Annotated in this window: 103 protein-coding genes and 1 tRNA gene; 50 read left to right on the top strand and 54 right to left on the bottom strand. The window is 37.6% G+C overall.

Going from position 1 to position 115,343, the window contains the following annotated elements; all coding sequences use genetic code 11:
* Positions 1-472 precede the first annotated feature (472 nt).
* From AC106S_RS19835 to AC106S_RS19825, 3 genes are all read left to right on the top strand, one after another.
* Entirely contained in the window at positions 473-1,084 is a 612-nt protein-coding gene (locus AC106S_RS19835) for a response regulator transcription factor (RefSeq protein ID WP_482441406.1), read from the top strand.
* A gap of 191 nt (positions 1,085-1,275) precedes the next feature.
* Positions 1,276-2,466 (top strand): MFS transporter, encoded by a 1,191-nt coding sequence (locus AC106S_RS19830; protein WP_482441405.1) that lies wholly within the window; start codon positions 1,276-1,278, stop codon positions 2,464-2,466.
* Between the two features lie 202 nt (positions 2,467-2,668).
* Complete coding sequence (locus AC106S_RS19825; protein ID WP_482441404.1) at positions 2,669-3,085, top strand: hypothetical protein; 417 nt, start codon at positions 2,669-2,671, stop codon at positions 3,083-3,085.
* Between the two features lie 141 nt (positions 3,086-3,226).
* Here AC106S_RS19825 and AC106S_RS19820 read toward each other — a convergent pair whose 3' ends face one another.
* The gene (locus tag AC106S_RS19820; protein WP_482441403.1) at positions 3,227-3,895 is read right to left on the bottom strand and encodes a thermonuclease family protein; all 669 of its coding nucleotides are present in this window, start codon (positions 3,893-3,895) and stop codon (positions 3,227-3,229) included.
* A 213-nt stretch (positions 3,896-4,108) separates the two neighbouring features.
* Positions 4,109-4,555 (bottom strand): hypothetical protein, encoded by a 447-nt coding sequence (locus AC106S_RS19815; protein ID WP_482441402.1) that lies wholly within the window; start codon positions 4,553-4,555, stop codon positions 4,109-4,111.
* Between the two features lie 357 nt (positions 4,556-4,912).
* Between AC106S_RS19815 and AC106S_RS19810 the strand changes: the two genes are divergently transcribed.
* The 7 genes from AC106S_RS19810 (at position 4,913) to AC106S_RS19780 (ending at position 12,804) form a co-directional block, all read left to right on the top strand.
* Complete coding sequence (locus tag AC106S_RS19810; RefSeq protein ID WP_482441401.1) at positions 4,913-7,243, top strand: TonB-dependent receptor; 2,331 nt, start codon at positions 4,913-4,915, stop codon at positions 7,241-7,243.
* Between the two features lie 3 nt (positions 7,244-7,246).
* Positions 7,247-8,053 carry a DUF4249 domain-containing protein gene (locus tag AC106S_RS19805; protein ID WP_482441400.1) on the top strand — a complete coding sequence of 269 codons (807 nt, stop codon included), beginning with the start codon at positions 7,247-7,249 and terminating at the stop codon, positions 8,051-8,053.
* A gap of 324 nt (positions 8,054-8,377) precedes the next feature.
* Positions 8,378-9,364 carry a GTP 3',8-cyclase MoaA gene (gene moaA, locus AC106S_RS19800; RefSeq protein WP_482441399.1) on the top strand — a complete coding sequence of 329 codons (987 nt, stop codon included), beginning with the start codon at positions 8,378-8,380 and terminating at the stop codon, positions 9,362-9,364.
* 2 nt (positions 9,365-9,366) lie between these two features.
* Positions 9,367-10,569, top strand: coding sequence for a molybdopterin molybdotransferase MoeA (locus AC106S_RS19795; protein WP_482441398.1), 1,203 nt, complete (start codon positions 9,367-9,369; stop codon positions 10,567-10,569).
* A 6-nt stretch (positions 10,570-10,575) separates the two neighbouring features.
* A complete protein-coding gene (gene moaC, locus AC106S_RS19790) occupies positions 10,576-11,052 on the top strand; it encodes a cyclic pyranopterin monophosphate synthase MoaC (RefSeq protein WP_482441397.1) in 477 nt (158 codons plus the stop codon).
* Positions 11,033-11,638 carry an NTP transferase domain-containing protein gene (locus AC106S_RS19785; protein ID WP_482441396.1) on the top strand — a complete coding sequence of 202 codons (606 nt, stop codon included), beginning with the start codon at positions 11,033-11,035 and terminating at the stop codon, positions 11,636-11,638. Before moaC ends, AC106S_RS19785 begins: the two co-directional genes overlap by 20 nt.
* An 83-nt stretch (positions 11,639-11,721) precedes the next feature.
* Positions 11,722-12,804 carry a ThiF family adenylyltransferase gene (locus tag AC106S_RS19780; protein WP_482441395.1) on the top strand — a complete coding sequence of 361 codons (1,083 nt, stop codon included), beginning with the start codon at positions 11,722-11,724 and terminating at the stop codon, positions 12,802-12,804.
* A gap of 73 nt (positions 12,805-12,877) precedes the next feature.
* Here AC106S_RS19780 and AC106S_RS19775 read toward each other — a convergent pair whose 3' ends face one another.
* The 9 genes from AC106S_RS19775 to AC106S_RS19735 form a co-directional block, all read right to left on the bottom strand.
* Positions 12,878-13,276, bottom strand: a complete 399-nt coding sequence (locus AC106S_RS19775) for a molybdopterin-binding protein (RefSeq protein ID WP_482441394.1) — start codon at positions 13,274-13,276, stop codon at positions 12,878-12,880.
* Between the two features lie 105 nt (positions 13,277-13,381).
* On the bottom strand, positions 13,382-15,778 hold the full coding sequence (locus tag AC106S_RS19770) for an FdhF/YdeP family oxidoreductase (RefSeq protein WP_482441393.1): 2,397 nt from the start codon (positions 15,776-15,778) through the stop codon (positions 13,382-13,384).
* Between the two features lie 22 nt (positions 15,779-15,800).
* Positions 15,801-16,151, bottom strand: coding sequence for a DUF7009 family protein (locus AC106S_RS19765; RefSeq protein WP_482441392.1), 351 nt, complete (start codon positions 16,149-16,151; stop codon positions 15,801-15,803).
* 93 nt (positions 16,152-16,244) lie between these two features.
* Complete coding sequence (gene fdhD, locus AC106S_RS19760) at positions 16,245-17,117, bottom strand: formate dehydrogenase accessory sulfurtransferase FdhD (RefSeq protein WP_482441391.1); 873 nt, start codon at positions 17,115-17,117, stop codon at positions 16,245-16,247.
* Between the two features lie 47 nt (positions 17,118-17,164).
* Positions 17,165-17,581 carry a molybdenum cofactor biosynthesis protein MoaE gene (locus tag AC106S_RS19755; protein WP_482441390.1) on the bottom strand — a complete coding sequence of 139 codons (417 nt, stop codon included), beginning with the start codon at positions 17,579-17,581 and terminating at the stop codon, positions 17,165-17,167.
* Between the two features lie 81 nt (positions 17,582-17,662).
* Positions 17,663-17,905, bottom strand: a complete 243-nt coding sequence (locus AC106S_RS19750) for a MoaD/ThiS family protein (RefSeq protein WP_482441389.1) — start codon at positions 17,903-17,905, stop codon at positions 17,663-17,665.
* Positions 17,906-18,655 carry a sulfite exporter TauE/SafE family protein gene (locus AC106S_RS19745; protein ID WP_482441388.1) on the bottom strand — a complete coding sequence of 250 codons (750 nt, stop codon included), beginning with the start codon at positions 18,653-18,655 and terminating at the stop codon, positions 17,906-17,908.
* 219 nt (positions 18,656-18,874) lie between these two features.
* A complete protein-coding gene (locus tag AC106S_RS19740) occupies positions 18,875-19,333 on the bottom strand; it encodes a hypothetical protein (RefSeq protein ID WP_482441387.1) in 459 nt (152 codons plus the stop codon).
* A 208-nt stretch (positions 19,334-19,541) separates the two neighbouring features.
* A complete protein-coding gene (locus AC106S_RS19735; protein WP_482441386.1) occupies positions 19,542-20,105 on the bottom strand; it encodes a hypothetical protein in 564 nt (187 codons plus the stop codon).
* Positions 20,106-20,436: 331 nt separating this feature from the next.
* On the opposite strand from AC106S_RS19735, the gene AC106S_RS19730 reads away from it, so the two are divergent.
* The 3 genes from AC106S_RS19730 to AC106S_RS19720 all read left to right on the top strand — a co-directional run bounded on the left by AC106S_RS19730 (position 20,437) and on the right by AC106S_RS19720 (position 23,225).
* Positions 20,437-21,465, top strand: coding sequence for a bestrophin family protein (locus tag AC106S_RS19730; RefSeq protein WP_482441385.1), 1,029 nt, complete (start codon positions 20,437-20,439; stop codon positions 21,463-21,465).
* A 187-nt stretch (positions 21,466-21,652) separates the two neighbouring features.
* Positions 21,653-21,740, top strand: a tRNA-Ser gene (locus tag AC106S_RS19725).
* 252 nt (positions 21,741-21,992) lie between these two features.
* On the top strand, positions 21,993-23,225 hold the full coding sequence (locus AC106S_RS19720) for a site-specific integrase (RefSeq protein ID WP_482441384.1): 1,233 nt from the start codon (positions 21,993-21,995) through the stop codon (positions 23,223-23,225).
* Between the two features lie 240 nt (positions 23,226-23,465).
* Here AC106S_RS19720 and AC106S_RS19715 read toward each other — a convergent pair whose 3' ends face one another.
* From AC106S_RS19715 to AC106S_RS19685, 7 genes are all read right to left on the bottom strand, one after another.
* Complete coding sequence (locus AC106S_RS19715) at positions 23,466-24,767, bottom strand: protein NO VEIN domain-containing protein (protein WP_482441383.1); 1,302 nt, start codon at positions 24,765-24,767, stop codon at positions 23,466-23,468.
* Between the two features lie 78 nt (positions 24,768-24,845).
* Positions 24,846-25,646, bottom strand: a complete 801-nt coding sequence (locus AC106S_RS19710) for a GIY-YIG nuclease family protein (protein WP_482441382.1) — start codon at positions 25,644-25,646, stop codon at positions 24,846-24,848.
* A 243-nt stretch (positions 25,647-25,889) separates the two neighbouring features.
* Entirely contained in the window at positions 25,890-26,549 is a 660-nt protein-coding gene (locus AC106S_RS19705; RefSeq protein WP_482441381.1) for a hypothetical protein, read from the bottom strand.
* 39 nt (positions 26,550-26,588) lie between these two features.
* Positions 26,589-29,594, bottom strand: coding sequence for an AAA domain-containing protein (locus AC106S_RS19700; protein WP_482441380.1), 3,006 nt, complete (start codon positions 29,592-29,594; stop codon positions 26,589-26,591).
* A gap of 21 nt (positions 29,595-29,615) precedes the next feature.
* A complete protein-coding gene (locus AC106S_RS19695) occupies positions 29,616-30,080 on the bottom strand; it encodes a hypothetical protein (RefSeq protein WP_256040662.1) in 465 nt (154 codons plus the stop codon).
* A gap of 21 nt (positions 30,081-30,101) precedes the next feature.
* Positions 30,102-30,899, bottom strand: a complete 798-nt coding sequence (locus AC106S_RS19690) for a hypothetical protein (protein ID WP_482441379.1) — start codon at positions 30,897-30,899, stop codon at positions 30,102-30,104.
* Between the two features lie 14 nt (positions 30,900-30,913).
* A complete protein-coding gene (locus AC106S_RS19685; RefSeq protein WP_482441378.1) occupies positions 30,914-32,056 on the bottom strand; it encodes a DUF3800 domain-containing protein in 1,143 nt (380 codons plus the stop codon).
* A gap of 312 nt (positions 32,057-32,368) precedes the next feature.
* On the opposite strand from AC106S_RS19685, the gene AC106S_RS19680 reads away from it, so the two are divergent.
* The 3 genes from AC106S_RS19680 to AC106S_RS19670 all read left to right on the top strand — a co-directional run bounded on the left by AC106S_RS19680 (position 32,369) and on the right by AC106S_RS19670 (position 37,864).
* Positions 32,369-34,252: an ATP-dependent nuclease gene (locus AC106S_RS19680; RefSeq protein ID WP_482441377.1), complete on the top strand. Its 1,884-nt coding sequence runs from the start codon at positions 32,369-32,371 to the stop codon at positions 34,250-34,252.
* The gene (locus AC106S_RS19675) at positions 34,239-36,287 is read left to right on the top strand and encodes a UvrD-helicase domain-containing protein (RefSeq protein ID WP_482441376.1); all 2,049 of its coding nucleotides are present in this window, start codon (positions 34,239-34,241) and stop codon (positions 36,285-36,287) included. The genes AC106S_RS19680 and AC106S_RS19675 overlap by 14 nt, the downstream gene beginning before the upstream one ends.
* Positions 36,288-36,418: 131 nt before the next feature.
* Positions 36,419-37,864 (top strand): DNA/RNA helicase domain-containing protein, encoded by a 1,446-nt coding sequence (locus AC106S_RS19670; RefSeq protein ID WP_482441375.1) that lies wholly within the window; start codon positions 36,419-36,421, stop codon positions 37,862-37,864.
* A 177-nt stretch (positions 37,865-38,041) separates the two neighbouring features.
* Here the strand turns inward: AC106S_RS19670 and AC106S_RS19665 are convergent, their stop codons facing one another.
* The 5 genes from AC106S_RS19665 to AC106S_RS19645 all read right to left on the bottom strand — a co-directional run bounded on the left by AC106S_RS19665 (position 38,042) and on the right by AC106S_RS19645 (position 41,131).
* Positions 38,042-38,467 carry a hypothetical protein gene (locus AC106S_RS19665; RefSeq protein WP_482441374.1) on the bottom strand — a complete coding sequence of 142 codons (426 nt, stop codon included), beginning with the start codon at positions 38,465-38,467 and terminating at the stop codon, positions 38,042-38,044.
* A gap of 127 nt (positions 38,468-38,594) precedes the next feature.
* Positions 38,595-38,771 (bottom strand): DUF3606 domain-containing protein, encoded by a 177-nt coding sequence (locus tag AC106S_RS19660; protein ID WP_482441373.1) that lies wholly within the window; start codon positions 38,769-38,771, stop codon positions 38,595-38,597.
* 105 nt (positions 38,772-38,876) lie between these two features.
* Complete coding sequence (locus AC106S_RS19655; RefSeq protein ID WP_482441372.1) at positions 38,877-39,533, bottom strand: CPBP family intramembrane glutamic endopeptidase; 657 nt, start codon at positions 39,531-39,533, stop codon at positions 38,877-38,879.
* A 162-nt stretch (positions 39,534-39,695) separates the two neighbouring features.
* Positions 39,696-40,790: a DUF4238 domain-containing protein gene (locus tag AC106S_RS19650; protein ID WP_482441371.1), complete on the bottom strand. Its 1,095-nt coding sequence runs from the start codon at positions 40,788-40,790 to the stop codon at positions 39,696-39,698.
* 59 nt (positions 40,791-40,849) lie between these two features.
* Complete coding sequence (locus AC106S_RS19645; RefSeq protein ID WP_286486973.1) at positions 40,850-41,131, bottom strand: helix-turn-helix domain-containing protein; 282 nt, start codon at positions 41,129-41,131, stop codon at positions 40,850-40,852.
* 513 nt (positions 41,132-41,644) lie between these two features.
* Here AC106S_RS19645 and AC106S_RS19640 point away from each other — a divergent pair.
* The 4 genes from AC106S_RS19640 (at position 41,645) to AC106S_RS19625 (ending at position 48,259) form a co-directional block, all read left to right on the top strand.
* On the top strand, positions 41,645-42,175 hold the full coding sequence (locus AC106S_RS19640) for a hypothetical protein (RefSeq protein WP_482441370.1): 531 nt from the start codon (positions 41,645-41,647) through the stop codon (positions 42,173-42,175).
* Positions 42,176-42,320: 145 nt separating this feature from the next.
* A complete protein-coding gene (locus tag AC106S_RS19635) occupies positions 42,321-43,616 on the top strand; it encodes a TlpA family protein disulfide reductase (RefSeq protein ID WP_482441369.1) in 1,296 nt (431 codons plus the stop codon).
* A 60-nt stretch (positions 43,617-43,676) separates the two neighbouring features.
* Entirely contained in the window at positions 43,677-46,856 is a 3,180-nt protein-coding gene (locus tag AC106S_RS19630) for a SusC/RagA family TonB-linked outer membrane protein (protein WP_482441368.1), read from the top strand.
* A gap of 26 nt (positions 46,857-46,882) precedes the next feature.
* Complete coding sequence (locus AC106S_RS19625) at positions 46,883-48,259, top strand: RagB/SusD family nutrient uptake outer membrane protein (RefSeq protein ID WP_482441367.1); 1,377 nt, start codon at positions 46,883-46,885, stop codon at positions 48,257-48,259.
* Between the two features lie 50 nt (positions 48,260-48,309).
* Here AC106S_RS19625 and AC106S_RS19620 read toward each other — a convergent pair whose 3' ends face one another.
* Together AC106S_RS19620 and AC106S_RS19615 are read right to left on the bottom strand one after the other, a co-directional pair.
* Entirely contained in the window at positions 48,310-48,624 is a 315-nt protein-coding gene (locus tag AC106S_RS19620) for a hypothetical protein (RefSeq protein ID WP_482441366.1), read from the bottom strand.
* 284 nt (positions 48,625-48,908) lie between these two features.
* On the bottom strand, positions 48,909-49,328 hold the full coding sequence (locus AC106S_RS19615) for a MauE/DoxX family redox-associated membrane protein (protein ID WP_482441365.1): 420 nt from the start codon (positions 49,326-49,328) through the stop codon (positions 48,909-48,911).
* A gap of 1,000 nt (positions 49,329-50,328) precedes the next feature.
* Between AC106S_RS19615 and AC106S_RS19610 the strand changes: the two genes are divergently transcribed.
* The 3 genes from AC106S_RS19610 (at position 50,329) to AC106S_RS19600 (ending at position 52,408) form a co-directional block, all read left to right on the top strand.
* The gene (locus AC106S_RS19610; RefSeq protein WP_482441364.1) at positions 50,329-50,589 is read left to right on the top strand and encodes a helix-turn-helix domain-containing protein; all 261 of its coding nucleotides are present in this window, start codon (positions 50,329-50,331) and stop codon (positions 50,587-50,589) included.
* A gap of 25 nt (positions 50,590-50,614) precedes the next feature.
* Positions 50,615-50,932, top strand: coding sequence for a hypothetical protein (locus AC106S_RS19605; RefSeq protein ID WP_482441363.1), 318 nt, complete (start codon positions 50,615-50,617; stop codon positions 50,930-50,932).
* A gap of 168 nt (positions 50,933-51,100) precedes the next feature.
* Complete coding sequence (locus tag AC106S_RS19600) at positions 51,101-52,408, top strand: restriction endonuclease subunit S (protein WP_482441362.1); 1,308 nt, start codon at positions 51,101-51,103, stop codon at positions 52,406-52,408.
* Here AC106S_RS19600 and AC106S_RS19595 read toward each other — a convergent pair.
* The gene (locus tag AC106S_RS19595) at positions 52,403-52,951 is read right to left on the bottom strand and encodes a restriction endonuclease subunit S (RefSeq protein WP_482441361.1); all 549 of its coding nucleotides are present in this window, start codon (positions 52,949-52,951) and stop codon (positions 52,403-52,405) included. The genes AC106S_RS19600 and AC106S_RS19595 overlap by 6 nt on opposite strands.
* Positions 52,952-52,990: 39 nt before the next feature.
* Here AC106S_RS19595 and AC106S_RS19590 point away from each other — a divergent pair, with 39 nt between their 5' ends.
* Positions 52,991-53,794 (top strand): tyrosine-type recombinase/integrase, encoded by an 804-nt coding sequence (locus AC106S_RS19590; protein WP_482441360.1) that lies wholly within the window; start codon positions 52,991-52,993, stop codon positions 53,792-53,794.
* A gap of 29 nt (positions 53,795-53,823) precedes the next feature.
* Here the strand turns inward: AC106S_RS19590 and AC106S_RS19585 are convergent, their stop codons facing one another.
* The 7 genes from AC106S_RS19585 to AC106S_RS19555 all read right to left on the bottom strand — a co-directional run bounded on the left by AC106S_RS19585 (position 53,824) and on the right by AC106S_RS19555 (position 62,826).
* Positions 53,824-55,326 (bottom strand): restriction endonuclease subunit S, encoded by a 1,503-nt coding sequence (locus tag AC106S_RS19585; RefSeq protein ID WP_482441359.1) that lies wholly within the window; start codon positions 55,324-55,326, stop codon positions 53,824-53,826.
* Positions 55,326-56,762: a type I restriction-modification system subunit M gene (locus AC106S_RS19580; protein WP_482441358.1), complete on the bottom strand. Its 1,437-nt coding sequence runs from the start codon at positions 56,760-56,762 to the stop codon at positions 55,326-55,328. Before AC106S_RS19580 ends, AC106S_RS19585 begins: the two co-directional genes overlap by 1 nt.
* 13 nt (positions 56,763-56,775) lie before the next feature.
* Positions 56,776-59,469, bottom strand: a complete 2,694-nt coding sequence (locus AC106S_RS19575) for a type I restriction endonuclease subunit R (protein WP_482441357.1) — start codon at positions 59,467-59,469, stop codon at positions 56,776-56,778.
* A 146-nt stretch (positions 59,470-59,615) separates the two neighbouring features.
* A complete protein-coding gene (locus AC106S_RS19570; protein ID WP_059155291.1) occupies positions 59,616-60,323 on the bottom strand; it encodes a TIR domain-containing protein in 708 nt (235 codons plus the stop codon).
* Positions 60,324-60,326: 3 nt separating this feature from the next.
* A complete protein-coding gene (locus AC106S_RS19565; RefSeq protein ID WP_482441356.1) occupies positions 60,327-60,818 on the bottom strand; it encodes a TIR domain-containing protein in 492 nt (163 codons plus the stop codon).
* A 2-nt stretch (positions 60,819-60,820) separates the two neighbouring features.
* Positions 60,821-62,281, bottom strand: coding sequence for an SIR2 family protein (locus tag AC106S_RS19560; RefSeq protein ID WP_482441355.1), 1,461 nt, complete (start codon positions 62,279-62,281; stop codon positions 60,821-60,823).
* A gap of 2 nt (positions 62,282-62,283) precedes the next feature.
* A complete protein-coding gene (locus tag AC106S_RS19555; protein ID WP_482441354.1) occupies positions 62,284-62,826 on the bottom strand; it encodes a toll/interleukin-1 receptor domain-containing protein in 543 nt (180 codons plus the stop codon).
* A 1,144-nt stretch (positions 62,827-63,970) separates the two neighbouring features.
* Here AC106S_RS19555 and AC106S_RS19550 point away from each other — a divergent pair.
* The 7 genes from AC106S_RS19550 (at position 63,971) to AC106S_RS19520 (ending at position 69,752) form a co-directional block, all read left to right on the top strand.
* A complete protein-coding gene (locus AC106S_RS19550; RefSeq protein ID WP_482441353.1) occupies positions 63,971-64,567 on the top strand; it encodes a TetR/AcrR family transcriptional regulator in 597 nt (198 codons plus the stop codon).
* A gap of 61 nt (positions 64,568-64,628) precedes the next feature.
* Positions 64,629-66,032, top strand: a complete 1,404-nt coding sequence (lpdA, locus tag AC106S_RS19545) for a dihydrolipoyl dehydrogenase (RefSeq protein WP_482441352.1) — start codon at positions 64,629-64,631, stop codon at positions 66,030-66,032.
* A 23-nt stretch (positions 66,033-66,055) separates the two neighbouring features.
* Entirely contained in the window at positions 66,056-66,505 is a 450-nt protein-coding gene (locus AC106S_RS19540; protein ID WP_482441351.1) for a GNAT family N-acetyltransferase, read from the top strand.
* Between the two features lie 133 nt (positions 66,506-66,638).
* Positions 66,639-67,106, top strand: coding sequence for a VOC family protein (locus tag AC106S_RS19535; protein ID WP_482441350.1), 468 nt, complete (start codon positions 66,639-66,641; stop codon positions 67,104-67,106).
* A complete protein-coding gene (locus AC106S_RS19530) occupies positions 67,103-67,909 on the top strand; it encodes a class I SAM-dependent methyltransferase (protein ID WP_482441349.1) in 807 nt (268 codons plus the stop codon). The genes AC106S_RS19535 and AC106S_RS19530 overlap by 4 nt, the downstream gene beginning before the upstream one ends.
* A 282-nt stretch (positions 67,910-68,191) precedes the next feature.
* Positions 68,192-68,587, top strand: coding sequence for a hypothetical protein (locus AC106S_RS19525; protein WP_482441348.1), 396 nt, complete (start codon positions 68,192-68,194; stop codon positions 68,585-68,587).
* A gap of 313 nt (positions 68,588-68,900) precedes the next feature.
* Positions 68,901-69,752: an alpha/beta fold hydrolase gene (locus AC106S_RS19520; protein WP_482441347.1), complete on the top strand. Its 852-nt coding sequence runs from the start codon at positions 68,901-68,903 to the stop codon at positions 69,750-69,752.
* A gap of 314 nt (positions 69,753-70,066) precedes the next feature.
* On the opposite strand, the gene AC106S_RS19515 is transcribed toward AC106S_RS19520, so the two are convergent.
* On the bottom strand, positions 70,067-71,761 hold the full coding sequence (locus AC106S_RS19515; protein ID WP_482441346.1) for a tetratricopeptide repeat protein: 1,695 nt from the start codon (positions 71,759-71,761) through the stop codon (positions 70,067-70,069).
* Positions 71,762-72,630: 869 nt separating this feature from the next.
* Here AC106S_RS19515 and AC106S_RS19510 point away from each other — a divergent pair.
* The 5 genes from AC106S_RS19510 (at position 72,631) to AC106S_RS19490 (ending at position 77,258) form a co-directional block, all read left to right on the top strand.
* Entirely contained in the window at positions 72,631-72,813 is a 183-nt protein-coding gene (locus tag AC106S_RS19510) for a hypothetical protein (protein ID WP_482441345.1), read from the top strand.
* A gap of 183 nt (positions 72,814-72,996) precedes the next feature.
* Positions 72,997-75,258, top strand: coding sequence for an ATP-binding protein (locus AC106S_RS19505; RefSeq protein WP_482441344.1), 2,262 nt, complete (start codon positions 72,997-72,999; stop codon positions 75,256-75,258).
* A gap of 425 nt (positions 75,259-75,683) precedes the next feature.
* A complete protein-coding gene (locus AC106S_RS19500) occupies positions 75,684-76,073 on the top strand; it encodes a hypothetical protein (protein ID WP_482441343.1) in 390 nt (129 codons plus the stop codon).
* Between the two features lie 159 nt (positions 76,074-76,232).
* Entirely contained in the window at positions 76,233-76,544 is a 312-nt protein-coding gene (locus tag AC106S_RS19495) for a hypothetical protein (RefSeq protein ID WP_482441342.1), read from the top strand.
* Positions 76,545-76,613: 69 nt separating this feature from the next.
* On the top strand, positions 76,614-77,258 hold the full coding sequence (locus AC106S_RS19490) for an immunity protein Imm33 domain-containing protein (RefSeq protein ID WP_482441341.1): 645 nt from the start codon (positions 76,614-76,616) through the stop codon (positions 77,256-77,258).
* A 101-nt stretch (positions 77,259-77,359) separates the two neighbouring features.
* Here the strand turns inward: AC106S_RS19490 and AC106S_RS19485 are convergent, their stop codons facing one another.
* Positions 77,360-81,058, bottom strand: coding sequence for a hypothetical protein (locus AC106S_RS19485; RefSeq protein WP_482441340.1), 3,699 nt, complete (start codon positions 81,056-81,058; stop codon positions 77,360-77,362).
* Between the two features lie 555 nt (positions 81,059-81,613).
* Here AC106S_RS19485 and AC106S_RS19480 point away from each other — a divergent pair.
* Positions 81,614-82,666 carry a serine hydrolase domain-containing protein gene (locus AC106S_RS19480; protein WP_482441339.1) on the top strand — a complete coding sequence of 351 codons (1,053 nt, stop codon included), beginning with the start codon at positions 81,614-81,616 and terminating at the stop codon, positions 82,664-82,666.
* A gap of 216 nt (positions 82,667-82,882) precedes the next feature.
* Here AC106S_RS19480 and AC106S_RS19475 read toward each other — a convergent pair whose 3' ends face one another.
* The 9 genes from AC106S_RS19475 to AC106S_RS19435 form a co-directional block, all read right to left on the bottom strand.
* Positions 82,883-83,326, bottom strand: coding sequence for a hypothetical protein (locus AC106S_RS19475; RefSeq protein ID WP_482441338.1), 444 nt, complete (start codon positions 83,324-83,326; stop codon positions 82,883-82,885).
* A gap of 6 nt (positions 83,327-83,332) precedes the next feature.
* A complete protein-coding gene (locus tag AC106S_RS19470) occupies positions 83,333-83,680 on the bottom strand; it encodes a DoxX family protein (protein ID WP_482441337.1) in 348 nt (115 codons plus the stop codon).
* A 520-nt stretch (positions 83,681-84,200) separates the two neighbouring features.
* Positions 84,201-84,758 (bottom strand): AAA family ATPase, encoded by a 558-nt coding sequence (locus AC106S_RS19465; protein ID WP_482441336.1) that lies wholly within the window; start codon positions 84,756-84,758, stop codon positions 84,201-84,203.
* A gap of 60 nt (positions 84,759-84,818) precedes the next feature.
* Positions 84,819-85,454 (bottom strand): ABC transporter ATP-binding protein, encoded by a 636-nt coding sequence (locus AC106S_RS19460; protein WP_482441335.1) that lies wholly within the window; start codon positions 85,452-85,454, stop codon positions 84,819-84,821.
* Positions 85,441-86,352, bottom strand: coding sequence for a hypothetical protein (locus tag AC106S_RS19455; RefSeq protein ID WP_482441334.1), 912 nt, complete (start codon positions 86,350-86,352; stop codon positions 85,441-85,443). Before AC106S_RS19455 ends, AC106S_RS19460 begins: the two co-directional genes overlap by 14 nt.
* Positions 86,353-86,388: 36 nt before the next feature.
* On the bottom strand, positions 86,389-87,495 hold the full coding sequence (locus AC106S_RS19450; RefSeq protein ID WP_482441333.1) for a hypothetical protein: 1,107 nt from the start codon (positions 87,493-87,495) through the stop codon (positions 86,389-86,391).
* Between the two features lie 288 nt (positions 87,496-87,783).
* Entirely contained in the window at positions 87,784-89,280 is a 1,497-nt protein-coding gene (gene putP / locus AC106S_RS19445) for a sodium/proline symporter PutP (RefSeq protein WP_482441332.1), read from the bottom strand.
* A gap of 140 nt (positions 89,281-89,420) precedes the next feature.
* A complete protein-coding gene (locus AC106S_RS19440; RefSeq protein ID WP_482441331.1) occupies positions 89,421-91,988 on the bottom strand; it encodes a M1 family aminopeptidase in 2,568 nt (855 codons plus the stop codon).
* Between the two features lie 309 nt (positions 91,989-92,297).
* Complete coding sequence (locus AC106S_RS19435; RefSeq protein ID WP_482441330.1) at positions 92,298-92,900, bottom strand: hypothetical protein; 603 nt, start codon at positions 92,898-92,900, stop codon at positions 92,298-92,300.
* 215 nt (positions 92,901-93,115) lie between these two features.
* Between AC106S_RS19435 and AC106S_RS19430 the strand changes: the two genes are divergently transcribed.
* From AC106S_RS19430 to AC106S_RS19415, 4 genes are all read left to right on the top strand, one after another.
* Positions 93,116-93,652, top strand: a complete 537-nt coding sequence (locus tag AC106S_RS19430) for a TetR/AcrR family transcriptional regulator (protein WP_482441329.1) — start codon at positions 93,116-93,118, stop codon at positions 93,650-93,652.
* 44 nt (positions 93,653-93,696) lie between these two features.
* A complete protein-coding gene (locus tag AC106S_RS19425; protein WP_482441328.1) occupies positions 93,697-94,542 on the top strand; it encodes a tail fiber domain-containing protein in 846 nt (281 codons plus the stop codon).
* Between the two features lie 72 nt (positions 94,543-94,614).
* A complete protein-coding gene (locus AC106S_RS19420) occupies positions 94,615-100,194 on the top strand; it encodes a hypothetical protein (protein ID WP_482441327.1) in 5,580 nt (1,859 codons plus the stop codon).
* A 264-nt stretch (positions 100,195-100,458) separates the two neighbouring features.
* On the top strand, positions 100,459-100,740 hold the full coding sequence (locus AC106S_RS19415; RefSeq protein WP_482441326.1) for a hypothetical protein: 282 nt from the start codon (positions 100,459-100,461) through the stop codon (positions 100,738-100,740).
* Between the two features lie 15 nt (positions 100,741-100,755).
* Here the strand turns inward: AC106S_RS19415 and AC106S_RS19410 are convergent, their stop codons facing one another.
* The 3 genes from AC106S_RS19410 to AC106S_RS19400 all read right to left on the bottom strand — a co-directional run bounded on the left by AC106S_RS19410 (position 100,756) and on the right by AC106S_RS19400 (position 102,833).
* Positions 100,756-101,481, bottom strand: a complete 726-nt coding sequence (locus tag AC106S_RS19410) for a sterol desaturase family protein (protein ID WP_482441325.1) — start codon at positions 101,479-101,481, stop codon at positions 100,756-100,758.
* A 96-nt stretch (positions 101,482-101,577) separates the two neighbouring features.
* Positions 101,578-102,342, bottom strand: a complete 765-nt coding sequence (locus tag AC106S_RS19405; RefSeq protein ID WP_482441324.1) for a hypothetical protein — start codon at positions 102,340-102,342, stop codon at positions 101,578-101,580.
* Entirely contained in the window at positions 102,339-102,833 is a 495-nt protein-coding gene (locus tag AC106S_RS19400; RefSeq protein WP_482441323.1) for a MarR family winged helix-turn-helix transcriptional regulator, read from the bottom strand. The genes AC106S_RS19405 and AC106S_RS19400 overlap by 4 nt, the downstream gene beginning before the upstream one ends.
* A gap of 395 nt (positions 102,834-103,228) precedes the next feature.
* Between AC106S_RS19400 and AC106S_RS19395 the strand changes: the two genes are divergently transcribed.
* Positions 103,229-103,621 carry a hypothetical protein gene (locus tag AC106S_RS19395; RefSeq protein ID WP_482441322.1) on the top strand — a complete coding sequence of 131 codons (393 nt, stop codon included), beginning with the start codon at positions 103,229-103,231 and terminating at the stop codon, positions 103,619-103,621.
* A gap of 66 nt (positions 103,622-103,687) precedes the next feature.
* Here AC106S_RS19395 and AC106S_RS19390 read toward each other — a convergent pair whose 3' ends face one another.
* Entirely contained in the window at positions 103,688-104,305 is a 618-nt protein-coding gene (locus AC106S_RS19390; protein ID WP_482441321.1) for a helix-turn-helix transcriptional regulator, read from the bottom strand.
* A gap of 195 nt (positions 104,306-104,500) precedes the next feature.
* On the opposite strand from AC106S_RS19390, the gene AC106S_RS19385 reads away from it, so the two are divergent.
* From AC106S_RS19385 to AC106S_RS19365, 5 genes are all read left to right on the top strand, one after another.
* A complete protein-coding gene (locus AC106S_RS19385; RefSeq protein ID WP_482441320.1) occupies positions 104,501-105,127 on the top strand; it encodes a superoxide dismutase in 627 nt (208 codons plus the stop codon).
* A 24-nt stretch (positions 105,128-105,151) separates the two neighbouring features.
* Positions 105,152-105,652 (top strand): DUF2480 family protein, encoded by a 501-nt coding sequence (locus tag AC106S_RS19380; protein WP_482441319.1) that lies wholly within the window; start codon positions 105,152-105,154, stop codon positions 105,650-105,652.
* Positions 105,653-105,658: 6 nt separating this feature from the next.
* The gene (locus AC106S_RS19375; protein ID WP_482441318.1) at positions 105,659-106,222 is read left to right on the top strand and encodes an NADPH-dependent FMN reductase; all 564 of its coding nucleotides are present in this window, start codon (positions 105,659-105,661) and stop codon (positions 106,220-106,222) included.
* A gap of 21 nt (positions 106,223-106,243) precedes the next feature.
* Entirely contained in the window at positions 106,244-106,561 is a 318-nt protein-coding gene (locus AC106S_RS19370) for a 2Fe-2S iron-sulfur cluster-binding protein (RefSeq protein ID WP_482441317.1), read from the top strand.
* A 125-nt stretch (positions 106,562-106,686) separates the two neighbouring features.
* On the top strand, positions 106,687-107,037 hold the full coding sequence (locus AC106S_RS19365; protein WP_482441316.1) for a 4Fe-4S dicluster domain-containing protein: 351 nt from the start codon (positions 106,687-106,689) through the stop codon (positions 107,035-107,037).
* Positions 107,038-107,186: 149 nt separating this feature from the next.
* On the opposite strand, the gene AC106S_RS19360 is transcribed toward AC106S_RS19365, so the two are convergent.
* The 6 genes from AC106S_RS19360 to AC106S_RS19335 all read right to left on the bottom strand — a co-directional run bounded on the left by AC106S_RS19360 (position 107,187) and on the right by AC106S_RS19335 (position 112,408).
* A complete protein-coding gene (locus AC106S_RS19360; protein ID WP_482441315.1) occupies positions 107,187-108,116 on the bottom strand; it encodes a ketopantoate reductase family protein in 930 nt (309 codons plus the stop codon).
* A gap of 258 nt (positions 108,117-108,374) precedes the next feature.
* A complete protein-coding gene (locus tag AC106S_RS19355; RefSeq protein WP_482441314.1) occupies positions 108,375-108,737 on the bottom strand; it encodes a hypothetical protein in 363 nt (120 codons plus the stop codon).
* 73 nt (positions 108,738-108,810) lie between these two features.
* Positions 108,811-109,806 (bottom strand): MsnO8 family LLM class oxidoreductase, encoded by a 996-nt coding sequence (locus AC106S_RS19350; protein WP_482441313.1) that lies wholly within the window; start codon positions 109,804-109,806, stop codon positions 108,811-108,813.
* A gap of 71 nt (positions 109,807-109,877) precedes the next feature.
* Positions 109,878-110,318: a hypothetical protein gene (locus AC106S_RS19345; protein ID WP_482441312.1), complete on the bottom strand. Its 441-nt coding sequence runs from the start codon at positions 110,316-110,318 to the stop codon at positions 109,878-109,880.
* A gap of 81 nt (positions 110,319-110,399) precedes the next feature.
* A complete protein-coding gene (locus tag AC106S_RS19340) occupies positions 110,400-111,122 on the bottom strand; it encodes a hypothetical protein (RefSeq protein ID WP_482441311.1) in 723 nt (240 codons plus the stop codon).
* 143 nt (positions 111,123-111,265) lie between these two features.
* Entirely contained in the window at positions 111,266-112,408 is a 1,143-nt protein-coding gene (locus tag AC106S_RS19335) for a tetratricopeptide repeat protein (protein ID WP_482441310.1), read from the bottom strand.
* A gap of 179 nt (positions 112,409-112,587) precedes the next feature.
* Here AC106S_RS19335 and AC106S_RS19330 point away from each other — a divergent pair, with 179 nt between their 5' ends.
* The 3 genes from AC106S_RS19330 (at position 112,588) to AC106S_RS19320 (ending at position 115,112) form a co-directional block, all read left to right on the top strand.
* Entirely contained in the window at positions 112,588-113,343 is a 756-nt protein-coding gene (locus tag AC106S_RS19330) for a helix-turn-helix domain-containing protein (RefSeq protein WP_482441309.1), read from the top strand.
* A 25-nt stretch (positions 113,344-113,368) separates the two neighbouring features.
* Complete coding sequence (locus AC106S_RS19325) at positions 113,369-114,535, top strand: FAD-dependent oxidoreductase (protein ID WP_482441308.1); 1,167 nt, start codon at positions 113,369-113,371, stop codon at positions 114,533-114,535.
* A gap of 67 nt (positions 114,536-114,602) precedes the next feature.
* Complete coding sequence (locus tag AC106S_RS19320) at positions 114,603-115,112, top strand: DinB family protein (protein ID WP_482441307.1); 510 nt, start codon at positions 114,603-114,605, stop codon at positions 115,110-115,112.
* Positions 115,113-115,343 lie beyond the last annotated feature (231 nt).

Below are 115,343 nucleotides of genomic sequence, written 5' to 3'. Positions count from 1 at the left end.
TTAAAAAACTTTGGCTTGTATAATGACTATTATTAACAAATTTCCGTGCTGATCACACGGGAAACATAGATCATTTATGTATTTAAAGGCCTGGACATTGTTTTCTGTAATATTGTTTGCAAATATTTACAGGCAGCGTCATATTTCTTCGCGGTACAGTACAGACAGAGGATTTTTGCCGGGCAAAGCAAAATTTCCTGTCCTGAACATACGTGTATTTAACCGGATATTTGCTGACAATAGCCTTACCCCCTTTAAAACAGGGCAAGAATTTGCCATAATAACCACCTTTACGGAAATGTCTGAAAAGCAAACTGCCGGAAATACCGGACTTTATAATGATGCAGAGCATCATGCCTCCGGTTGCAAAAACTGTAAAAGGAAACAACCTGCTCTGTTTCCATCGGTTTCTGTTTCAGAACTCCTTAAAAGGAATTATCATTGAAATAACTCTTATTAAAGCTAACATTATATGAATGAAAGAATTTTAATTGCTGACGACCATTATGTAGTAAGAGCCGGAACTGCTTTGGTACTGGAGTCTGCTTATCCGAATCTTAGAATTGATTTTGCTGAAAATTATGAACAGGTAAAGGAACAACTGGCTTCCCAACAGTATGATCTGCTTCTTCTGGATATTGACATGCCCGGAACTCAGTATAAGAGAATGATTTCTGAGCTTAAAGGCATACAGGAAAGTCTCAGAATTCTTGTATTTTCCGGATACGACAAAGATGTTGCCATTCAGTACATCAGAGAAGGTGCGGAAGGCTATCTCAGTAAACAGAGCAGCGAAGAAGAGATCCGGGAAGCAGTAAGATCTGTCATAGAAAAAGGTTATCATTATCCCGCCGAACTGATTGGCCTGATCATTCAAAATAAAAAAAGCAATCCTGTGGAAAAGCTGTCATCACGGGAATATGAAATTTTCAAACTGCTGGCAGACGGATACGGAAATCTGGAAATCTCCAATAAGCTGCACATCCAGATGTCTACTGTAAGTACGTATAAAAAAAGGATTTTCAAAAAACTGAATATTTCCAATATTGCCGAACTGATCAAAGTTCATGAAACGATGCACTAATCCTGTCCGGCAGTATGCTTCAGTGTTTGTATGGCCAGATAAAACCGTCCGGCCATGCAGCGACACCTCTCTGACTGTTCCGGACTATCTGTTTTATCCGGTAATATGTTTTTTTAATCAAAAAAATATCAGGAACTTCGCAGAATCTTTATTTCATTATAAAAACCGTGTGTTTTTAATTCCAAAAGATCATGAATTCATCTGAAAAAGCAGAAAAAGGCAGTTCCCGGTTCCGGTATATAAAACTTTGTATCTTCTTCTCGGGGCTTTCTGTATTTGCCCAGCTTTATCTTTTTCAGCCTTTGCTTCCTATGGTTGCGGAATATTTTAAAACCACAGCCGGGGACAGCTCCCTCCTTGTATCTTCATCCACGATAGGAATGGCGGCAGGTCTGCTTTTTTTTGCTTTTAGGGCAGACAGCTACTCAAGAAAGAATCTTATGGTCTTTTCGCTGATCTCTTCTGCCCTTCTTACTATTGTTTCTGCCTGGATTCCCAGTCTCAGTATCCTTATTGCAGCCGGATTACTGAAGGGCTTTGTCGTATCGGGAGTTTCTTCGGTTGCGCTGGCCTATCTCACAGAAGAAGTACATGCATCGGCAGTAGCCCTGGCGATCAGTATGTATCTCAGCGGTAACACCATCGGAGGAATGAGCGGAAGAATACTGGCGACTATTTTTGCGGGGGAATTCGGGTGGAGAAACGCCGTACTTCTTATCGGAGCAGAAAGCCTGATCCTGGGGCTGATATTCTGGAGGTTATTTCCTGAATCCAGGTCTTTCAATCCTCAAAAAACGGATTACTCACTGAAAATCAAGCAAATGAAAAGGTTTTTTGCTGATCCGTATATGCTCCGTTTATACTGTATCGCGGCTTTGCTGATGGGTACTTTTGTAAGTGTATACAATTACCTGAGCTTCAGACTGGAAGGAAAGCCGTTTTACCTGAATCATTTTGTCATCGCTTTTATATTTTTAATGTATATTTTCGGGGTCTTCGGAACAATGCTGACCAGCAGACTGTCAAAGCGCCTGGATTCTGTTCTTATTCTGAAAGGTTCTGTTCTCTGTATGCTTTCGGGAGCCGTACTGCTGTTATCCGAAAATATATATGTGGTTATTTTTGGTCTGGGCATGTTTACGCTTGCCTTTTTTGCCGCCCATACAATGGCAAGCCAGATGACTGCCCTGCGTGCGAAACGCGGAAAATCTTCTGCAACATCCATTTACTGGCTTTTTTATTATTCCGGCTCCAGTATTCTGGGAAGCGGAACGGGATACCTTCTCCATGCTTTTTCCTGGTATGTTTTCATCGGGATTATTGTTTTTGCGACAGTGGTTTCATTTCTTCTGGCTTCCGCGAACAGATATTCCAAAGCCTGACAACAGATACCACATGCGTACCACATTTCCGTTTTTCCTGATAGCGCTTTTTTATAAGCAGAAGGCCTGTTTTAATATATAATTAAAAATTGCGGCACAAAAATTAACAAAACATTCACTAAAAGGGGGCTTGTTAATCCAATGCAAGGCATAGTATTTGCACTGGTATCTGAACATTTCCACCATCAAAATCCAGAGTATCATGAATGTAGCAGATCTTAAAATTAAAAATTTAGTTGAGTACAAAAATCAGATTTATACCATTACCGAAATCTTCCAGAATATCAATCATGATTATTTTGTAAAAATTGAAAACAGTTTTCAAAGTATTTCTGTTCCGGCCAGTTCTATCCAACCGATTAAAATAACTGAGGAATGGCTTGAAAAATTCGGGTTTTCGTGTACTTACAGTTCTGAACAGAGAATCCGGTATGAAAGACCTGAACAGTTTATAAAATATGATATTGATCTCGGCTCCAGAAAGTTTCTTGAAGGACTCAAGATTTACGGCAATTCAATTAAATGCCGGTATATTCATGAATTTCAGAATATATTTTCCTGCCTTTTCGGTAAAGAACCGGTTTCTTCCGGCTTTGGGCTGCTGAAGGCAGAATCTTAACCTGTTCTGAATTTTATTTAAACCATAAAGATCCTTAATATTCTAAGGATCTTACTTTTTTTAATGGTTTAAAATATTTCTTTTATTTTAATCAGGTTTAATTTTTCAAAATCAATTTTTCCAACCCTGCTAACGGATCATTTAAGTGGAGTGAATTCTATCTCTATAAACTGATGTACGGCAGAAGCTGCTTATCCCGTTGATTTTGAGGGATGGAGCGAAATGAGTTTCGGTGAAAGAGTTATTCTGCCTGCTTTTTATCTGTTTTACAGGGTTTGATATGGACTCTTTCTTTTTCTTTTCAGTTTGCCCGGCAGCCTGTTTCTGAAGACGTTTCTTCAAAGCTTCTTCACGTCTTTTTTTACGGTATTCCCAGGGTGAAACTGCTTTTTTATCCTGCCACAAACCCAGTTTCTGAGCTTTTGCCGAATCCTGTATTTTTCCCAGCAGCCTGTCTTTGGAATAGGCCTGATACCACCAGCCGTAACCTGCTCTGATAATCTCTGCCGAAAGGTACTTTCCGTTATCGTAATATACTCTGGCTATGCTTCGCCCATAACGGTCTGTACTGGTTTCGGTAAAAGTAATTTTTTTGGCAAAAACCTGGTCTGAGGTAAACTGCCTGGCATTTTTCCCAAACGGCTGCTTATTTTCAGGGCAGTCTACTTCTGCCAGCCTGAGTTTCTTCTGAATATTTCCGTCTAATAAAACTGTGATGGTGTCACCATCTGAAATTCCGATTACCTTTGCCGCCGTCTGTGAGAAAAGAGAAAGAGGAAAGCATAAACAGGCATAGAAAATTATTCTCATGAAACAAAACTATGGATTTTTTCTTTTATTCAAGGGCTTTTCCGAAGTTTTATCATTATATAAAAAGGATTTCAGGCCATGATATATGGCTCCATTTTTATAAACGACTGCCTGTCAATACTTCTCTTCTCATTTATGTTTGAAATCCTCAAAAGTTATAATTCAAAAGAATAATGGGAGTATGAACTACCCGGACTTTTGAATGGTATATTTTTAAGCCGGATGACTTAAATCCTGGGGTGCATTTCCAAAAAGAGCATAGCTGTCCGCTCCTGAAAAATTTTTTAAATGGTTTTCTCTAAAGACAAACGGAGAGTTCAGAGCAGGACCAATTTCACTATAAATAAGAATATCCGGCAGTTCTTTAAATAATAATTTTAAAAAAGAGATCACCAGTTTCTGTTCGGAATAGAAATCTATGGTTAGCAGGCATCCATAGTCTGTTTTAAAATTTCCGTTTCGAATGGTTGCTTCAAAATATTCTTTATTTAAGCCACTTATTTCTATTTGTTCAATATCTCTGTCACCTTTCTTTACAATCATGATATCATTCTGATTTTCAATTAATTCAACATTCATTAAACCGGCAATTGAAGAAAATTTCAATAAGACATCATCCTTTTCAATATATTCTTTACTGATAACAAATATGGTTTCCATTTTTTTAATTTCTTTTAATAAACAAATTTAAAAAGTTCTGTGAGCATTGGAGAAAGCTTATTTTTATTTTTAAATCTGTTTAAACTTATTTATTAGATCACAAACCGGAGGAACAAAAATTTTATTTTAAACACTCTATATCACAAAAACTCATCAGAATGCATCATCTTCCTTTGTTTTCCCGCAGATAAATCTGATGATCCGGATTTTAAAATACCTGTATATACAGCTGTAAGGTAAGAACAGTTTCAATATTAAGGCCTGTTCATGTAACTAATCGCCTGTTTTTCCTACTTATCAGGCATCAACAAACTATTATTTCTATTGAGAAAAGTTTTACTACTTTAAAATAAACTAATGCAGACATCCTTTTTAAAAATTACGGCCGCCACGGCCGCGCTCTGTTTCAGCACGTTAGCGATTGCACAGCAGACCTATTCTGTAAGCGGAACCGTTAAGGACCAAAAGAACGGTGAACTCCTGATCGGGGTTAATGTAAAAGTAAGCGAAAACCCGTCCATTCATGTAACAGCCAATGAATATGGTTTCTATTCCTTATCATTACCGGAAGGCAGCTATACACTGATCGTTTCTTATCCGGGATATAAGGATTTTGAACAGCAGGTAAAAGTTGATCAGAATATAAAACTGGATCTTCCTCTGAATCAGGAGGAAGAAACAACAAAAAGTATTGATGAGGTAGTGGTTTCCGGGGTAAAAAAGGATAAGAATCTTTCTACTGCCCAGATGGGTACGGAGACGCTGAGCATTAAAAATATAGAGAAACTTCCGGTTTTATTCGGAGAAAGGGATGTCATGAAAACCATCCAGCTTCTGCCGGGTATTAAAAGTAACGGCGAAGGAAGCAGCGGATTCAGTGTAAGAGGCGGTGCTGCAGACCAGAACCTGATCCTTCTGGATGAAGCTCCTGTTTACAATGCCTCTCACCTGCTCGGTTTTTTCAGTACATTCAACAGTGATGCGCTGAAGGATGCCAGCATTATCAAAGGAAACAGCCCTGCCCAGTATGGCGGCCGCCTTTCGTCTGTGATGGATGTCAAAATGAAAGACGGAAACAACAGGGATTATAATATCAACGGAGGAATCGGCCTTATCAGCAGCCGTCTGAGTGTGGAAGGCCCTATCCAGAAAGAAAAATCATCATTCATTGTATCGGGAAGGAGAACCTATGCCGATCTTTTCCTGAAAACAACCGATGATTTTAAAGACAATAAGCTTTATTTTTATGATCTCAATTTAAAGGCTAATTATCAGGTCAATGAAAACAACCGTCTCTACCTTTCCGGATATTTCGGAAGAGATGTTTTAGGAATCGGCAATACTTTTTCTTCAGACTGGGGAAATACAACGGCTACCCTGAGATGGAACAGTATTATCAACAGTAAGCTGTTCTCCAACACATCTTTTATTTACAGCAATTACGATTACAAAGTAAGCCTGGAAAGCAATGACAATAAGTTCGGGCTGAATTCAAAGATACAGGACTGGAACCTTAAGCAGGATTTCACCTGGTTTGCCGGAAATAAGCATTCTGTACGTTTCGGGCTTCAGTCTATTTACCATACGCTTACTCCAAGCAGTGCTTCGGGCACCAGTGTAAGCAGTTTTCCGAGAAATAAACGGTATTCATGGGAAAATGCCCTGTACATTAATGATGATTTCAAAGTGAATGACCAGCTGACAGTGAATTACGGGGTGAGACTTTCGATGTTCAGTGTATTGGGCGGAGATACTTTCAATACCTATGAAAACGGAGTGCTTACGGACAGCCGGTTTTTAGAAAAAGGAAAATTCGGTAAAACCTATGTAAATCCGGAACCGCGTATCACAGCCAATTACCGTATCAACGAGGTAAGCAGTGTAAAAGGGGGTTATTCGCGCAATACGCAGAACCTGCATCTTTTAAGCAACAGCAGCAGCGGAAATCCTACCGACCAGTGGATAGGAAGCAGCTATACGGTAAAACCGGAGATTGCAGACCAGTTCAGCCTCGGTTACAGCCGAAATTTCAACCATAATAACTATGAACTGAATGCAGAGATCTATTACAAATCGATGCAGAACCAGATCGACTATAAAAACGGAGCCCAGATCACGTTTGATACTGCCGCCGATATAGAAAGTGAACTTCTTTTCGGAAAAGGCAGGGCTTACGGGCTGGAATTAATTGCCAAAAAGAAAAGCGGGAAACTGACCGGATGGATCTCTTATACTCTTTCTAAAACGGAGAGAAGAATCAACGGAATCAATAATGATGAATGGTACAATGCCAGAATGGATAAGACCCATGACCTTTCGGTTGTTGCCACCTATCAGCTCAATGAAAAATGGTCATTCTCAGGGCTGTTCCTGTACAGTACAGGAAATGCAGTTACCTTCCCTACCGGAAAATATGAACTGAACGGGCAAACGGTCTTCCAGTACAGCAGCAGAAATGCAGACAGAATGCCTGCCTATCACAGAATGGATCTGAGTGCTACTTACGAACCGGCTTCCACTAAGCGTTTCCGTGGTTCATGGTCTTTTGGAATCTACAATCTGTACGGGCGTGAAAATGCCTACACCATTACTTTTGAAGACAATCCGAATAATCCGGGAACTACCCGTGCCATGCAGACCTCTTTATTCCGATGGGTACCCAACATCACTTATAATTTCAAATTCTAAATCATGAAAAATATCTTTTTAATTATATTATCCCTGTTTTTATTTACCGCCTGCCAGAAAGAAATTGATCTCGACCTGGAAGACCAGAGCGGAAATATCGTTATTGAAGGTAATATTACCAATCAGCCGGGCCCCTATTTTGTAAAAATAACCCGGTCTGTTGCCTTTACACAGGATAACCAGTATCCTGCCGTAACCGGAGCCACCGTTATCATCAGTGACAACACCGGGCAGACGGAAACACTGCAATACGTCGGCAACGGAAAATATATGACCTCATCTGCTTTTGTAGGAGCATCAGGAAGAACCTACACCCTGAAAATTGAAGCAGACGGAAAGCAGTATACCGCACAGAGTACAATGCCGGAAGCCGTAGCTTTTGAAGGCCTTGAACAGGATTCCTTTACATTCGGAGGAAAAATAAGCTATACCCTGCTGCCTGTCTTTACAGATCCTCCCACATTGGGAAACCGTTATCTTTTCAGCTTTACCATCAATGATCTGCCTAAAAAAAGCCTGAATGTTTTTTCAGACAACATCAATAACGGACTGCCGAACCAGAGACCTCTGATACTTCCCAATGATGACAACGACGGTGCCGATCATGAAGTTGTTGCAGGAGATACCATTCATGTTGAAATGCAGTGTATTGATACAAATGTTTTCACTTTTTACAGTGCCCTTCTGGATATCGCGGGCGGCGGAAGCGGTGTGACTCCTGCCAATCCTCCTAGTAATATCAGCAACGGAGCCCTGGGATATTTCTCAGCACATACGCTAAGTAAGCAGAGTGTTGTTATTCATCCGTAAAATAACATGAACTTATTATAAAATCCTGGTTTTTGGCCGGGATTTTTGCTTTTTTTGAATTTTTATAAAATTAAACCTGCTGAAATTTTTCTGAAGACATTAAAATCTGTTTAAACAGCTTTAGCTGTAAAAAACGTTTATAGCCGGAGGAAACAACCTTACAGACGGAGCTTCAAAGGACACCCATCTTTTTCTGACCGTGGCAGATACAACAGTACCCCTAATAAACTAACCTGGAAAGACTATAATTTCATTCTATCTGTAAAATTGAATCAATCCACAGCAAACAATCATTATATTTGTAGTAAGACTCATTGATTTGAAATGCTGACAGATAAATTCGGAAGACCTATCAACTATCTAAGGCTGGCCGTTGTAGACCGGTGCAACCTCCGATGTACTTATTGTATGCCGGAAAACGGTCTTGCATGGATCAAACAAAAAGATCTGATGACGGATGAAGAAATGCTGAGACTATGCTCTGTTTTTACGGAACTGGGTGTTGATAAAATCCGGATTACCGGCGGTGAGCCTTTTGTAAGAAAAAACTGCATTGATCTTATTGAGAAGATCTCCTGTTTAAATGGTCTCAACGACCTCAGCCTGACCACAAACGGGCTCCTGACAGAGCAGTATATTCCCAAGCTTAAAGCATCGGGCATACAGTCGGTCAACCTCAGCCTCGACACCCTGAATGAAGAACGTTTTTTTAAAATCACCCGCAGGAAAAGCTTTGATAAGGTTATGAAGACCTTAGACGCTTTACTGAAAGCCCGGATCAGAGTAAAAATAAACACGGTGGTGATGGAAGGGCAGAATACCGAAGATCTTATTCCTCTGGTATTCCTATCCAGAGATCTGCCTGTTGATGTGCGCTTTATAGAAGAAATGCCTTTTAACGGGAGTGATGCGGAGGTATCTCTGAAATGGGATCATATTCGCATCTATCACCATATTAAAAATCATTTCCCTGAAATAGCAAAAATACAGGATCCGAAAAGTTCTACCTCTTATAATTATAAGATTCCGGGTTTTACAGGGAATATAGGGATCATTGCAGCTTATACCCGTTCTTTCTGCGGAGACTGCAACAGAATACGTATCACGCCTGCCGGCATATTAAGAACATGCCTGTATGAAGGCAGCGGCATCAGCCTGAAGGAAGAGATGCGATCCGGAAAAACAGATCAAGAGCTGAAAAATATCATCATCAATACTATTAATCATAAGCCCAAAGACGGATGGGAAGCTCAAAAGCTCAGTCTGACCCCATCACAGGCTCATCAGTCTATGGCTACAATCGGAGGATAATTATGGAAATGATCAGCGTAGAACAGGCGGAAAGCACCATACTTTCCCAAACCCGTTTCTGGGGAACAGAATGTATACCTTACCACCAGGCATCGGGAAGAGTACTGGCAGAAGACATTACCGCAGACCGGGACCTTCCGCCTTTTGACCGGCCGACTGTTGACGGTATTGCAATAGCCTGGAGTTCTTATGAAAAAGGCATCCGTTCATTTGTGATTAAAGCAATACAGCCAGCCGGAGAACCTCCCGTTTCTATCGGCGCTGAAAATGAATGTATAGAAATCATGACGGGAGCTTCACTGGATCATTCAGCAGATACGGTCATCCGGTATGAGGATATTTCAACAGATAACGGAGTAGCCACGATTCAGACTGATATAAAACAAGGACAGAACATACACCGTAAAGGAAAAGATAAAAAAGCAGGTGAAATCCTGGTCAAAGCCAACCAGTTGATCACCCCGGTTGTCATAGGTGTTGCCGCGTCGGTTGGAAAGACGGTGTTATCTGTAAAAAAACTTCCCAAAACCCTGATTATTTCTACGGGGGACGAAATGACAGATCCTGAATCCGTTCCGGAACCATTTCAGTTAAGACGTTCAAACGGCATTACCATAAAATCGGTGCTGGAAAAGTACCATATTGATGCTGATATGCTCCACCTCAACGATCATTACGAAGAAATACGAAAGGAGCTTTCACACGGCATCGGTAAATATGACTTACTTCTGATGAGTGGCGGTGTTTCTATGGGAAAATTTGACTATCTCCCAAAAGTATGTGAAGAGCTCGGCATTGAAAAGCTTTTCCATAAAATCCGGCAGCGCCCCGGAAAGCCTTTCTGGTTTGGAAAAGGTCCGGATCAGAAACTCGTTTTTGCATTTCCCGGTAATCCCGTTTCTGTATTTATGTGCCTTCAGCGTTATTTTATTCCGTGGCTGACGGAATCTCTGAAAATACAGAACCCGGTCTTCCAGCATGCTGTTTTACAGAACGATATTGATTTTCTTCCTGCCCTTCAGTATTTTGCCCAGGTAAAACTTCATGTGAATTCAGAAGGACAGTTAACCGCTGAATCTGTTGACACCAATGGTTCGGGAGACTTTTCCCATCTCACCGGTACAGATGCTTTTATAGAACTACCGTCTGAGCGGACTTCTTTCAGAAAGGGTGAAGTTTATAAAATATGGAAATATAATTTTTAAAAAACAATGACAGATTTTTCACATCTCAATAAAAAAATGGAACCCCAGATTGTCAATATAAGTGCAAAGCAGGTTACCCACAGGAGAGCCGTAGCCCAGGCAACAGTTGAAGTTCCTGAAAACATTCTTCAAAAACTGAAAGAAGGCGATTTTAAAACTCCGAAAGGATCTGTTTTTCAGACCGCCATCATCGCAGGAATAATGGCAGCCAAGAAAACCGGAGAACTTATTCCGCTCTGCCATCCGATAGGTCTTGAAAACTGTGAAGTACATATTGAAGTGAATGATAAAAATGAAATTGAGATATACTGTACTGCTGAAGTTGAAGCCAAAACAGGAATTGAAATGGAGGCTCTCACCGGAGCTTCCGTAGCTGCATTAACGATCTATGATATGTGTAAGGCCCTGAGCCATGATATTATCATCAGAGAAATTAAATTAATAGAAAAATCCGGCGGAAAAAATGATTTCAGAAGAGAATAAAAGTATTCCTCCCATCAACGGTCTTGTTCTGGCCGGAGGGAAAAGCATAAGAATGGGCACTCCAAAAGATCTGCTGAACTGGCACGGAAAAGAACAGCGGTATTTTGCAGCAGACTTACTGGCTCCTTTCTGTGAAGAGGTTTTTATTTCCTGCAGACAGGATCAGCTGGAAGATTTTGATCCGGATTACAGGGCTCTTACCGATACTTTCCTTAATATGGGACCGGTTGGGGGTATCCTCTCCGCACTCCGTTCCCAAAGGGATAAGGCATGGCTTGTTGTTGCCTGTGATCTTCCTTTGCTGGATAAAAGATCACTGGAATTTCTGATCAGATCACGGAATCATCAAAAGGCAGCCACTACTTATGAAAGCCCTTTTGACGGGCTACCGGAACCTCTGATCACGATATGGGAACCGAAGAGCTACCCTCTCCTGCTGAATTTTTTAGGAACCGGGAATACATGTCCGAGAAAAGTCCTCATCAACAGCGATACTCTTATTCTGAAATCCCATGATCCGGATGCTTTAATGAATGTGAATACCCCTGAAGAAGCCGAGAAAGCCAAGCATATTCTGAAAAAATAGAAATTAAGCTACCATTCATAAAATATAATTTGTGAATCTGTGCCAAAAATAAATTGAACATTTTTGATAACCGTCCCTGATACATGAATGAAAGTATTTATGTATCATCCAAAAAAGAAATAATGATGAGTGAAGATTCATTTGAACGCTATCAGTGCCAGATCGTTTTACCCGGATTTGGTCTTTCTTCCCAGGAATTACTCAAAAATTCCAGAGTTCTGATCGTGGGTATGGGTGGGCTCGGCTGCCCGTCTTCCCAGTATCTTGCTTCTTCCGGTGTAGGAACTATCGGCATTGTGGATGATGATACGGTCTCTATGAGTAACCTTCACCGCCAGATTTTATATACCCCCGATGATGCAGGCTTATTCAAGGTAGATATTGCTGCAAAGAGACTGCGGCAGCAGAACCCTTCTGTTTCGGTAATACCTTATTGTTTAAGAGTGACCTCCGATAATGTAATGGATCTCATTTCTGAATTTGATCTGATTATTGAAGGTACCGATAATTTTGAAACCAAATACCTGCTCAACGACGCCTGCGTACTGGCTGGAAAACCACTGCTATACGGTGCTATTTACCAGCATGAAGGCCAGGTAAGCATATGGAATGTTTTACAGAAGGACGGCAGCTACTCTCCCAACTACCGGGATGTTTTCCCTCACGTGGAAGAATCTCAGGTGCCCAACTGCCGGGAAGGAGGTGTACTTCCTACACTGGCAGGAATCGTCGGCTGCATGCAGGCTAACGAAGCGATCAAATACCTGACCCGTTCGGAGGATATTTTAGCCGGAAAATTATGGATGATCAACGTGATGAACGGTAAAACCCGGACGATTAAACTGCGGAAAACCCCAACCCTGATCACGGCTCTTTCCCCAACCATTGTCACCATCACCTTTGACGAACTGCAGAATACCAGGTATGAACTGATAGATGTACGTACAGAAAAGGAACATCAGCATTTCAACATCGGCGGAAAGAATATTCCTCTGGATGATCTGGAAAACAGGCTGGATTTAATCGACTGCACCCTTCCTGTTGTCTGCTACTGTGCTACCGGGAAACGCAGTATTTCAGCAGCCGGAAAAATAAGAAAGGCTTTTCCTGAAGCAGAGGTTTTTTCTCTGAAAGAAGGGATAAACTCACTGCAAAGTTTTAATTAAAAACTAATCCTAAAATTATTTTTTATCATCAGTTACAAGGAGCACTTTAAACCGATACTCCTTGCTGTATATTTTAATCTGTAACATGCCCGATAATCAATGATTCTACCTGATAGGAGCTTCTTGCAGGCTTCTTTTCTCCTTCGGCAATTATACGGAGCGGACCTTTTGATTCCGGCAATGCTTTTCCGTCTATCCTATCTGCAATAATGACCTTCTTATCTGCAATGGAAGCAGCCAGTTCAGCCAGTGAAAACAGAACCTGATAGCCATCGGTACATTTTACCAGCAGGTATTTTGAAAGATTTTCACCATGCAGTTCTTTACCTGAAGGAACTCCGGCTTTTAAAAGAATATCCTGAATTCCCACTCCGGAATAAATATGTATTTTTCCGTTCTTGTCTTTCAGTGAAGCTTCTTTCCGCGGCATTTCTGCTAAATCAGATAATGTAATTTCCAATGGCTTTATCACTTCACCACTGATTTTAAGTTTAAAAATCCGTCTGGCTGAATGTCCAGCTGAAAATGCACAGAAAGGCTAAAAGCAGTATTTTTTTCATACAAAAAAGTCTTAGGACTATGGTCTTTGAACAGCACCTTTATACAGCATTTCGTCTACTTTTTTATAGACTTCCGGATCGTGTTTTCTGATTTTAATTTTCACATATTTGGAAGCGGGCATATTGCTTTCTTTCACTACATTATTCACGGAAACCAGCACATTGGTTTCCGGGAAATAGGTTACGGTATTTTTTTCAGGAATCCGGTAGGAAACAATGATAAACAGAGGTGCTATCCTTTCTATGCCATCGTCATAATTATAAAGATCTACTTTATCTCCGGCTTTGAATCCGGCCTTATCAATATCATTCTGATTCATAAAGATAACCCGTCTTTCGTTCTTAATGCCCCGGTACCGGTCATCCAGCCCGTAAATGGTTGTATTGAACTGATCATGGGTACGTGTAGTGGCCATCATATATTCATCAGGCGCAAGGGTATTATCAGGAATTTCTGTTAGCGTAAAAGGAGCACGTCCTCCAAGTTCTTTAGAAAAATACTGTTTATCGCGGGCTGCATTGGGAAGATAGAACCCTCCTTTCCGGCGGACACGAACATTATAATCTTCAAATCCGGGAATACACTGCTCGATATCATCCCGCACAGCATCATAGCTGTCATGGTAACGCTGCCAGTTGATCACAGATCTTTCTCCCAGCGTAGCCATTGCCATACGGCATACGATCTGGGTTTCATTAACCAGGTGATCAGATACCGGATCCAGCATTCCTTTGGAATCCTGTACTACTCCCATTGAGTTTTCGGTGGAAACAATCTGTATTTCACCATTCACAATATCTTTATCGCTCCGGCCGTAAGTGGGCAGGATCAGTGCTTCTTTCCCGTGTACCAGATGTCCCCTGTTCAGTTTCGTGGAAACAGATACAAGCAGGTTAAGTTTTCGCAGTGCATGAGCGGTATAGGTAGTATCCGGTGTTGCGGATATGAAATTTCCTCCCATGCAGAACAATACCTTTACTTTTTCTTCATGAATGGCTTTGATAGCACGCACTACATCATAACCGTGTTTACGGGGTACTTTAAAGCCATAGAAGTTTTCAAGCCTGTCCAGCTGCTCATCGGTAGGCTTTTCATCAATCATCATGGTTCTGTTTCCCTGCACATTACTGTGTCCGCGGACAGGGCATACTCCGGCTCCAGGTTTTCCGATGCTTCCTTTAAGCAGAAGAATATTAAGGATTTCCCGGATCATATCTACTCCGTTTGGCTGCTGAGTCAGCCCCATTCCCCAGCTGAAAATGATTTTTTTCCTGGCGGCAATCGCTTCTGCCGCTTCATACAATCCTTCTCTGGAAACTCCGGAAAGAGCAGCCAGCTCATCCAGGTTATAACGATCAAACTGTTTGATGAAATCTTCATATCCTGATGTTTTTTCATTAATAAAATCGTGATCGAATACAGTTCCCGGATTTTTTTGTTCCAGTTCGATCAATAAAAGCTCAAGTGCTTTCAGCAAGGCCATATCGCCATTGATCTTTACGGGAAGATAAAGATCTGCCAGCTGAACACCGCCTTTCAGGATATCTTTAACGCTCTGCGGGTTGATAAAGCCCATCAGGCCGGCCTCAGGTAAAGGGTTAATGGCAATAATTTTCGCTCCGTTCTTTTTTCCTTTAGCCAGGGCACTCATCATTCTCGGCGCATTGGTTCCCGGGTTCTGCCCGATGATCACAATCACTTCCGCTTCATAAAAATCTTCAAGCGTTACGGTTCCTTTACCGATTCCAATGGTAGTGCGCAGTGCAGAGCCTGAGGTTTCGTGGCACATATTGGAGCAGTCCGGCATATTGTTGGTTCCGAATTCTTTGGCAAATAACTGATAAACGAAGGATGCTTCGTTACTTGTTCTTCCGGAGGTATAAAAAGCGGCTTCATCCGGAGTTTCAAGGGCGTTGAGGTGTTCTGCAATTTTTTTAAAGGCATTTTCCCAGCTGACAGGCTGATAATGGGTAGCTCCTTCCGGTAAATACATGGGATGGGTAAGCCGGCCCATCTTCCCGATCTGATAATCATCCAGCCGGGCAAGATCATATACCGAATTCTGTTTAAAAAATTCCGGGGTTACTCTTTTGGTGGTTGCCTCTTCGGCAAGCGCCTTTGCTCCGTTTTCACAGTATTCGCCCAAAACAGAGCGTTCATCATCGGGATCCGGCCACGCACAGCTCGGGCAGTCGAAACCGCCCATCTGGTTCATTCTGAATAAGGCCCTCATTCCCCGGAACGGTACTTTTTCTTCAAAAAGGTCGCTGAATGCAGCCATTACGGCGGGTACGCCTGCTGCCGCTTTTTCAACATGGGTAAGCTTCAGATCAAGTAAGGTATAGGGATTCTCAGCATTCGGCTCTTTACTGATTTCCTTTTCTATTTCTTTCTTTTTATGATTATCTTCCATAGCTTTTTATTTTGTGATGGGGTCAACAGGTAAGATTGGGATTCGGGTAATTATCACTCTGATCTTCCAGGCTATTGTCTATGCAGACAAAGTCTTTTTCTACCAGTAGTTTTACAAGGCCGGTCTGCCCGTCAAAACCTACCCTGTCTGTGGAAACGAGCTCTTCAATCATAGCCTGCGGTATTTTCATGACCATTCTGTTTTCGATAAAGGCTGCGGAAAGCTCTTCTTCATCTGTTTTCACAATTTCATAAATGAATGGTCTGTCTACAAATTCAGTAGTGCAGGAAACAATTCCGCTTTTCCCTAATTCTGTAACTTCTGACCGGGTGATACGTAAACGGATTGAGTTGTCTTTTATTCTTATTTTCATTGTCTATTTTTTAGAGAGCTGCTGATGTTTATCTTACAGTGTACACAGTTAGCTTTATTTTCTGTCACTGATGTACGAATATTTTTTATCCGGCTATTTCGTGGTGATCTCAAGAAAACGGCTCCGGTTATATATATTGAACCGGTTTTTGCGGAGAAATCCCAGCAGGGTTATATCAAACTCCCTGGCCAGATCCACTGCCAGGCTGGAAGGTGCTCCTATTGCTGCGACGATTGATATTCCTGCCATAGCTGCTTTCTGAATAAGTTCAAAGCTGGCTCTTCCGCTTAATACCAGAATTTTATCACTCAGGGGAAGCTGTCCGGTAAATAAAGAATGCCCTATCAGTTTATCCAGCGCATTATGCCGGCCTACATCTTCTCTTAAGGCAAGCAGATTTCCATTTAAATCGAAAATACCGGAAGCGTGAATGCCTCCTGTGGCACTGAAATTATTCTGAAAGGCCCGCAGGTTTTCCGACAGCTGATATAGTATTTCAAAGGTGATGATCTGTTTTTTCTTTTCAGGATGCCGGAAGGGGCTTACTGTTCTTATGGATTCAATAGAACCTTTTCCGCATACGCCACAGCTGGAAGTCGTGTAGAAGTTTCTGTCGGATTTCATGAGTTCAGGCATAAAACCTTCTGCTAATTCTACAATAATGGTATTTTCTCTTTTCTCTGAGCATTCTTTTGAAGAATGTTCCACGTTTCTGATCTGATGGCAGCCGGAAATAATTCCTTCAGTAAAAAGAAATCCGGCCGCCAGTTCTGCATCATTACCTGGTGTACGCATGGTCACCGATATATTTTTTCTTTCCCTCTGCTCTTCCGGTCCGAAAGAAACACGGATTTCCAAAGGTTCTTCTACGGCAATTTCGTCTGTGCAGCTAAAACTGCTGAGATCCTTTACTTTAATGATTTCTATCCGGTTCACAGATTTGTTTTCTGATATACTGGTTTCCATACCTTTATGAACATATTAAGTAAATATACAAAATTCCGGTCTTCCAATTACGGATGAGCAGAAACCCATTCTTCGCCATCTTCAAAAACTTCTTTTTTCCATATGGGAACGGTTTTTTTTATGGTATCTATAATATACCGGCAGGCATCAAAAACGGCTTCCCTGTGCCCGTCGTTTACCAGAATTATTACTGCGGCATCACCAGGAAATAAAATTCCGGTACGATGATGAATAACGATATTCTGTACGGAAAATGAGGAAACAGCCTTTTCGGCTATTTTTTGCATTTCTCTGATGGCCATTGGCCGGTAGCATTCATATTCCAGACGGATGACAGGTTTGTTTTCCGTAACGTTCCGGACTGTTCCTATAAATGTTGCAATACCCCCACTGGTATGATCCTTGGCAATGGAAAGAATTTCCGTTATATCCAGCGGGTTCTCTGTTATTCTTATATCAATCACTGTTTCACAAAGCTTTTAATTGATCTTACGATCTGTTATGAACGCACATTTTTTTGTGGGTACCCTCACCTCCTGTTCACACTAGCCGCCGCTTACCGGAGGAATAATCGCAATTTCGTGAATGCTGTTCAGTATCTGATCATCATCTGCATATTCTTCATCTACCGCAATAAAATAAGATTTCAGTTTTTTCAGTTCCGGAAATTCTTGTTCCAGAACATTTTTCAGCTGTCCCACATTCAGCCCGTCATTTACCTGCACGAGTTTTTCCGGTGTCCCGAAAATATCTTTCGCTATACCGAATGCCAATATTTTAAGTTTCATTTACCCGTATTTAATTAAAATGTTTACACCTGCCACTAAAACCAATACTGCGGTCATTCTTTTTATAACCAGTGCATTCCATTTCAGTGACATTCTTGCCCCTATCTGTCCGCCTATAAAAACAGCCAGACATAAACTCAGAATTCTGAAAAAGTTTATATCGGCCGATATCTCTGATACCTGTCCGAAAATTCCGGATATGGAATTCGCTAAAATAAAAACGCTGGATGTCGCAGCAATCTTTCTCGGTGTATCCCATTTCATCAGATTAAGCAATGGGGAAAGAAAAATTCCCCCACCAATTCCCACTAATCCTGATAAGAAGCCAATACCTCCTCCTAAAATACCGTTGCCGGCAACTGACAGCCCGGAATCTTCTACCGTATTTTCCTCACTTCCGGTGCCTGTCTTTATCCATAACAATAAGGCTGCCACGATCAGCGTAATTCCCAGAACCAGAAAGAAGGTTTCCCTGCTGATTTTCAACACAGCTCCAAGATAAGCCATAGGAACACTTACCAGGGTTATGGGGATCACTTTTTTCCAGTTGATCTGTTTATTTTTCAAATAGATATAAGCCCCTCCAGTTACGACAATCACATTGCAGATCAGTGCTGTTAAACGTATTTCCTGATAGGGAAGATTATACATGGCCAAAACCGCCAGATAGCTGGAACCGCCTCCGAATCCTATTGATGAATAAACAAAGGCGATTATTAAAAAGAAAAAAAAGATTTCCCAGTGACCCATGTGTTTTATTAAGGATTAATTTTATTACAATAATACTGATTTTACACACTGTTTAATATACTGTATCATAAAATTTATGATGTTATCCGGAGATAAATACCACAGACTATAAGATTAAAAGTTTAATATACATTTTCTTCACATCCCTCAAAAAAAGAACCTTCCGGATTTACGTCCGGAAGGTTTACTGTATTCTTGGAAAATTTAATTTTTAAAATATTAATTGGCCGCAGGATCAATCAGTTCTTTGGTAATTCCCAGGGACCTTAAAAGATTTTTACTGTCGAAAATCAAGGTTGCATAATGGGTTCCTTTTTTTAAAATCAGTCGGGTACCTCCGGGAAAAGAGCTGTCATTTCCTAGTTTCTGGGTTTTAGCCCCCTGCTTACCGAATCTGGTTTTGGCTTCCTGCAGTGTTGTTTTATTCATTGCAAGACCAAAAGGAAGTCCTTCAACAATTAAAGATTTATCCTCCGGAATGTCAAAAAACATTTCGTTGACCGCATTATTCTTACCGAGACTGCAATACATCTCAAGCCCTGATTTTGTAATCCATTTAGCATATTTTTCTTCATTGGCATCTTCATAAAATTCAGTTTTTACGTGTAAAGCAGCTGAAATCTTTTCCGGTGTCTGCGGAAATATAAACTCGGAATTTTTGTTCAGTAAAGAATTCAAATCTGCTGTTTTCTGTGAAAATGCATGGAAACTTAATAATTGAAAAAGTACAGTTAAAATTAAAGTATATGGCTTTATCTGCATAAGAAGTGTTATTTAATGATTAGGTGCGTAAAGATATTAAAATTAACCCATCGGTTAAAAAAAGTACATGGGGTGATTCTGATAAAAATGCTTCTCAATGGATCATTGGTTAAAAACAGATGGGTTAATGGTATTTCTCCAGCAGCCAGTTCAGATAGGCATTGATACGCTGCTCTCTCAGCCTGAAAGCTTCTGCATCCGTATACAGAAATGTTCTCACGGAAACCAGTATCAGCTGATTATGGTTTAAAAGGTGAATAAAAAACTGCTCCGGGGCTTTTGACGGCCTTGATTTTATCTTTAAAAAACGTCCGGTCTTTAGCTGAGGATTAAAGGTCTTCATTTCCGGTATCTCTACTCTATATACTGCTGACGAAACAGAATCCACAACAAAACCTTCCTGAACTATATCCACATCAGTCCAGTACTGCTTTACCTGAACAGATTTCCCTTTGCGGTATTCACTGCCTTCGAAAAAATCATCCAGTATATACAGCAGATCTGCCGTACTTCTCTGTGCAGATGCTTTCCGTTCGGGGGTATCAGGCTGAATTTCTAAATTTTTACCATTCCGGATCGTAAATGTTACCGCAAGGCTGTCCAGTGTGGGCACAAACTGCTGTGCATGAACGCATGAACGCCCCATCATGAATAAGCAGATCATAAAAAAGGTAGTGTCTGGTCTCATCCGTTCAGTATTAAAATCAATATTTGTATTCTTAAATATTTGCTTTTACACATCATCCTCTCCTGTTTCCAAGATACAATATTTTTATATAAAAAGCTGTGCGGAACTCTTCCAACACTTCTCATCATGGCTTCAGGCGTGTTGATCTTCGATTTATCCGCCAAAATATCTCTTGTTTTATTCTCTTAAAAATTGTATCATAGTGGAAGATTATATTTGCTGAATCTGATGAAATACTGTTCTCGATGTTACTAAAAGCAGGGGTAATACAGCTGGAGTTTTCTCATTATGTTCAATATCTGTATTTAATAAACATAAATAATAAAAAAAAATGATTGTCAGAAAAACGATTGGTTTAAAAGGTGTGATCCGGTTTGCAGGGCATCATATCTGGTGGCTCACTACTTATATGATTCTCGTCTCCCTGCTCTACAAGGAGCCTGGCTGGCACTGGATCTCTATTCCCTGGCTTCCGGTTTCGCTGGTAGGTACTGCGCTGGCTTTCTATATCGGTTTTAAAAATAATCAGTCTTATGACAGAGTCTGGGAGGCACGGAAAATATGGGGTGCCATTGTAAACAGCAGTCGTAGCTGGGCCGTCATGGTAAACTCTTTTGTAAAAAATGGTCCCGAAACAGAATATACGGCCCAGGAACTTGAGCAAATAAAAGAACGTCTGATTTACCGGCATATTGCGTGGCTCTATATTTTCAGAGATCAGCTTCTGGCTCCTACGCAATGGGAACATGTAAGTTTAAAACACCATTTCGGAAAAATAGCTCAAAAACGACGTGAATCTGAAGGAATAGGCCTGTTTAAGGAATTCTTAAATGAAAAGCAGAAAGCAGATTATTTTTTTGATGAATCTAAACTGTCCGGTGCTGCCAATAAAGCCACCCAACTGATCAACCTGCAGTCGACAGATCTTGCAGAACTTGAAGAAAAGCAAATTCTACACATGAGGAGACAGCTGGATATGCAGAAAGTGCTTTCCGATTTCTACGATCACCAGGGAAAGGCCGAGCGCATTAAAAAATTCCCCATTCCCCGTCAATATGCCAATTTAAGCTTTATATTCAACTGTATTTTTATCTTCCTCTTACCTCTGGGTATCGTGGCGGAATTTGCAAAACTGGGAGAAGCAGGCGTATGGCTGATGATTCCGTTCGGGACAATAGTAGGCTGGATCTATGTTTTAATGGAGTTAATAGGCGATTATTCTGAAAATCCTTTTGAAGGATTAAGTACCGACATTCCTATGTTATCCATCTGCCGCACCATAGAAATTGATTTATTGCAGATCCTGGGCAAGACTGACTTACCTCAGCCTATTCAGGCTGTGAATGATATTTTAATGTAATGATAAGGTACAAACCCCTTTATGGATGATTTCAGGCATCTGGATATCCTTCTGAAATTCATTCCCGGAATATCCTTATTTCAGGCTATTTTTTAAACTTTTTTATAAGTTGAAAAAAATATTTGGTCAATATTAAAAAACTTCCTATATTTGCACCACTGAAAACAACGGCATAGCCGGAGTTCAGGGAGAGTTGGCAGAGTGGTCGATTGCGGCAGTCTTGAAAACTGTTGACTGTAACAGGTCCGGGGGTTCGAATCCCTCACTCTCCGCCAGTTGGGAAACCAAAATAAGCTAAAACGCTGTAAACATCAATGTTTACAGCGTTTTTTGTTTTAGCGCTAGTATCAAAAAAAATCAAAATAGGTCACGATTTATATGTCCTATTTCGTGTCCCATTCAAAAAATCACAAAAATGGGTCACGAAAAATCAAGGAAAGCCCGACCAATAGGCAGTCTAACGATTGTACATCTTGCAAAAAGTGGTAACAAAAAGTAAATTATTAAACCATTAAAGTTATCACACAATGAACAAAACATTCAACCTGTTATTCTTTATCAAAAAGAATAAAATCAGAACAAACGGAACTGCTCCCATCTACTTACGAATTACGATAGAAGGCAAGGCAGCAGACATTGCTGCTAAAAGGTATATCGATCCGAAGAAATGGGATGTTAAAGTACACAAGGCATTGGGCAATTCGCAAGAAGCCAAAACACTGAATCTCTATCTTAAAACTTTAGAACAGAAAGTTTACGATTTCCACTACCTGATGCTGAAAGAAGAAAATTTTGTAACTGCAGAGAGTTTAAAATCTAAACTGCTTGGAACTGACATTGAGCAAAGAATGCTTATTCCGATATTCCAAGAGCATAATGACAAAGTAGAAGCTTTGGTTGGTCAGGATTTTGCTCCCGGCACATTGGAGCGTTATAAAACTTCTTTAAAGCATACCCAGGAATTCATCACTTGGAAGTACAAAGTTTCTGATATTGATATTACGGAAATCGATCATGGTTTTATCAGTAATTATGATTTCTGGCTGCGCAGTGTAAGAAAATGCGCAAACAATACCGCTGTGAAGTATCTTAAGAATTTCAAAAAGATCATCCGATTGTGTATGGCGCACGGCTGGATCACGAAAGACCCTTTTCTTGGCTATAAAGCCAAGATCAAAGCTGTGGAACGTCCTTTTCTTACAAAGGAAGAAATTCAGATGATTTATGAAAAGAAATTTGCATCAGACCGATTGAACCAAGTTCGTGATATCTTCCTTTTCAGCTGCTATACCGGATTGGCTTATGTGGATGTCAAGCAATTGTCAAAATCTAACATCCATGTCGGCATTGATGGAGACCAATGGATTTTTACGCATCGTCAAAAGACCCATACCTCAACCAGAGTTCCGCTATTGCCTTTGGCTCGGGAAATGGTTTTAAAATATGAGAATCATCCCCAGTGCGTCAATTCGGATGTCCTGTTCCCTGTTCTCAGCAATCAGAAAATGAATTCTTATCTCAAAGAAATTGCGAATGTCTGTGGAATTAATAAGGATTTAACATTCCATATCGCAAGGCATACGTTTGCCACTACTGTTACTCTGTCCAATGGTGTTCCGATTGAAAGTGTAAGTAAAATGCTGGGGCATACGAATATTAAGACTACTCAGCATTATGCGAAGATTCTGGATAAGAAAGTGAGTGATGATATGGCGGTTTTGAAAGGGAAACTTCAAAGTAGAGAGGACGCAAAAAACTAGCTTACTAAGTTTAGAGTATCGTAAGTAATTTTAAAATCCCGGCTTTAATTATGCTGGGATAGATCTTCTATCTCGTGTATAATATTACATGAAATATAGAATCAATCGAAATTCCAAATTATTTTTTAAAATTTTCTTTAATCATAAGTTCAATTCATCATCTCTAAATGCTTCTATTCATTACAAATAAAAAATTAAATCTCAATTATACATATTAGTGTACTAGAATTTTTTTCTGTATTAATTTAAGTTTTTTACAAATAGCTCAAGTTGTTTTGGCCTTATAAATACTAATTCTTCCAAGTCGCCTTTTAGTATAAAAAAATTAGCTGAATTATTTTCTTGATTATAATTGTAAACTCGATATAGAGAATAATTAGAAGAGTTCCTTTTCATAAACTCCCATTCATTATCTGTCATTAAAAATGGTCGAGCGTCTATTCCGGTAGTCGTTTTTACTTCTATATATTTTTCTCTTCTATTTGTATCAAATGATAATATATCATAGCCTTCGCCATCAAGAACTTTCATTACTTCATTAGCTAGATCATAGTGACCCAAGCTTTTCAAATAATCTTTCTCAAATTCAATAACAAGATCCTCACCTGAATTTCCAATTTTTTTCTTGAATTTATTTTCAGAATCATAATCTATAACAATACCTTTGAAAGAATATTTCTTCTTCGGCAATGATGCATAAGTGTTTTGGGGTAGAGAGGTTTTCGTTAGTTTATTCTTTACGTTCTTTACAAACTTTGTGGCGTTAAGAGCAAGTAATATTTCATCATAAAGAAATTCATAATGATTTATAAAATCGGCTGTTAAATCACTCAAAGTTTCCCAATCATAATCATCGATGTATTTACTTGGAATTTCATTCCATTGAGCGCCAGAACCCTTACAAATATTGTCAAAAATTTGAACTTGCTCGTTTGTAAGAATATGCTTTTTATTGTAGTTACTTCTTTGACAATCAATTTTATATATTAAAGCACTACAGGTTGAATCAACTCCAATGGTAAAAAAAACCTTTTTATCTTTATCGCCATTTTTATATATTTTAGCCCAAGAATAAGGTTTAAATGTTCCGGATATTTGCCACGTATTATCATCTTCAACCGACCATCCAGGGATATCTAATAGTTTTGCCCAGATATTTGTTTTTTCAAAGATCTGTTTCTTGATTAGATTTCCGTTCTTAATATCTTGGCTACTATTTTTTCTATACTTGCTTCCACCAATTTCTTGAAAAAGAAAAAAATCATTTTTTGAAAAAAATGAAATATTGTTAGGAACTTTGAAAATTATTTCGTAGCCAAATTTTTGTTCTATATAATTTCGATATCCTTTATTACTTTGAAAAAAATCATTAGCAATTTCTTTATTAGTTTCAATTTCAATTGCGGTTCTAATAAGTTTTTTAAATTGATAATCTCCATCTGGTAATCGCAACCAATATTTTGACCATCTAGAATATTTTTCAGCCTTCATTAGCTGAGCAGCTTCTAATATATGCTCTCTTTTAATCTGAGATAATTTCATGTAATTAGTTTTTGGTTTTATCTTGAGTTTAAATATGACCCACCATAAATTTATTTAGTTTAGATGATGTAATTAAATTTAATTATAAATTTGCATAGCATCTTTTAATTCTTTTAAATCATTGAAACCGAGTTTAAAATATTCTCCACGTACTCTGTTTTTTTTAAATTTTCTATGAAGTTCGGTTTCAACAAATTTATTTGCGTTCCAACAAGCAATTAAATAAATTTGAGGTTCCTGCGATTGTAATGTTTTTTCTCGAAATATCGGATTTTTGCTGTATCCAATTTTTATTAACGATGTTTCTGTATTTATCATTAAATAAACATAATCATTAATACCTTCGGTAACTTTTTTGTAATTATCATCAAAAATTTCTCTATAAAAATCAACAATAGGTATTATATCAATCTTTTTAATACCTTTATGATGTAAGTTGAGTAATGATCCATTTGGGCCAATTTTTCTAAGCTGTTCAATATCTATATTCGTTATAGTAAAGTAGCCATCTTTTTCTAAAATAGTTCGAAGTTGTTTTTGGAAAGTATTATATGCATGAATTTCATTTACGGTAGAATAATTCATTGATAATAATGCACAAAATTGTAATAGTACAAATTGATAATTAGGATTATTCAATTCTATCCTAATCAGACTTCCTTGAAGCTTCGGCGTACAGTTAATATAATAAATTTCAATTATTATCGGATCATCAGGATTTTCAAAGAGACGTACACCATAACATTCTTTATTCAGACCTATGATAACATTATTAAGATGACCGGTTTGATCATCCTGATTTAGCAGATGAATTAATTCTTCATTTAAAGTAAAATAATAATTTTCAAATTGCTCTTTAATTTCATCTAATTTTATCATGTTTATTTTGTAATGTTTTGTTATTGGATTAATCTACCCAATCAAGAACTCTCATTTAGCTATTAAGTAAATTTTTCAAAGAATTTGAATTTTATCACTCATGAAAATATAGTTAACATTTCTATTTCTCCTTATTTTCACATATACGACCAGGATGGCATCAATATTTAAAAAATGATTTGTAAGCAATTTCGTTTACAAAATTTTCTCCTTCATCTCCTTATATTTTACTGTCAATTGCCATTATTTAACATTGTTTTGTTTTTCAATGTATAGGTTCCAGAATAAATCTATTTCTTGCTTGATATCTGTAAGCCTCTCTATAGAATATTCAATTGATTTTGTAGCAGAAATTTTATCACCCCTCGAATCTGTTGCAGTTTCTCTTCTTGTAATCATTTGGGAAAGATTAAAACGATAATCTTTCAAATTTTCAACAACTTTATTGATTTCATTTGTGATTGTATTAGCATAATCCTGGGTGAAGTTTTTTAATGTTAGTGGATTTTCAATAGACATCTCAAAATCAGGTAGGATGGTATTTAAAAACAGTTCAATTTTATCAATTATTTCATAACCTGCTTTAATTTTTTTCCCTTCAAGTATTTCACGGATATAACTATCAGAAATTCCTATTTTTTTGCTATACACAACAGATTCTCTATATCCGACGATTTTTGATAACGCTTCTTTAACTCTGGCAGTTTTATTTATTCTGTCTTGTTGAATTGCATCATAAATTCTATTAATTTCATTTTCAGATGGAGTGGAATGCATATACTCATCCCATTTTTCAACCGGAATGGATACTCTATAAGCTAATAATTGTCTCGCATTAATTTGCTTTTTAATATCTATCCACCTGGTTTTAATTTGTTTTGGAGTAAGAGGTTCTGAGTTCATAGTTGTTTTTAAGTTTTTGCCAGTGTTATAATTGTAATATTAATTTGCTGGAACTTCATATTTTAAAAAGTTGGCAAGCACTCCGGAAGGCGTCTTGGCATTTTTATTAAGAATCTTGGTATTGGCGAAAACAATGAAGTTATCTTTTGCTCTGGAGACTGCTACATTTAGCATATTTGGTTTGTTATCCCTATCGAAGAATCGTGTCCCTTTGTCTTCATCACCATACACCATCGAAAATAAAACAATATCTCGTTCTGCTCCCTGAAGGGCATGAACAGTTCCTATTTTAAGATCATCCACTTTAAATCCTGCATTTTTTAATGTGTTTTGCAGAAGATATTTCTGTCCGGTAAAAGGAGTAATGATTCCTACAGCCTTTTCAATCGGTCCATATTTTTTTTCAATTGAAATTTTATTTTTTATTAACCAATCAACAATTTCTTTTGCCTCATTAGAATTGAATCTACTTCCATTATTATTTTTTGTAGATTGCCCTTCTACGTGTATACAATACATTGGAGCAAAAAGAAGATCTGATTGAGCTTTTCCTCTTAAAGGAACTAGCTGACCGTCATAAGCTAAAACATTACAGTAGTTAATAATTTCATCATAACATCTTCTGTGTTCAGTAAGTAAGACCCCTTTTTCATGAAGTCCAGTCTCTTTAAATCCAGAAGCGTTCTGAGCCATTTTCATAATGCTTCCAGTAGACGAGAGGAAGCCTTTAGGATCAAATTCCTTTTCATAAATAGTATCATCATAATCTCTGATAATTTGACATTTTTTAAGATTTCCAATATCAATTTTATTTGTGATATTCCAAACGGGTTCAATTTGCTTGACATCTCCTACAATAACAGCTTGTTTTGCCAAGGCAAAAGTTGCAATTCCCACTTCAGGCGAAACTTGTCCTGCTTCGTCAACAATAAGCAGATCAATAAAATCTAAAAGAGGAGGAGTATCATATAAGTTTTTACCGTCTTCTGCCTTTTTAAAGAATCTATAAAAACTAAAGAATTTTGGTACCATGAAGAATGTACTTACAAAACATGGGGTAAGCATAGCATGCCTTTGCCATCGCCTCATCATTGGATCTATTCCTTTTCCGTCAAAATTAGATTCGAAAAGACTGTTTTCCAATTCCATAAGATATCTGGCTTCCCAATAATGTAATGCCAACTGAAATGCTTTATGTCGTAATGATATGTCCAACTCATCATAGAAACAATTTGCCGGAATTTTCTCACTAATTTTCGTTAATTCAAAATCCCAGTATTCTTCTTCTGAAGATGGAGGATTACCGTTTATCTGATTTTCTTTTTTCCAAACTTTCCATTTTTCTACGACATCAACAATTCTTCTAGCTAGGCCTATCTTTGAATCAATTTTATGAAGGATCTCAGCTTTTTTAAAAATAAAATCATTATTAATTACAATCAAAGAATTTCTAAGAATGATATTGATTTCGCTGGCTCTGTTTTTTAAAGCTGATTTAAAGCCTAAAAAACAAAAAATCTTTCTGAAAAATGGCTCATCGTTAAAGTAGGAAATTATTTGTTTCTCAATTAAAGTTAAATTCTGAATATCAGTTATTAGTACAGATTCATTTAAAATACCTTCTTTGTAATAGCGGTTGGATTGTAAATTGGGAGATAAATATTTAGATTTAAATTCATTTTCAGATTTTATATAATCTTTCCATAGTGCACCTACCTTTTTAATGCATTCTTCAATAACAATAATTTCATTTCGAAGATTTTGTGCTATATTGCTTAGAGTGAGAACTGGCTTATTAAAATAGTCTTTACTTTTTTCTAAGAAATATTCTTTAGCTCGGCTAATATATTCCTGATTTTCAACTTTGCGAAAGATACCGTTTCCATCTAGCTTTTTATAATTTATTCCTTTTAGCTCTGCTTCAGTTTTACGAGTAGATGGTAAAAAAGTAGCATAGCCATCAACATCAGGAAGCCATCTTCCATGTAGTTTCCCTTCTCTTGTATTAGATCGAGAAAAACTATCAATTATATTTGTGACTGCCTGATTATTGGTAGAGCAAGCGAGGATGATGGGAGCATTTTTCCCTTGTATGGCAGCTGCCACAACTTTGGTTGCCACAATACTTTGAAGTAAAGTTGTTTTTCCGGTCCCTGGTGGCCCATTTACCGCAAAAACCTTATCATTAGTGCTTAAAAGAGTATTTAAACTTTTTCTCTGAGATATTGATAATGGAAAACCAAATCCCATCTGTCCTAAGTGAAGTTCATTAAAATTGATGTGTTCGGAAACTGAAACAGGTGTTTTCTGATCGTTATTTTTTAAGGTAATCAACGACTCTAAAAGTGGCGGAGTCTTTTTACTTTTAAGAATTTTTTCATACAGTTGGATAATGCCTGCCGCAGCGTTAATATCTTCTTCAGGGAGAAGTATCAGTCCATTATATATCGTTTCATATCCTTCTGACCGATACTCGTATAATTTTTGATGAATAGCTTTTTCAAATACATTGACAACATTGTAAACATATTCAGAATACCCCACAAAGTCTTCTCTTCCTAAAGTTGTAGCGTGATCAACATTTTCTACGCTGCTAAAAATAAATTCATTTTTTTCATCTGCTAACGGCTCTAGATATTTTCTTTGAAACAAAGGAAATGTCTCTTCAGGAATGGTTAGCTTACCGTTCCTATCGAGAATTGCAGAAAACCAAAATGGAAATTTTGGATTTTTGTCTTTAAGATGAACTAGATGTTCTGGAAGAGGCATAAGTTTAAAGGGAGCTATAACTACAGTAGCATGATCAATATAAATCCACTCTTCGTTTTCTTTGCTCTTTATGCCTTTTTTTTCATTGATCTTTTTTTCCTCAATGTCTAATAGACTATTAACTTTATCGATTTCACGGATAAACTTATTATCAATGTTGAAGTTTTCAATTTCAAAAAAGAATGATTTTGATTTATCTATCTTAATATCCGTATTTAATGAGTCTGATAAATTTTTTTTCCAGTAAGTCAACCATTTATGATGTTCCTGATTCATGAGTATTTGGCGATTATTAATTTAAAATGCATTCAGATATTCTTCCAAATACTTAATTGAGTTTTTGTATTCGTCGTAATTTTCCCTGACATATTTATTTGAAATATAAACAGTTTTACCATTTTTAGCAATTTTATGTTCTGTATTTTCTGCCAGCTTTAGTGAAGGGATAAACCAAAAGTCTGGAGCAGATCCTAAATCATCAATCTTACCATTATAACAAACCAATGCATAAATTAAATTTCGACCGATAGTTAGTGTACCTGAGTTTGTAATGAGCCAGTCATTACGCTTATTTACACCTTTGACCTCAACAATACATATCGCTCCTAAATTTGTTTTAACAATTATATCGACACCTTTTTTGTTACCTAAAGAAAGATATGCATCTTTGCCCATTCTGCAAAGAATGCTCATAATAAGGTACTCAGAAGCAAGATTTGTATTGTAATTATTGTTTGCGTTTCTAATTATCTTTTTAGTCATTTGAGAACTTTTGTTATCTAACTATAAATACTGTTTAACCTTTTCTTCTACAAAAGAAAAATCAATCCATTTACTGAAATGCAGTAAAGCAAAGTGCTGTTGTTCTGCATCTAATACTTCTAGTTTTTCCATAAGAACTGCCGGTTCAATCTCCTCTCTTATGATTAGCAGTAATAAATAATATGAATAATCGTCTTCCTTCAGAAAATCAAAAAGATCAAGATTTTCTAACGCACAGATCTCTATAATTCTTTTTTTATGAGAGTGATATAATCCAGCTCCCCAGATTCCCTCAGCATTTTTTGCCAAAATATTGGCGTTTTCTGGTTTAATTAACAAATTTAAATAATCGACATAGCCTGACGAAAGGTATTCATCCAAAAGTTTTTCAGTTACATCAGTTTGAGCAAATTCAACATATCTTACCGCTGCTCTTTTATCATAAGAATAGTCAGAATTAAAGAAAGTATTAAAAAAATCAATTTTATAGTCGTCAGGTAACTCCGATAATTGTAATTCTAAAATTTTTCTTAATCTTTGGGACTTTCGATAATCTATTCCTGCTTCTAAAAGCTGATTAAGATCATCATACATTTTTTCGTGATTATAATAGTTTGGTATTCTCTTTTCAATATTGTTATACATTGAATCACTGAACTCGGGAATATCATTTTCAATATAATCTCTGACTAATCTTTCAAAATCTACTGTATTGAAAACTGCGTGAATTAATGCGTTATAAGGATGATCTATTTGTGATGTTGCTTCTTCTTTTTTTTCAAATAATGAAACTAAGAGATCTTTTTGATGTTCGTTCATGGTTATTTAGTTTTTTAAGGTCTTAACTTTTCAATAATATCCTTTAAAGTTTCAAACTCTGGGTCATCGAGGATGTCTAGCGAATTATTTGTTGCTAACATAATTGCTTCCCTGCATACATTGATCCTGCGCAATAATGGCAATACAATTGAATTTCCGTGCTGGACGTATTTTTTAATTTCATCATGATTGGTAGGAATTTTATAGCCCTCGCGACTGCTACCTATAAGAATACCTTTATCTCTCAAACCTCCAACCATATTCACAAATTGCTCTTTGCTAAGTTTAGAATCTCTGTTCACATTGAGATGTTCAATGAACTCCTGTCCGGTTGTATAATTTTTGTAATGATTAGATTCGTGATATCTCACCAAAACTTTTAAAAAGTTTATTGAATCCTGTTTTTGCTGGCTGTCGGAAGATGTTGTATCTAGGTAATCAAAAATACTTCTTAAGCTGAGATCTGTAATAGCTTGGTTATAAAATTCATCAACCTTAGACTCATTATACTCATTAAGCTTGTAAATTTTAGGAAAGTGGTTAATGCTAATAATTTTTCCAGATAATGCTTTTAAAAATTGTTCAGAATATTCACTTTTTTTGTGGTCATCAAAAATATACCCTAAAGTTCCGGCCACAAAATCAGCAACTTGTACTCCTAATTCTTTATCACTTTTATTGACAAAAAACTCAGAGCCTTCAAATAAAGTACGAATATGATTTTGTCGTACATATTCTTTAAATTCAAGCATAAATTCGTTGCCTCCGTGTTCATCTACTTTCAGTTCAAGCTTTGGAAATGTCTTGTATAATTCTTTATATAAGATACCGTTTAGATATTTGTAAAAAGATTTTTTATATTTAAAACCCTCGCCATATAATTTCGTCTTGTCGATTACGACAGAGTAGATATTGAACTTGAGTTTTGAAAACTCATTTAAGACAAGCAGCCTCCTTTTGTGATTGTCTTTTACTTTAGATGATTTGATTTCTCCAGTCTGAAAATATTTTGCACGAATCTTTTCAACATCATTATAAAATCCATCTAAATCCTCGTAATTGACAATTATACTGGCAATAATAAAGTGTGTGCTTTCCGTAGAAAATTTAAATGAATTATTTCCGAATTCGTCGGCAAAGGCAATAACTTGTTTCATGGAGGATTAAGTTTTTACTAAAAAATACTAAAAATAGATAGTATTTGATTGTTTCATCTACAATTAGAAATATTAAATAAATTCAAATTTATTACTGTGATGATTTCATTTAGTTACCAATATGCTATTAAAATTTTTGCAGATTCTTCAAATATACAAAATACATTATTTCAAAGTTTTACGGTTTTCCGTAAATATACAAATAAAGCTAGCAGTAATTTTCTGTATGCATACTTCATATGTTTAATTTTTCAATAATCTTTATTTATACAAATAAATTATTTTTTTTAAATTTCATTAATAAACTAAACTATGTATATATCTCAACTCAAATTGTGGAATTTCAGAAAATATGGTTCGGAAAATTTCGAATTGGATAAACCTCATTTAAACCTTTCTTTAAATCACGGGCTAAATTTATTAATAGGCGAGAATGATTCTGGCAAAAGTGCAATTATTGACGCAATAAAACTTGTTCTTAAAGCTCACGCTTACGAATGGATAAGGGCGGAAGATAAAGATTTCCATATCGATTCTGAGAATCAAATCTCTCAACGTTTGAGAATTGAAATACATTTCAATGGAATTACAGATGATGAGGCAAAAAATTTTATTGAGTGGCTTGGTTGGGTAGATGAAAAAATAAAAACAGCTGGTGAGGATGGAAATATTGTTGAGCAAACTGTTACAAGACCAAAACTTATTTTAATTTATGATGTTGAAAGGAAAAACAACAGTGTAATTCCTTCCGACATACGAGCGGGAATGGACGGTATTGGCCACATCTTGAATGCAGAAGCTAGAGAGTATTTAAAATGTACATATTTAAAACCATTAAGAGATGCTGAAAATGAATTGTTAGCAAAAAAGAATTCCAGATTAGCAAAAATTCTAAGTGATCATAAATTATTTAAAAACGCAAAAGATGAACATCCTTTAATTGGAGCTTTTAAAATTGCTAATGAAAGTGTAGAAAACTACTTTAAAGATGACGTTGGTGATGACAGTAACAAAAGTCAAGTTAAAGATATTATTGACGAATTTCTAAAAGAATTCATTGAAGAAGATTACTCTTCTAAATTTGATGTCTCAGGAACAGATATAAAACAAATACTTGAAAAAATTTCTCTTGGAATTGAAGGTAAAAATCATTTGGGATTAGGAACTCTAAATAGAATTTTTATGGCTAGTGAATTACTTCATTTGCGAAGAAGTTGGAATGGACTAAAGTTGTGTATTGTTGAAGAATTGGAAGCGCATCTCCATCCTCACGCTCAAATGAAGATCATTGAGAAACTAAAAAAAGAAAGCGAAGAAAACAAAATACAATTTATTCTTTCAACGCACAGTCCAAATATTGCTTCTAAAATCGATTTAAAATCCTTAATAATTTGTAAAAATAATAACGTATTCCCAATGGGAGAGGATTTCACTATACTTGGAGATGAAATAAAGACGGGGAAATATAAAAATAGTTACGATTATCTCGAAAGATTTCTAGATGTAACGAAATCAAATCTATTTTTTGCAAAAGGAATTATTCTAGTCGAAGGATGGTCTGAAGAAATCTTATTATCAGAAATTGCAAAAAAAATTGGTTACGATTTGACAAAAAATGAAATTTCAATTATTAATGTTGCTTCAACGGCATTTCTTCATTTTGCAAAAATATTTTTACGAAATGACAATGAGAATATGAAAATTCCTATTAGTATAATTACTGATTTGGATGAGCAAGAATATTTGCGAGAAGTAAAAAAAGATGAGGAAGGAAATGATATTAAAAAAGGAAGCGGCTATGATTATGATTTTATAAAACAAACAATAACAGATTATGAACAAAAAAGAGACGCAAAATCATCAGCATTAATAGAACGTAATAATGAAATTAAGGTTTTTGTTTCAAATCAATGGACTTTGGAGTGGTGTTTATTGAAATCAACTGCAATTACTGAGAATTTTAAAGAAGTAATTAAAAAAATTCATCCCGATGCATTTTCAGCTTGTAATTCCGATGAAGAATATGAGATATCGCTTTCTAAATTATTGTTAAGTAAAAGTATTCATAAAACGGAAATAGCGTATTTACTTTCTAATGAGATAAAGAAACAAGAATTACTAGAAATTGAAGACGAAGACACAATTTCCTATATAAAAGATGCAATAAAACATGTTTGTGAATATGGAAATAGATAAGTATTTAGAACAAGCCGAAGCAATTCTTTTAGGGGAAGGAACTTTTAATGATGAAAGAAGTGAGAGAAAGGATTTTATTAGAAACTTGGAAACTTGTGATTTACTTGCTGTTCCAGGAAGTGGAAAAACGACTGCATTATTAGCAAAGCTTTATTGTATTGCCCAAAATATGCCTTTTGAAGATGGTTCAGGTATACTGGTTTTATCACACACTAATCATGCAATAGAAGAAATTGAAAAAAAATTAAAAAGTTTTTGTCCTAAGCTTTTTGAGTATCCAAACTTTATTGGTACAGTACAGTCATTTGTAAATAAATTTCTTACTATACCTTTTTATGAAAACAAGAATCGTAAAAGAATCATTTCAATTGATGATGATTACCATAACTTCTGTTTAGATAAAATCGTATTAACAACTTTTATGGCAAATAATGATCTTAAACGTATTTATAGAACACCAAAAATACCTTGGAAATATAATTTTGAACTTTCCGAAAACACTAATCAAATAATAGATTTAGAAACTAAAAATAGAATTTTAATAACTAAGCCAAGAGGAAATGCGAGAGATTATACTGATTGGAGTGCTGCAGAAAAAAATATTGTTGAAAAAAAACTTTATGAAATAAAATTAAAGCTTTTAAAAGATGGAATTCTAAACTTTAATGACAGTTATTTTTTTGCAAATATTTATTTAAGAAAAATACCAACCATTAAAAAGATTCTACAAAAGAGATTTAAATATGTTTTTATTGATGAGATGCAAGATTTAGAAGATATTCAGATAAGACTAATTGATAATATTTTTTTTGATAATTCATCAAACACGATCATACAGAGAATTGGTGACAAAAATCAAGCAATCTACAATTCTGGAAAAAAAATAAGAGAAAATTGTGATTGGGAAACTCGACAAGAAGCCGATTCAGAAAATTATGCCGATCAGAGTCTTCAACACTCAATGAGGTTGAGCTCTAAAACAGCAAATCTTGTAGATAAGCTTATTCTCACAAGACCTGAAAATTATAATGTTATCGGCAAATTTGAGGAAGTAGATATTCCGCCGCATCTTATCTTAATTGATCGCACTACAAGCGGAGAGACGCTAAAAGTTAAATTCAAAGAAATTATTGAAGAGTACAACTTACATTCTAATTCTAAAAATTTAGAAAAAGGATTTCATATTATAAGCTGGACTACAGAAAAAGAAAATAATGATGAATTATGTCTAAAAAAATTATTTCCTGATTTTTCAAAAGAACTAAAACAAAAAAAAGAAGATTTTGATTGTTTAAAAAAATATCTATTCCTATATGATAGAGAAAAGTCCACTTTGGAAGCAATTAGAAAATCAATTTTAAATGCATTGGTTAGAATAATACATTTAGAAAATATTAAAACAACAGAAGATAAAAATTTTAGCAAAAGACAATTAATAAATTTCATTAAAAATCAGGGAGAAGAGTATAATAATGCATTCAATGCGAAGCTCTTCAAATGGTGCTTTGAGATCGTTTCTAAGGGAAACTATAATGAAGTATACATTGAGATCAAAGATTACATTGAAAGTGCTAGTTTTATTGGATTAAATTGGAAAAATGAACAGGATTATACTCCTAAGTTTATTTTATATTCTCGGGAATTTATTAGTAAAGATTTCTCTTTTGAATCTGATGAAATCAATGTTATAGAACAAGTTGAAGGCAATGATTTCCCAATTAATCTATCTTCTGTTCATGCTGTCAAAGGCCAAACTCATTGTGCAACAATGTATGTAGAATCATACTTTCATAATTATGAAACAGAGAAGAAAAAGATTATTGATATTCTTAAAGGATTGGAGCACAATATACATAGAGAAAGACATAACTCGCGATCAATTCAAGCAATAAAAATGATGTATGTAGGTTTCTCGAGACCAACACATTTATTGTGTTTTGCTGTGCTAAAAGAAAATATTCAAGAACATATTGAAAGTTTAAAAATTGAGGGTGGCGGAATGTGGAAAGTAATTGAAGATTTAGTAAATAATTAATCAGTTTAAATATTAGTAAAATTATCAACATTAAGAGTTTCATATTACTTTATTTAAAATCCTTCAATCAGCAAAAAACTTAAAATTAAATGTTACAAAAAACAAATTTATACAGTCTATACTGCGCTAATATGGATTTCGACGAAACTACATTTGTAGATTATTTAAAATTTCATTCCATCAAGATTAAAACTAATGAACTTGCAGACTTGATTAAATGTGTTGATGCTTTATTAACTTCAAGAACTGCAAAATATAGGGCATTTGAATATTTTTCATTTGGCTTTGTAATTCCTCAAATCGGTAAAGAATTTGATTTATTACGTTTTGGAATCCGATCAATTGTAAATATAGAATTAAAGTCTGAAAGTACTCTCGAGAAGATCAAAAATCAATTAATTAAAAACAAATATTATCTAAGATTTTTAAATTTGAAGCTTTATCTTTTCACATATATTTCAAGTGAAAATCAATTTTATCGTCTAGGAGACGATGACGAACTATATGTATATGAAGTTTCAAAAATAATAGCATTGTTAAATCAACAATATGTAGATATTGATATTAATTTATTAAAAATTTTCAACCCTTCCGATTTCTTAGTTTCTCCATTTAATTCAACTGAAAAATTTATTAATAAAGAATATTTCTTAACTGGAGAACAAGATCAATTTAAGAGAGAAATAATTAGAGACATTAAAATAGGTAAAAAACAGTTTATTGTTATCCAAGGTCAGCCAGGATCTGGTAAAACTTTATTAATATATGATTTAGCAGAATATTTTGCTAAGCAAAAGAATGTAGTTATAATACATTGTGCAAATTTAAATGAAGGACAAGTTAAACTTAGAGATAACTATGCTTGGAATATTATTTCTATAAGACATTTCTCCCAAATAAATAGTCAGCAAAATGAGATTATCATCATAGATGAAACGCAGCGAATAAGAAAAAATCAGTTGGAATTAATAATCGACCACGCAAAAAAAAATAATGTTACTATAATTTTTTCATATGATGAAAAACAGGTTCTTCAGACTGAAGAAAAAATGAATAAAATACCAGAATTCATTAAAATTAGTACTTCACCTAAGGTATACACCTTAACATCTAAAATTAGAACTAACAAGGAGATTACTGCCTTTATAAAATCGTTATTTGATAAAGCTAGAATTATTGAACAGTATCAATATGAATCCGTAGAGCTAGTGTACCTAAATAATATGGGGGAAGCCAAAGCATTTATGTCCAGTGATATTGTAGGAGATTGGATATTGATCAATTACACGCCTTCATTATATGGTACTCATCAATACGAGGATTATCATAATCCACATATTTCAACAAAAACTCATAATATAATAGGCCAAGAATTTGATAAGGTAATAGTTGTTATAGATCAAGATTTTAAATATCGAAATGACTCTTTAGTTTATACAAAAAAATGTTATTATAATCCTGGATTGATGCTATATCAAAACATAACAAGAGCAAGAAATAAGGTGAAAGTGGTAATAATTAACAACATAGAGGTAATGAGTAGATGTTTACAAATTTTAAATGTTCAAAAAAAATAGTTTAAACTAATTAAAAATCAAATTCATATTCAAAAACTAAAAATTTGAATAATCTTCAATTTAATAACTTCCTTTGCTCGTAATAACGTGGCGAACATCATCTCTAGGATTTTCCATATCACCTTTATATTTTGGAATTAGATGAAAATGATTTTCTAATCTTATGGTATGTTAGCCTTAGAATTTGTCGCTTAAATTCAAGTAATATATAAAGTAAGCTGAAACTATTAAGGTAAATGCAATTGATAAAAGTGATAACCAATTGTTAATTGAAATACTCTTCCCCCATTTAGTAATCTTGTTTGAGGTCTTACTTTTTATATCAGCTTCAAATCTACTTTTTTCCATCATCCTATATTCAATCCAAATTAAATAAATCATATTAAAAACAGGGATAAGAATAGTAGTAGTGGATATATTACTACTAATTTTTATAAGTGCAAAAAAACCAGCGATAAACATTGTATTTAGTGAAAAGAGCTTGTCGTGAATTCTGTCAAAGTGCTTTAACATGTTTTTTAGCCCTTCTTCTTCTGTTTTGTTCATTCTATTTTCAATTTCCGCTACATTTTTGTCCATTTCATCAAAGTCAAAATCCGTCATAGTTTTAATAGTTATTAAGGTTGTGATACTTGTAAGATTACATTAGTAAATTTCTAAAATTACAATAAATCCCAGCGAGAGCTGGGATTTATTTCCGAAATAAAAGTTTTCTGAGTGGAAACCTACATTACTTTCCAAGATACCTCTTCACTGCGGCGACAGAAGTTCCAACAGCCTTAACTGCTTCTTTCAACTGTTCTTTGGTAACACCAAGTTCTTTCGACCAATACTCTAATTCCCAAGCCTCGTGCACGTTAATTTTACTTGCATCTTGGGGTCTTCTTTTACTTAAATCATCGCTCATAACAAATAATTTTTGGTTAATAAGAGTAAAAGTAAGCAGATTTATAATCAGATAATTACGGTTTTCCGTAACAAAAATGCCGACAATAATTATATTTCTAAGCAATCAATAGGAGAAAATTCCAAATGCATCTTTATATATGAGGATAAGCGTGATGGTATCGAATAAGCCATGGGAAAAAATAACAATCCAAAGATTACCATATTTCTTATATAAAATAGACCAATAAAGTCCGCCCATGACTGCTGCAATAATACCAAAGATGTCTTGCTGCAAATGGTAGAGACCAAAAAGCAAACTTGTTATAAGTGCGCTGAATATAGGACTGTATCTTTTAAAAATTCTCTTTTCCAACACATTTTGTATATAACCACGAAATACGATCTCTTCATATAATCCTCCAATAATCAAAGCCGCAAGGATTGTCATTAGCAGTCTTGAAAGACTACTTTTGATAAAATTATATTCGATAAAATCTGGGACCTGAAAAAAATATTTAATGCTAGGGATATAAAGAAATTGCATAAAGGCTACCCACGCTATTGCAGTAATAGCTCCTAATAAAAAGGCTCTAAAAGTTAATTTTTCTTTTATTAGCCCTATATCCCGAAAACTCTTTCCCTCCCTTCGCAGCATCAGGTAAATCGCTAACAAGCAAACAACGGCATAAGAGTAAAAGGGCAAAGGTACAAAGTGGGGAAATATTATAAGAAATACAATAAATCCTATATATCCAATTGTTGAAATTATTTTTCCCTCCATAAGATATTGAATAAAAAAGTTCGTTAACTCACAGATTAATTAGCTATCAATTTTATCCACTAAAGTTATAAAAATTAGGCTATTGTTGTAGTCTAAATGCTCAGCTGGCATTTGTATTAAAAGATAACTATTGTTAGACTAAAGGTTGATGATTCTTTTATTTTAAATTTTCAGGTCATCTTCGTTTTGGAAAAGTTCTAACAGCTCTACAAGATCAATGTGATTTTTGTATTCTTCCCATTTTATAATATCTCTCAAAACACACAATAATTCCGTGTTTTCTTGTGAAATGCCTTTATTTTCTATTGCCATTAGCACTCTGGATAGTAAAGAAGTCTTTGTTTGCAATGACCTAAGCATAGGGTGATCAGAATCATAAGTATTATTCAGTTCAATATTTTTTAACAATGCTTTTTTAAAATTTTCGCTTTTTCCAATAATCCATCGCTCAGCATTATCAAAAGTACAGGAATTAACCATATGAATCAAAAACTGATTATCTTTTTGATAGAAAATCTCATAACCACTTTTTGGAAGATTTGCCGAGGCAATAAAAAGACAATGTTTAGGATCTAAAGGAATGTATATTGAATTATTTGGATCGAAAACCTGATAGGTGTCTCCATATTGATTTAAAAAATTGACAGGGTTGTCACCTGTGTAAAAATCCAATTCGGATGTATTTTCGATAACAGTTATTCCATCATAGATTTTGAATTTTACTAATTCTTCAAAAAAATTTAATTGTATTGATAAATAGTCAGTTCTAATATGTTCCCTGATTTCTTTTCTAATTTGCTCTTTTGTGCTTCCACTTATACGAATTGAAATTCCTTTGAATTCGATTTCACTAATGTCTTTATTTTCAATTAGATCTTCAATAAAATTATCGATTTTCAAAAGAAACTGATTTAAAATTTTTGGAGTACGAAAATACATGCTTAGAGTCGTCTTGAGTATGTCAATTTTCTGCTCTAATGTTATTTTGTCTGGTTTTTTATTAATCAGTAAGTCACAGACATTTGAATATTTACTTTCAATTTCTTTATCAAAATATTCTTCTAAAGCTAATTTATCATTGCCAGTTAAGTTTTTTAAAGTATAAAAATCTTTTTCAACACAGACATCGTTTATTCCTAAGTTATCAATAAATTTATTCTCCAATTTATTGTAAGTATTAATAAGTACACCATTAGTTGAATTTCTAAAGTGTTTGAGATAAGTTCTTGGAATAAAGTGCTGATGCCTCTTTTTCATATGCATTTTTTAGTTTTTAAAAAATTTGAAGTTTTAATAATAAAAAATCCTAACTCTCGTCAGGATTTATTTGATAGCTTAATGTATTTTTTCATATCAAAATCAAACAGTTCTTTTATGGTAACATTAAGTTCTTTACTTATTATAAGTAGTGTGTCATATCGTGGATTGGTGTTACCTCTTTCTAATTCTCCTATTGTCTTTTTTGCATGCCCTGTCCTTAAACCTAATTCTTCTTGTGAAATAGGTTTATTTGTCTCTGGGTTTATAACTGTCTTTCTTAACTCAGAAATTCTATACCCAAGAGCTTTTTTGTAATTATTAAGTTCGCTTTCGTTCATTAATCGTAAAATTCCAAACTTGGTATTAAATTTTAGGATACTTATATGTATCCTTTCTTGTTTTTTTACTATATTTGTAAAAAAGGTTACAGAAATTGTAACTTTGCGATACTTCAACGAAATATTAGAAGCTATTGCTTAGAATCTTGAAGCAGAAAACTGGTACTTTTCAAATAACAACGAGATGATAAGCTTGAAGCTCACGACCTAGGCGTGGGCTCTCTTATCTGTTGTTATGGGTATACCAGTGCCTCTGCTCGGATATTGTAGAGTTCCACGCCGTTTTATTTCTATGCAGTCCGCTTTCTCTACAATTAATTCTAAGCCGCTTCCTTAAAATATAGTATCAGACTGTACGATACAATGGGGTGTACAACCTATTGCGGCTTTATAGCTTTTACGGGACACAAATTTCATTCATATTTAATCTTGACTTTATAGGCAGGAAGTTTTCTGCACTGTTAAAACTTCCTCCTATGCGGTCATTAAAGAAAACACCTTACATATAAACGATTGAAAAGTAAAAGAATAGACTTTGAAGCCAAGTTTTGGTCCGGCAGCAGGAAACATTCAGGGGTAAGCCTTATTGAGACATTTTTCCATTTCAATGACCTTGTTACCGCCAAAGCGATGCTCAACAAGATTATGATCTATGCCGGGAAAAAGAAAGCTGCGATCAATGAGGATTCTTCGGCGATTTTCCATTTTCATCAGGCTTTGCGGTCTTTTGTGCGGGCATGTTATGCAATCAGGTTGAAGGAACGGACTTGGGAGATGAATTCTAATCCTGAGAATCATTCTCCAATGATACAGTCCTCTCTTTCTGATGATGAATATCTAAATCCAACCTTGGTATTTAAAAATGCTTTTGCAGAATACAGCATTAAAGACTTCGACTATTACATTGCAGTTGCGGTCTATTTCTCAATGGGCATTTATGCCCACACAGCCGAGAGCAAAATGTTCGCTCCCTACATCCATCTTATTAAAATGCTGGATGCGGCGCAGCTTATCCTCGAAAGAAGAACTCGAAAGAATCAATAACCATTAAAAGTAAAATTCAGAGCATGGAAAACAGTACCTAGAAATTATCCAACTACAATAAAAAAGCCCTTTCCGCAAGAGTTTGGCGACCAAACGGAAAGAGCATAATCAGTTATTAATAATCATTAAAAACCTATTCAAAAGTATGAAAAATATCTTTTGCAGGGGAATCCTGTCCCTTGTTTTTACCTTTGTGGTGGCTATCACATCCTTTGCTCAGAGTAAATCTGTTAAAGTCGGAGAACCACTTCCCGAAAGCTTCTGGACAACTTCTTTTCAGATAGTCAACCATCCGCAAAAAACCTTAAATCTTTCTGAGGATAGGAATAAGCTCATCCTCTTGGACTTCTGGAACACCTGGTGCAGTGCCTGCCTGATGAATATTCCCAAGATCAATGCTTTGCAGCAAAAGTTTGGCAACAGGATCAGGATACTCCCGGTAAGCAACCAGGACAAGCCGGAACTGGATAAATTCTTTGCGTCCCAAAACGGAAGGAAGTTTAATACAATAACCTCCGTTTATAACGATTCCTATTTCCATCAGCTTTTTCCACACGCCGGCGTCCCCTTTATCATCTGGATCAAAGATGGAAAACTACTGAGTACAACCGATGCAACACAGCTCACCGAAGAGACCATTAATGAAATTCCCGATGGAAAGCAATCCTCATTGCAGACCATTATCCAGATGGACAGGAAACGTCCCTTGATGCTTTCTGAAAATTATGACCGTCAGAAGAATATCCAGCTCCTCAATTATTCATTCTTTGCCAAAGGCCCCATTCACGACATAGGCTCAGGCGGAACATTCCGGACCACAGCATCCGGAGCGATCAATGGCAGACAATTTACCAACCTTCCTCTTTGGGATATATATTATGCTGTCGGCTTTGAATTATTCAGACAGCAGTCTCAAGAATCCTTTACGGGTAAACGAATGCTCATTGAGGTTAAAGACCCCAAAAGTTTGATGCTTCAACAAAAAGCAGACGGTTCCAATGATACTTCCAATTTGTACAACTACGAATTCATTATTCCTGAAAATAAGGCTGATGCGCTTTATCAATATATGCTGGATGACATCAACCGCTATTCAGGTTATACCGTAACACTGGAAAAAAGACCTGTACAATGCCTGGTGCTGGTAAGAACAAGCCAGAAAGATAAGCTGGCGAGCAAAGGCGGGGAAAAACGCTCCACCTTTCCACGGACACCATCCATCCTCAGAAACGCACCGCTCAGGAATATGATCAATATGCTGAACGGCGAAATTCCCATTAAAGAAATCTTTATCGATGAGACCGGCTATACCGGTAATGTAGATCTGGAAGTCTCCGGTATCAAGGATATCCCGACCCTCAGGAAAGAACTTCAGAAATATGATCTGGATCTGATCCCGGCAGAGCGAAACCTATTGATGATGGTCATTAAAGATAATTAATAATGAAAATTATCTGTCATCTGCCTATGTATTAACATTAACTCAAAACTATATCAAACTATGAAGAAATTATTAATGCTTCCCGTTATCTGTTTTGCTTTGCCCGCAATGGCGCAGCAAATGATTACCGGAAGTGTGATGGACGAAACAACCCGATTACCAATAAAAGGCGTAACGGTAGCTATACAAAACACCAAAACAGCCACCACAACAGATCAAAATGGGAAATTCATCCTCAGTACAGAAGAAAAAAGAATCAGCCTTGTTATTCTTGGAAAAGGCTATGAGGAAAAGGTATTTTCGTTGGAACTCCCCATTTCAGAACCTTTGAGGATTTACTTATCGGAAAAAGTAGCACAGATCGATGAGGTGGTATTGACCACCGGATATCAGAAAATACCGAAAGAACGTTCCACAGGTTCGTTCTCCTCCGTCGGTAAAACCGCCCTGAACACACAGGTCTCCACAAATATTCTTGACCGCCTGGCGGCAACCGCCAACGGTATTGTTATCAGCCGGGGAACTTCCCAGGGAACGCCGCAGATTATGGTCAGAGGACTCAGCACGATTCAGGGACCTAAAGCTCCCCTGATCGTTGTGGACAATTTCCCATACGAAGGCGATATCAGCAATATCAACCCCAATATTGTTGAGAACGTTACCATCCTTAAAGATGCTGCAGCAGCGAGCATCTGGGGAGCACGAGCTGCCAACGGGGTCATCGTCATTACCACTAAAACATCAAAATACAATCAGCCGATAACCGTGGACTTTAATACCTTTCTCACGACAAGTCCAAAACCTGATCTTAATTACCTCAAAGTCATTTCCAGTGCCGATTTCATTGATGTGGAGCAAGAGCTTTTTAAGAAGAACTTTTATAATACGGACATCAATTCATCCAGCCATCCTGTGCTTTCTCCGGTTGTAGATCTCCTCAACAAGGAAAAGAAAGGCCTGCTTTCTCACGAGGCGGTCCAGAGGGAGATTGAACGGCTCAAAGGTATTGATTCCCGTGACCAGTTCAAAAGGTATATGTACCAGCCATTGGAGAATAGGCAGTATTCACTGAGTATGGCAGGAGGCGCACCGCAATTTTCGTGGACCTCTTCACTCGGCTACGATGACAATACCGGAAACCTTGGAGAGAACTACCAGCGGATTAACCTGCGTTTCCAGAACAACTGGCAACCCTTGAAGAACCTGACGCTGAACACCGGGATCTTCTTTACCCATTCGGCTACAAGGAACGGAAGAAGTGCTTACGGAAGTATTATTATGAAAACCAATGCGGTACCCAATATGGAGATGGCGGATGAGTACGGTAATTCACTTATTGTCTCAAAATCTTTTGAACAGGGTTACAAATCGGGATTGGGCAATGGAAAATTACTGGACTGGAACTACTATCCGCTGACCGACTGGCAGCATTTCTCAGGAACAGGCAGAAGCTCGGAGATCATCCTAAATACAGGATTGAATTACAAGATATTGAAAGGACTGGAAGCCGACATCAAATATCAGTACCAGCGAACTACCGGGTTATCCAACAGCCTGTATGATGAACAAAGCTACTACGTAAGGGATTATGTCAACCGATTCACGGTCATCAATGCCAACGGAAGCCTTACCTATAACGTTCCGAAAGGCAGCATACTGGATAAAACGACCTCGCAACTGCTTATCAACAATTTCCGTGGCCAGCTGAATTTCAACAGAGGGTTGGGAAAACATCAGGTCTCAGCCATTGCCGGCGGAGAGGTCCGGGATGCCAATTCCCAATCGGCCAATACCAGATATTATGGCTATGATCCGAATAATCTTTCGTTCGGTACGGTAGACTTTAAAAATAAATACCCGCTGATCACAGGCGGTACTTCTTTCATTGATAACCTGAATGCCCTGCGGGAGACCAATAACCGATTCGTCTCCGTATATGCCAATGCGGCCTATACTTTTGATAACCGCTATACCATTTCAGGAAGTGCCAGAAGAGATGCCAGCAACCTCTTCGGGCTGAAGACCAATGACCAGTGGAATCCGTTCTGGTCGGCAGGACTGTCCTGGAATGTCGCTAACGAAAAGTTTTATCCTCTAAAGTGGCTGCCTGAACTCAAGCTAAGAGGTTCTTACGGCTATAACGGCAATATCAATCCTGCAATGGTCGCCGTAACGACAATGGCGATACTCGGTGTTTCCACCTACACCCAGGAGCAGATGGCAAGGTTTGACAACTATTACAATCCACAGCTTCGCTGGGAAACGGTCAGGATGATCAATGCAGGACTGGATTTTTCAACCCGCAACAATAGGATTGCCGGCTCTGTAGAATATTTCCGTAAAAAAGGAGAAAACCTGTTCGGGCAGGTTCCGCTGGATTATACTATAGGCTTAACCAGCCTGATATGGAATGTGGCAGGTATTGAAGGGAACGGCGTTGATGTGGAACTCAGGACCATCAATATCAACAAAGGATTCCGTTGGCAGACAGCCGCTAATTTCAGCACGTACAAGGACAAGGTGACGAAATACTATCTGAGCAGTACCATTGCCAGGAATTTTGTGCTTTCCAGTGTGCCTATTTCAGGGATTGAAGGCTTGCCGGTCTATTCCATATTCGCTTACCGGTGGGCAGGGCTTGATCCGCAGAATGGTGATCCCAGAGGTTATCTGAACGGCCAGGTCAGTAAGGATTATGCCAAGATGATGGGAGCCGATGTGAAGGATCTGCAATATTTTGGTTCTGCGATTCCTACGGTGTATGGTTCATTTACCAATACCTTTTCTTATAAACAATTTATGCTGGATGTTGGAGTTACTTACAAACTGGGATATTATTTCAGAAGGCCTTCGATCAATTACACGAACCTTTTTAAAGATTGGGTTGGACACAGCGATTATGCTCTGCGATGGCAGAAACCCGAAGATGAAGCATTTACCGATGTGCCATCCAACCAATACCAGACCAACTCCAACCGGGATGCCTTCTATGCAGGTTCGGCGGCTCTTATCGAAAAGGGTGATCATATCCGTCTGCAGTACATCAACCTGGGCTATGAGATAAACAAAAAGCAGTGGCAGCAAATGCCGCTTAAAGCCTTACAGCTTTACGCCAATATCAGCAACCTGGGAATCATATGGCAGGAAAGCAAAAGCGGGGTCGACCCTGATTTTAATCTGGGCAGCAACGTAGTAAAGCCTCCTGTAATGTATACTTTAGGATTGAAAGCTAAATTTTAAAAATATAAAATTAAAAAATCAGAGGTATGAAAACGATCAACACAATCAACATAATAAAAACACTCTTTAGATCATCACTGCTAATACTGGTAATACTATCCGTTTTGAGTTGCAGTGATTTTTTGGACGAAAAGTCAGACCTTAAGCTGACTACACCTGATAAGCTGGAAGATAATCAGATGCTGCTTAATAACTACGGTTTTCTGAATGTGGATTTTACATCCAGCGGTGAGACCAGTTCGGATGACTACTATCTGACGGATGCTGATTATAACGCATTAAGCTTCGAGGCCTCCAAACGACTTTATACCTGGATGCCGGATAATGTGGCTACCCCTGTTTCTTCAGGAAATGACTGGTCAGCCTGTTACCGGAGCATCTATATCTGTAATGCCGTACTTTTCAATATGAAGGATAAGAACTATACCGGCGAGCAGGCTGATAACATCAGAGGACAGGCGTTGGCTTTGCGTGCCTTCCGCTACCTGGATGCTGCGCAGATATGGTGTAAGGCTTATAATCATCAAACCGCAGGAACAGACTTGGGACTTCCTTTAAGACTGGATCCGGATATGAATATTCCTTCAGTCCGGTCAACGGTTAAGCAGACCTATGAGCAGATCATCAGTGACCTTCAGACCGCGATTCCACTATTGTTACAGAAACAGATCTCCGGAATGCGGATTTCAAGGGCAGCGGCTTATGGCCTTTTAGCCCGAACCTATCTGTTTATGGGTGACTATGAGAAGGCGCTCAGCAATACGGAAGCGGCACTAAGCATCAATAGCGAACTGATGGATTTTAATTCCCTGAATCCTAATGCGGATTATCCTGTTGCCGAATTGAACAAAGAGGTCCTGCTCTGGGCAGCGATGAAATACGAATATCATTTGATTCCGGCCAAAATCCCCGACCACATTTACCAGATGTACGATAATAATGACCTGCGGAAAACTGTATTCTTTGGGAAGAATGCGGCTAATGAATTGCTGTTCAAGGCGTATTACAATAATGCCAACGGCCCGATAGTAAGTGTGGCCACCGATGAACTATACCTGATGGCAGCTGAGTGTAAGATTAGGTTAAACCAGGTTCAGGAGGGAATGAATTACCTTAATAATCTTCTCATTAAACGCTGGAAAACAGGAACCTATGTTCTGGTAACTGCTAATTCACAGGCAGAAGCTTTGGATATTGTTCTGAAAGAACGACGGAAAGAACTTCTGATCCGTGGACTCCGATGGTCAGACCTCAAACGGTATAACCGGGACGGAGCTAATATTACGTTGACAAGAACGGTTAAAGGACAAACTTATACGTTAGCACCGAACGACCCTCGCTATGCGATTGCCATTCCGGAAGACATCATTACCTTGAGCGGAATGCCGCAGAATCCGAGATAAACAAAACAGGGCTGGAAAATTCCAGCCCTGCATTGTTAAGGATTGATCAGTTACGGTCTTCTTTCACTTGGATGAATAGCAAGAACCTGGGCATTGGTCAGCCCGTCGATCACATCACTAAGGCTGCTTCCTTCCGGAACGGTCATTGAACAAGGTCTGTTTCCAGAAGTAATACAAGATGGGCTTGTTCCTTCCTGCCAGTTGGCTACTTCAGCAAAAGCACCTTCTGATACATCACTGCTGTTGTAAAAATACTGTTTGTCAGCAGACTTTTTTTCCATCACTTTGAAGGACATTACAGTCCCTGAGAAAATCACGGCAGCAATCGCTACCGCATTTACTTTTAAAATTTGATTAAGTTTCATAATTCCGGTCTTTTTATACATCAAAAAAGATTACCATAAAAACTTTAGAAATCTGCTTGTGAAGTACAATTTAGTAGGTTAAGTCATTTAATTATACCCATAGATTAACGAATCTTGTCGTACCAAAATATCCTATTCTACATATTCTCAAACAAATTGTTGTTAATAAAATCATTTTAGAATTTCGGATCGTTAAACAGCTTTCGGCTGTCTAATTTTAAGGTTAAACATTAATTACAAATTCAGTCACGATCGATCATCCGTAAATAATTACGGTAACATACTTATTCAGCTGGTCTGCTGTATTTTAGATTTAAACCTAAAGCGATAATAGAAAGAATGACACAGCCTATATTGAAATACAGATGCTGGCTCCAGCTCATTTTCTCCAATATTCCTCCGCAGGAACAAGGTAGATTTTTACTTGTACTTAATAGCATAGCAATATATCCTGTGAAGATGAGCATCAAAATGAAACTACCGATAAGTCCTATGGTTCTGGTTTTCCGGTAGCATAACAATCCTGTAACAAGAAATTCAACAATGATTATCGTGTAAGGCAGGAATTGTGATAATTTATTCAACAAAGGTGATGCTGAAATCTGCACTTGGAAATTATCAAAATCCAATACCTTACTGACGGCTGCATAGCAGAATAACAGAATGATAATTCCAGTCGTTATAAATACAAAAATTTTTTTCATGATTTGGGATTAAAGTTTAATAATCCCGGCCGGAAATTTTTAAGAATTCTTTCGACGAATTTAGAAAAGTAGATACTTTGATGCAAGAGAATGATGGTACGATTTATAAATCGTACCAGGTATAATTTATAAATCGTACCACTTGAGTTATTTTACAAAAAAATTAAATATCAACTAGTTATATTGTAATCTATAGTAGTTTGTGCAATTTTATTTTTTGTTCACTTTACCAATTAATTTTGATGAAAAATAATAGGAAAAACGAACAGTTTATTGGGGGAGTATTTGAAAATCGCAAAAAAATATTCCAAGAAAAAAGTGTTTTTATCAATTCTAATTTTCAAACTTTAATTGAAATCGATTTGCCGGCTATCTGTGTTAAAGGAAACAACTTATTCTAAAAACTATACACGGTTTCAACTTGTGAGTAAATGAATACAAGCTTTCAGCTTAGCTGGGTAAAATAACTACAAACTTTCGATTTAGATGAGTAAAATAACTACACTCAATTTCTGAATGTGGGTAAAATGAATACAAGCTTTTTATTTGGGTGCGTAAAATAGCTACACGCAATTTCAAAACGTGGGTAAAATAGATACAAGATGGAAAATCTTATATTTATGTATTTTTTCCTTTCAAAGCAATACACAATGAAAATCGCACATCATTAACAAATCAGTTATTTATAAGTAGTTTTCAGAACTCTAAAAAATCTCTCTTTTTTATAGCAAGATGTGTCTTTGTATATACAAACTTTTCAAGTTGTACATCCAAAAACGCTCTTGCCTTTTTTGCAAAAAGGGGAAAAGACTACGGAACTCGTCTTTTTTTCTAAAATCAGTTATAATAGTCCAAATTATTCTTCTTTAATCTCCAAAGATTACAAAGCAATCTAGATTATTCTTTTATAGCCTAAGTCCCTTTATCACTATTGTTTTCAAGCTTTTGATGTTCCAAATTTGTAGAAGAAAATTTAGTCAAAAACAAAAATGAAGTAGTTATGATCGTAAACCTAATTACCAAAGAAGACCTTCAGGAATTTAAAACCGAATTATTGGAAGACATACAAAACCTGTTTCAAATAAAAATTTCCCAGCAGAAATTATGGCTTCGTTCGTCAGAGGTTAAAGCACTTCTGAAAATCTCTTCAGGAACATTGCAAAATCTCCGAATCAATGGAACCTTATCTTATACCCGTGTCGGTGGGACACTATATTACAATTATAAAGACATTGAAGAAATGCTAAAAAATAAGCAATGATATTTCGAAGCACCGAAACTAAATTATGAATTATATCAAACATCTCACAGCTTTCTATGAAAAGGTGGCTCAGGATAATACGCTCAACCCATCACACATTAGCCTCTATGTAGCCTTATTCCAGTTCTGGAATTTCAGCCGTTTCCGAAATCCGGTCAGTATTTCCCGCGATGAAGTGATGCGTATTAGTAAAATCCGATCAAAAGCCACCTACCATAAATGCCTGAAGAATCTGCATTCTTTGGGCTATATTGATTATCAGCCGTCGTATAACCCGTTTCAGGGAAGCCAGGTTTTTATGTTGGATTTTGCTGGGGAGTTGAAACCAGTTTCTAAAGCTTGACATGTTTTTGTCATAATGAGTTTTTTATATTAATCTAATAAACCGAAGAAGCTTTTTTACCCTCAAAGTTCAACTGACGGAACCTACTGTTTTCGTCAAGCAATATAATATCATAACCACTTTTTTCATTCCGATAAATCATATTACGAGAAGTTCGCAGACGGAACCGTGAAATGTGTTGATGAGGAGATACCTTTTGAGATACCGGAGAGTTGGGAGTGGTGTAGGTTGGGAAGTGTTGCTTTTTACAAAAAAGGACCTTTTGGAAGCAGTATCACAAAATCTATGTTTATCCCTGAATCAGAAAATGCGATAAAAGTTTATGAGCAAAAAAATGCAATATATAAAAATGCTGAAATAGGAAGTTATTACATTTCGGAAGAGAAGTTTGATGAACTTAAAGGCTTTCAAGTTTATCCCAATGATATTATTGTAAGTTGTGCTGGTACAATTGGAGAAACCTATGTTATGCCTGCAGAAATAAAAAAAGGTATAATAAACCAAGCTCTAATGAGAATCAAGCTATTTAACAATGAAATTTTAGATTTTTATTTAATGTATTTTGATTTTGTGTTGAAAAATCAAGCAAATGAACAAGGAAAAGGAACGGCGATAAAGAATATTCCACCTTTTAATATTTTAAAGAACTTCTTACTTCCGCTTCCTCCGCTTAGCGAACAATATCGCATCCGTGATTTTATCCAAGACATAAATGAAAAAGTTGATTGTATAGATAATGATAAAAATATCGTATCAGCTCTTATTATACAAACCAAATCAAAAATCCTAGACCTCGCCATCCGAGGCAAACTTGTTCCTCAGGATCCAAACGATGAGCCGGCATCCGTACTGCTTGAACGCATAAAATCGGAGCATCCTGAAAGCAAAAAGAAGACTAAAAAGACTGGGGATAACTCACATTATCAGAACTTGCCCTTTGAGATACCTGAAAACTGGAGTTGGTGCAGGTTAGTAGATATTTGTTCCATCATAACCGATGGGACACATCAAACACCAACGTATTCTGATGAAGGTTACATTTTTCTTTCATCAAAAAATGTAACCTCAGGTAAAATTGATTGGGAAAATGTAATGTACATTCCAGAGTTTCTTCACAAACAATTATATGCACGATTGGCTCCTCAGAAAGGCGATATTCTACTTGCTAAAAATGGGACAACAGGTTTTTCAGCAGTTGTTGATTGTGATTACGTTTTTGACATATATGTTAGTTTGGCATTACTTCGTACTTTCCAAAATAAAATCAACCCATACTATTTGCGACATATTATGTCATCTTTATTTGTTCAAGAGCAATTCAAAGCAAACCTTAAAGGTATAGGTGTTCCAAATTTACATTTAGAAAATATTCGTAATACCTATGTTCCTATCTGTTCTTTAAAAGAACAGAACGAAATTGTTTCAAAGATTGACCAACTTTTTGAGGTACTAGATAACATGACAGCAGAATTATAATTCTGCTTTTATGTTATCTAATCTTTGAAATAAGTTTTCGACGGCTTGGACTATTCGAATTTGTTCTTGACTTGGAGGTAATAGAATAGGAAAATTAGTAATTTTCTCTTTTGAAATATTGGGTTGTGCCCCGCCTTCTGCCTTCATTTGCAAAATTTTCTTCTTACCCATCAAAAGATAAAAAAGAAATTTATTATAAATACCTGAATATGTAATGCAGGTACAACAAGCTTGATTTGTAGCAGCTGGTATATTTAGAATACCAATTTTTCCAATAGTTGCGCCATACATTGCAATTAATACGCTATCTTTTGGATTTAATCTAACTGAGCATTCTTTAAGAGCCAAGTCGGTAATATTTTCCGGTATATAATCAATATAGCTATCATTTAGGTCGCCAGTTTTCAGCCAACTAACCGTTCCGTTTTCATAATACATTTTATTTGAACGGTTTGGAGTTGCTCCGGAAGACCAAGAACCGATACTTTCTAAGGTGCATTCTATCCATCCTTGAGGCAAGTTCTGATAATGTGAGATAGCCAAGATAAATTTGTTGTCTTATTTTAAAAAATTAATAGAATAATGGTAACAGACTTTAAAAAATCACTAAGTAAAAATGACTTGGCAGAAAACACAATTACATCGTATGTATGGACAGTAAATCACTTTCTTACTCAATATGGGGCAGTAAACAAAGAAAACCTTTTGGCCTACAAAGGATTTCTAATCGAACATTTTAAACCACAAACAGTGAATCTGCGTTTGCAAGCAATTAACAAGTATTTAGAATTTATCAAAAAAGATAGGCTGAAGCTCAAATTTGTTAAGGTTCAGCAGAAAAATTTTCTAGAAAATGTCATTAGTGACGCAGATTACAAGTTTTTCAAAACAAAGTTAAAAGCAGACGGAAACATTGAATGGTATTTTGTCGTTTGGTTTTTAACAGCAACCGGAGCTCGGGTCAGTGAATTGTTGCAGATAAAAGCAGAACACGTTCAAATAGGACATCTTGATATGTACACAAAAGGAGGGAAAATCCGACGTTTATATATTCCTAAAAATCTTCGTGCAGAAGCTATCAAATGGTTAGAAACAAAAAGTATAAAATCCGGATATATATTTCTTAATCGTTTTGGAGAAAGAATTACAACCCGTGGAATATCTCAACAGTTGAAACATTTTGCTTCAAAATATGGCTTAAATGTGAATGTAGTATATCCACATTCTTTTCGCCATCGATTTGCCAAAAACTTTTTAGATAGATTTAATGACATAGCACTGCTTGCCGACCTTATGGGACACGAAAGCATAGAAACGACCCGAATTTATCTTCGCCGTACTGCAAGTGAGCAACAAGCAATTGTTGATAAAATAGTGAATTGGTAAAGATTGAAAATTATAGCGTAGGCAGATGCTTACGCTATAATTGAATTTATTATTTTATCAATTGAAGCAAAAATTTCTTCAATTTTTTGGACAATTCGTTTTTGTTCTGATAGTGGGGGTAAAGGGAAAGGAATAGTATTTAAAGATGATTTTGTGAGATGTTTAATAGTAATTCCCTTGCTGTAATTGTCGAGGAAACATATATCATTATAATGCCATAAAAAATACATATACAAATAAGAATCAATTTTACAATGGAAACGTACTCGATGTATCGCATTTTGATATAGTATGCTGTTCTCTCTATCCCATACTGCACATCGCCCAACTTCCCCTCCTTCGCAAACAAGTAAATCTCCCTTCTCTATTGAGTAACGATAGATTTCAATATCTTCAAATTTCATTTCTTTCAAGTCATCCAAGTTAACTTCTCCCCACCTGACATTTACGCTACGGAGATAAGGATAATACTTTCCCTGATTTTTAGTTTTATCCAATGTTTTGCCTAAATCATTAGTTGAAATATCTTCAAAATAGCACCATTCCCAAGATTTTGGAATTTCAAAGGGATAATGTGAGTTATCCCCAGTCTTTTTAGTCTTCTTTTTGCTTTCGGGATGCTCCGATTTTATGCGTTCAAGCAGTACGGATGCCGGCTCATCGTTTGGATCCTGAGGAACAAGTTTGCCTCGGATGGCGAGGTCTAGGATTTTTGATTTTGTTTTTTGTATATAAGAAGATAATTGACTCTCATCATTCCCAATGCCATCAACAATCAAAAATAATTTTGATATACTTGAGAGAATTTTAGATATTTCTTCTAGGGGTGGAAGTGCAATAAGATAATCTCCGATAATATTTTTTCCGACACGTTGCTGTCCTACGGCTCCAGAAAAATTTGCTATCCCATTTGAAATGAAATTTTCCGTCTTTGATACGTACAAGGCATATTCTGCAATAATAGGAAAAATAATGGGGCGAAATACGTGTAATTCTGTAGTTCCTGCACCATAATTATTATACAAGTTTTTAAATACTACAGATTTTCTATTTTCAAAACAAGGTGTAATTTTAGCTATACCCAGATCATTGTTTTGAAAATGTGTAAATCCTAATCTTATGTCTCTCCATTGTCGCCTGTCAAATTTAGCTTCATTTGCATATCCATCCTTTATATAGGCCATAGGTACAAAAGAAACTTCAACATCTTCTTCTATTGTGTTTTTGGGATTAATTTGGAAAAGATTTTTCCATCTACACCACTCCCAACTCTCCGGTATCTCAAAAGGTATCTCCTCATCAACACATTTCACGGTTCCGTCTGCGAACTTCTCGTAATATGATTTATCGGAACGGTAAATGTATGATTCGTTCTTATTTCGCTTAATCTTTTTTTCTTTGATTAACTGTTCTTTTTCTGCACGTATTTTTTCGATAAGCACAGAAGCTGGCTCATCACTTGGGTCTTGCGGCACTAATTTTCCACGGATTGCTAAATCGAGGATTTTTTGTCTTAATTTCTTCGTATCCATTATTCCTCTATTTTGCCGATTATTTCTTTTAATGAAGTTACAGCTCTTGATATATTGGAACTTTTCTCTTCAATTTGTGACAACAATTCGGCAAGCGACATATCTACAGTCTCTTCTCCTGTTTTAATCCAGGTTATATCCAGGCTAGTTTTGTCTCTTCCTAATAATTCTGCCGAAGTATATTTCCGCCAGCGACCGGACGGATTTTCTTTGGAATAAGTTTCTATCCTGCTGTTAATATTTTCAGCATTGTAGCATTTTATAAAATCATCTAAATGCTGACGACGCATTGGATTGGTTGCCAAAGTATGTTTTACATTGGTACGGTAATCATAATACCACGTTTCGTTGGTTTTATTTCCTTTTGAAAAAAACAATACGTTTGCTTTGACACCATTGGCATAAAAAATACCTGTAGGTAAGCGAAGAATAGTATGAAGATTAAATTCTGTAAGTAATTTTTTACGAATCGTTTCCCCGGCACCACCTTCAAACAATACGTTATCTGGCAATACCACCGCTGCTCTTCCGCCATTTTTGAGCATCAGCATAATTTGTTGCATAAAATTCAGCTGGTTATTGCTTGTGGAAACATACAAATCGGTACGCATAGCAGCAATATCTGTAGAACCAGCAGGTCTATTCCCGAACGGAGGATTAGCAAGTACTACATCTACCAATGTATCCGGTTCTCTTTCTAATGAATCACAGCATTCTATCGGGCTGCGTTCCGTGCCGATTCCGTGCAGATACAAATTCATTGAAGCGAGGGTAACAACGAGAGGTGTATTATCGTTACCGTGCAATGCTTTATCCCTCAGGAATGCCCGTTTTTCTTTATCTTGCGACTGCTCTTTCATATAATCGTAAGCAGTAAGAAGAAAACCGCCTGTACCACAAGCCGGGTCGCAGACTGTTTCTCCAATTTGCGGACGGGTAACTTCCACCATAGTATTAATTAGTGGTCGTGGAGTAAAGTATTGCCCAGCCCCACTTTTCTTATCTTGTCCGTTTTTCTCAAGAATACTTTCATAAATCGCACCTTTAACATCCCCATCCATCGACAACCAGTTTTCTTCATCAATAAGTGTAATGACTTTTTTGAGATATACTGGTTTATCAATTTTATTTTGGGCTTTTGTATAAATTGTTCCTATGAGGTTGTCTTCCTGGCTCAACAATTTTAAGGTTTTCTCGTAATGGTCGATTAAATCAAGTCCATCCAGTTCAGTTAAATCATTCCAGCGGTAACCGTCTGGAATAGCGGATTCCTCTCCGAAAATTTCAACATTTTCGTTGTCCATCTTAAGAAATAAAAGATAAGTTAACTGTGTAATATAATCGGTGAAGCCAACACCTTGTGAAGAAAGAATGGTAGCTAAATTCCAGACTTTTTTTGTAAGCGACTGTTCAGTCGCAACTGTTTTTTTTGCCATTAATAATTTTATTTTAAGCAGCTTTTAGTATAAATTGTGAAAGTGAGATGATGGCAGTATTTACAGAATCTGCAGTGCCAAAATCTCTTACCATTTGAGCAACCAAAGGTTTGTCTTCCTCTTTAATGTCGTTAAAATTGCAACTTCCATTGGCTACAATATAATTAACAACGTTGCGGATAATCTCTTTTTGAGTGTCCGTCAACGGTCGTTGGTTTTGTCCGCACCAAAGCTCAAAGCGACTTGCAGCCATTGATGATAAAGAACGTAGGTCAGGACTTTGTTTGAAAGCAAAACGTACTAACTGAATAATATTGGTTAGCGCATCTTTTTCATCTTTTGAGCGAAAAGAGACAACGTGAGTCGGGTCCAGGACAGAATAGGTATTCCATAACAGGATAGGATTGAATTTGTTGCTGGCTTGCATTAGTTTTTCTCGTAGCTCCTTCAACATTTTATAAGTAATCGGCTCATTGGTATTATTGTAAATGATACGTAACGCTTCAATCTCATCTTTATGAGAATTGACATAATCTTCAAATGCTTGTGTGGTGTTCTGAGCTTCTTCAATGGAAAATCCTTTCTCAATTAAATTATCTTCTCCCGGTTGCAAAATGGATATAAATCCTGCATTAAGTTCTAACAGATATTGTCTTGCTTTCGGATTATGCGTAAGAGGACGAACAAGACCTTTTCGAGCAAGATTAGGATTATTAACCTCAATAAAAGGTTCTAATATTCCTTCTTCTAAAGCATTAAATATTTGTACTGCCAAATATTTTATCTCGATTCTTGCTAAATCTGTGAATTTTTGGCGTTGTTTATCATCTGATTTAATATTGATTCGTGATAAACGACTTGCCAAGAGTCTTAAATTATCATCCGACAAATCTCCGTGCGTAATACGCTCTAATAATATTCTTAAAGACATATTGGGCGGCGGTATATCTGCACCAGGACGAGTAACCTGCATTTCGTGTTCTGTTACTCCGACTGCATCTACCAAAAAGAAAAGGTCTTTACTGACTGCGTTGGGAGTTACATTGCGAAGTTGTTCGTCTCCAATGGTTCTTACACCACGACCTTTCATCTGTGTATAAAGTGCATCCGATTCTACATCCCGCATAAACATAACAACTTCCAACGGTTTCACATCCGTTCCTGTTGCCACTAATGTCACGGTAACAGCAATGCGGAAATCTTTGTCATTTCTAAAACTTCTTATCAACTGATTGCTGTCTCCTGCAGAATAGGTGATTTTTTGAATAAAATTTTCAGATTGGTTAGGAAATACTTCTTTCGCAATTCGGACTATATTGGTTGCGTGAGCATCATTTAAAGCAAAAATCAAAGTTTTAGGAATATACTCTAATTGAGGTTCTCTATCTGGATACAGCTCGTTATATATAGAATCACGATAAGTTTCTAAAATAAGTTTGATTTGCGAAGGATTGACAATACTGCGATTGAGTTCTGTAGAAGTATATGTTTTCTCTTCTGAAGTTCTTATATCTTCTACCTTACCGGAATATTTTGTTATTTGTGTTATATTTTCTCCTTCTTTTACAGCTCCTCCATTTTCCGTAGCCTGAGTTTTAATACGGAACACACGATAATCAACATTAATTCCGTCAGCAATAGATTTTTCAAGGGTATAATTTACTATACGGTTACTATTAAAAAACGCTAAAGTTTCGGGAGCTGGTGTAGCGGTAAGACCAACCATTTTTGCTGATTTAAAATATTCCAAGACTTTTCGCCAGTTGCCATAAATGGAGCGGTGGCACTCATCAATAATGATTAAATCAAAAAAGTCAGGAGGAAGATTTAAGTTTGCTCCTAATTGTATCTCTTTTCCATCTTCATTATATGATTCGTCATCCTCGTTATCATTTAATTCCTGCCCTGTAAGCAGCGCAAAAAGTCTTTGAATGGTTGAAATAACGACATTCGCATCTTTGGGGATTTTAGCAGATTTTAATCGCTCTGTTGTAAAAATCGTATTGAATGGCTCTCCTGTTTCTGTAAGTCGGAAAGTGCCAAATTCTCCTTCTGCCTGTCGTCCTAAATTGTTTCGGTCAACAAGAAACAAAACCCTCTTAACAGGCGTATAAGAAAGTAGTCTGTAAGCGGCCATACAAGCCGTAAAAGTTTTTCCTGCCCCCGTTGCAAGTACCATTAACGCACGAGATTGGCCTAATCTGAAACTAGATTCCAATTCAGTAATTGCTTCATATTGGCAATCCCTTAGTCCCTTCTTTTGCAGAGAAGGTAAACCGGAATACTCGTCTTCTATTCCAAGCATTTTCACAATCTCTCTTGGTGAATGTATACGAGGCACTGTCAAATAATCTTCATCAAGATTATTAATATTTCTAAATAATATTTCCTTACCGTTTGATAAATAAATGATGGGCAACGGTTCATACCAGTAAGAACACCAATTTGGTAATCGTCGAACATATCTTTCAGCTTGCTCCATTACAACATTGGATAGCCGATATTCTTCCTTTTTTGCTTCAAGAATACCTATCGCCTTGCCATTAATAAACAGAAGATAATCAGCTTCAAGGCTTCCTTTTAAAATCCCTTCTTCAATAGCCACAGCAGAGATATTGGGTGAGTAATGGTCTCTATTGACAATTTCCCACCCAGATTCATTAAGCATTCGATTGATGATTTCTCTAGCTTTTTGTTCTGGTGTCATTTTATTTACTTCTATATAATTTATATTATCAGAAGTTAATAACAAAAATAGTTAATTTCATTTGATATCTCATTATGCATTATTGGAATGCTATAAAGAAGAGCTATATCTGATAATTTTTTTGTGTAGAGTTTGGAATTGGTTGTTTATTTTATTGTTTTTACAATGTCATATTCATTGATATTGGCTCTTATGGTTAATGCAATATCAATATATTTACCTGGATTAACAATAAAATCACTCCATTTAACAGAATGAATAAAGGATGAATAACCTTTATATGGTCTACTACCAATATGATTAGCACAATCTGTATAGACAGGATTTTTTACATTGAACATATTATCTCTAAGGATTTGAAACAAAGAATCAGTTTTCAATGTTCTGCAATTACAATATAAACAAGAGTTTTCTTCAATAAAATAATTATAGCTTCCCCACTGGTCGGGTAATACAACTGCTAAGACTGCATTTGTTTTGCTCCTTCCTCCCTGTCTTGATTGTTCTTTCAAAGAATATGAAATTTCCCAAGGAATCCATTGGTCTTTTTCACTAGAGAAATTCTCTTTCATACCTTTAGAAACAAGAACAATTGTAATTGAACTATAAAATATTTTATCTCCTAACTTTGAGGCAATTGTAGTATCCTCAAGCGCAACCATACTTTCCCCATCATTTTCTCCTTTATAAATATGGTCATCTTCTTCCAAAATTTTCGCAATTTCATCAACATAATGTCTTGCTGTTGTTGCAATTCTTCTTTTTGTACCAAAGAAATCAATAACTTCATACACTCCTAAATCTTGCACTTGGGCGTCTGCATATTTATATGAAACGAATATACTCTTACCCATAATTTAGTAATTGTTTCTGATTTTTATTGCTTCTTCAATCCAGTCTTCAAGATTTTCTTTAATATGGTCATACACATAGGTACTTGTACTGTATGGCGGATTGTAACATTTTACAATTGAAGAAAGGGATTTTCCATCCACACTAAAGCCATCAAATGGATTATTTCCTTGATTAGATTGATTACCACCACTGTCTTTTAGATTATGTACATAAATTCCAAAAATTCCTCGTCCTTCTTCCCAAGCCTTTTTTATTTCATGGTCAATCCATTTTCTTCCTGCTGTTTTTTCTCCAACAAATACAATAACACAAGATTTCCCACTCATATTATCATCAATCCATTTTTCTATTTCTTTGTCACCACCATTCGTTACTTCTTCCCATTTGTTGGAAGTAACCACACCATTTCCTTCAATTTTTCCCATATTTCTTATTTGAGAAGCCCTCCAATTATCGGGTACATAATGGAAACTTGTAAATACTTTTCTTGCCATAATTATAGTTTTTGTAAAATATTGATTGCTTTTATTGTGTTGTTTATTATTTCTTCTTTTGTTAGATTATCTTTTCCGAGTTCTCTTATAGCATTGTATAATTCTGCATTGTCAGGATAATAAACTTGTAATTCACCAGTAACTTTATCCCATAATGATTTGGAAACATATCCAGTTGCTCCTATTGGAATAGGAATAACATTATGTTGCAAACAAATTTCAAATTCTTCTTCCATACCATTTGAATTGACTATATCATCGCCAACTTTTTTGTTGCCGAAAACAAAAACTGCTATGCCCGCTTTTGAAATCATCTCATTTCTATAATCTGTCCATATTTCAGGGATACTTTTAGCTCCAGACTGAATTTGAGGAAAAGGTCTTAAAATTAATAAGTCATCTAAATTTCTGTAATTAGAATTTAATTTAAAATCTAATGCACCATTAATAACAACGCTACCAATTCCTAATCCAAATCCCGAAATAATTTTATACTCTTTTTCAGCCAATTTGTAACTTAGGGAATGAATTAGGTCATTCGCATCTTCTACAGTATAAGGTGAATAATCGTGAGCTGCTCCCGAGATAAAAATATTTTTTCTTTTTATTCTTTTTTCTATCTCGTGCAAAATTGCTGTTATTTCAGAATATTCTTTAACCATTATGGCATGAATACCATACCTAACTAAATCTTCAATTTTTAACTCCTGCTTAATTTTTGCGTACAAATAATCTTCCTTATTTTGTTCAGGTGTTTTTGCTGCATCATTAAAATCGGTTTCTTGCACTTCCTTGAAAAAGCAGTAATGCGTAGGTGTGTTATCTTTTAGCAGAATTTTTATTCTTCCTAAAATGTACTCCAGATTTGGGTCATCGAAGCTGAAGCCTATAAATAAAAAAGTCTTTGATAATAAATCTCCTCTCAAAGCAGTAGAAAACAATTCTTTCTTATCATTATAAGTTTCATAATCATCCTTAGTTAAAACAGCTTCATCAGGCGAGTTTTTATCCCCGTGCATTTTATAGACAATTGCATCTTTTTTCTTGATGTTTCTTGAAAAATCCACATTCCTAATTTTTGTTTCAACTGTTTTACCATTTGCTTCCAAGGTTTTTTCTATAAGCTGGTCGTAATTTGTTGTCCAAAAAGTGTCGATACCAATACGAGACAAAATTTTATGATTTTCGCTACCTGTGGCAAGTGTAGTAAATTCATTGATAATTTTATTGTTGATTTTGCCTCTTTTAAACTTATTGAAATGATATTGTGCTACTGAAATCAAGTCGTGCTCTTTATCAACATCTAATTTTAATTCAACTGCTAAATCTCTCAATAGTTCTTTCCAATTTACAAAACCTAATGTTGCGGAAAAACCTGCACCAGCAAAAATGGCGGCATCACCACTATTTATTTCTATGGCGAAATCATTTATAAATTTCTTCTGTTGCTCTGTGAATTTCATAATTATTTATTTAGCCAATCGTTTAGTGATAATTCTGTTTTATTTGGATAAATTATTTTGAAAGAATCTTTCGTGTACTCACTTTCTTCAATTCTAGGATAAATTTGAAGATACTCATTTCCTTGCCAAGTATGCCTGCTGTCCGCCAAAGGTAAAATGCAAATCTTATCACTTGCTAATTTATAGGTATCACCAATTCCAACTTCCCAGTTACACCATTTGGAAGCTATGGCGTCATTTGTAGCTAATAGTACAAATTTGTCATTCTTTCTAATTTGACCTTTAATATTTTGTGCTGTTATTCCGCTTGTACGTTGCGGCATCGTTTCGTCAGCCCAATCTACATAAATAGAAATGCCTAAATTTTCAAAAAAAGTCTTTGCTTGTGCAATTAGCTCCTTATCCTTATGAGAATGTGATAAAAAGACACTTGTTTTTGATGAATATTCAGAGAATGTTCTGCTTTCATTCAAGGTCGTATATCCCTTATTCCTAGCCTTATTGTAGGCGATTGCCTGAAATTCTTGTTTAGTAAAAATGGCCATATGTTTTATTTTTGTTTTCTTGTTATTATTTTATTCAATCCTCTAATTCTGATTTTTAGTGTCATAAGTGGAATTGATTAGCCAAAATAGTAAAAAAGGCATATATTATTTCATTTTTATATTTATAATCTGTAAAATTAGATTTTTAATGGGAAAAAAATTTACGGTTTTCCGTAAGATCCAACGTAATGCCACCATTGGTGGTTATGAACCCAATGAATTTAGGTAACGATATACTTAAATCTACCAGACGTTTACTTGCATAACAATTTTTAGATATAATTATATAAAACAATAAATTGTGGTATTAGAGAATATTGTTACCAATACAAAATAAAAAAACAGAAAACAAAAATAATTCGCTTTCTAGTCCAAAAGCTAAATTCTGTCAAGGTCAAGCCCTCTGGATTTTCAGAAAAACTTTTTACGTATAAAAATCTACGAAAAAACTTTTTCCAAAAAACCTTGACAGAATGCCACGCTCATTTTCAAAAGGCTTTCTTTTTTTCTTTTTTTCCGGTTTTCTCTTTGTTTTCTTTTAGAAATATTTCAACTGATAAATTTCAGGTACAAAGAGAAGGATTAAATTCTTGTTTTAAACTCTAAAAACCTGTTCAAATTTGGCCTTTTTACTTGCAGATTTCAGCAGAAATTTTTACTTTTACTACGTAAAATTTAAATTAGGATTTTACCACTTTTTTGCAAATGTCCTATTTAAGGCCGTTCACAGAGATGCCACAGCGAAAATCTTATCCATAAAGCGATGAGAAATGGGTACAAAATCCCTCACTCTCCGCAAGTACTAAACATAAACCTACTGATAATCAGTGGGTTTTGTTTTTTATTAAAGTTTTCTTTCCCACATTTTTGGATCAAGCGCAAAAGTTGTGGACTAAGCAAAAAGTCTGGTTAATCTGAAGAGGAAAAATGCTCTGTCTTTAACCCCCCTAAGCTGCATTCTGAAGTTTTTGATTATATTCTTTCGAAGGTCATCTGTTAACTGATAAGCGATTTTTAAATCCGGATATTCTGAAAAAGAAAATGGCGGCTCAGAAAAAGGGTCGATAAATCTGGATTGCTTAAAAAAAAGACCGATTGTTTTATTTTTTTATTTACCTTTGTCACAGATTAGAATTTCTGCTGCATGAAAACTGCAAAATCCGAAAATACCAAACGCCTGATTATCGAGAAAACTGCAACCGTATTTAATACAAAAGGCTATGCGGGCACATCGATAAATGATTTAATGAACGCCACAGGGCTTTCAAAAGGCTGCATTTATGGTAATTTCGAGAACAAGGACGAGATTGCACTGAGCGTATTTGATCATAACTTCGCCAGGATCACTCAACATATGAAAGAACGCATACTCGCTACGGAACATTCAATAGAACGGTTACTGGTTTATCCACAGACCTATAAGAATTACTTCAGGTATCCTTACCTTCAGGCTGGCTGCCCGATTTTAAACACCGCTACGGAAGCAGATGACACGCATCCCAAACTGAAAGAAAGTGCACAGAAAGCACTGGGCTTCTGGAAAACATCTATTGAAAATCAGATAAAACGGGGCATAGAAAGGAATGAAATCAAGGCAGATACCGATCCAACTGAAATGGCGGTGATCATGATTTCACTGATCGAGGGGGCATTTATGCAGTCAAAGGTCAACAGCCATATGGCAGAGCTTAATATAGCCATGTCCTTTTTAGAAAAACTGATTAAAAGCATTGAAGCATAATTTTTTTGCTTTAAAAAAGACCGATCGGTTTATTTTATGAATATAATTTTAGATCAATACAATGGAAGAATTTGATATTACCGTTATCGGGTCAGGTCCCGGCGGATATGTAGCTGCGATCAGGAGCGCTCAATTAGGTTATAAAACAGCTTTGGTTGAAAAATACAGTACCCTGGGAGGCACCTGTACGAACGTTGGCTGCATTCCTACCAAAGCATTGCTGGACAGCACGCATCATTATGCAGAAGCGGCAAAGAGTTTTAATGCACATGGAATTGAGTTTTCCGGCCTCGGGCTCAATTTTGAACAGCTGTACAACCGAAAAAAAGAGGTAGTGGCAAAAAATACACAGGGTCTTGATTTCTTAATGCGGAAAAACAGGATCAAAGTTATACAGGGCTCGGGATCTTTCCTCAGCAATGAATCCCTGAAAATCTTACATGCCGATCATACAGAAACCGTAATAAAGTCACAGAAATTCATTATTGCTACCGGATCAAAACCCGCCACCATTCCGGGGATTACCATTGATAAAAACAGGATCATAACCTCTACCGAAGCCCTGGCCCTGAAAGAACAGCCTGAAAGCATTGTGATCATCGGCGGAGGTGTAATTGGTGTGGAAATGGCCTCAATCTTCAATAGAACCGGCACGAAAGTAACGATTCTAGAGTATGCAGACACTCTGATTGCCAATATGGACCGCGAACTGGGATTAACATTAGCAAAAATATTAACTAAAGAAGGCATTGAAATACAATGTGGTAAGGCAGTCTACAAAGCCGAAAACCCCGGCAATGCAGCTAAGGTTTATTTCAGAAACAAACAAGGTGAAGAACAGGAACTCACCGCCGACTATCTCCTTGTTGCTGTCGGCAGAAAGCCTTATGTCAATGGGCTGGGGCTGGAAAACACCAATGTGGAATTGAATGCCAACGGTACAATTAAAGTCAATGAACTGCTTCAGACCACTGCCTTAAACATTTTTGCTATTGGAGATGTGATTGGCGGTGCTATGCTGGCCCATAAAGCAGAGGAAGAAGCGGTATTTGTGGTGGAAAGAATCAATGGTCAGAAACCTCATATCAATTATGACCGTATTCCTTCTGTGGTATACACATGGCCGGAAGTTGCTTCCGTAGGGGCTACCGAAGAAGAATTAATAAAACAGGGACAAAAATATACTATTGGTAAATTTCCATTTGCCGTAAATGCCAGAGCAAGGGCGGGTATGGAACCTGACGGTTTTGTAAAGGTGCTTTCCGATCCGAAATATGGAGAACTTTTAGGAGTACACATTATCGGCGCACGGGCGGCGGACCTGATCGCACAGGCAGTTGTAGGCCTGGAATATGAAGTAACAGCAAGCGATATGGCTTCCCTCTGCTATGCCCACCCTACATATTCAGAAGTGCTGAAAGAAGCCTATACCATCGCAGCTGGAAAACCATCTTTGAATATTTAACCATACCATCAATTTTTAGTATTATGCCACAACAAATAAGGCTCGCAACCTTTGACGACTATCCCAGAATAATGGAAATCTGGGAATCTGCGGTACGGGCAACACATGATTTTCTTAAGGAAGAGGATTTGATTCACTTCAAAAAAGCGATCCCTGCGGATTACCTGCCCAACCTTGATGTATTCCTGCTTATTGAAGAAGACGACCCCATCGGATTCTCAGCTGCCTCTGAAGGAAATCTTGAAATGCTTTTTATTCATGACGGCAAACGTGGAAAGGGCTACGGGAAGAAACTATTTTATTTTATGAAGGAGACGCAGGGTGTTATCCGGGTGGATGTGAATGAACAAAACCACCAGGCTGTTGGTTTTTATGAGCAGCTGGGCTTCAGAAAAGCAGGCAGGTCGGAGAAAGACGACTCAGGTAAAAATTATCCCATCATCCACATGCATCTCCGTGATAACGCAACATAACATATTTTACAATTTTTAAGAGCGGAATCCGGATCAGATACATGTTGCCGGACTGCTTAAAATTAACGGTGGCTAAAGACGATATTTAATATCCGGATAAGTCATCCATTTTTACTAATTAAACATATAAAAAATGATCGAAGGACTCTATGAAACCCATATCCAGGTAAAAAACCTGGAAAAAGCGGTGCAGTTTTATACTGAAGTGCTGGGACTCGCATTGGCGCATTATGATGAAACCAGGCCTATTGCCTTTTTGTGGATCGGGGAAAATAAGAAGGCAATGCTTGGTTTGTGGGAGCAGCCGGAAAATTTACAAAAGAGGCATTTTGCTTTCCGCTGTTCCAAAGATTTCATCTTACGGAATGCCAATACCTTTCTGGAAAACAATGGATTACAGGCCTATAATTTTCTTAAGAACGACAGCCGGGCGCCGATGGTTTTTGCCTGGATGCCGGCTCTTGCTCTTTACTTTGACGATCCGGACGGAAACCAATTGGAATTCATCCACATCCTGGAAGGCGAAGGCAGACCGGAACTGGGTGTTTTAAGCTATGAGGACTGGATCAAAATCAATTTAACCTATCAGAATAAATTATGAATATCGAGAATAATTACGTAGACATCAACCGCAAGTCATGGAATGACCGTACAGAAACCCATATCAGATCCGGTTTTTATGATGTGGATGGTTTTTTAAAGGGCAAAAATTCTCTAAAGGATATCGAACTGAATATACTGGGGGATCTTTCCAATACCTCTGTCCTGCATTTACAGTGTCATTTCGGGCAGGACAGCATATCATTAAGCCGTCTGGGAGCCGAGGTAGTGGGTGTTGATCTTTCGGATGTGGCGATTGCACAGGCCCGGGAACTGGCAGAGCTGGCTCACGCCTCTGCATCGTTTATCTGCAGCGATATCTACGACCTGCCCAATCATCTGGACCGTCAGTTTGATATTGTTTTTACGAGCTATGGAACCATCGGCTGGCTTCCTGATCTGGATCGGTGGGCGAAGGTAATTTCAAACTTCCTGAAACCCGGAGGTAGATTTATTTTCGTGGAGTTTCATCCAGTAGTATGGATGTATGATGCCAGGTTTGAAAAAATTGAATACAGGTATTTTAATTCCGGTGCCATTATAGAAACGGAGAAAGGAACCTATGCAGATAAAGAGGCAGAAATTGAAGTAAAAACAATTGGCTGGAACCACAGCTTGGGCGAGGTAATCGGCAGCCTGATACAAAACGGCCTCTGCATAACCTCTTTTGAAGAGTTTGACTATTCACCGTACAACAACTTCAATCATTCGGTAGAATCTGAGCCCGGTAAGTTCAGAATTGCTCATCTGGAAGATAAAATCCCGATGGTTTACGCATTGTCGGCAATAAAAAACAACAGATGACAACACTGATTAATTATTATGTAAGATGATATGATGAAGAAGCTGTTTTTTTTATATGTATTGTTTTTTTCATGGAATATCAATGCTCAGAAGTCTTCCGGAAAGGAATACGTATTTTTTTTGCATAATAAGTTTTTGGAGGAGCACAGGCTGGATGAACTGCACCCTAAATACGGATTAGCCGCCTTTACAACAATCTTACATAAACTTCAGGAGAAAAATACCCTGATATTATCGGAAAAGAGAAAGCCTGATACGGACCCTGCCGTGTATGCAAAAAAAATGGTCTTTAAAATTGACAGCTTACATGGCCACGGAGTTCCTTATGATCATATTTCAATTGTCGGGACTTCGCAGGGTGGCTATATCGCACAATATATTTCATATTATGCTAAAAATCCGGATTTGAAATTTGTTTTCATTGGCGCAAGCTTTAAAAATGATTCGATGAATAAAGATCGGGAGCTCAAACTTTACGGGAAGGTTTTATCAATTAATGAAAAAACAGATGCCGGCGCAGAGTTATTATCAAGGCAACTTAGATTTAAAAATTCCGGTTTAAAATCTTTTAAAGAAATTACCCTTAACACAGGTTTGGAGCATGGTTTCCTGTTCAGGGCTTTAGATGAGTGGATAATCCCCACCAGGGAATGGATACAACAAAGAAAAATACGCTAATCAGCAAGGCAACATTTATGTAGGATTGCCTTGCGAATTAGCAAACACAGTCATTGTAACTGCCCATTCGCCGCTCATTCACAGGAAAATAAAACTTTTCGTAGAATTGAAAATCAATTTTTACAGACCGGTTTTCAATAATCTACTTACGGCAAAAGCATCACTCTTGCATAGTGAAAAAACTTAGCCGGTATCCATGCGAAAAATATTGTATTGATGCCAGAAAAGCCGCTATGGTAACCAGTATAGTCATGACCTTAAGAGCCGATAAAGCGAAAGGGTGTTAATATAATTCTTATTATACAAAAATATTATGAATAAATCAGTCTATAAAAGCCCTGAAGGGAAAAATAAAATTATCCGTACTTATGAAGATGCGATAAAGAATTCGTCATTGAATTTGAAAACCGGTATGTTGAAAACAACTTATGGGGACACCTATTTTTTGGAGGCCGGCAGTCAGCACCAAGAAGTTTTAATCTTATTGCATGGCGCGTCCTCTAATGCGACATCATGGATATCTGACATTGCCGGATATTCAAAACAATATAAAGTCATAGCGATAGATATTATCGGAGAGGCAGGAAAAAGCGCAGAAACCAGACCTTCTTACCAAACAACAGATTTCGCGGAATGGCTAAAAGAAATTTTCGACATGCTCTATATCAGCAAAGCAAATATAATCGGATTATCGCAAGGAGGCTGGCTGGCGTTACGCTTTGCAATAAGCTATCCTGAAATAGTCAACCGGCTGATTTTACTGACACCTGCAGGAGTGATCCCTACCAAAACCTCATTTATTGTAAAAGCCCTCTTCTACTCTCTTCTGGGAACAGCCGGACGTATCAGGATTAATAGATTGGTGCTGGGAAACCAGCGTGTGGACAGTAAGATCATTGCATTTATGGATTTAATACAAACAAACTTTAATGCGAGGATAGAAAAAGAATATATTTTTTCGGATGATGAACTCAGCCGCTTAACAATGTCTGTCTTACTTATTGGCGGAGATCAAGATGTAATCCGCTCGAATCAGGCGATTGCCGCCAGATTGCAAAATATTGTCAAAAATTTTACCGGAAATATTATTCCGGAAACGGGACATGTTCTGGTTGGATTAGCACCACGAATACTAACTTTTTTAAACAGGACAAAAACGGATTAAATTGCAGTGCTCCCATGAATACGCAAACAAACTGCAATCGCCTCAAGATTCCATTTGGTAATCTATATTCTTTCCGATGGATTTTTTGATATTGGTTCATATCAGTTTTACAGTTCAAAGCCGGATCCGGTAGAGATTCCCGGGAAATCAATACCGGATCAGATAGTATTATCAGCCCGCAACCAGCCCTCATGATGTAATGGGTAAAATACAATTACAGAGATAATGCCTGATCGGACTGCATCTGCTTCCCTCTACTGAACTTAAAGAAGAAGCTTAAAAAAGCAGAAATTTACTTACTGTACAGGAAATTATCACCACTCTATATTTTGAATAAATCTATGGATATCATCCTCTTTTTTTAAGCCAAATTTTTGTTTTAACCGGTATTTTGTCACTCTTACGGTATTGGGGTCTATCTTTAGAATATTCCCAATTTGTTGGTTGTCCATATTCAGGTAAATATAGGCAGCATATTTCATATCAAGATTTGTAAGTTTTGTTTTGGCAATGTCCTGGAGCCGTTTAAAGAAATTTGGATGAATATTCTGGACGATTTTCTGGATTCCGCTAAAATCATTATCGGCCAATTGCTCCTCTCTCAGTATTTTTTCAAAGCTTGGATCATTCTTTTCTTTAATTTTATCCTTTAGCTCATTAATAAAATTATTTTTGGATTCAAGCTGAAGAGATGTTGCTATTGCCTGTTTTTGTAATTGCTGCTGCTGCAGGGCAAGATATTTCTGTTCGCTCTCTAAAAGAGCTGTTCTTTGCTTATTCAGTTTTTGTTTGTTGTAAAAAATATAAATCATAAGAATAATGCCCAAAACGACCAGGGCAATGATGACAATATATAATCGTTGCTGCTTTTTGAGATCTTTTATCTGTTGGCTTTTTTGCTCTGTCTGATAAAAAATTTCCAAAGATTTTGTATTATTAAGGAACTGTTTTTCACTGTTTTTCTGTATAAGTTCCTTAGCCTCTCTTTCAAAACTCAATGCTTTTTCCAAATGGTGAGAATTTTCATATATTCTTGAAAGGTTATTGAAGATTATCAGTTTATTACCGGTAAAAATCTCATTGTCATCTTTTGACAAATTATAAGCCTTTAGGTAATAAGCCTTTGCCGAGTCAATATTATTAATATTCTCGTATACAGATCCAATATTATTGTAGGTGGAAGATGTAATTTCATTGAATTTATTGTTGTTTTTACTGATCGACAATATTTTATTGAACTGTTTTAACAAGGCTGTGTAGCTGTTAGGATTTAATATACTCATTACTCCTCCATAATTAAGATAATATATAACGAGAGACCGTTGCCTTGCTTCATTATCCTTTATCAGATCTATATATTTATAAGAATCCTGATAACTAATAACCGCAGAGTCAAGATATTTTTTATCGTCTATGTCATAATATTTCTTTTTATAAAAGTATCCCAGATTATTATAGGTAAGATTTATTAAAATATTATTTTTAGATTTCAATGCATAATAATTGGCCTTAAGACAATCTGATCTGGTATCTTTTTCAAGTGGATTTTCGGCTTTGTATTTAAATCTCAAAGTATAGAGCTGGGCGAGAATAAAATTCTCATCAGGATATTTTTCAAAAGTTTCAATACTTTTATTAATGGATTTTATAAACAGGTCGTTCTTACCTAATTTTTTATAATACCTGGCATATCCCGCCTGAACATATGCCATATCCACAGCATTTGATGTTACAAAAGCCATTTTTTTTGCTTTTTCCAAAGCATCTACCTTTTCTTTCTCCCTGTCATCGAAAAAAGAATAATAATCAGACAGGTAAACATATCCGATAATTTTTTTTGAAGTAGTATTGGATTTTAAAAATTTTGAATCAATAAAAGCCTGAACTTTTGTAAAGTCTTTTTTGTATATCAGTGTATACACTTCCTGTTGATCTGTATCCCGATCGCTTTGAGCAAATGAAATCACAGAACCTAATAATAAAATGAGCAAGAGGATTTTTTTTCTCATAGTTAAGTTTTAGCTGAAGAAAATAGGATTAAAAGTATGTAGTAATACATGTACAAATATATATTTTTTCCGTAGTCATCAATAAGCCCAACCTATATAAATCCCAAAATACAGATTTATTTTAAAAACCTGTAATCCAGCAACATAAACAACATGTACATAAATTGTACACATATAAAATCAAAAAAGTACATGAATTATGATTGATAATATTCCCTTCTTTGAAAAAAATATCTGAGTTTTGTATTGGAAATCAGATGATCCCGATCTATTCCAAAACGGTTGAAATTACAGAAAACCGGGTAACGGCCATAATGATATTAAAGTTCTTTTCATAGTTTGAAATTTGGTTTTCCCTTCAAACACAAATGATGATTTTTCTTTTAATTCAAAAAAAACTCATTATTCGAAAACATTATTCAAATAGGTGAAAGCATATGAAGAATCTTAAAAATATTTACACAGCAGATTCTAAAAAAAAAATGCCGAAAGCCATATTGAGATAGCCATATTTATATCCTTATGAAATACTCCGGGGTGAAAAGTAAAGATTAAAATGTACGAAGCAGACAATCCTGATTCCGGAGTACTCTTAAAGTGGAATACATTATCTGAATATGATTTTGCAGCGTCTGACACTGTATCTGACAATCACTTCCCGGTATAGTGGTACTGGAGATTAAACAAAATAAAAGCGCCCCCCTTCTGCAATTCAGAAAGAATATCCAGGCCGGGAAGTTTTACAAAGAATAATATCAGACGAAGAAATAAAGTTATCAATAGACAGAACTCCCTTAAAACGGCTTTATACAAATGCATAAGCAGGTATGAAAAAAAATCCGGACATACAAAAAATCAGTTTCATTGGAATGAGTTGGGAAGAAATTTCAATGCTTTGCGGAGGAAATCCTGCTTTTCTGCTAAAGACAAAAGACAGTACCGTGATTTTTCTGAAAAGACGCTGGCTGAGTAAGAGAAAAGTATTGTACATAGAATTTGACGAACATGGCAAGGCCGATACGGTAATTTTACAAAACAGAAATGAAATCTAAAACTAAAACACCTGATTGCAAAAGAATTTACACCGGTAATTTGAGTATATCCCCCACCAATAAAAATAAGAGGACTAAAAAACACTACTTACAACCATTGATATCATAAAATTGAGTCAAAAAAACAGTTGATATAAATGAAGAAGCCGAAATCTCAAATCCGAAACACTCTTTTTTAATTTTATGGATACTAATTTTAATAAAATTGATATTAGCCAGGAATCTTTATTTACTTTATTTTCTCAGGCTTCTGTTGCACTGGCTCTTTTGAAAGGAGAAGATATGCTTATTGAATTAGTAAATCCTCAAATGCTGGAAATATTGGGTAAAGATGAAGATATAACAGGTAAAAAACTGAAGGATGCCATTCCTGAATTGAAAACCCAGGGGTTTTATGAAATCCTGCAATCGGTTTTTGAAACTGGAAAGCCATACAAAAGCATAAATCAGATCGTTGTTTTTGAGAAAAAAGGTAAGTTTAATGAGGGGTTTTATAATATTATTTTCACACCTGTAATATCTGAATCCACCCATAGGATATCAGGGATAAGTATCGTAATGACAGAAGTTTCCCGGCAGGTATACGATGAACGCAGATTGCTTGATGCAGAGAAAAAAATTCAGCATTTGATTTCTAATAATCTATACATGACCTGTATTTTTTCCGGAGAAGAAATGTTGATTGAAATGGCCAATGAAGCAGTAATAAGTATCATTAATAAAGGCAGAAATATTATAGGAAGAAAACTAAAATATTTACTGCCTGAAATAATTGACCAGCCTTTTTACCAAAACTACCTTATTACACTTAAGGAAGGCAGACCAATTGATATCATGGGGCTAAAAGTTGAAAGAATAATTAACGGAAAAAAACGGGCATCCTATTACAATACTTCTTTCCGGATCATTCCTAACTTTGAAACCGGGGTATCAGACTCTGTCCTGATTACCTGTATCAATGTTACAGATCTTTTTTTGGCCCAAAAAAAAGCACACGAGAATGAGATTTTATTAAAACATTTTATTGAAAATGTTCCTGTGGCCATTAATGTATGCGAAGGAGAAAACTTTGAATATAAAATTTCCAACCAGATCTCAGAAAAAGTCTGGGGTTACAGACCTGTAATAGGCAGTTTCGTTAAAGATACGGTACCGGGAATAGAGGGACGGCCTATCTATAAGGACTTATTAAAAGCTTTTCATGAGGGGGTTCAGATTTCCAGAAAAGAGCATGAGTTTAAAGACCAGTATAATAAAAAACAGTACATTAATTACATTTTTCAGCCTATCCGGGATGATGATGGAGTGGTAAAATATGTAATGACCCTGGGATATGATGTCTCTGAAGAGCTGGAAATAAAAAAACGTCTCAGGGAGAATGAGAAAAAATTCAAAACTCTTGCCGAGTTTATGCCTCAGATTGTGTGGACCGCCGATAAACATGGCAATGCAACCTATTTCAATCAAAACTGGTATTTATACACACAATTCCCTAAAGACTCCGATCCAAATGAAAATTTAAGAAATATTTTAAATCCGGATATGGTAGATGATGTATTGGAAACGTGGAAAGACTGTCTGAAAAACGAAAAACCCTATGAAATTGAATACCAGTTCAAAGATCCCGGCAATCCAGGCTCATACCGTTGGTTCTTAGCCAGAGCAATTCCCGTTTACAATGAAAATATGGAGGTGGAAATGTGGATAGGAACCTGTACAGATATCAATGAGTTCAAAGAATTACAAAATCAAAAAGATATTTTTCTGGCGATTGCAAGCCATGAATTGAAAACACCTTTAACAAGCTTAAAACTGTATGCACAATATCTCGCTAATAATCTAAAGAAAATAGGAGATGAAAAAAATGAAACTACCGCAAAAAAAATAGATGAGCAGGTAAATAAATTAAATGCTCTGGTAGGAGAACTTTTGGATGTTACCAAAATTCAAAAAGATAAAATGAGCCTTCATATATCAGAATTTAATTTTGACGACCTGGTGATCGACATTATAGAAGAACAGAAAATGGCCAGTAATCATAAAATAATATTTAACGGAGAGAAAGTGGGAAATATACGGGGTGACAGAAACAGAATTTCTCAGGTAATGAGTAACCTTATTAACAATGCAGTAAAATATTCTCCCAATGCCCGGGAAATCATTGTAAGCACTGCTGCTATGAAAGACACAGTAAAATTCAGTGTCCGGGATTTTGGAATAGGAATTCCGAAAGAGAATTTAAAACATGTATTTGATCAGTTTTACAGAGTAAATGGTGATAAAGAACATACAATATCCGGTTTAGGTCTGGGACTCTATATATCTTCAGAAATTATTAAAAGAAGCAATGGTAAAATATTTGTTTCTTCGGAAAGGGGGAAAGGATCGGTATTTGGGTTTGAACTTCCTGCAAGTAAACATATAATTCAGGAGCAGAACAGCTAAAAAATAATGATCGTTGATAACAGCCTTAGAGTTTTAGATTCAACAAGGTTAAAATTTCGTGATTAAATATAAGGAGATTTTACTGTGCCGGATTATGTATGGACTCATTTGCTTCATGTATCACTTTAATAATTTCTGGCTTTTATTTAATAAATGCCCGGATATACAGATATTTTAAAACCGGCCGTTATGGTTTACACAGTATTAAAACTACAACAGTTTACGTATTTATACTGAAAAATGATTTCAATTCCCCCTGATGGTCTGCTTATTAAAAATATTTATCATAAATTAATCAGTGTAATAAAAAATATTAATTATCATGAAAAATTTAAAAGAACTATCAACTAAATATAATTTTCCAGAGGTTTTTAATAAATATAAAAAGGATGAATAATGTAAGTGAATATTAAAGGTTGTACAAAATGGAAATAGTAACAGATATAAATAGAATTAATCAGATTTTGACTGAATATCAAGGTGATAAAGCAAAAATATGGATGTTTGATATTAGTCACATTAGATTAGCAATAAAAATATATTCAAAAAGAAAGGATGATGTTCTTTTTCTTGTAATGATGGGATGCAAATATATTAAGGGAAATTTTAAATTGGATAATCCGAAATTATCTGTGAAGAAGGATTTTGATACTGAGACATCCGAAGTCATTTTCAAGATTATTGATGAGGTTAGAGATTTTGAACTGATATCGACGGGAGGTGTCGCTTTAGCTAAAGGAATCGAAGCAGAATTTGGTGATTCATTTGAGAGATTTTTATTAGAAAATAAAAAATTCCCAATCAGATTATCATAAAGCGCAATTACTAAAAGTTCAAAACTCAAAAAATCAGGTAAGAGTATCAAAAAATACTCTTACCTATTTTGCTATTACATATCAAACTAAAATCTACTTTATAGAATGTTCAGTAATTGAAATCAATAAAAAATGCACATATTGTTAACCATTTATTTGATGATAATTTTAATCGTAGATGCCTTTGCAGTGCGGAATTATATGATTAATATCTCAAATGAAACAAATTTTGAAAATATCACATTGTTAATTTTAAGCATATTAGATATTTACTTTACTGTACTGCTTTTTAAATGGAATAAGTGGGGTTTATATGGACTTGGTATTTCCTCATTATTTATGTTTGTTTATAATCTTATTAATGGATCTGGTTTTTTATTATCACTACTTGGATTATTTGGTTTTGTGATAATATGTGTTTTATTGTTTTTAAGAAAAGATGGTAAAAGTGGCTACGAAAATCTACAATAAAATCCAACGATTTATAAGTATGAATAATCAAGGACTTATAGAAAAAAGTATATAGTATAAATAAAATATATGATAACATACAAAGGAATTCAAATTAATGTGGTAGATCATCTTTACGTAGAAACGAAAGAATTACATTCTTGGATAACCAAAGAGATTAGAATTAGCATTGGTAACAATCCGCCTGAAGATTATATAGAAGTTGTTAAATACCTTATAGACTATATTACAACTAATAAGCCTATTATTTCTGAAAATCAAAATATCGGCTATTACTCATGGCTTCTACAATTCAGACTAGCTGAAAATAATTGCTATGAGATGTATGAAGCAAATACCGATGGTAGTGATTTTAATAAAGGCTGCGATACAGCAATTTCAGTCGTTAGAAAACAATCAGAAATATGTTGGCAACAAAACCTTAATCCGCTTTTTCCAAATTTTAATCAGTCGGTTGTTATATCGGACGGTGTTTACGAAGGAAAAGATATCGAAGGAATCAGATATGGTGATTTACCTCAGGATCAATGTGGATGGTATCTTATCACAGACGATTATAATGATGATATTAAGACCCTAAAATTGGTACATTTTTATCATGTAGCTTTTGCTCGTCCTGATATTTTAAAATATTTAGCCATACCTTTTGGGTATAGATTTCTAATGCAGGAAGGCAATATTGTTATCTTAAAAGATGATGAGGATGAGGCTTGAGAATTACTTAAACGAAAACCCACATCGTATAGGGATACAGGAAAATTTCATAAAAAGGCCGTTTCACAAGTTGTGAGACGGCCTCTCTTTATAAAATAAATTTAGTATAATGTACTTGTTTCGTTGTTTCCGTGCTGCAGTTGGGCATCTGCATCCAGTCTGAAGCTTGTTTCAAATTCAAGCTCTGCCGGATTTTCGCAGTTTTCAGGATCATTTTCCGGGAAGATCGGTAATGGCTGATTAACAGGTAACCCGGTAGACCTATCCTGAAGGATGGTAAGGGTGGTAGGCAGTCTTGTAATCCAGTATTTTCCTTGTGGCTCGCCTGTTGGCTGTCTCATTTCATCCACAATACTCATGTACATAGGATCTCCGATTACAGGAACGGCCCCTCCATTCCAGATCAGTCCTGTTTCAAGGAATAACTGTACGGCAGCTTCAAAGCCAGGTTTTACCGTAACAATAATTCTGGCCATTCCAGCCTGAAGAAAGCTTCGGAATAGCGGGTCTATATTTTCAGACAGGTAGAACTCTTTCCAACTCTTACGGTTTGCCCAATAGTAAGGATAGAAAGTATAGTCCATGATTTCCCATTCAAAGGCCTGCTCCATAAATTTAGCCAGTGCAGCATACTGATCGGGGTTTTCGGTAAGGTATACCTGGAAATTATCCATTTCCGTTGTTTTATCGGCTCTGTTTGTAGTTTCCTGCCCCGGGGTATTAAGATAATCCTGCAGCAGGTAAGCGATACAGTTGTGCTTCAGGGTATCATGCTCCATATGGCGGTAGAAATTTCCCTGTCTGTTCTTTGCCTCAGCTTCTTTTTCCTTTTGTTCCGCGTCTATTCTGGCCTGCTCTTCCTGAAACTTTCTATACGCTTCCTCGTAAGCTCTGATAACCGTATTGAAATTTTCAGTTTTCCAGTTAGCAATGTATCCGGTACTCAGTTCACAATTTACCGTTACTTTTATGGTGTAGTTTCTTACATTGTGACCTTTTACCTGGAAAGCGACATGACCTGCCGCAGCAAGACCTGAGACGGACTGGTCAAAATTAATATTGCCACGTTCAGAACGGCCGATCATGTCTCCTTTTAAATTGGAACAGAATACTTCGGAATAACGGGCCCCTTCCCTGCCCCCACCTCTGTTTCTGGCAGACCTGCAGCTGAAGCTTGCGTTTTTCGCCACATAGTTATCCGGTATGGCAAATTGGGAATGATCAATTCCAAAATCATTGTCGGTTTGTGGAACACCTGCGGCGTTGTGGATTACCTGTTTCGAATCAGGTGGCATAGGAACAATTTCTGCTCCGTAAATCTGTGCCCAGTGCTGTATCTGTTCTACGGTTGCAGATTTCGAATCCGGCATCTTCCATAGCCTTTCCGGAGCGGTTCTTGGGTCCACAGGAGCGCTAAGCACCTGGGCTTTGGAGACCGCCTGGGCTAAACGGTACAATCCTGACGGTTCTGGAACCATAAATTCAAACATGGTACGTTTACCATAGTTGTAGATCTGGTTTTTCATCTTCTTATCTATCCATCTGTACACTCCGGTAATGTGTTTGGGCTGCGCCGCATCGGGGTTATCCGTATTGGTTACTTTTCCTCTGTTATCATATTCGTGTACATTGGTTTCCGTATACTCTTTGATGATTTTCTGAATTCTCTCTTCCGAAATTCTGGAAAGCACTCTTTCCATCGCTCTTTCTGTAATCTCCTGGGATTTCATCATTGCCTGCCGTGTGCTGTCATGCTGTGCCATATTATTGGCGTAGTCTGCTCCCATCTCAAATTTCATCGTATTGCCTTTGCCATAGCTGAATTTTGTATGGGCAGTAATACTGTGCTGTTCATCAATTTCCCGGGCTACCTCTGTCTGCATATCGGTTCTTGAGGTTTTTGAGGTATCAGAAATTTTTTCGGTTTCCTCATATTTTGAAGGAGTGTCTGTAATTTCCGAATAATCTCTTGCGACGGAAGATTTATGCCTTAGCTCACTCGCCATAACATTCTCAATATTGGAGACTTCTCCCGGAACATAAGCATGAACGCTCTGTACCACTTTCAGGTAATCTGCAATTCCAAGCCTTTTGATTCCGAAATTTTTACGTTTCCGGATTCTCGCAGGGAGCATACCGCCAGGGTTTTCCACAGCAGGTTTTAAATTAAGTATACCGGTACGGCTGGTACTGCCTTTGGTCATCATCTGTCCAAAATCTTCATACGCCATATATCCATTGTCGAAAATAATTTCAATTCTGAAACTTAGGGTGGTTTTGAACTTATTGATCAGGCTTACCGGAAGTGTAACTTTATTATCTATTACAGGAATATTACGGTAATTTTCTTCAAACCCTGGCGTAATATCCGAAGAAGCGATAATTTTAACATTGGCTACACTCCAGGAAATATCTTCCACTTCGAATGAGAAATTGACAAAACCGGAAACTCCTGAAAGCAGAACAGGGCTGTACGCGTAAAAGCTGTATGCCATTGGAGTTCTGTTGATTCCCGGAATAACAGGAACAGACGCTCCACCAATATTTACATATTCCTGAGGAGAAACAAGGGAATGTTCAAACGCGGTTTCTATTGATGAAGAGATATTTTCTGAAATCACTGCCAAAGCATCTGAGTAAGAATGCAGTTCATCATCCAGAGCGAAAATCTGCCCCCCGATGATCATGGTATTATCAGAAATAATTTTAATTCCCTCCCTAATAACATCTTCAGAGGCATTTTCCTGGTCAAATTCAGTAAAAAGTTTAATGAAAAGATCGAAAGACTCCGGAGAAAGTTTAGCCTGAAGGTCTTCCAGATTAATTTCATTTTTATATGAAAACCTGAAAGGTTCTACTTCAAACTCCTTCAGCGTTTCATAAAGAAGAATCTTCTCACTTTCAGGGGTTTCTTCTGTGATTTCACTTTCGATTTCGGCCAGTTTTCTGTCATACAGCTCCAGACGTTCTTTGTTTTCTTCCAGATATCTGGAATAATCATTCTGATAGGCCAGATCGCTGTATTTATGGTAACTTTTCTGAAGCTTTTTCACTTCTGCCGTAAGCTTTTCTAATGCATTTTTCCTGTGAACAGCTTTATTAACGGTCAACAAGACGCTTGCTTCGGCTTCTAATCTCTGTATGGTTTTGGCATCCGGCGTATGAGCAGGCATTCCGGGATTGGCCGTACCTCCCTCTTCCCCAGAAAATAAAGATTGGGGCAGTACAATTCTTCCGTCCAGTGCCTTATCCAATGGCTGACTTCCGTTAATGCTGATTATTTCCGTATCAGTAAGATCAAGCGACTGGGCAAAACCAAGATGGACTGCCATTAGAATGTGGCTGATTGCCTCTTTGACGTAAAAATCTTTCTGGGTAACAATCTGATAGATGTAATTATCCCAAAGGCGGGTAAATATTCCGATACCATTGGTGGTCAGTTCTTTACCGGCATCAATAAGGCTTTCGTAATAATCTTTAACATAGGTATATTCACTGCTGTTCAGTTCTTTTTTCTTAGAAAGCTTCCGCCCGATCATAAGAAGCCGGCCAAATGCTCCTTCTTCAATTTTATTTTCGGTTTCAAATCCAATATTATTGAATCCTACTGCCTCTTTGATCATGGCTCCCACCCTGGAGACATTGCTGGCTTTTCTTATCACAGCATTATCAAAAACTCCGGTCACACGGTCTGGCCTGTGAATAAATCCTAAATTTCTTTTTTTTGTTTCTGTAAGTTGAGGGTTTCTTAAACTCACAAACCTGAATAAAGTCTGTGATGCATTACTGTTTGCTGGCATTTACGTAAATTTGTTTGATTTTATATAGGTTGAGGCTTGAAGCGTATTTTTTATGGATACATCTTCAGTCTTAGCTTATTTTTTAGGGTGGTTTCCGCTAAAATGGATATCCACCTTTCTTTTTAATCGGGAACATAATTGTACTTATTCTGGGAACTTTCTTAAAGCAAATCTATTCCATCAGTGCGACAGAACTTGTCGTATCATATTTTAGATGTATTTTTTTGTAAAAAAAAACCGATTGTTACTAAAAAATCATTTTAAAACATAACAACCTGTAAATAAAGATGTTACAGGAGAGAATTTTGATTAAAAGACAGAATTATTTTTTACCCCGGACTGAAGTTAGCTTTGGCTCTGCGAAAGGGCAAACTTCCCTGTGATATGCCTTTGCAGTCCTCTATAAAGGATTATTCTCCTTTAATCAAACTGAAGACTTCCGGAAAACTTACCCGTTCGCCTTATTTACGTATATTTGAAAATATTTTATAACACAATACGGCCTGCCTGAGCTGATATTGGCTAATTTCTGCTAAAACCACTGAAAACAACAAAATGCTAAACACCTGCAGCTGTAAACAACTCTTCTTTATTTTTACTTTTCTCTTCCTTTTTACCAATACTGCTGTTGCCCAGACAAAAAAGATCAGCCGGATCCATTCACTCATGAAATGGTCTCATAGGATTGGAGTTTTTAACGGAAATGTTCTGGTAGCAAAGAATAATAAAATAATCTACAATGCTTCTTTCGGCTTTACAGATGCTTCAAAAACGGAAAAACTGACCACAGATTACAGGTTCAACATCGGCTCGATCACCAAAGAGTTCAGCGCAGCTGCACTGCTACAACTTCAGGAGCAGGGTAAACTGAAAACGGAGGATAAAGTTTCCCGCTATATTCCGGAACTGCCGGCGTGGGCCAATGAGGTAAGGATCAAAGATTTACTGCAGTACACCAGCGGAATTCCCAATGTAAACTGGAAAAAAATTAAGAACGACCGGGACCTTTTTGAAGGTTTAAAACTTATTGACACCCTTGATTTCAGGGCAGGTACTCATTACGATTACAACAACAATAACATATTCCTGCGCCAGTTCATTGTTGAACGGATTACAGGAATACCTTTTAAAAACTATGCAGAAAAGTTTATTTTCACCCCCTGCAAAATGAGTACTTCTGTCATGACTCCTTTTGAAAACGAAGAAAAAATAGCCGGAGGGTTTAATAATGATTCAGTGGCAGACAAAGCAGACCTTCCCATAACGGGAGGAACTTATTTAACGGCTGAAGACTTGCTGAAATGGGCGGACTGTCTTTATTCCCTCAGAATAATTAATGCAGGTTCGCTGTTTGAACTGGGACAGGCATTTAATTTGCCGGAAACACAGTCCTCTTTAGGAGAAGCAAAATTTAAAAACGGAAAACTGACGAAGCATTTACATGACGGAAGAGCCGGAAATTATGAAGCAATTCTGGTTTCTGACCTGAATGAAAAACTGACGATCATTCTGTTGGGTAATAACCATAACGGAAAGCTGTTTGAAATTTCAGATGCCATTAAGGCCATTCTGAAGAACGAAAAATACAGCCTTCCAAAAAACAACTGACATCGCAATAATACAGGTTTACCAACATTCCATTGAATTAAACAGGAGCCTGATTTTCACTGGTGTATCTTCATAATGCCAGCGCATATACAGATTTATGGCTTGCGGACAAGCAGAAAATTTGAATTTAACTGATAATTTTTTCTATTTGACCCCTTAAATTTTTCAGAGGCTGCCCGGAAAGGGCAGCCTCTGAAAAATGAACGCTTTTCTGTTTTATTTATTCTGCCCTATATCCAGTCTGTCGAACTTTCCTTCTGCATTTTTATGAAATTTAAAGAATACGGGAAATGTTCCCCACTGCCCTGCCTGGAAATTTCCGTAGATATCCTTCCCTCCGTTCTCCACCTGGTCTATGGTGAGAAATTTTTCTTTTCCGAGTGCATTGGAAAAAAACGACTTGAAATTCACGCTATTTCCATCGTCGGTCATTACCGGATTTTCCGTGAAAAAGCTGTACCAGTTCATATCTCCGGACTGCAATGCTTCCACAGCCATTTTTACATCTGTGTCTGTAATTTTTGAAAGATCCATACTCTGTTGTTTTTTTATGGTTGATTTTACGGGGTTTCTGTCATCCTGCTTTTCAGGTGTTTTCTGCCCGCATGCGGTAAATATTCCGCACGATAAAGCAACGATAATCATTGTATATTTTTTCATAGGGCATTAATTTTTAAGCGGATGCTGAAGGTAAATGATCAGCAGATTGAGCAGGAGAAACGGAATTTCAATCATCACTCCTTTAAAATCTTTATCTGCCATATGAAAGCATATGATCAGCAGAATTCCGGCAGCCATCAGAAAGTTTCCCCAGATAAAAGTTTTCGGAAACAGGATCAGCACAGCAGCCAGAATCGTTACTGCCCCGTTGATCATCAGCCCCGTTTTGTCAAAACCCCATTTCCCGAACATGGCTGTCATTTCGGGTTTCCCCATAAACATAGCCGTTCCCTGCTTTATTCCCATGAAAACAGCTGCCAGAATAAGGATACCATTAATAATTTTTAAGATCATTGCTTTGTTTTAATACAAATATGCATTAAATGAACGATTTGTGAATGGTGAATTTTTCGGAAATTACATTCCGCCGGTCTTTTATATACTATAAAAAAATACAGCCTACCCTTCATAAGGATTCAGGACTGTACTAATACCGGAGAGGATGATGAAAAATATAAACCTGTTTCCGGACAGCAGACCGGCTTTCAGTGCATATGCTTAAAAACTGCCCTTAAAACGGGGCAGTAGACAACCTTCGAGCTAATATAAAACTCAAAAACACACTAATGAAAAAAGTTCTCCGTAAATCTATACTAACATTTTTAAATACTGAAAATATAACATACTACACCTGTTCTACATGAAAACAAATCGCTGATTTTCAATATATAATTGTTAAACTGCATCATCATCTTTTCTGCTTAATCTGACTTTTGAATAAGATATTTCATTTTTTTAATGGTGTATGAAGGTCGGGAACTGAAGAAAAAAAAGATCCGGGTTTGAAAAAACAGCTCAGGTTTTATTGATATTTTTAAGCAGATTTTATTTTTTCCAAAATAAATATAAGCCTGTTTTGTACAGTATCTTTTGGAATTTCAACCACATGAAAACCATATTTCATATAGACCGCTTTTATTTTTGCGAAGGTATCTACGGCTTCTTCCCAGGTCTGTTTTCTTTCCGTATCATTTTCATAAATTTCTTTCCAGGGAGGGAGGATAAAAACCGTATTGCTGTACACTGTTTCACAGATTTTCAGTTTATCCCTGTCCGATAACGGGATTTTTTCCATTTCCATATAGCATACCGTATCAAGAATACCACGGTCAAAGAAAACAGGACCTTCCGGAGGGTTATTTTTTACTTTCGTATAGGTTTCAGCAGATGCATTCATCATTAATTCAGCATATTTTGTAATATTCTTCCAGGGCAGTCCGTCGCCGCCAATACTCATCTGCTCTTTAATAATCCTCCTTGCCTCTTCCTGAATTCCTGTGAAACCGTTTTTGCACAGTTCTTCAAGCAGGGTTGTTTTCCCAGCACCCGGCCCTCCCGTAATCACATAAAACTGATTCTCGTATTTTTTCATTTCCTGGAATATTTTAAAGTGTTTTCCCTTATTTACTTCTATAAACGAAAAAAGAAGTCTTTAAAATTTCAGGGTATTAAGCTCACTGAAATCCTTCTTTTCATATACATCCTGAATCCTTCCGCTTTCCAGAACGGCTATTTTATCACAGGTATGAAAAAGAGTTTCAATAATATGGGAACTGATGATAACTATTTTATTTTCTGATTTCAGCTGTCTGATAACATCATATAAGATATGTACTCCTTCAAAATCAACACCATTGAAGGGCTCATCCAGAATATTAACCGGTTTATCCAGCATCAGCATTCCTATCAGAGCCAGCTTTTTTTTCATTCCGCTGGAATAATACTGCACGTATTTTTTCAGCGGAAGATTAAATTTTCTGATGACTTCCATCACCTCGGCTTCTTTTTTTGAGGTGAAGTAGGCCAGGTATTCCTCACCTGTCATATAAGGATAAAAATAATTCTCCGTTTCCAGGTAAGAGATGATTTCACGTTTCAGGCGTTCATTTTTCCAGCTGATGTTTCCTGAGAATTTTACAGTCTGGTACAGCGACTCGAACAGAGTGGTCTTCCCTGCTCCGTTCTTTCCGAGTATTCCAAGTATACATCCGTCTTCTATTGACAGATTCAGATCGTTTAATACATTCTGATTTTTAAATTTAACATTTACATTTTTAATCTCCAACATAGGTTCTGATATTTTGGGCAGCAGCTTTTAAATGGATATTCAGGAGCAGTAAAGCAGGAATAATAGCCATACTGCAGATACAGTATTCAATAAAAACGGCCATATTATAGTAACTGCTTTTTTCTTTATGGGTATACTGCCTGTACTTTCTGGTGATAATCAGCATAAAATACAGATTCATAAAGGCAAAATAATATATTAGGTACAAGCTTTCAGCCGGATGTAAAACAAGATAGGAACAGTATACGGGCAGAAGTAACAGATTAAAAAACAGAGAGTTTCTCCTTATTTTCTGTTTTAAACTGTATTTTTTAAAGTACATTTCAAGCAATTCTTTACTTTCATGCGGTTCGTAGATGTGGGAAATGAAATCCAGCACAAACGCTCCCGCCAGAATAAGCAGCAAAGGCTGATAAGACGAAAGCACAACAGCGGCATAACCTATCATAAATATCCAGGTATTCTTTCTGAGAAAGCTCCTCCATTCAAATAGATCATTGGGAATACAATTCCACTGTACGGTCAGCCAGGGCCTGGTTTTCGGAGGAATTATTCCCAGTAAAAGAATCAGGAAATAGCCACACAAGGCTGTTTTTTCAATTTTATAATTAATATTTCCCAGCAGCAGAATAGTGTAAATGCATGCCGCTTCCAGAATGACTACCCACCGCCAGCTTTTAATAAAAACTTTTTTCAGAAAAGGAATATCTTTCCGCTCACAGTGAAACAATACTGCGAGAGTAAAAAATACACCGGGATAATAATAGTCCCCGGGCAGCTTTACCGCAACTGAAAGTCCGAAAATAAGTAAAACAGGAAGACCGGCTCTGGGATTTAAGTTTAATATTCTGAGACTCTGACTGATTCTGAATTTTAAATGGCTGATTAGTTTTTTCAAAGGTTTCTGAAATTCTGTTTTATAAATGGATTGATTTTACCTGACAGGTTTGATCATATAAAGCTTGCGGTCGCTGGTGGTAAACAGCTGAAAATTGAATCTCTTATCCGCAAAATAGAAGTAGGGTGAATATTGTTTTTCCAGTTCAGATTTATATTTTCTTATTTTTTCTCCGGGGCTTTCGTAAAACTTCTGCGTGGTAAAGCCTTTTTCAAAATACATCGGTATTTTGAATTTTAAAGTATCCCGGTCAACCGGAAGCTGACAGTACAATTCTCCTTTCCAGTTTTTTGCCGTAGACGATGCCGAGCCTCCTCCCACGCTATGGGTAAACTCCACCAGTTCTGTTCTCTGAAAATAAAGCGGTGTTATTTCCGGGAAGCTGTTGGGAACCATCTGCATTTCACTGGAAGAATAATGTCTGAAAAGATTATTCCAGCCGGTTGGCCATGTATAGCTCCTGCCCGTAAGCTTGGTATTGCTTCGCATCTGATACCATTTTCCGTCCAGATAATAGGTTGTTTCCTGTTCAGGATAGCTTTTACTGATATTATCAAAATAGTCTGCCTGTTCATAGATCTCCTCATACTGCTTTACCTGCTGCTCTTCATCCCATTTCAGATCCTCATTCTGAATAATCATTGGTTTCGGTAATGTATCTCCGTCTGTGATCCAGGTTTTATAATATTTCTTATACGCATTCACAATGAAGTCTCCGAATATTTTCTCTTCTCTGTTTTTATCAGTCCGTTGATAAACATAATGATCTTTGATTTCTCCATCTTTATCCAGTTTATAAAAATGAAAATCCTGATGGAACCGGACACCTCCTCCAACGGCTTCATCTTCTACCGCTTCCTGATCTCTGTCTTTAGGAATCCGGCTCACCACAATAATCATCTCCCCTTTTGAACTGATAAAATGCTGTATCGGCTCAAAACTGTCATCCCACATGAGCTTCATTTCATGTTTTCCGAAAACAACAGGTTTATCGGTATCAATATTCTGATAACTTTTATATTCATCAGGCAACCGGGTGTTATTCATCTTATTCATCAGATACAGATCCAGTCCCCCAAAATTATAAAAGAAAATAAAAACCAGCAGTACAATGATTCCTGTAATGAACATGAGTTTTTTCATCTGAATTTTTATGACTCCTTAAATATAAATAATTTTCGGTGAACTGTGTAATTCTGAATGAAGCATTTATTTTCATTGTTCTATTTTTTTGTCACTGCATTTTATTCCCACATCAGCTGTAATGAATTTTTCAGTTACTCATCTGGTCAGTGGCAAAAACCCATCCCTTTTCCCGATCAGTTTTTTTTCTCAGATTACAACCCGGAATCACCTCATATCGGGGAAGTAGTTACCTCAAAAGTGAGACGGCCCCTTTATTTTTATTTCCTCACTTATCGGAAATGTTTATTATTCCTTCATAATTTTATTTACTTCATCAAATTCACTTTCAATCATTGCATCCGGCTTGTAGGTAAGTAACGAAACAGTGACATTGGTGATCAGGGATAAAGTAAATCCGGGAATCATTTCATACCAGTCTTTGAAAGGATGCTGAAGGTAAACCCATGCCAGCACCGTAACTCCGCCGGCCAGCATTCCCGCAAAACCACCCTGCCAGGTAGTTTTTTTCCATAAAAGAGATAAAAGAATCAGCGGCCCGAATGCGGAACCGAAGCCTGCCCATGCATTACCCACCAGATTGAGAATGCTGTCTTTAGGATCCAGTGATAAAAGCACGGCTACGATAGCCACCAGCAAAACGGAAAGCCTGCTGGCGATCAGCAGTTGCTTTGAAGTAGCCCTCTTATTCAGAAAGGCTTTATAAATATCTTCCGTGAGTGAGCTGGAAGTCACCAGCAGCTGGGAAGAAATAGTACTCATCACGGCAGCCAGAATAGCTGTAAGCAGGAATCCTGCAATCAACGGATGGAATAATATCCTGGAGAAATAAATGAAAATTGTTTCAGCTTCTGTTTTCGATCCGTCGAATTTCATCATTGTCTGCAGATCAAACTTCTGCAGATAGGCAATTCCCACCAGACCTATTGCCAAAGCCCCGGCAACTGTAAAAATCATCCATGTGATCCCTATCCGTCTTGCCTTGACCAGATCTTTAGGTTTATCAATGGCCATAAAACGCACCAGGATATGGGGCTGCCCGCAATATCCCAACCCCCAGGCCAGTAAAGATACAATACTCACGGTGGTTGTTCCTCTGAACAGGTCAAGGTATTTAGGATCTTTTGTTTCAATCAGAGAAAAAGTTTCCTCAAAACTGCCGATCTGCGAAATAGCAACAATCGGCACAATCACCAGCGCCAGCACCATAATGGTTCCCTGTACAAAATCCGTAAGACTTACTGCCAGAAATCCCCCTAAAAAAGTATACAGCACAACTACCAGGCTGGTAAGCAGCAACCCTGCGGTATAATCCATTCCGAAAGCCGATTCAAACAGCTTTCCTCCGGATACCATCCCGGCTGATGTGTAAAGTGTAAAAAATACCAGAATAAAAATGGAGGAAGCAATCTTCAGAAGATGGTTTTTATTTTTAAACCTGTTTTCGAAAAATACCGGCAGCGTGATCGCATTCTGAGCAACTTCCGTATAAATCCTGAGTCTAGGTGCTACAATAATATAGTTGAGATAAGCCCCGGCTGTTAAACCGATCGCAATCCAGGAACTGGAAATCCCTGATAAATACATGGCTCCCGGAACGCCCATCAGCAACCAGCCACTCATATCCGCAGCTCCTGCAGACAGGGCTGTAACAGCCGCCCCCATTTTCCTTCCCCCTATTAAAAACTCTTCTGAATTACTTGTTGATTTTCTATAAGAATATATGCCTATACCTATCATCAGTAACAGGTACAACCCCACAGAAATCCCTTCATATATTTGCATATTATTTTTTTATGAATCCGAAGATAGCTATTTTCTGAAAAATGAAGGACTTTTTACAGAGAAACAGCATTATAATCCAAAACATAGATTTCCGGACAGATCTGCCCGGAAATCTATGTTTACACACTTCCGCTTTTATTCTATTTTACCAGTACCCGGGCTCTTTTCAGGTTATCAGTTGCCTGCAGAATTTTATTCTTCAGGATGACATTATAGCCGGGATGCTGTAAAAGAAACCGATTGACGATTTCCAGCGCTTGGGGATCCTGATAATTGCCGAATGTTGAGCGGAGCCAGTTATCCGGAAAGAAAATATCCCCCGTTTTCTGTATTTCCTGTAATATATCTAAAGATTGAAGAAGATAGTGTACAGAAGTCTGCTGTCTTAACGGATGGTGCAGATAGCCCAATGCCGTACCAACAGCCGATTCATTGGTTCTGTTCTGTTTTTCCATCAGACCGCTGAAGAAATCATCACGTGTTTTCCGGTCTGATGAGGCTGCTTTCATAATAATTTCGAAACGTTTTATCCGGTCTTTATTTGTAATTCTTTTCAGCTGTTCCTGAAGCAATTCACTGTTATTATTATTTCTAAGGGATAAAGAAAGGGCCAGGTTGGTATAATCGTCTTCATTAAGGGATACGTCCTTAGGCGGATTCTTCAGTCTCCAGACCTCAGACAGACGGTCATAGGCCTGCTGAGACCGGAAAATATTCCGGTAACAGTCGAACAGGATTTTTTTATTATTTTTTGCCGTCTGTACTTCCAATGCCTTCCAGAGCATATTCTCAAGATCTCCGGACTCTTTAAGCCGCGAATTTTCGGACAGGAATTCCCAAAAAACAGTAGAAATATAACCGGTAATAAGGCGTATATTCAGCTCTGTTGTTTCCTGTTGTAACTGTCCGGCATAAAAATGCAGCAAATCCGATGGGCTGACTCCCGAATTGCCCAGCATATTTTCATATAGCGAAATATAGGCACTGGCCCGGCTTACCGGATCTTTCACCAAAGAAAAGCCGGTCATTAGAGCTTTATCCGCCCTGAATACCCCATATCCTATTCCTGAAGAGTTCAGCAGGATGAAAAGCGGTTTTGCTTTCCCTCTCAGCTCGGAAATTTCCTGTTGTCTTCCGGACAGTTTTACATCCACTTTATCAACCCTGTCCGCATAAAACAGGCTCATCCGGAATTGCTGGGGCCAGATTTTTTTCTCCTTTCCATACTCAGGATGCTGGGTGATCATAAAACGCTGAATCTTATTATTTTTATCTTTAAGATCATAATCAATTACAGGTCTTCCCGGATCGTTCACCCATACCTTATTCCAGCTCTGTAAGTCTTCCGGGGTATGTTTATCCAGAATAGCAATAAGATCGGGCCAGGTGGCATTGCTGTACGCATATTTTTTAAGATATTCATTTACTCCCTGTTTAAAGCTGTCTTCCCCTGCCAGCAGTTCCAGCTGTCTCATCATGATCGGAGCTTTGTTGTAGATAATGGCCCCGTACATCATTCCTGCATTCTGCAGATTATCCAGAACCTGCCGGATGGGATTGGCTCCCGGGGTACGGTCTACGGAATAGGCTGCCGGAAAGTGTGTCGTTAAAAATTTCAGATCATAAACCTGCCGGTCGGAAGAAGCACCGGTACTTTTATCGGCCATAAAATTGGCAAAGACTTCTTTCATCCACACATCATTGAACCAATCCATGGTAACCATATCTCCGAACCAGAGATGGGCCACTTCATGGGCCATGAGATTGGAACGGTTATTCAGTTCGTTCTGTGTGGCATTCTGATCTAAAAATAATGTTGAATTCTGAAACAGGATTACACCCGGATGTTCCATTCCCCCGAACTGGAAATCAGGAATAGCCGCCATTCCATGCTTCTGAAAAGGATGTTTTATGCCGGTCCATTTTTCATAATAGGCAAGAGAGTTTCTGTACAGGGTGAAAATAGAATCCATACTGTTTTTTATTTTCAGCGTATCCGTTTCGCGGTATAAAAGATGGGAATCCTGTTGCCCGATGGGTTGTACAGCGGTTTTGAATTCTCCGGCAGCAAAAGAAAAAAGATAGGTAGGAAGCAGGTCCGACTCTTCGAACTTTAATGTTTTCTGTCCCTGCTGCACAGTGGTACTTTTCAGTTTTCCGTTGGCCAGAGCACTCCATTTTTCCGGAACGGTAAGGGTCAGGGAATATCTGGCCTTCAGGTTGGGCTGATCAAAACACGGAAACACGGTTCTCGCCCTGTCCGGCACAAATAAAGCATAAAGGTAGTCGTCACGTCTGTTTAGTGCCCCGTTTCCCGCAAGGAATGTAAAATCAATCCGGTTAAACCCCGATTTCAGGTATTTCGCATCGATAATGATATGTTCATTCTCCTGAACGGGCTTGGTCACCTGTCCGTTTACAGATACGGACCATATTGAAGAAAAGTCTTCTTTAAAATCGATCTGAAGAGGGGCTTCATCGTATTTTTTATAGTTAAAACCAATAACTTCCGTCCCGGAAATCCTTTCTGTTTTATTTTCCGGAATCTTCAGGCTGATCTCGTATTTAATCTCACTCAGTGTATTTTTTCTCAACTGAGCCAACTCGTAGGATACCCCTGGTTCGATCCTGGGTAAAGATTTTATTTGTGCATGGCAGCCACTGTTAAAAACAACAGCAAATAATACCAGCAGACCTGTTTTTTTCATAAATCAAATATAAGGTATAAAGTAAAAATATCAGGCAGGTATAAAACCGTTTTTGCTGAGTCTGAGACGGTGAAAAGATGTCAAAAAAATATTAATTTCCTGATCAGAAAAAATCATTTGTTTCTATACAATTAATAAATGGATGGTTCGTTAATCCGTTTTCAGTTACTAAGTTGAGTATTTTATGATTCAGATTAAATACCACAAACGGGTAATTTTTATCAGGTAATCTTCTCTTAATTCAAAAATTTCCATCGCCTTTCCGACATTGAATATTTTTAGAAGCCTGTAAAGAAATTTACAGAAAGGTTATTTCTCTTTTAACCGCTTAAAAAAGCTGTCGATCAGCATTGAACTTTCCGCGGGACTTTTTAACTGGACAAATTCACCATCCTCATCTGTTGTAAAATGTCCTTTAAATTCATCGGGCATTCTCCCGTACTGTTCGTTTACCTGTGCCAGAAGCTCAAGGAAACAAGTATAGCCATATTTTTCAGCAAGGTAAGGAAGGGCATTTTTTCCTCTCAGCAGCTCGTATTCCTGGTAATTGTAAGGTGTGGTTTCTTCCCTTTTTGCAAGAGAAACCTTCAGCTTACTGACCAGCTTTTCTATTTCTTTTTCTTCTGCGAACCTGGCCAGCCCTCTGAGGGCATATACTTTCATATCCAGATACCGTTCTTTTTTATAGGCTGCATCAAAAAAAGGACTGAGTCCGGGAGTATTGAAATCATAGAGCAGTCTCAGAATTTTATTACGGTAATCGATCTGTTTGGTGGCCATATAGATTCCGGTAAGTATTTCTATATGTTCAGGACGGATGTCTTCTGCATTAAGGTCAAATAATGCTTTTCTGAAATCAATATGTCTTTCATTGACTGTTTTATCGGATAAAATTTTCGGAAATCCATTCATTTTGTGATTTAATTTGGGGGTTAATTTTTATGAATATGCAAAATGGTGAAAAAATTTGAGATATGGTGAATATCCTGAAAATTCCCATTAAATGAGCCTTCATAGAAATATATGACGTCTTTTTTCATAAGAATATTAAATTATTTTTAAGTTTTTTTTAACAATACAGACCAGTCAGTCCATCTTTTATTTATATTTGTGAAAATAATTCACAAATGTACCGACCTCGCGAAAGAATTTTAAATACCGCTTCTGTTTTGTTTCATCAACAGGGGTATAACAATACCGGGATCAACCAGATTATTGAAGATTCAGGTGTTTCAAAGGCAAGCTTCTATCAGCATTTTAAATCAAAGGATGACCTGTGCATTGAATTTCTGAAAAGAAGATATGATTACTGGGTGTCTGAACTGGTCAGTTTTACTTCAGGAGCTGCTGATCTTAAAGACAAACTGATGAAGTCGTTCGATTTTCTCATCTACATGAATAAAAAGGAAAATTTCAGAGGCTGCAGTTTTCTCAATCTGCTGTCTGAAGTTTCTGCGGAGAAAACCAAGATCCATGATGTCATCAGGGACCATAAAAACAGACTGAGAATTTCTTTCAGCAGCGAGATTGAAGATGAGCTTCTGGCAGCCCACATTTATCTTCTGTTTGAAAGTTCCATCCTTACCAGCCAGCTTTACAGATCCAATGAATTAATTGAAAAATCGAAAATAATACTCCGGGAATTATTAAAAAAACTACACTAAGGAATTCTGAATATACGACTACAATAAAAAGCATTTAAGAAACTATGAAAAACTCTACTATCCTGCAGGCTGGCAGCACTGCAGTGTCTAAACTCTGCCTTATCGGAAGCATTGCTTCCTGTTCATTCCTGTTTTCCCAGGTCGGGATTAATACACCTGATCCGAAATCTACTTTAGATATCCGGGCAAAAACAGACGGAGCTTCGCAAACAGAAGGTCTGATGATTCCCCGTCTTACAGGTGACCAGATTCAGACAATGACCAATAATATACAGCCCGGAACAGAATCCCTGATGATCTATGCAACCTCTGCTCCGGCCTCTCCTACTGCAAAAGTGGCCAAGATCACCCAATCCGGCTATTATTACTGGAGCGGAACTGCCTGGGAAAGTGTAAGTTCCAACATATACACGGCAGATGGCAGCATTACAACACCTTTGGCATCCAGAAATGTAGATCTTAACGGCAAAAACCTTGTATTCTCAGGAACCGGAAGTGTGGGAATAGGTACATCGCCTTCCGCATCGGCAAAACTTGACGTAGCCGGAACGGTAAAAGCCAGTGCCATAGATTATAATTCTGACGAGCGGCTGAAACAGGATATTACCCCTGTACAGTCTTCTTCGGAAGTATTGTCAAAACTGAGACCCGTTTCTTACTTCTGGAATGAGAAAGGAAAAAAGAAAGGCGGAAATGCACAGCTTCAGTACGGACTGATCGCCCAGGAAGTGGAAAAAGTCCTTCCGAATATTGTGAGTACCGACAATGAAGGGTATAAATCAGTAAATTATAATGAACTTATTCCTCTCCTGCTGCAGACGGTTCAGGAGCAGGGTAAAAAAATAGATGAATTACAGAAAGAGATCCGGGACCTGAAAAAGGCAAAATAATCCTGAATCACGAGTTTACATCTACCTGAGATCATAAGGTTTCAGGCATTATTAATCTGTAATTCCAAAACAATGAAAATTAAATTATATCTCATTCTGCTTCTGTTGATAAGCAGCAGTATTTTCGCACAGAACAGCTACTATTGGGTGGGAGGTGCCGGCAGCTGGAGCGATCTGAACCACTGGCGCATCGGCTCTTCATCCGGACAGCAGGCAACCATTATTCCTTCCCGGTATGACAATGTATACTTTACTTCAGGAAGCGGTTTTACGGCTTCGGGGGGAACCATCAATGCCTCTCCTTCCATCATTGCGAAAGACTTCATTATAGACGATTCTTTTACAGGAAAAATCAACTTCAACCAGGGAACAGTATTCAATATTTACGGAAACCTGAAATGGAGAGGAAATGTAGGAAGTTATTATAATATGACGATGAATCTTTATTCTGACAGCATTAACCCCACTCCCAATATTATTGATATTCCCGGGAACCTCATAGATCCTCTTTACCTATCTTCCAGTTATCAGTCGTCAGTTAATTTTTTAGGAACCGGAAGTTTTAAACTGATCAATGATTTCTATACCAACGGCTATTTTTCCTTTACCATAGGAGGCAGCAGTGTATTGGATCCCAATAATAAGAATATCAGGGTAACCGGTGATATCAGTTACAGTTCAGCGGCGGTTTCTGATTTCGGAACGGTACAGCTTACTTCCACAGGCGGAACCTCAACTTACACACCTAATGCCAATCTTACGCAGGCAACGGTTTCAGGGCAGTTATCTGTTCCTTCTACCCAGGATATTAAAAAGATCATTATGCGGAACCAGATTTCCGTAGGTACCTACCTGAAGGCAGATGATATTACCGGGACATCCGGGGGCCAGCTTATCACCACCACCGGAACCGGGCAATACGAGATCAATACCCTGAACTTATTGGGAAATGGAAACTATACTATCGGAACATCCAATATCACCTACAATATTGCCAGGCTTAAGGTCAATACTTTAACCACAGACAGCGGAATTGCTAATTTTTATGCGGCAGAAAATGAATTCAATACCTGTTCTCTGGGAAATGGACTCAACAGATTTTATTTCGGTTATCTGGCCAGGTATACCATCAATAATCTCATCCTGAACGGAGGTGACTGTCTGTTTAATTCAATAGCCAATTCAGGTTCTTTTAATGTTAATCAGACTCTGACTGCCAATCTATCCTGTAAAAACGCAGCTCTGCCTGTTTTCGGAGGAATGAACAGTTCCTATTTTGTTAATCTTATCATGTCGGCTGGCATCAACAGTGGTGCCGGAGCCCATTTCTCGGGTTATACTTTAAACAACACCAAATTAACAGGTGGCGCAGCAGTAACCGCATCCATAGACGGTGGCGGAAATACGGGGAATATAACCTATACAGGACTGACAGGCAAAACGTATTACAGGATTGGTTCAGGAGCGTGGGATGATCCGTCTAAATGGTCTTTTTCATCCGGAGGAGCATCAGCCAACTGCGTTCCAACCATGTATGATGATGTTGTTTTTGATGTTAATTCGGGATTTACAGCAGGAAATAATACCATTACCAATCCTGTCGGAAACACTGCCTATTTCCGGAATATGACCTGGAGCAATGCTCCCGGAAATCCTGTTTACAGTGTGACCAACAACTATATTTACGGAAATATCTATCTTCAGAAAGATATGACGGCATCAGCCGGCCTGTTCAGTTTCCAGAAATATAGAAATACCGATCCACCGGCAGTACGGTATATGAATTTTGAAGGGCAAACTGTGAACAGGATTCATATTATCGGTATTAATGATGAGTTCCGTTTACTTCCGGCAAGCTGGGCAGCTCCTTATGATGTAAGTGTTACTTTGGATTTTAATTTTAATGAATCAAGTACTGTTTCAACGCTGGTAAGCAGCCTGTCTGCCGATGGCAGAAAAATATCAGTAGGCGGGGCTTTCAGGCTGGGCGGAAAGAATGTTTCCATAGATAATGGCCTTATCAGGACTCCTGCCCTTTATATTTCCACAGCACAACAGATCAATGCTCCCAACACAGCCGTATACATCAGCAATACTTACAGCGGCCGGTATTATTCGGCAGATCCCAACCATTTTTTCGGAAGTATCTACCAGGAGGGAAATGGTACCGCCACTTTTTCTGATATAAAGGCCAATCTGTTTCAGATCAGTTCCGGAAACTACACCACACTCACCAATACGAACACGGTAAAGAACGTAATGATTAACGCTCCTTCCCATATTACTTTCAGCAACTCTTCCAATCTCAGAGCTACGGATACTTTTGTGTACAACCGTGCAGACTGTGATCTTCATGTCAATCTTACCGGAAACGGAGGCAATAATCTTATTCTGGGAAATAACATCAACGGAACCGGTTTTGTGGAACTGAACAGAATGATGATCTCCGGAATTAATGCGGTATATGTTACTCCTGTTGCCGGCGCAAAGCCCGTGAATGCCAACAATTCCATTGATAACGGCAGCAACAGCGGCATTAATTTTACACTTCCTGCGGCAAAAAACTTTTATTGGAAAGGAGGAAACGGAAACTGGAACGACCTCAGCCACTGGTCTATGGATCCGTCCTCAGCAAGAGTAACTTCCAACTGCGGGCTTCCTACTATTTATGACAATGTGTTTTTTGATCAGTACTCAGGATTTTCTGCCAGCACGATTACAAGTATCAGCCTGGAAAACAGTGTACAGGTAAACAACCTTACATTCAGCGGGCTTCCGGCTTCAGCACGGTCTCATTTTGCAGGAAGCAATAATTATTATTCGATGGGGATCAACGGAGATCTTACCCTTCATCCCGGTTATTATGATGCAGGATATTTCAGCGGATTTATTTTTATAAACGCAGCTGGAAAGGCAGCAGGAATCAGTAAAGCGGTTTACCCCAACGGAGGAAATACCAACTTTACTTTTTCGGGGAATGCCAACTGGAAAGTCTACCGTGGAACGGGAACCTTTGATATGAACGGCGGTAATATCAATCAGAACAATACGGCAGGAACTCTTGATCTTACAGGAACCCTGCTTAATATTAACAACGCTACTTTCAACGGGAAGGAGGTGCTGCTGAGCAATTCTGATATTACTTTAAGGGCTTTTACAGCAAATACACAGCAGCCTGTGATCTCTAATAACAGTATTCTGAGATTAAATTCCGTACTGGGTGGACAAAGTAATTTTTCAGCCAATAATCTCGCCCATTATTTTGAACGAATTGATTATAAGAGTATTAATCTTAATACAACGGCTTATTTTTCGATGCAGGGAGGGACTGTCAATCATTTCAATATGCTGCAGGGAACCTTTTATACCCAGCCTTATGCGCTTCAGATCACAGGTCTGAATGTCAATCATCTCAATATCCAGAAATCCAACTCTGTTATTTTCGCCGGTAATATTACAGTGAACAATTCAATGCTTTTACAGGGTGGCTGTCTGGAGGATGAGAGGGTGATCATCTCGGGTGATAATTCGGTAAGGCAGATCATTATTTCCGGATATAATCCTTCGGATTTCGTCATAGACAGGGTACAGCTGAAAAATGTTTCGTCTTCCGGAGGACAGACTTATATTACTTCCAGCAGTAAGAATCTGGGAGGTGTTACAGGATTCAGCTTTTCGGATACGCTTACTGCGGCTCCAAGAGACCTTTACTGGATTGGCGGACAGGGTGAATGGAATGATCCTCTGCACTGGTCCCTGACTTCCGGTGGTGTGCCTGTTACAGGCTGTAATCCTCCGAGATCCAATGATAATGTATTCTTCGATCAGAATTCAGGCTTCACAGCATCCCAGAAATCAATTACGATTACCGGAACCAATGCTTTTGCCCATAATGTTACCTTTAATAATGCCCCCAACTCTCCTAATCTGGGGGTATACAGCACTAACTCTTCCTATTATCTGAATATTTACGGAAATCTTACACTTCAGCCGGATATGACTACTTTTTCGGGTACTTCTTTCATCAATATGGTTCAGAATCCCGCACTGATAAAGACCAGATATATCGATACCAAAGGGGTAAACGTAAATATTGCAATACCTGCAGATAAAGACGATTTTGAATTACTGAGTGCATATACAGGAAATATCGGAGGAACCAATGTAAAGAGTTTTAAATCCAACAATTTTCCGATGACAGGCGGCGTAAGCTTTATTTATAACCAAAATGTAAATCCCGTACTGGATTTCCGCCAGTCTGTTATCAATACAGGATCTTATAGTTTCAAGGTAAACGCAGGAGGTATTCCGGTTACGATCCAGGCGGAAGGAAGTAAAATTACCACTCAGAATTTTGCCGTTACTGTTCCCAATATTTCAGATTTTAATGAAATCGTCATCACCGGATATGGAACACTCAACGAAGGCAATACAGTCCATAACTTCAACAAAGTAACTTTCCTGGGAGGAGCCGGAGTAAGTACTCTTGCCTCTGCCGGACGTTATAAAATCCTTTATTTCAATCCGGGAAATTATACGATTGCGGACGGGCAGATCATTACGGAAAATCTGTTTATGACCGGTACGCCGTGTAACAGGATCAATATCAGCAGAACAGCTGCATCCGGACAAAGTTCAGTTACACTGGATCCGGCGGCAGCCTATACCATGTTCTATGCTTCTGTCCGGGATATGAATTTCTCCCGCACAGTGAGTGCGTATGGAAACAGCCAGGACCTGGGAAATACCACCAATCTTACCATTGTACCTACCAATGTACAGGCGGCAGGTTTTGGCGGCAACAAGACGCTCTGTGCCTCAGAATTTCCGAAAACATATGATGCGGCTACTCTGTTCGGAACAGATGCCAATGCTTCCTATACATGGACGAAGGTGAATCAGCCCGGCAGCGGAGTGATCAGTACCAGCCCATTGGTAACGTTTACCCAGCCCGGAAATTACAGTGTGAAAGTAGTTTATGCCCAGGATGGATGTAATATTACAGAAAACTTTACGATCAGTTCTGTTACCATGCCTGTCGATAATACTGTAACTGCCCCGGTAAGTGCCGTACAGCAGGTAACGGGTGATGTTCAGGTAAAATTTAAAGGATCTCTGGCACAGACGTATATTTTCACTTATTCTGTGAACAGTGGCCCGGACCAGGACATCACTTCAGCGGCTAATGGTGAAGCGGTAATTCTTCATCCGAAAAACCAGGCCGGAACATTTGTTTACCGTCTGAAAAGCATCCGTTTTGCAAGCGGGGAAGCCTGTCCTCTACTGCTGAATAACAAAAATATTGTAATCAACATCAATCCGGAATGTACTGTTCCCGGAGTTACTATGCTGATGAATGGCATTCTGAGAGGATGTACTGCCAGTATGGGAGCCAGACGGTTATCTGAGACTGATCCTGTAACAGTCATCAGTCCTCCTGTTGATTCCGGAGCCACAAAGCTCATCTCAGGAACCGGAATTACGGTAAAAGAAGGAAATGATGTACTGTTGATCAGGAATAGTGGCGCGTTACCGGAAACACTGGTCCTTCCTGTTCAGAAACCTCATGCCCGGGGAGCTGTTATTTACCACAACGATCATTTTTACGAAGGTGTGGAAAACGGAAAATGGATCAGGGTTGATAATGATTAAATATGAATATTTTTTTTAATAAAAGACTGTCTTCGGGCAGTCTTTTTCATTCCGCTCTATCTGATCCGAATTCCTTTTAAAGTCTCCTAAAGTATTTTAAATACTAAGATTTTATTTGTATTTTAGGAAGATTAAAAACATCATTATCTGAATTCGGATGATCATAGCTGCCCGCTCTGCGACCATGATCTCCGGAACGCTGCGATCTGTTTTTGAATGTATCCCAATGATTTATAACAATATTTCAGTTTTAAAATAAAGAAGATGGAACCAAAATATGTAGAATGCTCAACTCATGGAAAGCAGCAAATGGGGCTGCTGTGTGTACATCTGGCACAAAGCCTGTTTAATAATACCCCTTCCGGATTTCATGAGCATGATGAAGGAGATATGGGACGTCCCGATGCATGGTGCGATCAGTGTGAAGATGCCTGGGATCTTACAGAAACTGAAGAAGACCGCGAAAACTGGTTCACAGACTGCGATTTTAAAATTGTCTGTGTTTCCTGCTGGGATGAGACAAAGGAATTCAATGTGAAAAATTGAAAATTTCCCGATCAGTTATGGTTTATAGGTTGTGAAGATCCTGTCCCAGAGAGAGGTATAGAAACCGAAATTACAGCTTTCATCCTTATGGTGACGGTTATGAAATCCTGTCGTTCCGACAAGGAAACGGTCCAGTTCCAGTGGAAAAAATTCCCTGTTCAGATGCCCGACAGTTCCCCAGATGAGGTTAATCATCAGATAAATCATAACGGCAACAACCGAGAAATTGTACACCATCAGCAAGATCAGCAGCATCATTCCAAATCCGATGACCTCCAAAGGATGCAGCACAAAGAGACTGAGAAAATTGGTACTGGTATGTTCATGGTGTTTTCCGTGTAAAAGCCTGTATACAAAAGGAATATGAGCTACATAGTGAAAGATATACATCATCAGATCCATCAGAAGCAGTAAAACAAGCACTTCTGAAATAACGGAAATTACAGACGGGACAGCGTTCAGAATAATCCATCCGCTCTTCCACAGGCCAACCCCCAGTATCATTACGAAGCTGTTGCATACAATGGTTATAAAACTGAGATAAACATCCGATCTGTTCACCGGATGATCAGTCTGCTGTAATTTCTCTTTGTGGCAGGTTTTATCAATCAACAGGTATAACCCGATTGAAAACAGGTACATAAAAATATTAACCGCTATACTAAACAGTCCCCACTGCATCCATGAGAACTGCCAGAATATTTTTAAAAAATCAGAAAGTTCAGATCCGCTCACATTCATAATTTATCTTCTGTCAACCTGGTGTAAATGTATGAATTTTCAGAGGGAAAGCAAAAGGTATAAGCCGGGGTATCTTTTGGGAATAAACATACACAACTATTCATAAACCACATAATTCATCTTATCAACTCCTGTATTTCCTGATTTTTCGTGATAAGCGTATAAAATAAGTTCATAATTTCCGGCTGCCGTAATCATGGTATCTCCTTCAAACAGATTGGTGCTCACCAGTGAAAATATGACTTCTTTTACAGGTTTTCCGTCTTTTTTAAGGATTCCTTTTATTTCCATTTCATCAGAGTTCCAGACTCCGTTCTTTTCTATTACGCATCCGCACATCATAACAATATTCGCCTGGAAACGGAAAGGTTTATCCTTAATGGTGTTCAGTGCGATGTACTGATGGGTTCTGGGTTTCAGGATATCGACAATAAATCCCGGAATTTCCAGAATAATCCCGTCTCCTGAAATATGCTTTCCCGGAATCAGCCATAACTCTATACTTACAGCAGCCTGGGCCTGTCTTTGATTGAATGGGGAAATCACTTCAATGGTGACCAAGACCGGTTCTGTAATATCTACTTTTGCCAGGAATCCGGCGGTTTCACTGTCCGTAATTAAGCTTCCCCTTGTCTTTGGAGTTTTCATGATCAGGTCTGTATTTCCTGTACTTCCGGAAGTATTTCCTTCCGCCATGATTTCGCGGTTGATTTTATTCCGGACAATAACATGTGCCCCACCCAATGAGGTCCCGATAAATTTGGCATCTCTTGCTTTTACCCGGATCATGACCCTGGTTTCTTCGGCATGAAGCATCAGCCCTGAAAAAAGAAATGCGGTGAGAAAAATAAATGTTTTCATAAATTATGTGATTGTAAATATCTCTCTTTAAACCGATTATGGAAAGATTTGTTTTTCAGCTCATTATCTATTCCGTCCAGATAAGTGAAAATTTCCAGATCATCAGAAAGTATTTCCAGAATTGCTTTTTCACAGCTGTCCCAGATATGCTCCAGCTGTGGCAGCATTCTTATGGCTTTTTCTGTAAGGGAAATGATCTGTTTCCGTTTATCGGTTTTGTCTTTTTTTATATTCAGGTATCCGTTCTCTGCCATTTTTTTTACCATCACAACCACCGTGGGATGGGCATATCCTAAAGGATCTGCAATATCTACAATAGCCATTTCGCCATTCTTCTGCAGCAGCATAAAAACGAGATACCAATTGGGTTCTACATCTATATCAAGCTCTTTATAGAACCTTCTTACGTCATGAGCCATCCGGTCGCTGATCCTTTTCAACCTGCTGTCTAAAGCTTTATAGCCCAATTCTTTAATGAAATCAAAATCCATTTTGGAAAAAATTATAAGCAAATATATAAAAAATATAGTTAACTATATAGTTAACTATATTTTTTATGAAATTTTAATCTGAGTCCGGGTTAAAGAATCCAGGTGAAAAGGCCTGAAGATGGAAGGAGGCTGAAAGTTATTTCCGGTTACAGATACTGAAAGCCATCATAAGATCAGGTGATCTCAAAAGATGAACACCTATTATCGGTGGGATTCATAACTATTCTCTTCCGGCTCCTGGTTTCATGTCTATGTCAGTAAGAAACTCTTATCCCGAACTGAGGTAATTTGTATTAATGATAAAAGTGACATATTGCTGCTCCTGGGAGCTATCTGAACAGGAATTTAAAATTCAGTCAGGAGCATCTATAAAAAAATATCTTAAATTTAGGCGTATGAATTCAACAGAGAAAATCACCCGGGAGATAAAAGAGTTTCATTATATGATTGAAGAATGGTTCCGGGGAAATGCACCGGATCAGGAAATCCTGTATCAGAAACTTTTGTCTGGTTTTACGCCGGAGTTCCGAATGATCAATGGTAACGGAAATACGGTTTCCTTATCGGATCTGTCGGGATGGCTTCCGGGAGTATACGGAAAATTTCCCAACCGGGTTATCATTCTCGAAAATATTGAAGTAGAGAGTACGGACAATCATGGCCTGGCGTCTTATACTGAGATTCAGATTACAGGAACCGAAACTACCCGCCGCCATTCATCGGCTGTATTTCTTCTGAATGATGAAAAGGCTTTATGGCTGCATCTTATTGAAAAATGGGTTCTGTAAAATAGAAATGACTTTTTATGATTCAAAAAATCCTCAATCCTATTGAAATCTGGAGAAACCTGATCTTTAAAAGATCTTATAGACACACCGCTGTCCGCCTGAAAGGATATGACTTACCCTTTCCACCCGGTAATCTTTACCGATAAGATTGCGGAAATTAGACAATTCGGCACGGCAGAATCCCTGGCATTCAGTAGCGGCAGCACAGATCGGACAATGGTTTTCTATCAGAAAATATTCTCCGGCTTCCTTTTTCCATTCCGCCATGTATCCTTCCTCACTCCGGATTTTAACGAGAATATCCAGTCGCTGTTCCAGCGATCCTGCATTTGCAAGAGACTGTTCATACCGCCGGTAGGTATTCTTCTCCCTGTCATTAATCAATAGTTCCAGTGCATTGTCACCCAAAAGGTTTTTAACAGACCGGAGAAGCTGAACAGTAATATCGGCATGGGTATCAGGAAACTGTGAAAATCCTTTTTCTGTAAGCTTATAAAAGGTAGACGGCCGCCCTACTCCTTCACTTTTAGAAAAAGATATGATGAGACCTGCCCCGGCCAGATTCAGCAGATGTTTCCTCGCCCCTTCTTTGGTGACGGACAGTTCTTCCGAGATCATCAGCGCGGTAGCCTCTCCCCTCATTTTTAAAAACATCAGAATACGATCCGCAGCCGGTTTTTTCATTTTGACAATATTTTGGTTGTTTTATTTTTCAACAACAAATATAGCCAATTTCTATAATCTTCAATTTTAATTTGTAAAAACAAACATATCAATATATTACATATTTTTTCAGACAAACCCATAAAACAACTAAATAGTTGTTTTATTAAAATATATTATTACCTTTGGCCTGTAATAATCAAAAAAAATAATATTATGAACACTTTTACACTTCCTCAACCGGATTATTCTTATGACTCACTGGAACCTTTTATAGATAAAGAAACCATGACTATTCATCACCAGCGCCACCATCAGGCTTATGTGGATAATCTGAATGCGGCTTTAGAAAAAGCGGGCGAAGCTTCCGACGACCTGGATTCTATTTTACAAAGAGTAAGTGAATATGGCCCGGCTGTAAGAAATAACGGCGGCGGACATTACAACCACTCCTTATTCTGGGAAATTCTTTCACCAACTCCTCAATTAGCTCCTCAGGGAAAACTGGCTGAAGCTATCACCTCAACTTTTGGTGATCTTGATACTCTTAAAGCGGAAATGAAGAAAACAGGACTTGGTCAGTTCGGGTCCGGATGGGTATGGCTGTTTGTAAAATTCAACGGTTCGCTGGCTATCGCTTCCACTCCTAACCAGGATAACCCGATGATGGATGTACAGCTGGTGAACAGGGGCTTTCCTGTTCTGGGGATTGATGTATGGGAACACGCTTATTATCTGGCATATCAGAATAAGAGGGCCGATTACCTCGACTCATTCTGGTCTGTGCTGAACTGGGCCGCAGTAGAAAGAAAATACGGAGAAGCACTCACCAAAATCAGATAAACCTTTCAGATTAAAAAGACCGTTATGAATCAGGAAATTTTCATCAACAAAGCAGAAGCTTCGGGCATTATTGCCCTTGATCTTTTGGACTACAAACCTACCACGGAAATTGTAGAACTTGATATTAAAGATCATCTTTTTATGGGAATGATTGTGAAGGAGAAAGAGTTTAAGGAATCTATTGCTGCCGTGGATTTTTCTGTGTACAACGAAAAAGCCGTGGGGATCATCTGTTCTACGGATGCCATAATTCCGCCCTGGGTATATATGCTCATCATGGAAAAATTATCTCCTTATGCTGTTCATGCAGACCTGAACAATGCTGATACGGTTTTGCTGGACCTCTGGAAACGCCGGCTGATGTATGCGGATCTGAAGCATTATAAGGATCAGAAAGTAGTTGTAAGAGCCCGTGCAGACCACGATCCTGCTCTTTATTTACTGGCAGCCGGACTTCTGAAACCTCTGGTAAAAAGCCTGATGTACGGAGAAATAGGTATGCCTAAAGTCATCTTCAAAAATTAAATCAGAATGAAAGCGATTATATTTAACGGATCGATGGAAAGACGAAGTGAATCTGCTTCGGGCCGGATTTCACAGTTTTTCAGAGAAAGACTGGAGAGATCAGGTATACAGACTGAGGTTTTTATGCCGGCAGACTCCGGAATTCCCCTGTTTGATATTACATTGGGTAAAACTCCTTTAGCGGTGGAGCGGATGGCACAGCTGTTTCAGGATGCAGATCTCCATTTCTGGCTTGCTCCTCTGTATCACGGAAGCATTCCGGGGGTGATGAAGAACTGCCTGGACTGGCTTGAAGTTACTTCGGGACATTATCAGCCTTATTTAACGGATAAAACGGTTGGGCTGGTATGCTGGGCAGACGGGCTTCAGGCTATGCAGGGAATCAATACGATGGATGTGGTCGCCAAATCTCTGCGTGCATGGCCGTTACCCTTCAGTGTTCCTGTGATCAGGTCAGTTTTATATGATCCGGAAAATCCGGAAAAAATATCTTCTTTATATTCAGATAAGTTTGAAAAGCTCATCAGTATTGCCACCACAAGAAGAATTGAAAGAATATCCCCTATTTAATGATAAAAACTGTTCTGAAGAATGGATGAAATTACAATCATGGTAAAGGATCAGGAAGGAAATATCCATCATCTGATCTGTCCTCTGGAAATGGGACTCAGCCTTAAAGATCTCTGTAAAGCATATGAATTGCCTATGGAAGCGATGTGCGGAGGAATGGCCATGTGTGCTACCTGCCACTGTTATATCCTCAGTGAAGCCACAGTTCTTCCTGAAAAAAGCGATATGGAGGAAGCGCTTCTGTCTGAACTTTTTACAACAACTTCTTCCAGCAGACTCGCCTGTCAGATTCAACTTACTGCGGCAATGGACGGACTTTTCATAGAAATTGCAGAATAAAGAACCACCGCCGTTGCGGCTTATTTTTTCAACGTTTAGTTCATTTACTTAAGTTTAGTTGGGGATTTCTTCCGGTATATTGTCCGGAAAATCCCCTTTTTAAAAACCTTAAAACCATTAATAATATGGCTATTATCATCACCGACGACTGCATCAACTGCGGAGCCTGCGAACCTGAATGTCCCAATTCAGCTATTTATGAAGGTGCTATCGACTGGCGCTGGCAGGATAAGACCCGGCTTTCCGGAAAAATCGTTTTCCCGGACGGAACGGAAGCTGATGCCGGAGCATACCAGCAGGCTTATTCTGATGAGGTGTATTATATTGTTCCCGGAAAGTGTACGGAATGTAAAGGCTTCCATGAAGAACCTCAGTGTAAAACAGTATGCCCGGTAGACTGCTGTATCGATGATCCTGACCACCGGGAAACTGATGAGGTATTGCTGGACCGGCAGAAATTCATGCACGGAGCATAATCGTTTTACCAACTCCGGAAATTTCTCTATATATTTAAATTTCTATACATCAAAAAAGGCGGTTTCGGACCGCCTTTATGAATATCATAATTCTCATTCTTTATCTGATTAAACCTGCATCTGTAAGATATTCTTATTCGGAACTGAGATTATTTTAAGTCTTGGTAGACCTTTTCGGTAAATGGTGTTTCTATATTCAGTTCTGCTCCGTATTTTAAAACGGCTCCGGCAAACAGCTCCAGTTCGTTATCCTTCTTTCCGGAGTGAATATCCAACTGCAGTGAGGTAGGAGTTTCAAAAGGAAATGCACCCGCTTTCTCAAAGGTTTCCTCTATAATGTCTGCGGAAAGGTGAATTTCTTTTTGATCTGCAATCCGCTTAATCTCTTTCATGATTTCTGCAGCTTCCTGTTTCTGCCGGGCATCCGTACATACGGTTCCGATGGATGAATTATATTTGGCCGTTACCGGTCCGAAGCTTGCAATGAAAATAAATTTGGTCCAGATATCCGTTAATGCGCTGTCTTTGAAATCAATATCAATTTTACTTTTTTTCATCAGTTCGGCGATCCAGTTTATATCTGCGGTAAAATGCTGCGGATCTCTTCCCATGATCATTTTCCCTGCTTTTCCTTTATGCTCTACCGTTCCCTTCTCTTTAATATGGGAAGCAACGTAGATACAGGCCGGAAGGATGACATTATCCGGAATGACCGCTCTGATTCTTTCATAAATATCGGCTCCGTTCATCATCGGAAGCAGTACTGTATCTTTATGAATAATCTGCTTGAGCTGAGTACAGACATTTTCCAGATCGTATTCTTTCACACAGATCAGGATGAGGTCCGGGTCCTTTATATCGATGATCTGCTGTTCTAAGGCATCAGGAAAAGTATGGGCTGCCGAATGCTCAGGGGAAAGCAGGATAAGGCCGTTTTCTTTTACTTTTTCATAGGTTTCACCTCTGGCAGCAAAGGTTACTTTATACGCTTCCGACGTTTCATTCAATTGGTTAATCTTAAATCCGAAATATCCGCCTACTCCACCGAGGCCGATTATAACGATATGCTTTTTATTCATTATTTCAGGTAAATGGGGTTCAAAATAAAATGTAAGGAATGATAAAATTTTATAGTTTCACTGCTTTTGTAGCGATAAAAGCAGGAATATACTCATCCAGTAAAAATCTTGGATAGGGTTGCATTTCTTCCGTATAATCGCTGATCACAAAACCAGCTCAGCCTTAAGAGTTTTTAAATGGTAAGTTTTGTTAAGGAAAAAAAGAGTTTTTTATAAGCAGAACACTTTCAACCTCCCTGATCCTGAGCTGATCTCCGGTTAAAATTCCTCCCAGCCCTCCTGCTGTGGATCGTATTTTGCAAATTCACCGGTGTCTGTAAATTCCGAGGCAGTCATCCCGACTTCAAAAATGGAGCTTTCACTCAATCCGGCCCTGAAATAAAGTCCTCTTTCTGAAAGCAATACGCTTCCGAAATCTTCATCCGGATGATTGAAATGAAGTCCTGAAGCATCTTCCCCGGCCAGTTCGTACCGGTAACTCAACAGACGGTCTCTAAGATAGGCAATCTGCTGTTTTTCAAACGGCACAAGGTTATCTTCACGATCAAAAAAACTGTCATCGTTAGCGGCTTTTTCTTTTTCTTTCGTTTCGGTCCTGTAAAGCTGGATATTATAACTCATGGAAATGATCCTGGATTGATGTTATTAATTTTTCGCCAATATAATACTTTTAACGGTTTCCCTGTCAAAAACTTTAGCGGTTGTTCAGGATAATGTTTTTATAGGTATCCATACGGTCTTCTTCTCTATACATATTGCACAGTATGAGAATATTATCGGTATTGTATTTTTCGGAAGTTTCCTTTAATCTTTCTGAGATATTTGCAGGAGTATCGATGATAATCTTATCCAGAATGCGAAAGAACTCTTCTTCATGTTCTGTTCCCATGATTCTTTCTCTGATCTGTTCTGAGGGAAGAAGTGCTTCCGGAGCCTCTAAATGTCTTGCCTGCAGAAACTGATAAGCCATTCCATAGGCATTATATCCGGCCTTATGGATATCCTCTGCTACTGATGCAGCAACGGCTATCTGCAGTGAAGGTACTTTTCCGTATCTGCTGTTATTAAATTCTCTCAGATAGGCTTCTGTACTTTCGGTTTCATTTCCATTACGCATAAAATCGGCAAACGAATATCCTACTCCATATCCTGCGGCTTCGCTTGCCGAAGTCATTCCTGAACCCAGCCAGATGATTTCCGGCGGATGGATAAGTTCTTTGGGCTGTGCGATCAGCCCGCGGTACACTCCTTCCTCATCTTTTATGTATTGAATGATCTCTTCCAGTCTGTTTTCCATATTGGACAGCACCGGAGGTTTATTGCTGTTCAGAGCCTGTACAGCATCTTTCAGCCCTCCCGGAGCTTTTCCCAGCCCCAGGATAAAACGTCCGGGATACAGGGTACTCAGCATTTTCGTCCATTCTGCAATTTTATAGGCTGAATAGTTGCGGAGCATAATTCCTCCTGTTCCCACTCTGATCTTCTTTGTTCTGCCCAGCACAACAGCAGCAAGAAGTTCGGGGCTTGAACTTCCATAGGCTTCTATCCCGTGATGTTCGGAATACATCACACTGTGAAATCCGGCTTCATCAGCGAATATGGCAAGATCAATGCTGTTATTCAGTGCGGTTAAAGAATTGCTGCCGGAGATAACGGGCGACTGATCGAGGATCCCTAATTTCAGTTTCATTGTTCTTGTTCTGTATGATAAAGATATTGATTTTCATCAGAATTCTGTCTTAACGAAAAGGGGTTTATGGTTTATCTGAACCGGGAATTTTCTTTTACAAAATCAATATCTCCGGATTCTGTAATGATATAGATTTCTCCTTTATCACTGGATTCCGCGCCTTTATAATAAACCGTTTCCTCATCAGAAATGAGTTTAACGTGGTCCCCTATCTGTCTCTGTATAAACAAAGGTGCATATATTTCGGCCTGTTTTCCTCTGATCCGGTAAGGGTATATTCCCTGTTCCGGTTTAACTGAAAAGGCATTTACATTTGATTGGGAAATGTTTACGGACAGTATTCCAAAGCTATGATTATGAGATCTCTGTATGCCGGTAACTACTCCTTCGAAAACGACTCCGTTTTTTAAAATTTTATTTTTTTCAGCATATTCTTCTGATCCTGTTTTATTTAAGAAGATAATTATTCCAATGAAAAGGATCAGTCCTATAATGTATTTAAGATACTTCATATTGATTACCGGGAGTTAAAATGGTTATATACATTTTCTTTTCATTCCTTATAAAGCATTAAGTTTTAAATAATCAGAAGTTTAATCTACCGTCAGCAGCATGATGACCAGCCATGCGGAAATAATCAAAAGGGCAACAACAGTCCACCTTATCCAGTATTTTTTTGCTTCAAACTGAAAGGTATCAGGATTTATATTGTAATGTATATAAACGTCAGGATTGATTCTTATTTCGCTGTAACTGTTCATATTCTGAAAAAAAGCAGCTCTCAGTTCCATGATATTGCCGGGAAAAAAACCGTACCAGACATTCATGTTAAATTCCACCTCAACAGGCATAATATCGCCTTTTTCATTCATATAATTAGCCATCAGTGCCGTTCTGGAATATTTTCCGGAACCGATCTGCCGGGTATAAACATCGTAATTTCCCTCTTTCGGAACACACCGTAATTTACTGTATAAAACAGAAAGTACAATCCCATCTTTCTGCCGGCGGTGCAGGCCCTTTTCGTCTACCCACATTTTTATAACAGATTTGTCTTTCCTCCGTTGCCAGAGCTTTACCAGCCATCTGCAAAGGAAAAAGAAACACAGTTCATAGCATATTACAAAAATCAGTGTACCAACCGGATGAGTGCTGTACGAAACTGCATACCCTTCATCAGATGCAAAGGCTACCGGTAATAAAAATCCCAGCAGAAAAGCGGCCAGAAGCCATATTGAAGCTGCTGTACGGATGATCAGGGTAATAGTTTTATTAGCTGTGGCATATACCGGAAAAGAGCGGGAGCTTTTGTTCATTCCTTTTTTAGTATCGGTTTTTGTAGTGTAAACATAGTCATATTTTTATGAAAGGTATAAACATGGCTGAAACCCGATTTTAGTATTTAACCTGAATTCCTTACGTGTGTTGGGAGCTGGCCATATTCTTTTCGTGAGGTCTTCTATTTTGATTTTGTAAGCGCGGCAATCCTGGTTTTTGCATAGGCGATCTGATCTTTTTCCTTCTCCTGATCCGGTTTGCTTTTAAGGTACAGGTTGTAGTAGGATAATGCATTCTTAGCCTGTTTCATATTCAAGTCATAAAGCAGTCCTAAACGGTAGTTAATCATATTACTGTTATCAAAAGTAAGCCCTCTTTTGTAGGCTGCCACTGCTTCGGGAAACTGGTTTTTCGCTTCATAGATACCACCGAGCGTCGTATAATAAGTAGCCGTATGCTTTGATATTCCTTCTTCGATTGTCTTTTGGGCGTAGGCTGTTGCAAGATCATAGTTTTTCAGTTCCCGATAGCTTAAAGCCATAAAATACAGGGTTCCTTCGTTCCGGACTCCCAGGTCTTCCAGGGTTTTAAAGAGTGTGGCACACATCTGATAGTCCTTTAAATAGAAATAGGCCTGTCCCATTTCATTGATAACATTTACATCCGTATTATTATTCGTCAGCTTTTTTCCGGTATCTATTACTTCCTGATATTTTCCCAGAAGGTTAGCCACCGGAAGCTGTGCCTGCTGAAGGGTAAAGTTCTCGGGATCTGCTTCAATAGCTGTTTTCAGAACGTCATAGGCAGGCTGGAACTGTCTCTGTTGTTTATAGGCCATAGAAAGGTCATATGCCACATCCGGATCTGTCTTATTAAGCCTGTTCGCCTTCTTAAGGTAACCGAGTCTGGCTTCAGGAGTTTCCGCATAAACCGCCAGCTGTTTACAGGCACTGAAATTAAGACTATCAAGCTGCATGATCTGTGTAAGATAGGTTTTAGCTTTTGCAGCGTTCCCCCGGCGTGAACTGATATTGGCCAGACTGAACAGAACAGGCAGATTATTGGGTTCTGCCGTATTGGCTTTAAGGTAATTTTTCTCTGCTTCCGGGAGTTTTCCCGCCATCATATTGCAGTATGCCATCTGGGTAAGTGCTTTTACATCCTTTGTATCCTGTGGGTAAAGATTTTCAAGATACTTTGCCGCCTCGGCATAACGTTGATTCTCATAATATTCAAGCAGCTTTTCTTTATCTATACTTACGGCCTGAGCTCTTATATTACTGCATCCCCATACAATAATACACATCGAAATCCATTTCTTCATAGTTACTTAGTCATTTTTGACTAAAATATCAGTTATTTGCGGATTCACCAAATTTTAAAGTTATATTATTCACGACACGAAGAGGATTTATAATCCGGAGCATACTATATAATCTCATGCTGCTCCGGTTTTTAATTAAGCATTTTTTGTAAATTCATCACCGATATATTCCCGATGACATGAACAATGAATTTTACTGTAAGTTCCTTTCTCCCGATCCGTCCCTTGATATCTTTGTAGAGAGTATAGGCATGTTTCACAATCCATCGGATGAACCTAAAGAAGCTGTGGTGATTCCGGACGGAAGAGTTGATTTATTTTTTCTGCAATCCGGGACAGAAGCTTTGCATGTTCTGCTGATCGGCCTGGAAACAGCACCGGAACAGAGAATCATTCCTCCTCATACTCTCGCATTTGTCGTAAGCTTCAGACCGCTGGGAGCCGAATATATCCTGCAGACCTCTATTGCAGATCTTTTAAATACGGCAAAAGAACTTCCGGATGGCTTCTGGAATTTTACGGCAGATATGATGAATGATTTTGAAGCATTTTACCAATATGCTTCCCGGGTAATACAGGAGCTGGCCCCTGAAAAGACAGATCCAAGAAAGCGTCTTCTGTTTGAGCTTATTTATGCTTCAAAGGGTGAGATGAATGTTACAGAACTTTCTGAAAGAACTTCATGGAGTAGCCGGCAGATCAACCGTTATTTCAGCAAACAGTTCGGGCTTTCATTAAAATCATATTCTACGATACTCCGTTTCCGGGCTTCCCTGGAACATATTGCAGCGGGAAAACTTTTCCCGGAGCTCAATTATACGGATCAGACCCATTTCATCAGGGAAATCAAAAAATTTTCAGGAGTGATTCCTAAGGAACTGGCCAAAAATAAAAACGACCGATTTATACTATTATCTGTTTTGAAACAAAGATAACTTTGCCTCTGTAAATTCAATTAAGATGCTTATAAAAAATAAATCAATAGCGATTATTGGCGGAGGTCCGGGCGGCCTTACACTCGCCAGACTGTTACAGCTTAAAAATGCAGAGGTAAAAGTTTATGAGAGAGATTTTGATAAAAATGCCCGTGTACAGGGTTCTCCTCTTGATATGCACGAAGATTCGGGAATGGCGGCTTTACGCGGGGCCGAACTTCTGGATGAGTTTAAGAAAAACTTCCGTCCCGGCGCTGACAAAATGCTGATTGTGAACCAACAGGCAGAAATATTTTACAGTGATCATGAGAGCAAACCGGATGAAAATTTCGGGCACGCTCATTTCCGTCCGGAAATTGACCGCGGTCCGCTGAGGAATATGCTTCTGGAATCGCTGCTTCCGGAAACTGTCATGTGGGACAGTCATTTTATTTCTATGGAAAAACAGGGTAACGGCTGGATGCTTCATTTTAAAAACGGTTCATCAGCCTATGCCGATCTTGTCATTGCGGCAGACGGAGCCAATTCCAGGGTCCGTCCATACCTTACAGATATCAAGCCTGTTTATTCGGGCATTATTATGCTTGAAGGCAACATTATTCATGCAGAAAAAACAGCTCCTGCCATTACCGCTCTTCTTAAAGGAGGAAAGATCATGGCTTTCGGAAACAGTCAGAATCTGCTGCTGGGACAGAAAGGAAACGGTAATATTGGGTTTTATGCAAGCTTCAGAGCCGATGAAAACTGGCCATCAGCCAGCGGCATCGATTTTTCTGATCAGACGCAGGTCCTGGATTGGTATCAAAAAGAATATCCTGAATGGAACAGCAGCTGGACTGAACTTTTTGAGAACGCTGAAACTCCATTCATCCCCCGTCCGATTTACTATATGCCTTTAGAAAAGGCCTGGAAGACCCGTTCTGATCTTACCCTGATCGGAGATGCCGCTCATGTAATGCCTCCCTTTGCCGGAGAAGGAGCCAACATGGCCATGCTTGATGCTCTGGAGCTGAGCGAACGCCTCACAGACAGCAACTGTCAGTCCCTGGAAGAAGCAGTTGCCCTGTATGAAAACCAGATGCGGAAACGGGCAGCCAAAGCGATACGGGAATCGCTTGACAACGGCGAAAGAATGCATTCTGAAAATGCTTTGGAAACCATGCTGGAATTTTTCAGCGGACACCATGAGTAGCAAAAAGTATCCGGATTTTTTGTCCCTGTTCTTATTTTCAATAATTTAACGGTTTAAAAGACTGGTCATGGAAATAAGATCTGTAACATCATTTATTGATTATTATGAAAAAATCAGGGGCCGGACAATCCGGCTCATCGAAGCAGTCCCCCCGGAGCATATTGATTTCTCCTACAAACCGGGAAAGTTTACCATTGGTGACCAGATCAGACATATTGCCGCCATCGAGCGGAACATGTACGGAGAAACCATTTCCGGAAGAAAAAGTGCCTACCAGGGTTGTGGGAAAGACCTTGCAGACGGCTATGATGAAACGGTAAAATATTTTAATGAAATGCACCGGCAGATGATACAAATTCTTAGCGGGCTTTCTGATGAAGATCTTAACCGCAGATGCCTGACTCCTGCCGGCAGCGAAATATCGGTATGGAAATGGCTTCGGGCCATGACGGAGCATGAGATCCACCACAGGGGCGAACTCTATATTTATCTTAATTTACTGGATGTACAAACACCTCAGATTTATGGTTTTTCTGCCGAAGAAGTTCAGGAGATGAGTATAAAATCTAAACTGTAACAGATTTTTCAAACCTAAGAATTTAAAAAAATTAATTTCAGGACTAACCCGGGATTTTATCCGGAAAAATTTTAAGCCGTTAAGGAATATGGGTCTTCAGGATATTAAGTAAGGTTTTGTCCTGAGAGGTTATGTTTGTAAAAATCTTTGATTTTTTTTCTTAATGGAACTTAAAGAAAGTTTAAACAGTTCTCAAGGAAAGAGAGGGCCTGTTATTTTGTATATTAGCCT

The sequence above is a fragment of the Chryseobacterium sp. FR054 genome (genome assembly GCF_056844565.1).
The sequence above is the reverse complement of the archived record's forward strand: the minus strand, read 5'-3'. Positions and strand labels throughout refer to the sequence as shown.

Excerpts from the sequence above, each read along its gene's own strand:
- moaC (WP_482441397.1), top strand. The coding sequence starts at position 10,576 with ATGACAGATTTTTCACATCTCAATAAAAAAATGGAACCCCAGATTGTC.
- AC106S_RS19555 (WP_482441354.1), bottom strand. The coding sequence starts at position 62,826 with ATGGCCATTTTTACTAAACAAGAATTTCAGGCAATCGCCTACAATAAG.
- AC106S_RS19810 (WP_482441401.1), top strand. The coding sequence starts at position 4,913 with ATGCAGACATCCTTTTTAAAAATTACGGCCGCCACGGCCGCGCTCTGT.
- AC106S_RS19530 (WP_482441349.1), top strand. The coding sequence starts at position 67,103 with ATGAATATCGAGAATAATTACGTAGACATCAACCGCAAGTCATGGAAT.
- AC106S_RS19715 (WP_482441383.1), bottom strand. The coding sequence starts at position 24,767 with ATGAAATTATCTCAGATTAAAAGAGAGCATATATTAGAAGCTGCTCAG.
- AC106S_RS19340 (WP_482441311.1), bottom strand. The coding sequence starts at position 111,122 with ATGAACAAAAGCTCCCGCTCTTTTCCGGTATATGCCACAGCTAATAAA.
- AC106S_RS19405 (WP_482441324.1), bottom strand. The coding sequence starts at position 102,342 with ATGAAAACATTTATTTTTCTCACCGCATTTCTTTTTTCAGGGCTGATG.
- AC106S_RS19785 (WP_482441396.1), top strand. The coding sequence starts at position 11,033 with ATGATTTCAGAAGAGAATAAAAGTATTCCTCCCATCAACGGTCTTGTT.
- AC106S_RS19620 (WP_482441366.1), bottom strand. The coding sequence starts at position 48,624 with ATGAAACTTAATCAAATTTTAAAAGTAAATGCGGTAGCGATTGCTGCC.
- AC106S_RS19795 (WP_482441398.1), top strand. The coding sequence starts at position 9,367 with ATGGAAATGATCAGCGTAGAACAGGCGGAAAGCACCATACTTTCCCAA.
- AC106S_RS19385 (WP_482441320.1), top strand. The coding sequence starts at position 104,501 with ATGAACACTTTTACACTTCCTCAACCGGATTATTCTTATGACTCACTG.
- AC106S_RS19710 (WP_482441382.1), bottom strand. The coding sequence starts at position 25,646 with ATGATAAAATTAGATGAAATTAAAGAGCAATTTGAAAATTATTATTTT.
- AC106S_RS19825 (WP_482441404.1), top strand. The coding sequence starts at position 2,669 with ATGAATGTAGCAGATCTTAAAATTAAAAATTTAGTTGAGTACAAAAAT.
- AC106S_RS19805 (WP_482441400.1), top strand. The coding sequence starts at position 7,247 with ATGAAAAATATCTTTTTAATTATATTATCCCTGTTTTTATTTACCGCC.
- AC106S_RS19390 (WP_482441321.1), bottom strand. The coding sequence starts at position 104,305 with ATGAAAAAACCGGCTGCGGATCGTATTCTGATGTTTTTAAAAATGAGG.
- AC106S_RS19465 (WP_482441336.1), bottom strand. The coding sequence starts at position 84,758 with ATGAAAAAATACGAGAATCAGTTTTATGTGATTACGGGAGGGCCGGGT.
- AC106S_RS19685 (WP_482441378.1), bottom strand. The coding sequence starts at position 32,056 with ATGAAACAAGTTATTGCCTTTGCCGACGAATTCGGAAATAATTCATTT.
- AC106S_RS19625 (WP_482441367.1), top strand. The coding sequence starts at position 46,883 with ATGAAAACGATCAACACAATCAACATAATAAAAACACTCTTTAGATCA.
- AC106S_RS19500 (WP_482441343.1), top strand. The coding sequence starts at position 75,684 with ATGGAAATAGTAACAGATATAAATAGAATTAATCAGATTTTGACTGAA.
- AC106S_RS19720 (WP_482441384.1), top strand. The coding sequence starts at position 21,993 with ATGAACAAAACATTCAACCTGTTATTCTTTATCAAAAAGAATAAAATC.
- AC106S_RS19440 (WP_482441331.1), bottom strand. The coding sequence starts at position 91,988 with ATGAAAAAAACAGGTCTGCTGGTATTATTTGCTGTTGTTTTTAACAGT.
- AC106S_RS19645 (WP_286486973.1), bottom strand. The coding sequence starts at position 41,131 with ATGAACGAAAGCGAACTTAATAATTACAAAAAAGCTCTTGGGTATAGA.
- AC106S_RS19480 (WP_482441339.1), top strand. The coding sequence starts at position 81,614 with ATGCTAAACACCTGCAGCTGTAAACAACTCTTCTTTATTTTTACTTTT.
- AC106S_RS19770 (WP_482441393.1), bottom strand. The coding sequence starts at position 15,778 with ATGGAAGATAATCATAAAAAGAAAGAAATAGAAAAGGAAATCAGTAAA.
- AC106S_RS19630 (WP_482441368.1), top strand. The coding sequence starts at position 43,677 with ATGAAGAAATTATTAATGCTTCCCGTTATCTGTTTTGCTTTGCCCGCA.
- AC106S_RS19660 (WP_482441373.1), bottom strand. The coding sequence starts at position 38,771 with ATGAGCGATGATTTAAGTAAAAGAAGACCCCAAGATGCAAGTAAAATT.
- AC106S_RS19425 (WP_482441328.1), top strand. The coding sequence starts at position 93,697 with ATGAAAAACTCTACTATCCTGCAGGCTGGCAGCACTGCAGTGTCTAAA.
- AC106S_RS19355 (WP_482441314.1), bottom strand. The coding sequence starts at position 108,737 with ATGAGTTATAATATCCAGCTTTACAGGACCGAAACGAAAGAAAAAGAA.
- AC106S_RS19750 (WP_482441389.1), bottom strand. The coding sequence starts at position 17,905 with ATGAAACTTAAAATATTGGCATTCGGTATAGCGAAAGATATTTTCGGG.
- AC106S_RS19375 (WP_482441318.1), top strand. The coding sequence starts at position 105,659 with ATGAAAGCGATTATATTTAACGGATCGATGGAAAGACGAAGTGAATCT.
- AC106S_RS19820 (WP_482441403.1), bottom strand. The coding sequence starts at position 3,895 with ATGAGAATAATTTTCTATGCCTGTTTATGCTTTCCTCTTTCTCTTTTC.
- AC106S_RS19830 (WP_482441405.1), top strand. The coding sequence starts at position 1,276 with ATGAATTCATCTGAAAAAGCAGAAAAAGGCAGTTCCCGGTTCCGGTAT.
- AC106S_RS19435 (WP_482441330.1), bottom strand. The coding sequence starts at position 92,900 with ATGAATGGATTTCCGAAAATTTTATCCGATAAAACAGTCAATGAAAGA.
- AC106S_RS19675 (WP_482441376.1), top strand. The coding sequence starts at position 34,239 with ATGGAAATAGATAAGTATTTAGAACAAGCCGAAGCAATTCTTTTAGGG.
- AC106S_RS19520 (WP_482441347.1), top strand. The coding sequence starts at position 68,901 with ATGAATAAATCAGTCTATAAAAGCCCTGAAGGGAAAAATAAAATTATC.
- AC106S_RS19780 (WP_482441395.1), top strand. The coding sequence starts at position 11,722 with ATGAATGAAAGTATTTATGTATCATCCAAAAAAGAAATAATGATGAGT.
- AC106S_RS19430 (WP_482441329.1), top strand. The coding sequence starts at position 93,116 with ATGTACCGACCTCGCGAAAGAATTTTAAATACCGCTTCTGTTTTGTTT.
- AC106S_RS19515 (WP_482441346.1), bottom strand. The coding sequence starts at position 71,761 with ATGAGAAAAAAAATCCTCTTGCTCATTTTATTATTAGGTTCTGTGATT.
- lpdA (WP_482441352.1), top strand. The coding sequence starts at position 64,629 with ATGGAAGAATTTGATATTACCGTTATCGGGTCAGGTCCCGGCGGATAT.
- AC106S_RS19320 (WP_482441307.1), top strand. The coding sequence starts at position 114,603 with ATGGAAATAAGATCTGTAACATCATTTATTGATTATTATGAAAAAATC.
- AC106S_RS19745 (WP_482441388.1), bottom strand. The coding sequence starts at position 18,655 with ATGGGTCACTGGGAAATCTTTTTTTTCTTTTTAATAATCGCCTTTGTT.
- AC106S_RS19735 (WP_482441386.1), bottom strand. The coding sequence starts at position 20,105 with ATGAGACCAGACACTACCTTTTTTATGATCTGCTTATTCATGATGGGG.
- AC106S_RS19695 (WP_256040662.1), bottom strand. The coding sequence starts at position 30,080 with ATGACTAAAAAGATAATTAGAAACGCAAACAATAATTACAATACAAAT.
- AC106S_RS19325 (WP_482441308.1), top strand. The coding sequence starts at position 113,369 with ATGCTTATAAAAAATAAATCAATAGCGATTATTGGCGGAGGTCCGGGC.
- AC106S_RS19665 (WP_482441374.1), bottom strand. The coding sequence starts at position 38,467 with ATGACGGATTTTGACTTTGATGAAATGGACAAAAATGTAGCGGAAATT.
- AC106S_RS19525 (WP_482441348.1), top strand. The coding sequence starts at position 68,192 with ATGGTCTTTAAAATTGACAGCTTACATGGCCACGGAGTTCCTTATGAT.
- AC106S_RS19460 (WP_482441335.1), bottom strand. The coding sequence starts at position 85,454 with ATGTTGGAGATTAAAAATGTAAATGTTAAATTTAAAAATCAGAATGTA.
- AC106S_RS19585 (WP_482441359.1), bottom strand. The coding sequence starts at position 55,326 with ATGGATACGAAGAAATTAAGACAAAAAATCCTCGATTTAGCAATCCGT.
- AC106S_RS19655 (WP_482441372.1), bottom strand. The coding sequence starts at position 39,533 with ATGGAGGGAAAAATAATTTCAACAATTGGATATATAGGATTTATTGTA.
- AC106S_RS19580 (WP_482441358.1), bottom strand. The coding sequence starts at position 56,762 with ATGGCAAAAAAAACAGTTGCGACTGAACAGTCGCTTACAAAAAAAGTC.
- AC106S_RS19365 (WP_482441316.1), top strand. The coding sequence starts at position 106,687 with ATGGCTATTATCATCACCGACGACTGCATCAACTGCGGAGCCTGCGAA.
- AC106S_RS19610 (WP_482441364.1), top strand. The coding sequence starts at position 50,329 with ATGATCGTAAACCTAATTACCAAAGAAGACCTTCAGGAATTTAAAACC.
- AC106S_RS19765 (WP_482441392.1), bottom strand. The coding sequence starts at position 16,151 with ATGAAAATAAGAATAAAAGACAACTCAATCCGTTTACGTATCACCCGG.
- AC106S_RS19415 (WP_482441326.1), top strand. The coding sequence starts at position 100,459 with ATGGAACCAAAATATGTAGAATGCTCAACTCATGGAAAGCAGCAAATG.
- AC106S_RS19730 (WP_482441385.1), top strand. The coding sequence starts at position 20,437 with ATGATTGTCAGAAAAACGATTGGTTTAAAAGGTGTGATCCGGTTTGCA.
- AC106S_RS19615 (WP_482441365.1), bottom strand. The coding sequence starts at position 49,328 with ATGAAAAAAATTTTTGTATTTATAACGACTGGAATTATCATTCTGTTA.
- AC106S_RS19560 (WP_482441355.1), bottom strand. The coding sequence starts at position 62,281 with ATGAAATTCACAGAGCAACAGAAGAAATTTATAAATGATTTCGCCATA.
- AC106S_RS19670 (WP_482441375.1), top strand. The coding sequence starts at position 36,419 with ATGGATTTCGACGAAACTACATTTGTAGATTATTTAAAATTTCATTCC.
- moaA (WP_482441399.1), top strand. The coding sequence starts at position 8,378 with ATGCTGACAGATAAATTCGGAAGACCTATCAACTATCTAAGGCTGGCC.
- AC106S_RS19635 (WP_482441369.1), top strand. The coding sequence starts at position 42,321 with ATGAAAAATATCTTTTGCAGGGGAATCCTGTCCCTTGTTTTTACCTTT.
- AC106S_RS19380 (WP_482441319.1), top strand. The coding sequence starts at position 105,152 with ATGAATCAGGAAATTTTCATCAACAAAGCAGAAGCTTCGGGCATTATT.
- AC106S_RS19690 (WP_482441379.1), bottom strand. The coding sequence starts at position 30,899 with ATGAACGAACATCAAAAAGATCTCTTAGTTTCATTATTTGAAAAAAAA.
- AC106S_RS19420 (WP_482441327.1), top strand. The coding sequence starts at position 94,615 with ATGAAAATTAAATTATATCTCATTCTGCTTCTGTTGATAAGCAGCAGT.
- AC106S_RS19395 (WP_482441322.1), top strand. The coding sequence starts at position 103,229 with ATGAATTCAACAGAGAAAATCACCCGGGAGATAAAAGAGTTTCATTAT.
- AC106S_RS19605 (WP_482441363.1), top strand. The coding sequence starts at position 50,615 with ATGAATTATATCAAACATCTCACAGCTTTCTATGAAAAGGTGGCTCAG.
- AC106S_RS19570 (WP_059155291.1), bottom strand. The coding sequence starts at position 60,323 with ATGGGTAAGAGTATATTCGTTTCATATAAATATGCAGACGCCCAAGTG.
- AC106S_RS19400 (WP_482441323.1), bottom strand. The coding sequence starts at position 102,833 with ATGGATTTTGATTTCATTAAAGAATTGGGCTATAAAGCTTTAGACAGC.
- AC106S_RS19550 (WP_482441353.1), top strand. The coding sequence starts at position 63,971 with ATGAAAACTGCAAAATCCGAAAATACCAAACGCCTGATTATCGAGAAA.
- AC106S_RS19475 (WP_482441338.1), bottom strand. The coding sequence starts at position 83,326 with ATGAAAAAATATACAATGATTATCGTTGCTTTATCGTGCGGAATATTT.
- AC106S_RS19700 (WP_482441380.1), bottom strand. The coding sequence starts at position 29,594 with ATGAATCAGGAACATCATAAATGGTTGACTTACTGGAAAAAAAATTTA.
- AC106S_RS19485 (WP_482441340.1), bottom strand. The coding sequence starts at position 81,058 with ATGCCAGCAAACAGTAATGCATCACAGACTTTATTCAGGTTTGTGAGT.
- AC106S_RS19815 (WP_482441402.1), bottom strand. The coding sequence starts at position 4,555 with ATGGAAACCATATTTGTTATCAGTAAAGAATATATTGAAAAGGATGAT.
- AC106S_RS19680 (WP_482441377.1), top strand. The coding sequence starts at position 32,369 with ATGTATATATCTCAACTCAAATTGTGGAATTTCAGAAAATATGGTTCG.
- AC106S_RS19360 (WP_482441315.1), bottom strand. The coding sequence starts at position 108,116 with ATGAATAAAAAGCATATCGTTATAATCGGCCTCGGTGGAGTAGGCGGA.
- AC106S_RS19540 (WP_482441351.1), top strand. The coding sequence starts at position 66,056 with ATGCCACAACAAATAAGGCTCGCAACCTTTGACGACTATCCCAGAATA.
- AC106S_RS19510 (WP_482441345.1), top strand. The coding sequence starts at position 72,631 with ATGAGTTGGGAAGAAATTTCAATGCTTTGCGGAGGAAATCCTGCTTTT.
- AC106S_RS19495 (WP_482441342.1), top strand. The coding sequence starts at position 76,233 with ATGATAATTTTAATCGTAGATGCCTTTGCAGTGCGGAATTATATGATT.
- AC106S_RS19330 (WP_482441309.1), top strand. The coding sequence starts at position 112,588 with ATGAACAATGAATTTTACTGTAAGTTCCTTTCTCCCGATCCGTCCCTT.
- AC106S_RS19575 (WP_482441357.1), bottom strand. The coding sequence starts at position 59,469 with ATGACACCAGAACAAAAAGCTAGAGAAATCATCAATCGAATGCTTAAT.
- AC106S_RS19505 (WP_482441344.1), top strand. The coding sequence starts at position 72,997 with ATGGATACTAATTTTAATAAAATTGATATTAGCCAGGAATCTTTATTT.
- AC106S_RS19835 (WP_482441406.1), top strand. The coding sequence starts at position 473 with ATGAATGAAAGAATTTTAATTGCTGACGACCATTATGTAGTAAGAGCC.
- AC106S_RS19410 (WP_482441325.1), bottom strand. The coding sequence starts at position 101,481 with ATGAATGTGAGCGGATCTGAACTTTCTGATTTTTTAAAAATATTCTGG.
- AC106S_RS19705 (WP_482441381.1), bottom strand. The coding sequence starts at position 26,549 with ATGAACTCAGAACCTCTTACTCCAAAACAAATTAAAACCAGGTGGATA.
- AC106S_RS19590 (WP_482441360.1), top strand. The coding sequence starts at position 52,991 with ATGGTAACAGACTTTAAAAAATCACTAAGTAAAAATGACTTGGCAGAA.
- AC106S_RS19450 (WP_482441333.1), bottom strand. The coding sequence starts at position 87,495 with ATGAAAAAACTCATGTTCATTACAGGAATCATTGTACTGCTGGTTTTT.
- AC106S_RS19490 (WP_482441341.1), top strand. The coding sequence starts at position 76,614 with ATGATAACATACAAAGGAATTCAAATTAATGTGGTAGATCATCTTTAC.
- AC106S_RS19345 (WP_482441312.1), bottom strand. The coding sequence starts at position 110,318 with ATGAAGTATCTTAAATACATTATAGGACTGATCCTTTTCATTGGAATA.
- AC106S_RS19565 (WP_482441356.1), bottom strand. The coding sequence starts at position 60,818 with ATGGCAAGAAAAGTATTTACAAGTTTCCATTATGTACCCGATAATTGG.
- AC106S_RS19370 (WP_482441317.1), top strand. The coding sequence starts at position 106,244 with ATGGATGAAATTACAATCATGGTAAAGGATCAGGAAGGAAATATCCAT.
- AC106S_RS19350 (WP_482441313.1), bottom strand. The coding sequence starts at position 109,806 with ATGAAACTGAAATTAGGGATCCTCGATCAGTCGCCCGTTATCTCCGGC.
- AC106S_RS19335 (WP_482441310.1), bottom strand. The coding sequence starts at position 112,408 with ATGAAGAAATGGATTTCGATGTGTATTATTGTATGGGGATGCAGTAAT.
- putP (WP_482441332.1), bottom strand. The coding sequence starts at position 89,280 with ATGCAAATATATGAAGGGATTTCTGTGGGGTTGTACCTGTTACTGATG.
- AC106S_RS19470 (WP_482441337.1), bottom strand. The coding sequence starts at position 83,680 with ATGATCTTAAAAATTATTAATGGTATCCTTATTCTGGCAGCTGTTTTC.
- AC106S_RS19535 (WP_482441350.1), top strand. The coding sequence starts at position 66,639 with ATGATCGAAGGACTCTATGAAACCCATATCCAGGTAAAAAACCTGGAA.
- fdhD (WP_482441391.1), bottom strand. The coding sequence starts at position 17,117 with ATGGAAACCAGTATATCAGAAAACAAATCTGTGAACCGGATAGAAATC.
- AC106S_RS19650 (WP_482441371.1), bottom strand. The coding sequence starts at position 40,790 with ATGAAAAAGAGGCATCAGCACTTTATTCCAAGAACTTATCTCAAACAC.